The sequence below is a fragment of the Chelatococcus asaccharovorans genome, from assembly GCF_003201475.1.
Taxonomy (GTDB): Bacteria; Pseudomonadota; Alphaproteobacteria; order Rhizobiales; family Beijerinckiaceae; genus Chelatococcus; species Chelatococcus asaccharovorans.
The window spans coordinates 1-115,343 of the sequence record NZ_QJJK01000005.1; the positions used below are offsets into that span (position 1 = coordinate 1).

A 115,343-nucleotide genomic window follows, 5' to 3' on the forward strand; every position below is an offset into this window, starting at 1 on the left:
CTCGCCCTCATCGCCGTCGCCGACACCGATATCCCCGCAGAACTCAAGGGACGCCTCAGACCCGGCATGCCCGCCGAAATCATCTTCAATACCGGTGAGCGAACCGTCATGAGCTACCTCATGCGACCCCTCACAGACGCCATGTCCGGCGCTTTCAGAGAACACTGACGTAAAGGTCAGGGGTGTGAGCAGGGCCTCGCCGGGTCCCTCTCACGCACCCTTCTTCCGCCCGCGCGGGCGAGCCCCCTGCCCCGCACCCGTAGAGGCCTTGTCGGGGGGAGGCGCCGTCTCGGTTTCGCTCTCCGTCAGGCGTTCGTGAAGCCGCGCGATCTCAAGCGTTTTCTCACCCAGCAAACGTTGGAGCTCACGGATCTCATCCTGCAGCCCGTGGATCTCGAGCAGGGGCGACTTCGCCGACGCGCCGGCCTTGTTGCGCGCTCCGCCGGCCGGGAAAAGCAGATCATACAGAAAGGGATTATAATATTTCACTATGTTGATAGCGAACTCATGGGGATCGACGTTAAGGGCTTTGCTCCAGACGGAATATTTCTCAGGCGGAATACGCCCCTTGCCGATCTCGACTTGAGAAATGAACGTATAAAAATCGATATCAATGAGCTTGGCGAGATCGCGCTGGGACAGCCCTGCATCCTCGCGCAGGCGCCTCAGCCACAGTCCCCCTCGTTGGCGCGCCTTCTTCGTCTTCTCATCTAGCTGAATTCTACCAACCATAGTGGCCGCTACATCCTAACTCGTTTCTGTGGTGCCCGATCCGCCATGCCTCAGGGAGCCATACGCCTCTTCGTTCACTGTGTCGTGCCCACGCGCATTAGTCCATAGTCGAACCCGCACAAGCTTGACAGAGCCTAAAGGGTTTCCGCACGCGGAACTTGCTGAGGATCGTGATCGGGACGCGCTGAAGCCGCCACGGTAAAATACAGAATATGTGCGGAAAATGAAAATACCAACCCCCTCTTGCCGGGTTTCTCTGCGGGCCTCTTGCGACGTCCCGCCGCAATGTCGTGGTGCACACCCTGCGTGCAAAAGACTTTCACGTTGACCCATCAGCAGGCTTTCATGCGAAGCGTTTTGCAGTCCGGGCGATTCCCCCCTCCTCCTCAGCGCACGGCATGCGGCCCGCTTCGGCCAGCTCTTCCCGAAGGGGGAACTGGAATGGCCAGCCGAGCGTTCCCGCGAGCTGGATGCCTGCTTCGACGACGCCCTGTTCCCGGACGGACCGGGGTAGTCGTGGATACCGCCGCTCCTGATGGACACCCCGGCCCGACGTCTAACGCAGGATCCGGGCGGGGTCGACGATCGAGGTCAGCGAGCGCCACCTGCGGGAACTGCCGCTCAGCAAGGCGCTCACGTGGGGCGTATCCCAAACGAGCAACGGCCCGGCCGCGGAACGGTCGATGCAGGGGAGTTGAACCCCAAGTGCGGCAGCGGCATCGGTCGCGACCATCGGCAGCCAGGTCCCCAGCGGAGGGGCCAGATGTGCGCCGATGATGCCTGCAGCCAGCGTCGCCGCCGGGTTATGCACGCCCAAGGGACAGAAGGCGTCCTGGACGTTATCCGTGCCGAAGGCCACGTTGACGCCCGCACCGAGCAGTTCCTTGATCGCCGTCAGCCCGCGCTGGCGCGGCGTTCCGACGCCCCGATCCTGCAGATAGAGATTGCTGGACGGCAAGGACACCACCGACAGACCCGCCTGCGCGATCAGCGCGATGCGGCGATGGCGTGTGTCGGCTTCCAGGGACCCGAGATTGCAGGCATGCCCGCACAGGACAGGCCCCCGATGCCCCCTATCGATGACGGCCCGGGCGATGAGTTCGATACCGTCCAGGCTCGGGGCAAGGCCCTCATCGACATGAAAGTCGAGCGCCAGGTCATGCGTCATGGCCACGCGCACCATGTTACGGATGCCCGCGTTGCGGCTCGGCTGATCGAAGACGAAGGCACCGAGCACGCCGCCGATTGAGGCGATCGCCCGCGCGACGGCATCGGCATAGGCGATGTCCGCCATGGCGTCGATAGGCACCAGCGCCGAGCGCTGCACGGTGATCCGCCCGCGCCATTCCGCGCAGAGCTCGCCGAGGACCTGCCAAGCGCAGGGGATCCGGGTGGGGTCGTCGGCGACCACATCCCAATCGATATGGGTCCGCACGACGCGCGCCCCGGCCTGCCATAATTCCTCGAGCCCGCGCGTGGCGCGCATGCGCAGGTCATCGCGGGTCCACGCACGCTTGTCCCTGGCCTGGGCGGCGATCGCCTCCGCCAGCGAGCCGCCGGAAAAATCGAGCCTTTCGATGGTGAAGCATTTGTCGAGATGGCAGTGCGGCTCGACGAACGGCGTCGTGACGAGCATGCCGCCCAGGTCGACATCCACGTCCGCCGCGCCGCTGTCCGTCAGCGCTGCGATGCGCCCGTCGCGAATGACGAGATGACCGGCGAGGCAGTCGCGCTCCCGCCTGCCGCCGAAGGTCTGGGCATCTGCCACCAGCGATACGGGCACGCGGACGTTGCCGAGCGTCACGTTGCGTTGCTTTGGCACTGCGGCGGTCTTCACCGGACCTCCCGGAGGTCGGCAGCGCTGGCGGAAGCGGCCGTCCACTGGCGGAAGGCCTCGCCTAACCGGCCGGACAGGATGTCATGGTCAGTGGGCCTGTAACCCGTCGCAAGCATCCTGCGGCCCAGCATGTGGTCCGCGGGGCGGTTGACGCTGTCGATCGCGACGAGATCGTCACCGCGAAAGTGATAGACCGAGAACGCATTGCTGTGCGAGTCGCCGGCGACGAGCTGGCGATCGGCACGGCTCGGCAGGCCGACCATCTGCAGCTTCATATCGGCGATGTCGGACCAGAACCACGGCACCGCCGCATAGGGGCTCGTCGCGCCGAGAATGACATGGGCGACGTGGCGTGCCTGATCGGTGGCGTTCTGCACGGATTCGAGCCGGACGTATCCACCCGTCTGCCAATGGGGGAATCGGGCGCAATCCCCGATGGCAAAGACATTCTCCGCGGAGGTCCGCAAGTGGTCATCGACCACGACACCGCAATCGACATGGATGCCGGCCGTAGCCGCCAGCGCGACGTCGGGCTCCGCGCCAATGCCGATCACGACGATGTCGGCGAGGATCCGCTCGCCTGATCGGGTGGTGACGGCCCGGACATGCGCATGGCCCGCGAAAGCGGCAACCTCTGCGCCAAGCCGCACGTCCACGCCCAAGGCCGTCAGGCGTGCGAGGACATGACCCGACACGGCCGGGGAGATGGCCCGGGCGAGAAGCCGATCACCAAGCTCCAGCACCGTCACCCGCTTGCCGAGCGCGGCCATCGTCGCGGCGACCTCGAGCCCGATGAAGCCGCCGCCGACGATCACGGCATGCGCGGCGGACACCATGTGGCTCTTGATGCGCCGGGCATCGGCGGCCGTTCGGAGCGTGAAGATGCCCTCGCGCTCGGCCCCCGCGATGGCAAGCCGGCGCGGCCGCGCGCCGGTCGCCAGGATCAAGGTGCGGAACGGCAGGACACCCTCGTCGAGGAGGCAGCGCCGGCCGGCGAGATCGATGGCGCGAACGGCCGTCCCGGGCCGATAGTCGATCGCGTTGTCGGCATAGACGGCGTCGCCACGGAGCGGTTGCAGCCTGTCATCGCTGCCCTTGAGAAAGGCCTTGGACAACGGCGGACGATGATAGGGGAACTCCGGCTCGTTGCCGACGAGCGTGATCGGGCCGTCATAACCCTCCTGCCGCAGCGAGATGGCGGCCTGCGAACCGCCGTGGCCCGCGCCGATGATGACGACACCATCATCTGAGCCCCCTCCGCTCATGATGCTTTCCTGACCGGCTGATGCGGCGGCAGGGCTTCGATCTCCTCGGCAGACAGGTGCTTCACGTCGTTCCAGAAGCGGGATTTCGCGGAGTTGAGAAGCCCATGCGGATCGAGACGCTTCTTCCAGGCGAGATGGCGGAAGTCCGGCTTCATGGAGCCGCCCTCGACATAGGGCACATGCGGGTTGGACGCCGGGCAGCCATGGGCCTCGTAGACGCGCATGAGCTCGAACAGGCGCTCGTCCGTGGTGTAGCGCACGACGGGCAGGTCGAAGGCCACCAGTTCGCCGTTGAGCAAAGCAAACTCGTGATGCATGAGCACCTCGTCCCCGAAGACCGCCTGCAGCGGCGCGATCTTGCCACTATCGAGCGGTGCGCGAAAAGTCACCTGCAAATAGGTGACGCCGCGATCCTGCTTGAGGATCTGCAACGTCGTATGGTTGTACGAGAAATCCGACAATGGCGGCAGTCCGGCGGCGGCCAGCGCGGCATCGTCGTCCGCCATTTCTATGCGTCCACCTGTCGCTTGCAGGATCTCCGCGAGCCGCGGCGCGTCATCGGCGGCGACCATCGCAAACAAAAGCGCCCGCCCGCCCTGGCCGATAGGCCCGAGGCTGCGGATCGAGGCAGCGATGCGCGCGTCGATGGTCGTGAGCAGCTTCAAGGCGAGCGCCCGCTCGGCGCCGGCGGCGATCCCGCCCTCGAAAGCCTCGCGATAGCTCGCAAATGATGCGATGACGTTGATCCAACGGGGCGACGGGATCGTCTTGAGCACGAGGTCCGTGATGATGCCGTTGAGCCCCCAGGCATGGTGGATCGCGCGGATGTCTTCGCCCTGGAAGACGTGGCGTTGCGGCTCATCCTCCAGCGAGAGCGCGCCGATGGCGTTGATATTGCCGCCGTCGCGCAACATGCCGTGGCGGATGGAGCCGATGCCGCCGGAGCCGCCGGCGATGAAGCCGCCAATCGTCGCCAGCGCCTCCGTTGAGGGAAACAGCGGCAATTCCCGGCCATGGGCGGCCAGCGCCGCATTGATCGCGCCGATCTTGCAGCCGGCCTCCACATGGACGGTGCCAGCCTCGATCGCGAGGATGCGATCGAGGCCCGTCATGTCGATGATGAGCCCGCCATCGCGTGGCACGGCCTGGCCATAATTGCCGGTGCCGCCGCCGCGGACGACCATCGGCACCTGCCAGGCGACCGCCTGGGCGACGCAGCGCTTGAGTTCGTCGATCGTCTTTGGCGCGACGACCAGATCACCGAAGCTTGTGGAGAGCTCTCGATTAAGGATCGGGCTATACCAGAAGAAATCACGCGAGCGCCTCTTGACGATCGAGGGTGTATCGAAGGACTCGATATCACCGAGCTCATCGCGGAAAGCCTTCCAGTCGATCGCTATTTTCCCGGAAATGGACATTCTTGCTCCAGCGCGGTTCTTATTCTTTGACGGGATGACGACCCGGCTCGCCCTCACAGAACCGGGCGAACTCGGTGAGGAAGGCCGCGAAATTGCGCGCCGCATTGGCCAAGAGCCGTTCACCCAACTCCGCCGTGGCGGCGGCAGCGTTGCCGCAAGCACCAGCCGCATTGAGCTCATCCATGACCCACGCCGGCCGGGCGCGCCCCGCGGACAGGCCGAGGTGCCGAAAGGCCGTTTGCCAGTCCCGCGCCCTGTTGGGGAAATCCGCCGCGCGCTCCATCACGACGCGCTCGGGCGTCAAGGCCAGCATGGCGCTCGTCTCCACCAGACCCGCATGGATGCCGTAGGCCTGCTCGGATGGATCGGTGAGATGAGCCGCCTCGTTGAAATTGTACCAGTGGCAGGTCGCGACGTTCAGGCCGAAGTCTATCTTGAGATCTCGCGCGACGATATCAAGTACAGATGAATTGCCGCCATGCGCATTCAGGATCACGAGGCGGTGAAAACCTGTGCAGGAGAGACTTTCGCCGATATCCGTGACAAGGCCTATCAGCGTCCTCGCCGACAGGGAGACGGTTCCGGGTGTCGTCCCATGCTCGTTGCTCTTGCCATAGACAAGCGTTGGCAGGGCAAGCACGGTCAGGTCCGCGGCAACGAGAGGCAAGGCCCGTTCAACGACCACCTCCGCGAGATCGCCATCGACAGAGACCGGCAGATGCGGACCATGCTGCTCCGTGGCGCCGATCGGCAGCACAACGATGGCGCGCGCCCGATCGAGCGCCGCGAAGTCGACGCGCGTGAGATCGGCCCAGCGGCCGCTGCGGCTCGTCATGATGGAACTCCACGGGGCAAAGTTTGGAACCGACCTGGGCTGCGTCTGACGCGGGCCGTAGCACCTGCCTCGGTTTCAGCTTCAGCTTCGCTGGGGCAGCGATGATCGGGGACAAATCCGGACTTCATGTCACGAGCACCACGCTTCTCCGTCGATCGCGCTGCGATCAGAATGAGTTGCGGCTCGTTCCTTGTCAGCCCTGTGCCATGGGGTTTCATAATGTCGGCGAAATGCCCGGAATTGTCAAGCAGGTCATGAAACGCGCGGCATGTAAATCGCGTCGATTTTTACTTGTATATGAAGATTATAGGCATTTAATCCATGCGAACATGATGACGATGTGCAGCAACACCATCTTCATTGCTTGTGATGGTGCGCCGGATCGCTCTCGGCACCACCCGTTGCCAAAAGTCACAAGGCATCAAACATCGCCAAGGTGCCACCCATACCTACTGGTAGGAGGCGCCGGGGATGAAGGGATAGCGCGCGATCAGCCGCTCATCGATCTCAACGCCCAGGCCCGGACCTTCCGGCGCCAGGATGGTCCCGTTCTCGATCGCGAAGGGCGGGCCGAGATCGTCGCGGAAGGCATTGATCGCCGAGACATCCGCCTCGTAGATGAAGGCATTGGGCGCCACCGAGAGCACATGCACCGAGGCCGCGGTGCTGAGCACCGAGGCGCTGGTATGCGGCGCGAACTGCAGGTGCCACGTATCCGCCAGCGCCGCGATCTTCAGGATTTCGGTGATGCCGCCCGTCTTGCACGCATCCGCCTGGACGAACGCGATCAACTGCTCCGCAATCAGGGCACGCAGTTCGTGACGGGTGAAGTGGTTCTCGCCCGCGGCGAGCGGTGTCGACGTGACGTCACGCAGCCGGCGATAGCCCGGCAGATTGTCGGGCGTGAACGGCTCCTCGAGCCAGGCGAGGCGGCCGGCTTCGCAGATCTCGGCGATGCGCGCGATATCGGCGCTGCGATAGCGGGTGCCGGCATCCGCCGCCAGCGTGATCTCCGGACCGAAGGCGGCGCGGATCGCGCTGACGCGCGCCAGATCCGTCTCGATGCTGTCGCCGACCCTGAGCTTCATGAAGTCGTAGCCGCGGCCGATATAGCCCTCGATCTCGCGCTTCAGGTCATCGACAGGCTGGAAACCGAGGCTGATGCCGCCCGCATAGGCGCGGATAGGCCGGCGCCGGCCACCCAGCAGGCGATAGACCGGCTGGCCGAGATCCTTGCCCTTGATGTCCCACAGGGCGAGATCGACACCGCTGAGCCCGATCACCGCCGCCGCGCCCGGCCCGTGGGTCGCGATGTAATGCCGGTAGGACTTGTCCCAGATGGCCTCGGTCTCATGCGCATCCATGCCGATCAGCGACGGCCCGAGCGCGTCGTTGATGAAGGCGGCAATCGTGCTCGGCGTCTGGGCGTGATGCGCCTCGCCGTAGCCGACGATGCCGTCCGTCGTCTCGATGCGCACCAGCACCATGTCGCGCTTGGCCGACCGGCCGACGGCGAACACCGCGCCGCCCGGCGTCGGGCAGGACAGCGCGAAAGCCTCGATCCGCTTGATCTTCGTCATCAACAATCCTCCGCGTTGCGCGCGTTCCTATGCGAGCGTGGGGCCTCGGCCGTCATCCCTTGACGGCGCCGCCGCCGACCCCCTGAACCAGATGTTTCTGCAGAAAGAAGAAGGCCAGCAGGATGGGCGCGGCCGTGATGACGCCGCCGGCCATCAGCACGCCCCAGTCGGTGGTGTACTGGCCGATGAGCCCGCTCAAGCCCAGCGGCAGCGTGCGGTTCTTCTCGCTGAGGATGAAGGTGCTGGCATAGAGAAACTCGTTCCAGGTGTGAATCATCACCCAGGTCGCGACCGCGACAATGCCCGGCTGGGCCATGGGCAGAATGACCTTCCAGAAGGCCTGCCAGCGCGTGCAGCCATCCATGCGCGCGGCGTCCTCGAGCGAATGGGGCACCTGCGCGAAGAAGCCACGCATCAGCCAGACGCAGAGCGGCAGCATATAGCTGAGATAGACCGGTATCAGCCCATAGAGGCTGTCGAGCCAGCCGAGATAGCGTAGCTGCACATAGAAGGGGATGAGCAGCAGCACGGGGGGAAACATCTGGCCGTAGAGCATGAAGAGCGGCAGTGCCACCGAGCCCTTGAAGCGGTGGCGCGCCATCGCATAGCCGGCCGTCACCGACAGGGCCACGCTGATGAGCGTGACACTCACCGTGAGGATGAGGCTGTTGAGCGCAAACTGCCAGAAATGGGCGCCGACCAGAAGGTCGATATAGTTCTGAAACGTCACGCTGTGCGGGACGAGCGCCGGCGGGCGCTGGAAGATCTCGTCTTTTGCCCGCAGAGACGTGGCGATCATCCAGTAGAACGGAAAGACCGCCCAGATGAAGGCGATCCAGAGCGTCGTGTAGGTGAGGACCTTACGCAACGACTTCGGCGTCCGCGTGCGGCGCAGCGCTTCGGAGCGGGGCGCGGGCATGGTGCGCGAGGCTGTGGCGAGGCTCATGGCTAATCTCCCTCGCGCGCCTGGATGAGCTTGAGATAGAGGGTGGTGGCGATCACCAGTCCGACGAAGAGCATCGTCGCGACGGCGGAGGCCATGCCGAGATCAAAGCGCTGGAAACCGTATTTATAGGCCAGCGTGAACAGAATTTCCGATGAATTCAGCGGCCCGCCCTCAGTCATCAGCCAGATGGCGTTGAAGTTGTTGACGGTCAGAATGAAGGTGAGCACCGCGGCTATCGCGAAAGACACGCGGATCTGCGGCAGGATGACATACCAGAGCTTGCGCCAGCCGGAGGCGCCATCCATGGATGCGGCCTCCAGAATGGAGCGCGGCACGAGCTGGAGCGCGGCAAGCAGCAGCAGCATCACGAAGGGCGTGCCCTTCCAGATGCTCTCGACGGTGACCGCATAGAGCGAGGTGGCCGTGTCGCCGAGCCAGGGGTGGTAGTCGCTGATGATGCCGAGCTTCATCAGCATCTCGTTGACGATGCCGACGCTCGGATCGTACATCCAGCGCCAGGTGAGCACAGCGACGACGCTCGGCACCACCCAGGGCACGAGGATGCCGGAGCGGAAAAAGCCGATCCCCGGCATGGCGCGGTGGAGGAGGAGCGCCAGCGCCAGGCCGAGGCCGAGCTGCGCGACGACGTTCAAGACCACCCAGATGAGCGTATTGACGGAGGCCTTCACGAAGACCGGATCCGCGAAAACGCGCTGGAAATTGCGCATCCCGACGAAAGTGACCGTCCCGTTGTTGAGCGTGCGCAAGGTGACGTCATAGAACGACGAAACAACGCCGGAAATAACGGGATAGACGACAACGCCGAGAACGATGATGACGGCGGGCAAAACCATCAGATAGGGATAGATGCGCGCACCCAGCCCGGTTTCGAAGATCGACGACCAGGTTCTTCTCAAGCCCGGTGCGTTCAGGGTGCGCGCGGTCATCCTACTTCTTCTCCAACAGACCCTTGATCGCCGTATTGGCTTCGGTCATCGCCGCCTGGGCCGGCTTGCCGCGGATCACCGAATCCCATGCATTGGCGAAGACGCTCGCGTGGATCTCGCTCCACGGCGCGACGACCGGGCGGGCGCGGCCCGCATCCGCCTGCGCCATGAACGGCTGGAGCTGCTTCGGCAGGGCGGCGATCGCCTCGGGCGTCGTCGCGCTGGCGGCCGCCGACAGGCGCTCATATTTGCGCATCAGCTCCACGCTGCGCGGCCCGGTGAGCCACTCGATGAGCGCAAAGCTCGCGTCCGGGGACTTGCTGCCGGCCTTGGCGGCGAGGTTGTAGCCGCCGATCACCGTCGCCGGCTTGACGCCGACGGGCAGCGGATGCACGGAATATTTGAGGTTGGGGTTGCCCTTGGCAAGCGCTGCCAACGCCCAGTCGCCGGTCACCACCATGCCGGCGCGCTCCTGGATGAAGGGCGCATGCACTTCGTCCCAGTTGCCGGCCGTGAGCACCGACTTCGGCATGGCCTGCGACTGGGTGTAGAGCTTGGCGAGAAAGTCCACCGCCTCCACCGTCGGCTTCTCCGCGACATGCGGCACGCCCTTCTCGTCGATGATCTCGCCGCCGTTCTGCCAGATGAAGCTGTAGAGCTGGAAGGCGCCCATCCGGCCGCCGCCGAAGCTCGCGCCGTAGGTGTCCTTCTCCTTGTTGGTCATGGCAACCGCCGCGTCGTGGAATTCCTTCCAGTTGGACGGCGCCTTGGCGATCCCCGCATCCGCCAGCATGCGATCGTTGACGAAGAGCGCGACGTTGTTGGTGTAGAGTGGGAGGGCGTATTGCTTCTCCTGGAAGCGGCCGCTGGCCAGCGGCCCCGGCTGGTACTGCGCGGCAATGGGCTTCGTCTTGTCGGTCAAGTCGGCGAGGAGGCCGGCATCGGCAAGGCCCGCGACCCAGGCAATGTCGAGCGCCATCACATCGGGCCCGGCGCCACCGGACAGCGCGACGAAGAGGTTGCGCTCCATTTCCATATGCGGCACGGCTTGCAGCTCGACGGTGTGGCCGGTCTTGGCCTCGAAGGCCTTGATCTCCTCATAGATCGGCGCGTTCGGGCCGGGCACGAGGGGGGCGTTGACCCACATCACGATATTGTCGGCAAGTGCCGGCGTCGATCCAAGTCCGAGGCCAAGTCCAAGCCCAAGCCCAAGTCCAAGAACGGCCGCTGAAAGCGCTGCGCCGACTTTAGAACTGCTCCGCATATTCATTGTTTTCCTCCGCTTTATTATTGAATTCATGCTGTCTTGCTGAAATCCGTCAGCCGGGATTGACCTTGATCAGCGCGTCCGGGGAGAGCCACGCGATATCCTGGCTGAACCATCCCCCGATGGCCTCGGCCATTGCCGGTTGGTCGGCCGTGGAAGACTGTGGCGCGACCCGCCCTCGCGCGCCCACAATCCCGATGTGATCAACGCGCCAATCGGGGGCAAACCCATGCGCTGCATCCACGGATGAATGCCGGTCCGGATTGACGGCGATGAGGCCGAGCGCCGTCCCGTGCGCAGCATCCGCCGCCAGCGTCAGCCGCGCGCCGTCGCGCAGGAAGAGTGGCATCCGGTCGAGCGGGACATCGTGAACGCGCCAGGCCGGCCCGCTTACCCATTCGCCCGCGAGCACGTCATACCAGTCGCCGGCCGGCAGATAGACCGCGCGGGTATTCCCATAGAACGCGACCGGCGCGACGAGAATATCCGGCCCCAGCATGAACTGCTGATCCCAGTCGTTGATCCCCGACCAGTCGATCTCCGGGAAGGCGAGCGGCATCATGCGCAGGAGCGGCAGGCCGCCGCCGGCGGCTTCCCGGCCGTACTGCTCGAAGACCGGCCGAAGCGCGAGATGGAGCCGCGCATAGTCCGCGTAGACGGCGGCCGAGCCCGCATCCATGTCCCACGGCTCGCGGCAGCCGAGCCCGTGCAGCATCATCAGCGGCGTGAAACAGGCGAACTGCGTCCAGCGCGCGAAGACCTGCGGCGTCGGCGTGCCGAAATAGCCGCCGAGATCGCTGCCGATGAAGGACCAGCCGGAGAGATTGGCGCTCTGCACGGCGCGGATCGCCGATGGCAGGCCGGTCTTGGGACAGAAGTCGGACGTCTGGTCGCCGCTCCAGATAGGCGCGCGCACACGCGGCGAGCCTGAACGGCTGATGATCGCCGGCGTTTTGCCGTCGAAGGCCGCGATCGTCGCCTCGAGATAATAGCGCACGAAGGCGTTGTGGGCGCGCCCGCCCGTCTCGCCGGAGTGGAGCACGGCATGCTCGGGGAGCTGTTCGCCGAAATCGGCCTTGAAGCCGACGATCCCCTGTTTGACAAGGCCGCGGAGATTCCCCGACCACCAGGCGCTGGCCTCCGGATTGGAGAAATCGATGAGCGCCGCCACCACATTCGGATTGGCGCCGGGCCGGCGGGTAATCAGCTCGCCGTGCCGGTCGACGATCACATAGCCCCTTGCCTTGGCGAATTCGAAGGACTTGGTGCCGACGACCACCCAGGGACAGAGCCAGAGATAGATGCCTGTTCCGTCCCTGGCCATGTCCGAGACCATGCCACAGGCGTCGGGATACTTCCCCGTGTCGAAGGCGAAGGAATGGACCTCGCTCGCCCAATAGGCGTCGATGAGCTTGATCGCCATCGGCAGGTCGAGCCCGACGTGGCCGGCGACATCGGCCGCGACCGTTGCTGCGTTCTCGTAGCGCCAGTCACCCGCCTTCCAGAGGCCGAAGAAATGCGCGTCCGGCATCAGCGGCGGACCGATCCGCGCGATCAGCGCCGCATAGAGCTCCGCAAGGCCGCCACGATCGATATCGAGCGTCAGGCTCTCGCCCTCCACCTGGACCCGCAGGACATGGGGGTCGAAGGGCGCGGCGATGTGAAAGACGGCCGGCGCCTCGTCGGGCAGGAAGAGCGAGTAGCCGAGCGTCGTGGCGATCCACGGGCTCGGCAGATAGGTGCCGTTGCCGAGGCCGAAGTTCTCCAGGTAGTAGCGCACGGACTGGCCGCGCAGGTCGAGCGTCTCGAAGCGCTCGCCGCCGCCGAAGGCCTGGAACTTGGTCGGCACGGCGAAGGCGATTTCCACCGCGGCAGCGCCCGCGCGCGTGACGGTGATCCGCGCCCCGCCGCCCGGCCTCTCGGTGACGCTGACGGCGCTGCCCGCCTCCGCGAAGGGCATTGTCGTCCACGAGCCGCCGGCCGTGCGCCAGCCGACGCTCACGGGATGATGGGGGGCGCTGGCGTGGGAGACGCCTGCCGCGCTGTTTGGCCGGGTGTCAGGCATGGTCCACCTTCACCCCGAGCTGGCGGCCGAGATGCGCGACGGCGTCGCCCCAATGGCCATAGACGGCGGTGACATGGTGCTCGTAGCCCTCGTCGATGAACTGCCGCACCAGCGCTTCGGCCTTGCCGGCCCACGGGCGGAAATAACCGGCCGCGCGGTTCGCGGCGGACCGCTGGTCCTCGATCGCGCCTTCGGCGACGAAAATCCTCAGCGATCCGTCGGCGCGCATGGACAGGCGGAACAGCGTCATGGGGCCGGGACGAAGCGGAAATGTCTCCTGCTTCAACACGGGATCGAGCGAACGCGGCCCGTCCGCCAGCCGCGGGCTGACCCCGTAGTGCCACAGCACGAGGCGATTCTTGGCGCGGTCGATGCCGGAAATATCGGTGAGGAAGGGCAGCGACGCCGGGTCGAAGGCCCGCGCCACCAGCGCCGAGACCGCGCCCATGACGTCGCCTTCCGGTGCGATCGGAATGGCCCGGTCGGAGAGTTCGCCAAGCGCGGCCCAAGTGCCGCGGAAGTCCTCCGCATAAAGGATTTCCGGCCAGTCGCGCAACGCAACGGCATCGGCCTTGATGGCGTCGAGCCCGGCTTCAAGGCGCGCATAGGTCCGCCCCAGCGTGGCGCGCCCGGCCTCGGCCTCACCGCCGTCGAAGCTCGCTTCGGCCCAGCGCGCCGCAGCCGCTTTCTCGGCCTCGGCCGTCGCCTTGCAGCCTTCAAGAAAGCGCACGAGCGTCGTCTGCTCGATGGTGACGCCGAGCGCACGCTTGAGCGCCCAGGGGTCGACGGCGAGATTCGTGAACCAGTCGGCATGGCTGCCGATCAGGGCGACACGCGCACCCCTGACACGCGTATTGGCACGCGCAGCGGCCGCAAAAGCTGCCAACTCCCGCGCGAGTTCCGCGTCGCCCGGATTGCCCATCAGCAAGGTGAAGCGGTGTCCGAAACGCGCCAGTGTCGAGGCCCAGAGCTGCGTGCCGCAGAGCGAGTTGGTGATGATGGCATCGCTCTCCTCCAGCGCCCAGACGGCCAGAGGCAGCGCGCGATCGCCAATGGCCGACAGCACTTCATGGAGAAGGTCCGCGGTGCAGAAGGTGGAGAGCTGGATCACCAGCCCGTCGAGATCGCCAAGATCGAGGCTTTCAAGCGCCGCCGCGCAGCTTGCACGATCCCGCGCCAGCCGGCCGGCCAGTTTGAACCGGCCCGCGAGTTCTCCCTCTGCAACGAGATCCCGCGTCCGCCCGATCAGTTCCTCGGCCGCAGCCTCGGAAAACAGCGAGGACGCGACGAACAGGATACCGACCCGGCTCCCGCCAGATATGGCGGCCTGGTTTCCTGTGAGCATTTAGGCAATCTCCTCCAGCGCGGCATGGGCGTCGGCTCTTGCGTCCAGTCCTCCGCCGCTCACGAAACAATAGGCTGCGTAGTACAGCGCCGCCCGCGGGTCATTGCCGATGGATGGCGCGACGAAGGACAGGCTGAGGCGCCGTTCGTCGAAGCCGCCGAGCAGGCTTTCGTCGATCCCGGCGATGATGGCCGCGCGGTCGTCCTCCGGCATCAGGGATGGCCAGCCGCTGATCACCACCGACGAAAGGGGATGGAGATTGAGCGCATTGCCGAGCCCGAGCCCCAGCATGACGAGCCGCTCGCGCAGTGCGGCACGCACATCGCTGTCGAGGCCATGAACATCGATGAAGCTGTCGCCGCGATTGAGGATCTCGCTGGCATCAAGGCCGACGATCGGCGAGATGGCCCTGAGCGACGTGTAGGCCTCAATGCAGCCCCGGTGCCCGCAGCGGCAGAGCAGACCGTTCCGCTCGATCACCATGTGGCCGATCTCGAAGGCGGAAAAGGCATCGATCGAAGCGGCTTCGTTGACGATGACGCCAGCCACGCCATGGCCGACGAAGAGGAACAGGTGGTTGCCCGCCACCGGATAGCTCGTGCTGGGGGAATAGCGGTGGAATGCGGCTTGCGCGACGACGGAATTGGTGAGCGCCAAGGGCATGCCCGGAAGTGCCTCGCCGAGGAAATCGCGCAGGCGCGTGACATCCCAGGGATAGATCGGATTGCCGGCCTCGCGGCCGTAGCCCGGAATGGACAGGGCAACCTGCCGAACGGCAATGCCGCGCTTGTCCGTCCAGGCCTGCATGGCAGCGGCGCTCGTCCGGAAAAGCCGCTCGAACTCGTCCTGATCGAGCTGCGGCGAGGCGGGCATCCGGTCGACATAGTCGAGCGTCCCGCCGAGATCGCCGACGCCGAAGGACAGCCGGCTGTTGGACAGCTCAATGCCCGCGACAGCCACATCATTGCTTAGTGTAACGAGGGATGTCGGGCCGCCGGCATAAGGCGCCGGATGACGCGTTTCCTGAACCAGATTTTCGCTGCGCAACTCGGCGAGGATACGCGAAACACTGGCTTCCGTCAGCCGCGTCTCGCGCGCAATGGCCGAGCGGAAAGCGCCTCCGGTCCGCAATAGATTCTCGAGCACGGTGGCGCGCGTCTGTCGCCTGCTCCTTGGGGCCGCCCGTCCCAGCATTGTTGATCCGTTATATTTACACTGTGTAATTACTGTGCTTTAAAAAGAAAAATTGTCAACACGGGAGCGAGACGAAAGTGGCAGAGTTGACACTGCGGACCGTGGAAAAGCGGTTTGGCAACGTCCAGGCCGTCAAGGCCGTCGATCTCGATGTGGAACACGGCGAATTCATCGTGCTGGTGGGGCCGTCCGGCTGCGGCAAGAGCACGCTGCTCAGGATGATCGCCGGGCTGGAGGAGATCTCTTCCGGCGAGATCATGCTCGATGGTCGCAGCCTGAATGCCGTTGCGCCGCGCGACCGCGACATGGCCATGGTGTTTCAGGACTATGCGCTCTATCCCCATATGACGGTTGCGGAAAACCTCGGCTTCGCGCTGAAGATGCGCGATATGGCGGCCGCCGCCATCGAGGAGAAGGTGCATGCGGTCGCGCGCATGCTCGAGCTCGATGCATTGCTCGAGCGCAAGCCGAAGGCGCTCTCCGGCGGGCAGCGCCAGCGCGTGGCGCTGGGACGCGCGCTGATCCGCGATCCCAAGGTCTTTCTGTTCGACGAGCCGCTCTCGAACCTCGATGCCAAGCTCAGGGTCGGCATGCGCATGGAGATCCGCAAGCTGCAGGTCGCGCTTGGAACGACAAGCATCTACGTCACCCATGATCAGATCGAGGCCATGACCATGGCTGACCGGATCGTGGTGCTGAAGCTCGGCGAGGTGCAGCAGATCGGCACGCCGATCGATATCTACCAGAGGCCGGTCAACAGCTTCGTCGGAACCTTCATCGGCTCGCCGCCGATGAGCCTGGTGCCCGCCAGGCGCCGCGGGGAAAACGGCGAGGCCGTGCTCGCCTTCGGCCGGGGGCATGACATACGCCTGCCGCCGGAGCGCGTGGAAGCGCTGACGCGCGCCGGCGTCGACCAGGTCGAGGTGGGACTTCGTGCCGAACATATATCGCTGGCCGAGCCGGGCGATGCTGACGGCGCGGCCTTCACCTCCGACGTCATCCTCGTCGAGGAGCATGGCGCCGATTCGATCGCCGTCGTGACGCTCGGAGAGCGCGAGGTGATGGCGCGGGTGAAGCCCGGCGCCGCCCATGTCGGCGACAAGGCCCGGCGCTTCCGCCTCGATGTCGACGCGCTCCATCTCTTTCATCCAGAGACGGGCCGACGCCTTGTTTAGCGCCAATCCGGCAGAGGTGTTCTGCCTCGGGCTCGCCATCCAGGACACCATCCTGACGGTCGCGTCGATTCCCACCGAACCCGTCAAGATCTACGCCGCGGCGCGCCGCGAGGCGGGTGGCGGGCCGGCCGCCACCGCCAGCGTGGCGATCGCACGCCTCGGCGGGAAGGCAAGCTTTGCCGGCCGCCTTGGCGACGACCGGACAGGAGCGGCGCTGCGCCGCGAGCTCGAGGATGAGATGGTCGACGTCACCTGGTTGCGCCATTTCGCGGGCGTGCAGTCGCCCGGGTCGGTCATTCTTGTCGATGGCAAGGGCGAGCGGCTGATCGTCGCCTATGCCGACCCGAACCTGCCGCGCGACGCTAGTTGGTTGACCCCGTCCAGGCTGGGGGACGCCGTGCTGTGCGACCTGTCATGGCCGGAAGGCGCCCTGCAATGCCTCAGCATGGCGCGCGAGGCCGGCATCCCCTCCGTGCTCGACGCCGACATCTCCCGCCATAGCCGCGAGCAAGTGGCGATGCTGGTTGCCGCCGCGGATCATGTGGTGTTCTCGCGACCCGGACTGGCTGAATTCACGGGCACCGACGACATGGAAGCCGGGCTGCGCGCGGCGGCCCGTCCCGGGCATCGGCTCATCGGCGTGACCGATGGTGCCGACGGCCTGTTCTGGCTCGACGACGGTCCTATCCGCAATGCGCGGCCCCCCCGCGTCGATGTGGTCGATACCGTCGGCGCTGGCGACGCGTTCCATGGCGCCCTGGCGCTGGCACTGGCGCGTCACGACGGCCTCGAGGAGGCCATTGCCTTTGCCAATGCGGTCGCGGCGTTGAAATGCACGCGGCCGGGCGGTCGCGCGGGGCTGCCCACAGCGGACGCTCTCCTGCGCTTCACCGGATAAGCAACCTCCGCCCCCATCGCGCGCCTGCGCGACTGCTTCGGGGGGCCGATAAGGCGTGTCCCGGTCGGGAATGATACGAATTTCGGATCAGGGACACTGGCATGTGACAATGCGAGCTTGTATCAGCTGCCGGCGTGGCATCCCGGCTTCGCCTCGTCCGGAATCCGACAGGCCTTGCCGCGTTGCGCCGGTGAATGCGTCGCAACCCAGCGAGGATCGGGCATGTTTCGTCACACGCTCACGACACAGATCGCGATTGCGGCGCCCGCCGCGCGGATCTGGCAAATCCTGATGGACTTCGCGGCCTATCCCGAATGGAACCCCTTCATTCGGAGCGCCCAGGGCACACCGCAGCCGGGCGAAAGGTTGACGGTCCATATCCAGGCGAGCGGAACCAAGGGCATGACCTTTCGCCCGAAGGTTCTGGCAGCCACCCCGGAACAGGAATTGCGCTGGCTTGGGCACCTCGGCATCCCGGGACTGTTCGACGGTGAACATCTGTTTACGCTGCATCCGGTATCGGCAACCGCCTGCGCGTTCCAGCAGGCCGAAGCCTTTCGCGGCCTTCTCGTGCCTTTGTTCCGCGGCGCGCTCGACCGCGATACGAAACGCGGCTTCGAGGAGATGAATCAGGCGCTGAAGGCGCGGGCCGAGGCGGCGTGAGGCGTTGGCCAGGCTGCGGCGCCCCCTAGTGAGCCGCAAATTTTCCCGATAGTATGTTTTTCTATAGAAAATTTTCCTTGAATTCTCTTCTTTCATATTTATTTTTGCGGTCATGGACGAGATTGACCTCAAAATCATCAGCCTGCTGTCTGAAGACGGCCGACGCTCGCTCGCCGATATCGGCGGCACGGTGGGGCTGTCCACATCGGCGATCAACGAGCGCATCCGCCGCCTGGCCGGCACGGGAGCCATCCGCCGCTTCACCGTGGAGGTGGACCCGGACGCGATCGGCCTGCGGACGCTCGCGTTCATCTGGGTCGCACTGCGCGATGATGCCGATGAAGCGGCATTTCGGGCATTCGCGGCTGCGCATCCCGCTATCCTCGAATGTCACCACGTCACCGGCGCCTGGTCCTATCTCGTCAAGGTGAGGGTCGGCGGTACGGCGGAGATCGAGGGCTTCCTCAACGAGCTCAAGGCGCATCGGTTTCTCGGTCGCAGCGAAACCGTCATCGCGCTGTCTTCCGCTGTTGCCGGCCCCTTCATTCCGAAGGAACCGCGGTGATGGACCCGTTGCTCTTCTGGAAAAGCCTTCTGCTCGGCCTGGCGGTTGCCGCCCCTCTCGGGCCGATCGGCGCCCTGTGCATCAATCGGACACTGGAGCGAGGCTTCGCGGCGGGGGTGGCCGGAGGACTGGGGACCGCGCTGGCGGATGGACTCTATGCCGCGCTGGCCGCATTCGGCTTTGCGGCCTTTTCAGAGGTCCTCACCAGCGTCGACATGCCGCTGCGCATCGCCGGTGGCGCCTTCATGCTCTGGCTCGGATGGAAAAGCCTGACGCCGCACCTGCCGAGGACCGTAGCGGAGGCAACCACCCGCGATCTCATGGGCACGACGGCGGCCACATTCCTTTTGACGCTGACCAACCCCATGACCATCCTGTCCTTCGCTGCACTGTTCGCGGGCCTCGGTCTCGCCGCGGCGGCGGGAACGACGGAAGCCACGCTGGTCGTTGCAGGTGTATTCGCCGGCTCGATGCTGTGGTGGTGCCTGCTCAGTGGCGGTGTGGCGATTGCCCGGCATCGCCTGCCGGCCGCGTTTGCTCGATGGATCTCGCGCATTTCGGGCGGTGTGCTGATTGCCTTCGGGCTATGGGCAATCCTGTCGGTTGCGTTCTGATGACCGCGCCCCTGCGGTCTGACCATCATTTCGCGCGCCGGCCGGGACCGCGCGCATCATTACATCCGCTGGTCGCGAGAGAGCCGCCCACGGGCAAGCGCGGCACGAGGCTCCCCCCCTGGTGCGCATCCGCGCTTGCACGAAGCGAGCTGCTGCGCGCGAACCCATGAACCGGCCCTTCCCGTCGCGTTGGATGGAATCCGCACCAGCGCGGCCGCTTTGGCCGAAAGGGAGGAATTGAGCGGCGCCACCCGTCTGCAATTGGTCACAGTCGACTAACATGTTAGTTGACGATAATCGCTGTGTTAGCTAGATATTCCCCATGCTGGCCGATGGACGCGATCCCATGACCGCGTCGAAGCTCAATGGGCCGTGCGCAAAAACAACGGGAGGAATCATCTCATGCGGTGGATTCTTGGAGCGGCCGCGGGTATCGGCTTTGCCATCACAGCGGTCCATGCGGATGCAGCAACGCTCCGCGTCTTCGCGAATTCGGCTCATCAGGCGGCCTTGCAGGGCAATCCCAAGGTGCCCGGCAGCAATCTCCAGGAGAAATTCGAGAAGGACACCGGCATCACCATCGACTGGGAGACCGTGCCGTGGCCGCAGATGCAGCAGAATCTCCTGCGTGCGCTGGCGTCCGGCAGTTCACAGTTCGACGTCGTCATGATCGAGAGCAGCTGGCCGTCGCGCGACGTGCTGGACAAGCTGGTGACCTTCGAAGCGCCTGCGGGATCGCCGGAAGCCAAGGAGTTGGACGCCATCTTCCCGCGCATGCGGGCCGCCTATACGCTGGACGGCCAGTTGAAGGGCATCCCGATCCGCTCCAATCCGCAGATCGTCCACTATAACAAGGCGATCTTTGAGGCGCGGGGCATCCAGGAGCCCAAGACCTTCGCGGATCTCCTCGCCGCAGCAGAAAAAGCGAGCTTCAAGCGGGATGATGGCGCGCCGGTGTATGGGCTCGCGCTCAAGCCGGATGAAGACATCATCGCCGTGGTCAAGGCCATGGGCGGCAACGTCGTGACCGATGATTTCGCGGTGGTCGTCAATTCCGCCGAAACGAAAGCGGCACTCGAGCGGCTGAAGGTCCTGTTCGAGAAGGGCGCCATTCCGCCCAATTTCTTCTCCATGGATGCCACCTCCGTGCAGACGATGATGCGTGAGGGGCTGGTCGCCATGTCGCTGTTCGGCGACAACTACTTCAACCGCTTCAACGATCCGGCGTCGTCACGCATTGCCGGCAAGGCCGGCTTCTTCGCCATCCCCGGCACACCGCCGCAGACCTACGCCCCCGCGAAAGTGGCCTTCTGGGCGGCAGCGCTTCCGAAGAACGGCCGGCCGGACAATCAGGACGCCGCGAAGACCTTCATCCGCTATCTCGCCTCGGCGGCCGTGCAGCTCCAGATGGCCTTGAACGGCAACGGCCCCGTGCGCGCCGATACGCTGCGGGACGCGGCCTTCCTGAAGGGCGCGCCCTACGCGTCGGCATCGATCGCCGCCCTCGACAACGCGACCCAGCCTCTGCCGATCTTCGAGGGCACCAATCAGGTGCGCGACATCTTCGTAAAGGAGGCTGTTGCCGCCATCATCGGCAAGAAGCCCGTCGACGAAGCGCTCAAGACGGCCGAAACCGATATCAAGGCCATCGTCGACAAGCGTCGGGATCGCTGAGGACATTCCGCGACGATCCCACGATCGCAGCGCCCGCCCTCGCACATGGCTGATGTGATGCAACCCTATATCCTGTCCAGAACGGCCCTCGAGCGCCGTGCGATCGACCTTCTCGTCATCGGTGGCGGCATGGCCGGCACCTTCGCCGCGCTGGCGGCGAAACGCGCGGACCCCGCGCGCTCCGTCGTCATCGTCGAGCAGAGCAACATCCTGGGTGGCCAGGGCACCGTCGGCGGGGTGGCGGGCTTCGTCGGCGACACCGCGCGGGTCAATGCGGTTTTCGCGGAGCTCGTCGCGCGGCTCGAACGGGCGGGCAAGATCGATCCCTATCGCAGCAACGACGACCGGCGCGCCTATGATCTCGAGAGCTGCGGCTTCTATCTGCAGGAGATGGTCGCCGAGGCCGGCATCGAGACCTGGCTGCATGCCGTGGCGCTGGACGGCAAAGCGCAGGATGGCTGGGTGAAGGAGGTGCTGATCAGCGTGGGGCCCACGCTCGCCGTCGTCGAGCCCGCGATGGTGATCGACGCGACGGGCAATGCCCTCATCGCCGATATCCTGGGACTGCCGACACGCCATCTCGGCGCCTTGGCGCAGTTGCCGATGAGCCTTTATTTCACGTTGTGGGACACCGGACGGCCGGTGCGCCCCTTCCTGCCCGAGGGCTGTCCCCGCTGGGACAATGACGATGATCTGCCGATGACCTCGCTGCACGGCTTCGCAGATGGCCGCATCGAGGTGAAGATGAAGGTCGTCGGCTTCGATGCCGCCGACGGCTTCAGCCTCTCGGAGGCGGAGATCCACGGCCGGCGGCAGATGATGGGGCTCATCTACCATCTGCAGACGCGCGGCTATAGGGGCAGGCACGCCGCCGGTGGCGGCAAGCCTCTCGCGACCTATACGCTGGCCTCGGTCTCACGCGCCATCGGCCAGCGGGAAGGCCGCCGCATCATCGGCCGCGCGACGCTGACCGAGGACGATATCCGCCATGCCGCCATCTTCGACGATGCTGTCGCAGTCGGCACCTATCACCTCGACTTCCACTGGCCCGACACGGACAAGCGCGCCGGCACCGGCATCACCGACATGGTGGAGCCTTACCACATTCCCCTCGGGGCGATGCTGCCGCAGGGGATGCACAATGTGCTCTGCCCCGGACGCTCGCTGTCGGGCGACCAGATGGCGCTGAGTTCCTACCGGGCGATGGCCACCTGCGCGCAGATGGGCTTTGGTGCTGGAACCGCCGCGGCGCTCGCATCGGCCTCCGGTGGCTCCCTTGCCGCTCTCGATCCCACAGCGCTGCGGGCCGCCATCGAGGCCGGCGGCCAGAGCCTCGATCTGTCGCGCTATGGCGACTATCTGCGCTGCCTGCAACTCATCGAGGAGATCATCCCGATCGCGGCAAGCGACGGCGATCACTTGATGCTGGAGCGGCTGTCCAACGGACGGACACACGCGTCGCTCATGAAAGGCAATGCTGTCGTGGCCGCTGCCCTGCGCGAACGCGCGGTCTGGTCGGCGATTGGCCCCATGGAAGACGCCGCAAGCCTGACCCCGGACACCGCCCGGCCCAATGCGGTCATCCCCGATGCGGCCGTCCCCAGTCCGGCCGTCCCGGATGCGGTCAAGGGCCAGGTGCGCTTCGATACAACCGGTGCGATCCTCGCCTTCGCGGAGGCCTGCCCCTCCTCGGCCCTGACCGAGGACGGCGCGGTGGGATGCATCCTCTTGAAACGCTGCCACCGCGGCGAAGAACGGTGGGAGCTGCATGCCACGGTCGATGAGCCGGGCCGGCTCTTCGCTCTCATCGTCGCCGGCGATCGTTTGCGTTATCGGGTTTTGTCGACGGATCACCGCAGCGCGGTCGCGCCAGACCTGATCCCGACGGCGATAGGCTGTGCCGTCGCCTTCGCCACCCACGACGGCCGCATTCATTTCTGGGAGGCGTCGGAGGATCGTTTCGCAGACATCGGCAGCCCCGCGCCCGATCCGCAGGCCCTCAAGCGGCGGCCCTATGAGGACCATCTGCTGCTTGCGGAAGCGCCGGGCCTGGAGATCGCATCGTGACCGATGTCGCGCTTTCGCGGCCTGCCGCGAGCCCGCACGCATCGCGGGTGCCGATCCGTGAAGCCTTGCAAGGCTGGTCGCTCGTCGCGCCGCTGTATCTCTTCGTCACCGCAATCATCGTCATTCCGGAAATATGGGCGCTTTATCTGAGCTTCACCGACTATTCCGTTGGGCGCACGCCGCAATTCGTCGGTCTGGCGAACTATCGCGCGACACTGTCAGCGGCTGAGTTCTGGATGGCCGCCTGGCGAACATTGCAGTTCGTCGCCATTGCCGTCTCGCTCGAGATCGCAATCGGCCTGTGGCTCGCCTGCATATTGGCGCGCCTGCGCGCCTTTCGCGGCATCATCATCGCCTGCCTGATCGCGCCCATCGCCATGAGCCATGCCGTGACGGCGACCATGTGGGGCTATCTCCTGGATCTGAACGTCGGTCCGATCAATTTCCTCACGGAAGTGATGGGCTTCGGACGCCTTCCGTGGCTGTCCTCTGAGACGCTCGCCCTGCTGACGGTGGCCTTCATCGAGTTCTGGGCCGGCATGCCGCATGTGCTGATCATGCTGTTTCCTGTGCGCGCAGCGTTGTCACCGGAGATCTACGAGGCGGCCGAGCTCGATGGTGCCACGGCCCGGCAAAGTTTCTGGCGCATTACCTTGCCGCTCATGATGCCGGCTTTGCTGATCGCGATGATCTTCCGCATCATCATCACCATGCGGGCCTTCGGCACCGTCTGGATCCTGACCAAGGGCGGCCCGCTCGAGTCGTCGGAGCTGCTGTCGATCTACCTCTACAAGACCGGATTCAGCTACTGGAATTTCGGCCAGGCCGCGGCCATTGCCTGGTTGATGCTGCTCATCACGGCCGCCGCTTCATCCCTCTACATGCTGCGTCTCTACCGGGATGCGGCAGGCACCACGACCTGAGCAGGAGCGCGAGATGGACAGCCGTAGCTCCATGACCCTACTCGACCGCATCGTTCTCGCGGTTGCCATTGCCCTGGCGGTGATCCCGATCCTCGTCGTCATCGCGTCCTCCTTCAAGGAAGGGCGGGACATCTTTTCCTATCGGCCCGTCATCTTCTTCTGGCCGACGCTGGACAACTACGCGAGCCTCGGGATGCGCTGGGGGAAATTCCAGCTTGGCCTCGGTAACAGCGCGGTTGTGACGTTAGGCTCGATCGCCCTCGTCCTCGCCGTCTGCCTGCCGGCCGCCTATGCCTTGTCGCGCCTTCCCCGGCACGGCGTCGGACGATCCTCGAGCGCGCTGCTCATCATCAAGATGCTGCCACCGCTCGTCGTCACCGTGCCGCTTTTTCCCATTTTTTCCAGCGTCGGGCTCGACAACTCGCGCGTGGGACTGATCCTCGTCTATGCCGCCTTTGAAGTCAGCCTCAGCGTGATGATCCTGAAGACCTTCATCGACGCCGTGCCGCTGGAGGTGGAGGAGGCCGCGTTCCTTGACGGCTGCGACCGGCTGCAGGCGTTCCTGAGAGTCATCATGCCGCTGATCTGGCCGGGCATCATCACGGTGGCGATCTTCGTCGCCTTGTTTGCCTGGAACGACTACATGTTCGGCCTGATCCTGACGACCTCGCGCACCGTTACGGCGCCCGTCGTCCTGGCCGACATGCTCTCGGGGATCGGTGAGGGAACCGCGACCTGGGGCGAGGTTTTCGCCGCCGCGACGCTGCAGATGATTCCCGTGCTCGCCTTCGCCTGGATCGTCCAGCGGCAGATGTTCTTCGGCGCCCTGCGCGGCGCGACAAAGGGTTAGGGTCCGACGACAATGGTCATATCCGAGCAGCAGTCGTCGCGGCAGAAGGCCTATGAAGCCTTCACCCGCCATCTTCTTGCCCATGCCCTGCGCCCCGGCCAGTTCGTCTCCCAGCGCGAGCTGGTCGAGTTGACGCGACTGCCCGTGGGCGTCGTGCGCGAGCTCGTCTCGCGCCTCGAGGCCGAGGGGCTCGTCATGACGGTGCCGCATCGCGGCATGCAGATCGCCTATGTCGGGATCGACCTCATCCGCGACGCTTTCCAGTATCGCGCGATGATCGAACGTGAGGCCGTCGCCTCCTACGCCGCCACCGCCAGCGACGAGGAGATCGCCCGCTGGCGTCAGGCGCATGAGGCCATCCTGGAGACCTGTGAGCGGGGCCTGGGGGATCAGGATCCCGCGGCCTTCCTGGCCGAGGCGCAGACGACGGATTTCAGTTTCCACACGACGATCGTCGATGCCCTCGGCAACGCCATCATATCCGATGCCTATCGCGTGAATTCCCTGAAGCTGAGCCTCGTGCGCCAGGAGCGCGGCCGGCTGACCATGGCCTTGCTGCCGCTCGCCATGCAGGACCATCTGGCCATCATCGCAGCCCTCGAGCGCCGCGATGCCGTCGGCGCCGCGCAAGCCATGGCGACGCATGTCATGCGCGGCCGGAATCGTTCGCTCGGCATAGACGGTCGGTAACAGCCCCTCAGCGCGGTAACATTCCGTCCCCCAACTGCCGCACGGGAACGACGGCGACGAGGCGGGCGATGGCCGCGAAGGCAACGACCGCGCAGCCTCCAAACAAGGCTGCAACAGCCAGTGCTCCCTTCACGCCGATCTGGTCCATCATCAGCGCGAATGCGAAGGGCGCCGCTGATCCGACGATGAGGCGGACGGACATCATCTGCCCCTGACGCGCGCCGTATCCTTCGGCGCCAAACAGCGCCAATGGCAGTGTCCCTCCGACAATGCTGTAAAGACCATTGCCCATTCCGAAGAGGACAGCAAACAGCATGGCACCGGTGAAGGACGGCGCGGTGACGAGCAGCAGGACCAATGCGATCGGCAAAAGTGCGGCCGAGACGATGGCGAGGGAGGCCTGCGACAGTTCCCTGCCGAAGATCATGTTGATGAAGCGGCTTGCCACCTGTGACGGCCCGAAAAGCGCGCCGACGGCAACGCTGGCCAAGCCGAGCCCGAGCGCTCCGAGCATGGGCACCATGTGGACGAGGATGGCCGAGCTGATGAAGCTCTGCAGGGCGAAGCCTGCCGCCATGAGCAGGAAGCCCTTGCTTCGTGCCTCAGGTGGAAGGCTGCTGTGCGGGGATGGAGGCTTTCGGGCACCGTCACCATCGGCCGGTTCCGCGGCGATGGGGAGGCGCCGCGACATCCACAGATGGATCGGCAGGCACAGCACCACATGCATGAGGGCGAATACGAGATAGATCTGCTGCCACGTCAGGAAGTCGTGCAACCAGGTCGACAGCGGCCAGAATATGGTCGAGGCGAAGCCCGCGATAAGCGTCAGATAGACGATGCTGCGTTGGGCGGTTCCCGGATGGCGCTGGACCAGCAACGGGAAGGCCGCGCCGTACTGAACCAGTGTCGCGGCGATCTCGATCGCGAACAGGGCTGGGACGAAGAGGAATCCATAGGGCGCCAGCGCGCAGGCAGCGAGAGCCAGCGCCGCAGCCATCGAGCCGACCGCCATGACGCGGCCAGCGCCGAAACGATCGATCCAGCGTCCCGCCCAGGGGGCAACCAGGCCGCCGGTCAGCAACGCGGCCGAGAGCGCCGCGAAGATCCATTCGCTCGGCCAGCCGAAGTCGCGGGCCATGGCGGGTGCTAGAATGCTGAAGCTGTAGTAGAGCGTTCCATAGCCGATGATTTGCGTCACGCCGAGCGCTGCGACGTCTATCCAACGGCCCATGTCAGATGGCCTCGTGCCTGGTCCGGAGGGCCAGCTTCTCAGCCGCTTCCTTGCGCTCCGAATATCGGTCAGTCAGATAGGAAGAGACATCGCGCGTCAATAGCGTGAACTTGACCAACTCCTCCATCACATCGACCACGCGGTCGTAGTAGGAGGATGGTTTCATCCGGCCGGCCTCGTCAAACTCCTGATAGGCCTTCGCGACGGACGATTGATTCGGGATCGTGACCATCCGCATCCAGCGACCGAGCACGCGCATCTGGTTGACGGCGTTGAAGCTCTGTGAACCGCCGGACACCTGCATGACGGCGAGCGTCCGCCCCTGCGTCGGCCTGATCGCGCCGACCGACAGGGGTACCCAGTCGATCTGCGCCTTCATGACCGCGCTCATGGCGCCATGCCGTTCCGGGCTGGTCCAGACCTGGCCCTCCGACCAGTGCGACAGGTCCCGCAGTTCCCGTACCTTCGGATGATCGACCGCGGCACCATCCGGCAAAGGCAGGCCGCTCGGGTCGAAGACGCGCGTCTCGGCTCCGAACTGTGCCAGCAGCCGCTCGGCCTCCAGTGTCAGAAAGCGGCTGTAGGACCGCGCGCGGAGCGAGCCATAGAGCAGCAGGATGCGGGGCGGATGGGTCGAAGGCGTCGCGCGCAACCGATCGGTGCTGGGGATGTCGATGCAACCGGCATCGACATTGGGAAGGTCAGGCAGCATCAACGCCTCGCCTCTGCAGCGGCCAGCGTTTTGCCGCCGCGCTCGTACCAGCCTTGCGAGCGGTTCACAATCCAGACGACAGAGAGCATGACCGGCACCTCGATGAGCACGCCGACCACCGTGGCGAGCGCCGCCCCGGAATGGAAGCCGAACAGGCTGATCGCCGCGGCCACCGCCAGCTCGAAAAAGTTGGACGCGCCGATCAGCGCCGAAGGACCGGCGACGCAATGCTGCTCGCCGGCGACCCGGTTGAGGAGATAGGCAAGCCCCGCGTTGAAATAGACCTGAATCAGGATCGGCACCGCGAGCAGCACGATGATGAGCGGCTGCGCGATGATCTGCTCGCCCTGGAAGCCGAACAGGAGCACCAGCGTCGCCAGCAGGGCGACCAGAGAAACCGGTCCGAGCGTGCCGAGAACCCGCTCGAGGGCCGCTTGCCCACCGGTCGCCAGCAGGCGGCGGCGCATGACCTGCGCGATGATCACCGGAATGACGATGTAGAGCACGACGGACAGGACGAGCGTGCCCCACGGCACGGTGATCGCCGACAGACCGAGCAGCAAGCCGACGATCGGCGCGAAGGCGACCACCATGATCGCGTCGTTGAGCGCCACCTGGCTCAGCGTGAAATGCGGCTCGCCCTTTGTGAGGTTCGACCAGACGAACACCATCGCCGTGCACGGCGCGGCGGCCAGGATAATGAGGCCGGCGATGTAGCTGTCGATCTGGTCCGCCGGCAGGAGCGGACGGAACAGCCAGCCGATGAACAGCCAGCCGAGCAGCGCCATGGAGAAGGGCTTCACCGCCCAGTTGACGAAGAGCGTCACGCCGATGCCGCGCCAGTGCCGCCCGACCTCGCCGAGGGTGGCAAAATCGATTTTCAGGAGCATGGGAATGACCATCAGCCAGATCAGCACCGCGACCGGCAGATTGACCTTGGCGATCTCGGCCGCCCCGATCGCCTGGAACAGACCCGGCATGATATGGCCGAGCGCGATGCCGGCAACGATGCAGAGCGCAACCCAGAGGGTGAGATAGCGTTCAAAGGTGGACATGGATGCCTCTCAAGCCGTCGCCACGCGGCGGCCGTGCTCATCCACGACCCGCTCGCCGTCTTCCTTGACGAATTCGCCCCGCTGAGGCGGAAGCAGGGCGAGCACGTCCTCGGACGGCCGGCAGAGCCTCACGCCCTTGGGGCTCACGACGATCGGGCGATTGATCAGGATCGGATGCGCCAGCATGGCATCGAGCAGCTGATCATCGGTCAGCGCGGGATCGCCGAGACCGAGCTCCGCATAGGGCGTGCCCTTCTCGCGGATGACGTCGCGCACCGACAGGCCCATGCGTGCGACGAGCTGGGTCAGCATCGCCCGCGATGGCGGCGTCTTCAGATATTCGATCACATGCGGTTCGATACCGGCATTGCGGATCATCGCCAGCGTGTTGCGCGAGGTGCCGCAGTCGGGGTTGTGATAGATGATGACGTCCATGGCCTGCCTCACGCTGCGCTGTTGCGGGGGGAGGAAGCGCCTTCCGAACGCCCGATCTCCGTGAGGCTCGCGCGTAGGGATGCCTTGTCGAGGCTCGCCACGGGCAGCGCGGCAAAGGCTGCGATCCGGTTCTTGAGGTGGCGGAAGGCGGCGATGAAAGCAGCCTTCTTCTGAATGTCCGTGCCCTCGACCGCCGCCGGATCCTCGATCCCCCAATGGGCCGTCATCGGCTGCCCCGGCCATACCGGACAGGCTTCGCCGGCGGCGTTGTCGCAGACGGTGAACACGAAATCCATCACCGGCGCGTCCGGTCCTGCGAACTCATCCCAGTTCTTCGAGCGGAAGCCCTCGGCCGGATAGTCGAAATCCTGCAGCACCGCGAGCGCTATGGGATTGACGGCGCCCTTCGGCTGGCTGCCCGCCGAGAAGGCGCGAAAACGGCCGGCGCCATCCTTGGCGAGGATGCTTTCGGCCATGATCGAGCGGGCCGAATTGCCGGTACAGAGAAAGAGCACATTGAAGACGCGGTTGGGTTGGGCTGGCTCAGACATAGGCGGCGCCTTTCACGGGTCAACAACAGGAGGACAGCGCGGCCACCGCGGGGGCGCACACCTCGGGATGCCCCTGGCAACAGTCACGCATCAGAAATGCGACAAGGCCGGAGAGCACGGGCAGCGCCGCGCTGTAAATGATCGAGCGACCCTCGCGGCGTGAAACCACCAGCCCGGCGTGCTCCAGATGACTGAGATGGAACGATATGCGCGACGAGGTTGCGCCATCCATCGCCTCGCCGATGGCGCCGGCGGGCAACCCTTCCGGACCGGCCGTCACCAAAAGCCGCACGATCCGCAGGCGCGTTTCCTGCGACAGCGCGGCGAAGGCATCGAGCGCCTGCTTCTCGTCCATCATCATCTCAATATTTCAAGAATCATTGATATTATGGATACACGAAGAGCTGCGGCGGCGCCAGCCCTTTCGACGTCGAATGTCACGGAGACATGTCTTGCCGCGCTGCCTTGCAGTCCTACGCGTCAATGGCTAAGCGCGCGGGCACGGCTATGATGAGGACCTCGACAAAAAGTCGAGATCCGGTGATCCCGGGCGGTCGGGCGCCTCATTTCATCGGGATGGCCGGGACAGGCCCGGCCATGACCGCGGAGATGTCGGAATATCGGCTCATCCTGGGACGACGTCGGTCCGGCCGAGGCTGCCGCTTGCGGGATAGAGGATAGGGGCGCAGGCTACCGCGGTGTCCCACGACATCCCCAAGCCCCCTTCATTGGGCCGCGACCGCGGCATATCCGCCCCGCGCCGACCCGGCCGCCTGGTGACGGACCAGCTCAGCGTAGAATCCCCCCGCGTTCATAAGGTCGCGGTGGGTTCCGCGTTCAACAATATGCCCGTCCCGCATCACCAGAATTGCGTCCGAGGAGCGGATCGTTGAAAGCCTGTGGGCGATGACAATGGTTGTGCGGTCGACCATCAGCTCATCGAGCGCCCTGCGGACATGCGCCTCGCTCGCGGCATCGAGATGGGACGTCGCCTCATCGAGGATCAGGATCGGCGCGTTCTTGAGGAAGGCCCGGGCGATAGCGATGCGCTGGCGCTGGCCGCCGGAGAGCTGGACGCCGCGCTCGCCGACATTGGTTTCGAGGCCGGCTGGTAGCGATGCGACGAACGCACCCAGCGCGGCGCGCGCGATGGCGCGCTGCAGGTCGTCCGCAGAGGCATCGGGCCGCGCGATGCGGATGTTCTCGGCGAGGCTGGCGTTGAACAGATGGGTATCCTGCGCGACCAGCGCGATATGCTCGCGCAGGCTATCCAACCTGATGTCGCGCAGGTCGAGACCGTCGATGGCGATGCGACCATGCTGCGGGTCCCAGAAGCGCAGCAGCAGGTTGGCAATCGTCGTCTTGCCGGCACCGGATGAGCCGACCACCGCGACGCGGGCACCGGCAGGCACCGCGAAATCGATGCTCTCGAGCACCGGGGGCCGCGCCTTGTCGTAGGAAAACGTGACATCGGAGAAGGCAATCGACGAACCGCCGGTGGCAGCCGGCAGCAGGTTTGGCCCATCAACCACCGCAACGGGTTCGGCGTGGACGGCATAGATACGCCGCGTGGAGGCGATCGAATCGGCAAGTTGCCTGGCCGCCTGGGCAAGTTCGGACACCGGGACGAAGGCAGCGGAGGACAACAGCGCGACGAGCGGCAGAAGGGCCGGCTCGAAGGCGTGCGTATTTATCAGCAAGGCCGCCGTGGCGAGCACCGATGCCGAACCGAGGGCAGCAACCGCCTCATGCTTGGCGGCCTGGAACGACAGGTCGGCATTGAGGGCTACGCGCGTGCGGCGATAATCGGCGATGAGCGCCTGGAAGGCCTGCCGGCGTGTGGCGATGGCGCGAAAGGCGATGAGTTCGCCCAGTCCCTGCACGGTGTCGACCACGAAGGCATTGAGGCCGCCCAGCTCCGAGCGGGCGCGGCCGCCGAGCATATCCACCTTGCGCCGCTCGAAAACCGGTGACAGCGCCGCGTAGGCGAGGAATGGCAGCAGGACGAGCGCCGTCGGCCAGGCGAGGAAGGCCAGCGCGGCCAGCACCGTCAGCGGCACCGTGAGCGCGACCATCGCCGGGGCCACGACATGCGCGAAGAAATACTCGACGGTCTCGACATCCTGCGTGCCCAGCGAGACGAGATCCCCCGAGCGACGCCTCAGAAGATAGGCCGGCGCGAGCTTTTCGAGGCGCTTGTAAAGATCGACCCGCATCTGCGCGAGCAGGCGATAGGCCATGTCGTGGGAGCGCCAGGACTCGTTCCATTGCAGGAAGGCCGCAAGCGGCACGAGGGCGGCCATCCAGCCGAGATAGGCGCCAAAGGGCGTGCCCGCTTTGGCGGCAGCCACCGTGAGCGCGCTGAGTATGCTGACACCGATCAGCGCATAGACACGTCCCACGCCTGAGCCGACCGTGAGGAGCAACTGCCGGCGCCACGGCCTGATAAGGCCGAAGAGCGTCGCGAGCGTCTGGAACGGCGTGAGGGCTTCAGCGATCCTCTCGCCTTTGGTCGGTTCGAGATCCGCCGCCGAGGTCGGCGTGACGGCAGCGCCACGTGCGGCCGGCGTAGCGGCGGCCGTGAAGTCGATCACAGGATCGCCCTCGCGCAGGTCGATCTGCTCCGCCATCAGTTGCCGATAGGGTCCGTCCCGGCCGATCAGCGCGGCATGCGTGCCGCTGTCGGCGATGCGCCCATCGGCGACAACGATGATGCGGTCGGCATCGATCACGCTCGACAGGCGATGGGCGAGAACGATGGTCGTGCGCGTCTTTGCGAGGTCGTCGAGGGCTGCCTGAATGATGCTCTCATTCTCGGCGTCGACCGACGACAACGCCTCGTCGAGGACGAGGATCGGCGCATCGCGCAGCACGGCACGCGCTATGGCGATGCGTTGGCGCTGGCCGCCGGAAAGGCGCTGGCCCCGCTCACCGATGATGGTGCCGTAGCCTTGCGGCAAGGCGGTGATGAAACCATGCGCATTGGCGGCGCGCGCCGCCGCCTCGACCTGTTCGCCGGTCGCGTCGGGCCGCGCAATGCGGATATTCTCCTCGACCGTCCCGTAGAAGAGGTATGTGTCCTGCTGCACCACTGCAATCTGGTCGCGGACATGATCGGCTGACAGCGTCGTCACATCCTGGCCGCCGATGCGGATGGTGCCGGCGTCGGGATCGTAGAACCGCAGCAGCAGCTTGACGATGGTTGACTTGCCCGAGCCGCTGTAGCCGACGATCCCAATGCGCTCGCCTGCCCTGGCCTCGAACGAGACGCCTTTGAGCGCCTCGCCACGTTCGTCGGAATAGCGGAAGCGAACGTCGTCGAAGCTGAGCGATGGCTGAAGCTGCGGCGTCGCGTCGGTCTGCCGGACCTGGCGTGGCGGCACCGCCTCCAGCAAGGCCTTGATCCCGACGGCGGCGGCGTTGGCCACCATGCCGCGATGGAGGAGCGAGCGCAGGTCGCGCAGCGGGCGGAACACTTCGGTGCCGGCCATGAGCACGATCAGCAGCGCCTCGATGCTCATCTCACCATGACGGACGCGCCAAGCCCCTAGCGCGATCGCCGCGGCAGCACCGCCGGCGATGGCAAGGTCCGTCAGGGCGCGGCTCATCAGGCTGGCCTGGAGCACGAACAGGGTACTTTCGGCAAGTTGATGCGCCTTGCGCGCCAGGCGCTCGCCGAAGGCCGCGCCCTGCCCGAATGACTTGAGGGTCGGCAGCCCCTGCACGGCATCGAGGAAATCTGCGCCGAAAGCCTTGAAGGAGCGCACCCGCCGCATCGTCGATTCTTCGCCGATACGCTTGAGGACGACAGGAAGGATCAGGGCGAGGATAGCCGCGACCGAGATCACCGCGGCCACGGGAATATCCCAGAAGGAGAGGATGGCGAACAGCAGGATCGGCGCGAGCAGCGCGATCGCCAGCTGCGGCAGGAACTGTCCGAAGAAGGTCTGCAGCTGCTCGACCCCGTCGATCGTCGAAAGGGCAATGCTGCCGGTGCGGCGCTCAGCGAGCCAGGCGGGGCCGAGCCGTACGATCTGATCGTAGAGATCGAGCCGCAAGCGATCCTGAATGCGCGCGGCGGTACCATGCGCCACCATGGCGCGCCCATATTCGAGACCCATGCGTGCAGCGATCGCCGCAAGCAGCAGCGTGATGGCAATTGCCAGCTCGGACAGGGCCGCCCCCTCGAAAAGACGTGCGATCAGCCACCCGAGAATGACGAATCGCACGATTCCAAGAGCGAGGGAGATAAAACCAATGGCGATCGCGGCCGCGATGCGGGGGCGAAAACCCTTTGTGGCTGCCCAGAGTTGAGCGTCGAAATGCATGACTCATTCCAAATGCGAACTGATCGCAGTATTTACTACGCAAAATCGGGCCATAAAAGCCCGCTTTGTAGTGATAACTACAAATCAGGTGATCGCGAGGCAGGGTGAGGCCGTGTGACATCAAGGAGCCTGGCGGGGGCACAAGCCTCGGCTGCCATCACCATCCTCCGGTCGGCCATTGCGTTGGCCAAAGCGCGATCATGAGTGATCAGCAGAATTGCGAGCGCGTCCTCGTCGGCAACGTCTCGCAGATAGCGGATGACCTGTTCCTGCACCGGCGGGTCGAGGCGTGAGGTGGGCTCATCGGCGATCAGCATTTTGGGTTTGAGCGCCAGGATGCGGGCGAGCGCCACGCGCTGCGCCTCTCCGCCGCTGATCTGATGCGGCTGCCGCAGAAGGAGGTCGCGCGCCAGGCCGAAGCGCTGCAGCAGTGCCGGCACCCGCCGGAGGGCCTGATCTCCGCCCGGCAGGCGTCGCATGTCCTCGAGGCTCTGACCAAGCGACTGCCAGGGTGAGAACACCCGCGTCGGATCCTGATGCAGCTTCTGGAGTGCCACGCCGCCATTGCCATGGGGCCGGCGGATCGTGCCGCTGAGCGGCGGCGTCAACCCAAGCAGCGTGCGGCCGAGCGTGGTCTTGCCGATGCCGCTCCTGCCGAGCAGTGCCGCGATGTGTCCGGCGTGGCAGTGAAAGGTGAGATCGTCTGCGAGAACCTTGCCGTTGATGCCGATGCGCAGATGATCCGCCTCAATGACTTTGGCGGAGCGCGAGCGCTCATAGGGCCGCGCCGGCCAGGTCGAGGGATCACTCGCCACATAGCGGCGCGCGTAGGCGGTGCCGGGCGATGACAGGACCGTGGAGGCGGCGCCTCTCTCGATGATGGTGCGTTCGTCGAGGAAGGCGACTTGATCGGCCAGGGCCCGCACCAGGGCGATGTCGTGGGTGATCAAGAGGATGGCCCGCCCCCGCTCGCGCAAGGTGCTGAAGGCCCGCGCGACGATGTCGCGTCTGTCGGCATCGAGGCCCTTGGTCGGTTCATCGGCCAAGACGATACCGGCGCGGGTAACCGAGGCGATGGCGGCCATGACCCGCTGGGCCATGCCGCCCGAAAGCTCGAAGGGGCGCTTGCGATGATGCTGGCGATCGAGCTGCATGGCGGACAACGCGGCTGCCGCATCGGCTCCCGCAAAAGGTGCCTTGATCTGCTCGGCCACCTGGGCCGCGGCACTTAACAGCGGAGCGAGCGCATTGAGCGGCTCCTGCGGCAGCAGGAAAAGGTCTTTTGCCCAGAGCGTTCTCAGCGCATGCGAGTCCGCTGCGTCATAGCTGCGACCGTTGACGACGATCCGACCGGAGACTGATACGCCCTTCGGGATGAGGCCCATGATGGCGCTGCCGATCAAGCTCTTGCCGCTGCCTGTCTCACCCAGAACGGCCAGGATTTCGCCGGCAGCGACGCTGAGCGAGACATTCTCGACGATGACGCAATCGGCGGTCGCGATTGTCAGCTGTTCGACGGCAAGGGTGCTCACTCAGGCGATCTCCTCGATCCCCTAGTGGAATGAATTCGACATTCGGAGCCCGCTCGATATCGGCCGCGAGACCGAATGTCGAATTCGAAAATTCCACTAGAATCATAAACATCCTAGTGGTTCTCTTGACTCCGACATTGGCTCCAAGGCCCGTATCAGACGCATGCAAATGTCGGAGCAGAACCACTAGCGGCGCGCACTGTAGTATTCGCCGATCAGCGTCGCCGAGAGCGTGCAGATCAGGATGGCCGCTGCCGGCGCCAGCACCATATGGGGGGAGGTGCGGAAGAAGGTCATGGTTCCGGCAATCATCGCGCCCCATTCGGCATCCGGCGGTCGCAGGCCGAGCCCCAGGAAGCCCACCGACGAGATGGTGAGGACGTTGGCGCCAACGGTCAGGGCTCCGAGCGACGTGAGGTAAGGGGTGATCGCCGGCAGCACATGTGCGCGGAAGATATAGCCCCGACCGAAGCCGAGCAGACGCGCGGCCTCGACGTGATCGGTGGCGAGTTCTCGGGCCGTAGTGGCGGCGGTGAGACGGGCGAAGCCCGGCCATTGCGACATCCAGAGGCCGAAGAGGATCGGCCCGATGCCGCCGCCCAACAGCCCCGAGATCAGGATGACGAACAACAGGCCGGGGCAGGCAATGATCACGTCGGAAAGGCGCATGACGACCTGCCGGATCCACCCCGCATGAAATGCCGCCAGAAATCCAAGCGCCAGCCCCGTCACCAGCGAGGCGATCACACCAGCGACGGCGATGCCGAGCGAGACGCGCGCCCCGGCGATGACCCGGGCTGCAATCGACCGGCCAAGATTGTCGGCGCCAAGCCGATATGCGGCCGACGGCGGCGCCGAGGCGGCACTGAGGGCCTGGCGGTTGGGGTCGACCGTGAGAAGCAGCGGCCCGAGCAAGGCCAGCAGCAGCATGGCGGCGAGCGGGAGGAAGCCGAACAGTACAATGGCGAGGGGCGGTCGGCTCCGTCGCGTCACCGCGCCTTCATCGAGCGACGGCGCGGTCATGGTCGCGGCTGCGCGTTGAACAGCCGCGGGTCGAGCACTTGCACCGCGATGTCGGCGATGCCGTTGACGACCACCACAGAGATGCCGATGAGCAGCCCCGCCCCCATGGCCATCGGGATATCGGCAGCGAGCACGCTGTCGATCAGCCGGGTCCCCAGGCCATCGAGGTTGAACAGCACGTCGATGACGACGAGACCGCCGATCGTGTGGGCCACCAGCGGTCCGAAATAAGCGATGACGGGCACGAGCGTCGGCCGCAGCGCATGGGCGAACACGATCCGCAGCCAGCTTTGCCCCTTGATCCGCCCATAGGTCGGATAGAAATCCTGCATTGTGCGAACCACGGCGTTGCGAGCAACCCGCGATAGATCCGGCAGGAGCGCCAGGGCCAGCGTGCATGCAGGGAGGATAAAATATCCGGGCCGGTTGTTGCCGGCAGCCGGCAGCCATCGCAAACCAATGGCAAAGATGGTGATCAGGATGATCCCGAGGAGAAATGACGGCACGGACGACAGGACCGCAGACACCACGAGAAATATCCGATCGACAAGGCCGTCCCGCCGCATCCCGGCCGCAAAGCCGATCGCCAGGCTGGCGACGAGGGCCAGGCTGACGCCGACGACGGCGATGCTCAGCGTCGTCTGAAAGCTGCGCCAGACCTCCGTGGCGACCTGGCGACCGCTGACCATCGACCGCCCGAGCTGGCCCGTCATGGCCGAGCCGACCCACCGTCCATATTGCACGATGATGGGCTGATCCAGTCCCGTCGCCTGACGCGCGCGGTCGACCGTCTGCAGGGAGATGCGTTCGCCATAGCGGGCCTCGGCAATACGGAAAGCCACATCGCCTGGCGCGGCCTGGACAGCGATGAACGCGAGGGTGGCAACCGCAATGGCCACCCCTATTGCCGCCAACACATGACCAGCAACCGTGCCGGCGATGCGGCGGGCAGGCATTACGCTACTCGGCCCATCGGACGCGATCGATCCAGAAGCTGACTTCCAGGGCATCGATCGGCACGCTGTCGAAATTGACCCGATCCGAGATCGAGACATTGTAGTCGTACCAGACCACCGGAATGACCGGCAGGTCGGAATTGACCACGGCCAAGATCTGGTCACGGGCGGCCGCGGTCTCTTCCTTGGTCCGGGCGGCGATATACGCGTTCAGCGCGCTTTCCAACTTGGGATTGTGATAGTTGACGCCACTCCAAGGGGATGAGCCTGCGCTGGCTTCGGCAAAGTCCAGGATCAGGGTGGCGACCGGATCCGGCACGGCGCCGTAGTTGCGCCGGGTCATGCCTAGCACCAACGTGCCTTTGGAGACGGACTCGAGGACTTGTCCCTGGTTGCCGTTTTGCAGCTTAACCTCGATACCGATTTCGGCGAGTTGTGCCTGGATCGCCTCTGCCAAAGAGGCCACTTCGGGCTGTTTCCCGACGATCATCGTGAACGCGAAGCGCGTCCCATCCTTCGCAAGGATGCCGTCCGATCCCGGCTTCCAGCCAGCCTCGGCGAGCAGCCGCCTGGCCTCCTCGACATTGCGTCGGATCGGCGGCAGGCTGGCATCGTGCCAGCCCGGAAAGGCCACCGAGAGCAATTGGTTGGCGGCGGCCTTCGGATTGCCGAAGAGCGCGACGGCGATACCCTGGCGATCGAGAGCGAGGGACAGCGCGCGACGCTCGACGGGATCGTCGAAGCGCGCATCTGCGGCATTGACGAAAACGCCGTTGATGCGCGCAGTCTGAACCTGCTTCACCCTGACCCGGCCGCTGCCTTCGACGCGATCGCGCAAGACCTGCGACAGACCCAAAACGAGATCGGCCTGTCCCGCCTCCGCCATATTGGCGATCGTGTCAGGCGATGTCGCCCCGGTGAAATGAACCCGCGCGATATGAGGCTGCTCGCCCCAGTAGTCCGGAAAGGCCTCGAGATCGACCGATGTCTTTCCCCCGATTTTGATCCGATACGGTCCGGTGCCGATGATTTGCTTCACGGTGCCGTCTTGAGCGAAGGACGACGGCGCCAGGATGACGGCGGGACCGTCCGTAAAGAAGTCCGGCACGAGGTTGAACGGGCGCTCCAGCGTCACCACCACGGCCTGACCGTCGACCCGGACATCGGCGATCGGCAGCTTCGACACCAGTTCGGAATTGGTGTTGGCCTTGCGCATCGCCTCGATCGCGACGCGGACGATTTCGGGCGTCAGAAGCGAGCCGTCATGGAATTTCACGCCATCGCGAATGACAAACGTCCAGGACAGTCCGTCATCGCTGACCGACCAGCTCTCGGCAAGTTCAGGAGCGAGCTTGCCCTCGGGGTCGATCGTCACCAGCGTCTCGGCAACCCGAAGTCGCCGGAAATGGTAGCTGGTATCGCCGAGATCGAGACTGGTGATCTCACGCGGCGACACGATTTCAAGGACGCGGTCCCCCTTTGCCCATGCAAAGGAACCTGACGCGGCCGTGGCGACGCCGAGCACGAGGGAGGCGGCGAGAACCGCTCTTCTGGTAATCATGAAACGGCTCCTGAACTCTGACTGGATCATGATCGCGGTGCCGCGCGTGAGCTGTCGGTTCCGTTCAGCCCATTCACGCCCGACACATCGCAGCCTCAGGCCGAGACCCGATCATCCCCTGACGTAGTGTCAGCTACCATTTCTGAACATCTCAATCAAGTTGAAATCGCTTTAAGCAAGTTAAAGTCATTCTAAAGTAAATTAAAACAATTCTAAACAAGTTAAGAATGGATTCTTATTCGGGCGATCGCGCTGTTCTTCATGCTTGTATCGCGCCGCAGCGGACGGGCTTCGCCCCGCGTCAAATGTTGACGTAGTAATGATTACGCTCACGCCCCGTCTGGGTTCCTACGCACCGCGCTTCAATTCATCGCGCAGATCACTCAGGCGGCGGGCCGTCTCCATGGCGCGCTCGGGGCTCAGCTGGGTGAGCGACAGGACAATGGTCTCAAGGGTCAGCAGGATCGTGCCATAGAGCGTCATGTTGCCGACCTCGGTCCGCGGGACTTCCAGAACGGCCTGTGCGCCCTCGGCCAATTGACCGCCCGGATTGTCCGTGATGACGACGAGTTGTCCGCCGACCCGCTGAAGCTCTGACTTCAGGATCACGCTTTCCTTGAGAACCCTGCCATAGGCGATGAGGATGACGGCATCACCGCGCTGAAGACCGAGAAGCTGGTCTGCAAAAGTGTGGCCGGAGGCCTCCATCACAAAGCTGGATCGGCCTATGCGGCCGAGATGCGTCGCTGTTTGTTGCGCGAGCCGGACGGGCGGGCCCCCTCCATAGAGGCCTATCCGATCGGCAGCGTTCAAAAGCCGCACCGCAGCTTCCAATTGCTCTGACAAGGGAGAGCGGGACAGCCTGTCGAGCATGTGAGCATAGGCGCCGACAACGAGCTGGAACGGCGTCCGGCTACGCTCCTGGGTGAGCTCGCCCAGGGTTACACCGACCTTCTCGACCGGAGTGCGGGCCCCCTCGTCGAGCTTCTGGGCGATCGCGGCCTTGAGGTGGGGCAGTCCGTCGAAGCCGAGCGACTGGATCGCCCGGATCACGGTTGCGTCGGAAGAGGAGATTTTGCCCGCCAGATCGAGCGCGGAGCTGACCAGAACCGCGTTCGGATGGTGCTCGACATAGTCGAGGAGCCGCCGGGCGGCGCCACTCAGACGCTGTCCTTCCCGTATTTCGAGCATCTCAGGTCTCCACCCTGTGGTCGTTGCGGCTGAACCCATCACATATGCGGGGAGCGCCGCGCAAGACCGCCGCCCGGGAAAAGGAGCCTCCACCGTAAGGAACCGGTTGAGCATGGTGCTCTTGGGTTGCGGGCTCGGGCCTTTCGGCCCACCCCGGAATGACACGGTGGTTCCGTATAAGATCAGCTTGCGCTTGTAGCGAATTTGACATGGGTGTCCCGCCGGACATCGGGCTCCAGATCAAATGTCAAAGCCTTCGAGAAGCGGGATCTGCTTCCTGACGTCGTGGGAGAAATACATGCCGCCCTGCCGGTTTGAATCGCGGCGTCGCCATACGTCCGCTTGCCGCCGATTGATAGGCGCAGCCAATCAATGTCGCCGAATTCCAATTGGTTGGCGTGGCGACATGCCCTGTATGTTTTACCAAAAAATATAAGAATGAGAGGGTTATCTTATGAAGGCAATCAACGGATCACTGCGTGGCATTCTATACTTCAATTCACTCCATTCAACGTCGGAGGTATTTCTTAATCTTCATAATTCCGAATAGTTTCACTAAGCTATCCGGTCTAAGTCTTCCATTCCGAGACGTGAGACGAAGCCGCTCCGCGCCACCTCAGGCCAATTGTCCCGAATGGAACAGGGCGGAACGAACAGAGATATGGACATCAGAATGCCTGAGACAAAGCTGCCAAAGCCAGATTTAGCGCCCCCGCTTTTGTCTGTTCGGAACCTCTCTGTGCGTTTCGGCCAAGGGAACGCAGAAATCGGCGCTGTTTCCGATGTGTCCTTCACGATCGCCCGCTCGGCGACCGTGGGTCTTGTCGGAGAAAGCGGTTCGGGCAAATCCGTCACATCGCTCGCGATTACGCGCCTGTTTCCTAAATCCGCCAAGGCAGTCATAGACGGCGCAATCGAGTTTCGTGGTCGCGACCTCGTCACGATGCCGGAAGGCGATCTCCGCTCTATTCGTGGCGCAGGCATCTCCTATGTCTTTCAGGATCCGCTGTCCGCGTTGAACCCGGTGCGGCGCTGCGGCGAGCAAGTTGCAGAATCCATCCGCATTCACGAGGGAAATATTGACCGCGGGCAGGTGCATGCGCGGGTCGTGCAGATTTTCGAGCGGCTTGGTCTCCCGCGCAGCCGCGCGATCTACGACAGCTATCCGCACGAACTCTCGGGAGGCATGCGCCAGCGCGTCATGATCGCGATGGCACTGGCCTGCAAGCCCGCCCTTCTCGTGGCCGATGAGCCAACGACCGCGCTGGACGTGATCGTTCAGAAGCAAATCGTCGACCTTCTTCGCGACGCCGTTCGTGAATTCGATACATCTCTTCTTTTTATCAGTCACGATCTCGCGCTTGTCGCGAGCCTCGCAGACGAGATCGTCGTCATGCGCGATGGCAAGGTCGTCGAATATGGCATGACCGACCAGGTCGCGAGGAACCCGACCGATCCCTACACGCAGCAGCTCTGGAAAGCGATACCGACGCTTCAAGCCCCGCCGCGGGCCCCTCTCGGCGCGCGCAGGCCCGGCGGCACCTCTTCCGGCAACGACCTCCTGAAGGTCACCGACGTTCGACACTCCTTCGTCCGCGGCAAAGGGAGGACGACCGCGCCATTCGCCCTCGACGACGTGTCCCTGTCCGCGCGCGAAGGGGAGACCATATGCGTGATCGGCGAATCAGGGAGTGGAAAATCGACGCTGGCACGTTGCGTGGCTGGTCTCATCGCTCCCGATAGCGGGAGCATTCTCTTCAATGGTCACGAACTTGTCGGCGCCACCGCGAAGACCTGGGGAACGGTTCGCCGTGACATCCAGATGGTCTTCCAGGATCCCTATGCCTCGCTGAATCCGCGCATGAAGGTCGCGGACCTTGTTACCGAGGGCCTTCTTATCAATCGCATATCGAGCGCGAAGGCGGATCTGCGCCACCAGGCGATCGAGCTCCTCGAAATGGTCGGCCTGAAAGCCTCTCACGGGGACCGCTATCCGCATCAATTCTCGGGTGGCCAGAGGCAGCGCATCGCGATTGCCCGGGCCCTTGCCCTACGGCCAAAGCTGCTCATCTGCGACGAGCCCGTGACATCGCTGGATGTCTCCGTGCGGGCCCAGATCGTCCAATTGTTGATGGATATCCAGAATGCGGAAGGGCTCACATACCTTTTCATAACGCACGACATCGCTCTGGCGCGACAGATCGCCGACCGCGCCGTGGTGATGAAGCAGGGCCGGGTCGTCGAGGCCGGTGAGGCGACGCATGTCATTGACCGACCGACCCAGGATTATACGAAGGCGCTGCGGGCCGCTGTGCCGGACATGCCGGCGGCGTTCGAACGCCACCCGTTACCGCAAGCGCTGAGACACGCTTCGCGCCCATGATACGGAATATCTGATCTCGCTAGACTGCAATGAGACTGAAGCAATATTTCAACCACAACGTTCAACGAAAAGAGGGGTACCATAGCATGGCGGGATACCGATGGTTTGCGGCCGCGAGTTTAGTAATTCTGACGGCCGGCGCTGCGACCGGCGGTCGAGCCCAGGGCGCGAGCAACGGCGTCGCCTGCGGATCGGGACAACCTGTCAGCGTCAATCTCCTCTGGCCGACGCAACCGAATACCCTTGATCCGAACTACGACACCCTCGTCATGTTCGCGCAGATCAGTCGGAACATGTTCAATGGCCTTTTTAAACTCGACGATTCGATGACGCTCCAGCCGGATCTGGCGGTCAGCTACAGCCAGCCCGACGCATTGACCTATGAGATCGAGCTCCGAAAAGACGTGGTGTTTCATGACGGCTCTCCCTTCACCTCCGCCGATGTCGTCGCGACATTCGATCGCATCGTGAAGGATCAGAAATTAGCTTCGAAGCAACGCAGCTATGTCAGCAATATCAAATCCGTGACGCCGAAAGGTGATCACGCTGTAAACTTCGTGCTCAAACAGCCCGATAGCTCGTTTCTCAAGAGCCTTGCGACAATTATTTACATTACGCCCAGGAGCGTCATCGACAAGGTCGGTAACGTTGAATTCGGCAAGAAGCCTGTCGGCACGGGGCCATTCAAGCTCGACAGCTGGACGATGGGCGATAGCGTCGTGCTTACCGCCAATTGCGACTATCACGGTGACAAACCGATCCCGAGCAAGGTCGAGTTTCGCTTTATCGCCGAGCCCGCAACGCAGATCAGCTCCCTCCAGAGCGGGGAGATCGACATTGCAACACAAGTCACATCCGATCTGACTGCAGCATTGAAGTCTTCACGCGACGTGGCTGTTCAATCGATCGATGGTAATCAGACCTTCTGGTTGAGCATGAATACAAAGGAAGGGCCCTTTGCCGATCCAAGAGTTCGTCAAGCTCTGAACTATGCGATCGACAGGACCGCCATCGCTCGGCAGCTCCTTGGCGGTTTCGCGACCCCGGTCGGTCAAGTTTATTCGAAAAGCGTCTTCGGATACACAAAGGCGGTATCGCCGTACCCCTTCGATCCGGATAAGGCTAAGGCGCTTCTGCGTGAAGCCGGATACGACAGCTCCAGGCCATTGAAAATCGAATTCTATAATTTCCGTGCGGAGCTCAACCCGGTCCAGCAAAGCATCGCCTCGTTTCTCTCGGATGTCGGTATCAAGGTGACGACGCGGTTCGACCCGAATTACTTTGTCGATACCTGGCAGTCTGGGAAGATGGGCCGAGGCCAGGTGATTATACGGTCCAACAACAATCTCCTGATGGATGCCGATTTTGCCCTCGGGCTGGAGCTTGATGGCACGCGTCGGGGAATGTACTTCAGTTCACCGGAGACAGATGCCGCGATAGCCAAGGCGCGCGGGGAGAGCGATCGGAATGCACGCCAGGCCGCTTACGACGCGCTCAACAAGACGCTCTACAACCTTGCGCCGGTGACCTTCCTCTATAGCACTGACGGGATATACGGCGTCAGCACGCGGGTCGACTGGAAACCAAGGCCGGACGGCGCGATCTATCTCGCCAACGTAACCAAGCGCCGATGATCAGGATGGCCGACAAGGGGAGCAGGTCGCATGCGTAGCCGCTTTATCAATCGCCTCGCTTTCAGCGTGCTCGTGATGCTGGGCGTTTCCGCCATCACCTTCCTGTTGATGTTCCTGGCTGGCGATCCGGCCGCTCTCCTCGCCTCCGAGGATGCCACCGCGGCCGAGGTCGAGGCAATACGCAAGGCCTATGGTTTCGATCGCCCCATTGTCGTCCAGTATCTGGACTGGCTGTGGCACGCTGTTCAGGGAGACTTGGGTGTTTCGTACCAGAGCCGGCGTCCCGCGTTGGAGCTTATCCTCCATGCCCTGCCGAATACGCTCCTGCTGATCGCCTGTGCACTTGCGCTGTCCGTGTCGACCGGCGTCATCGTCGGCGTGCTGGCGGCAACCTTCCGGGGCAGCAGGTTTGACCGCCTTGTCATCACGGGGTCGGTGTTCGTCCAGTCGCTGCCCTCTTTCTGGCTCGGAATTGTGATGATCCTCATCTTCAGCGCGACACTGCGGCTTCTCCCGACATCGGGATTCCGTGGGCCTTCCTATCTTATTCTGCCGGCGGTGACGCTGGCGACATTTCAGGTCGGCACCTTCGCGCGCATGGTCCGCTCGTCCATGCTCGAAGTGCTGGACTCCGATTTTGTACGCACGGCACGCGCGAAAGGCGCATCAGCGGGATCGATCGTGTTTGGCCATGCGCTCCCTAATGCTGCTTTACCCATCATCACCGTCGTAGGTCTTGAACTCGGCGGATTATATGGTGGGGCAGTGGTTACAGAGACAGTGTTCGGTTGGCCCGGCGTGAACACATTAGCGCTGTCGGCGATCACCTCGCGCGATATGCCGGTCATTCAGGCCTTTGTGCTCGTCGTCGGCATTCTCGTTGTCATCACCAATCTCGTCATCGACATGCTCTATACCATTCTCGACCCGCGCACGCGGGGAGCCAGATAATGTCTCACGCCACCTCGTTGCCCCTGCGCCCTCAACCACAATCGCCATCGAAGGCCCGACCGATCAATCTGCGGCTCCTGATCCCGGCCGGGCTGCTGGGGGTGATCGTCGTCATTGCCTGCCTGGCACCCTGGATCTCACCTTATGGACCCAACTCCCAGGATCTCTCGGCGCGTCTGCTGCCGCCGCTCTGGCAGGCAGGCGGGTCCACCAAACATCTCCTGGGGACTGATGATCTTGGAAGAGATATTCTGACGCGGATCATGTATGGCGCGCGGGTCTCTCTGAGCATCGGCGCCATCGCCGTCATCTGCCGCATGGTCTCCGGCGTGCTGATCGGCCTCGTGGCTGGTTATTTCGGCGGCCCCCTTCTCACGTTCTTCATGCGGCTCGGCGATGTTCAACTGGCCTTGCCAACGCTTGTTCTTGCCATCGGCGTGATCGCGGCGCTCGGACCGAGCACGTCGAATGTCATCCTCGTCCTCGCGATCACCGGCTGGGTTCTGTATGCTCGACTGGTCGTCAGCCAGGTCATCGTCGTGAGGCGGCAGGACTATATCGCGAGCGCGCAACTCCTCGGAGCCTCGCATTGTCGCATCATTTTCAAACATCTGCTTCCCAACATCATCCCGTCTGTCATCGTCTTTGCCAGCCTCGACCTCGGCTTGATGATGCTGACGGAGGGATCGTTGTCCTTTCTCGGGTTGGGCGTTCAGCCTCCTGAACCCTCATGGGGAGGAATGGCAGCGGGCGGCCGTGCGTTGATCAGCACAGCCTGGTGGATCGCGACCCTGCCGGGTGCGGCGCTCGTGGTGACTGTCGCTCTGGTCAATGTTCTTGGCGAGCAGTTGCGTGATCGTCTCGATCCACGTCTCGATGCAACGCGAAGTGCGTAGCGCGTCAGCGTGCGTCAACACCCACGCGTAGCAGACAATCACTATGGAGGGCGTCTCGTGAACGAGGGGACAGTTTCCGCCGAACTCATCAACCGAATGCGCTGTTTTGTGGATGCCGATTGGGATCCTGCAATACGCCGGCGGACCGAATTATGCCTCATCGACAGTATCAGCTGCTTTTCAGCGGGACTTGGACTTGCGCATTTCAAGCCAAGTGCAGTCGTCGCACCTTCGCTGTTTGGCACCAACGCCGCAAATGACGATACCTCCACGCTCTCGCCGTTTCTTGCTGCCTATCTCTACGGCCAGGCCGCGAACGCGCTCGACTACGATGACACGCTTCTCGGCCATCCCGGCGCTCCGATCATCGGCGCCATCCTGGCCGTCGCTGCGAGGGAACGGCTTCCGATGGATCGGCTGCTGCGGGGCATCGCAGCAGGGTATGAGGCGCACTGGATTCTGGCGTCCTCAGCCATACCGTCGCGTGAAAGAGCAGCCCTCGTGCGGTCCGTCGGCGTTTGGGATACGGTCGCGGCCAGCATCGGCATTGCAATCTCGTTCGGAAGGAGCTCCGAATTCCTGGAACGCCTGGTGGGTGTGGCGGTTGCCCATTCTCTACTTCCCTATACGGCGAAATGGTACGAACGGCCGGTACCGGCTCTGAAGAACAATCTCGGCTGGGCGGCGGCCGGCGCCGTCATGGCGGTCGGTCTGGTCGAGGCTGGCCAGACCGGCGTTTCAAACGCGCTCGATGGGGCTTCGGGAATGTGGAGAATGGCCGGATCTGATCAATGCGATCTGACGCGAACACGCAAAGACCAGCCTGCTGTTGCGCGGGTCGGTTTCAAGCAATTCCCCGCATGCTGGCACCTGCAGGAATATCTGAAATCGTTTTCTATCAGCTTACAGCAGCTGACTGACAATGAAGAGATCGTCGCAATCACGGTTAAGGGTCCCGCAGAGGTTGAGAAATTTTGTCGGCGAGACATAATCGTGCCAGCGGACGTAGCCTTTAGCCTGCCCGCGACCTTCAGTCTTCTGCTCGCGGGTGTTGAGCCTGGATCGCAATGGGACGCGGTCGCGAACCATTCGCCCGCGCTTCGGTACAAAGACAGGTTTGTGTTTGATCTGTCCGAGGAAAGGTCGGTGACGCTGGAGTTAACGAGCGGTCGTCTAATCACGGCCGATGTTGCGGTGAGCGATCCGACCGACTTGGCGAGCTTTGGCCTTGATGAGAAGGGTGTGCTCGCCAAGTCTGAACGTTTGACACCATCACCACTACGCTCCGCATTGGATATGGCGTTTACATCAACGCACGGGGACCCTGCGCAATTATATGAAGCGGTCGCCCGTATGATTATTCGTACCTGTCAGGGTAAGCCTCTCGATCATGTCCTATAAGCGGCGGACCACCATAGAGGCGCCTCGCGGCGGCTCTTTTTGCGGATCGCGCAGGTCGTGGTGTCATCAGAGCAGCTTTCGAGCCCTGATGGTCAGCCGCACACCTTGCAGGCTCGCGCCCGTCAGATGAACGCGTAGATACCGTTCGCGCCGCAATATTTGCATGGGCGACCGGACTTATTTGAATTCCCAATCAATGTTGGAGAACAATGACTTCTCCTTCAGAGGCGAGAACCTTTAAGTTGTTTCGACGCGACCTGGCCCTTCGCTTGAGGAGAGAATAGCAAATTATGCTTAGAATCGGCGTCGACATCGGCGGTACATTCACCGACTTCTGTGGATGGCGTGAAGGTGAGCAAGACATCACCAGTCTTAAAGTCCCCTCCACGCCACCAGATTTTGAGAATGGGTTCAAACAGGGGTTTGAGCGCCTGCTTGAACGCCTTCGCCCGGAAGACGGCGAGTCCGCACTGGTGATGCACGGGACGACCGTCAGCACGAATGCGGTGATCGAGCGGAAGGGTCCGAAAATCGCGTTCTTCGTGACGAAGGGCTATCGAGATCTGCTTGAACTCCAGCGCATGGGAGTGCGCAACCCTCTCAATATTTTCGAGAACCGCACCAAGCCGCTGGTTGACCGTGCCATGGTCTTCGAGGTCGAGGAACGGCTCCTTCGGGGCGGCACCGTCGAGACGGCCATCGATGAAGAGGCGGTCGAGGCCCTCGCGAGACAAGCCATGGAGGCCGGCGCTGCGGGGTTTGCGGTCGCGCTTCTCCATAGCTACGCCAATCCGCACCATGAGACAATCGTCGAACGCGCGATCCGGCGTGTCGTCGGCAAAGACGCCGAAGTCAGTCTGTCGAGCGAAATCTGGCCGCGTATCGGCGAATATGAGCGGGCAACCATCAGTGTCCTCAATGCATTCGTGCGCCGCCGCATGAATACGTATATCGGCGCGGTGGAAAACTACGTTGAAGCCAGGCTGCCGGGATCGCAGCTTTTCGTCACCCGATCCAACGGGGGAGCGATGGCGGCGGCCGAAGCGCGCGCCTTCCCCGTGCATACCCTTCTGTCCGGCCCCGCGTCGGGCGTCACGGCGGTCCAGTATCTTGGTCGCGCGATCGGCGAGCACAACATCCTCACCATGGACATGGGGGGCACCAGCACGGATATTTCGCTGGTGCGCGACGGTGAAGCGCTGACGTCGACGGCCGCGGAAGTTGGCGATTTTCCGGTGGTCATGCCCGTCACCGGGATCGAGGCGATCGGCGCGGGCGGCGGCTCCATCGCCGCCCTCGACGGGGGCGTGCTGCGTATCGGGCCACAGAGCGCTGGCTCTTTCCCCGGTCCGGCATGCTTCGGGCGTGGAGGTACCGCGCCGACGCTTACCGATGCCTATCTGCTGGCGGGTTACCTCCCGGAAGCGCTGCTTGGCGGCGCGATGCATCTCAATATCAATGCGGCCGAGAAGGCCATGGCATCGATCGCCGAGGCACTCGGAACCGATGTGGCGACGGCCGCCGAGATGTGCGTGACTGTCGCCAGCTCGAACATGGTTGCCGGCGTGCTGCCCTATCTCGCCCGGCAAGGCGTGGACCCGGAAGAACTCACGTTGCTCGTCTATGGGGGAGCTGGGGCCATCCAGGGACCGCTTCTCGCTGCGGAGATCGGTGTCAACCGTGTCCTTGTTCCGAGTACGCCGTCGGTTTTCTGCGCGCTCGGCGGCCTCGTCTCCGAGCTGAGCAATGACACAATGGAAACTGTTCATGGACGCGACGTGGACGGCGCCCTGATCGCCCGGACATTTGCGGCACTCAAGGAGCAGGCCGCGGATTGGCTGGCGCGACAGGCATCTCCCGATCGCCTCGTGTCGCAGACGTTCGAATGCTGGGCCGCGATGCGCTATGTCGGGCAGTCATTCCAGATTGACGTGCGCCTGCCCGATTCTGCCGTAGAAGCTGAAGACCTCAAGGCGATGCACGACGCATTCCATCAGGAACACGAACGCATCTACAGTCACGCCGATCCAGGGGCAGCCGTCGAGTTTGTCGATCTGCGCATGCGCGTGCGTGGCGCGATGTCCATTCCCGAGCCTGCCTCACCCGGGACGGTCATGACCGGAGCCCCCGTCAAGGGCGTCCGGCCGATGCGCTTCCAGGGGCATGTCTATCCGGAGGTGCGCATCTACGACCGGGCGAATCTCGGTCTCAACGAGGCCATCCACGGACCTGCCGTCATCGAACAGCCGGAAGCCACGATCGTCGTCCCCCCGGATTTCATCGCCCATACAGGCGCCTATGGCGCGATCTTCATGAGCCGGAGCTAAGCTGCCATGGACGCTGTTCGCACCGCAATTATGAGCAACCGTTTCAACGCGATCGTCGAAGAGGCTTCCGCCGCAGTCTATCGCACGGCCCATACGACCTTTGTGAAGCTGGTTCAGGATTACCAATGCGCTTTGGCCACCGCAGAGGGCGACATGTTCGCTTATCCGATGATGTCGGGCGTCAACGTCTTTATCGGCTCGCCTCTCCGGCCGACCCTTGATGCCATTGGCCGCGACACTCTGAAGCCTGGTGACATCATCATCACGAATGATCCGTTCAGCACCGACGGCTTGGTGACGCATTTGATGGACGTCACGCTGCTCTATCCGATTTTCCGTGACGGCACGCTGATTGCGGTGGGCTGGTCATTCGTCCACGCGTCGGATATCGGCGGGGCGGTTCCCGGCAGCATCTCGCCAGCTTTCACCGAAGTCTTCCAGGAAGGCCTCAGGGTAAGGCCGGCGAAGCTCTATGAAGAAGGCGTGCTCAACACGACCATAAAGTCGATCTTCGAGGACAACAGCCGCATCCCGGCTGAGCTTTGGGGCGATATTCAAGCCATGATCTCCGGCCTGAAGAGCATGGACCGGCGCATCAACGAGCTCTGCGACCGCTATGGTCGGGACAGCGTGGAACTTGGGATGCGCGACGTCATCGGCTATGCCGAGACCAAAGCCCGCGCGGTGATCCGGAATATTCCTGAAGGCGTCTATAGCTTTTCCGATTACCTGGAAGGGATCAACGAAGGGCAGCTCGCCTATTTCAGCGTCACCCTGACGGTGCGCGGGGGAGAAATAGATGTCGATTTTACAGGGACAGATCCGCAGCTTGCTGCGGCCTACAATCTTGTAACCGGGGCAACCACCCATCCCTACGTCGTGCAGTGCCTCATCACCTTCATCCTCACGATGGATCCTCTTACGCCTCGCAATTCGGGGATTTTGCGCGCGATCCACGCCCACGCGCCACGCGGGACGGTCCTGAATGCGGTCTTCCCGGCCTCAGGCGGATCGCGCGCGGCCTCGGCGACACGCGCCTACGACATCATCATGGGCTGCCTCAATCAGGCGCTTCCCGAGGGCGTCGGCGCCGCGGGGGCCGGCATGGCCGGCGTCATCGTCGTGTCCGCGCCCGATCCGCGAACCGGTCGCGATCGCGTCAATGTCATCAATACCATCCACGGGGGCGGCGGCGGCCGCCGGATCAGCGACGGGGTCGATGGCACCGAAGTGCGCTATTCCCAGCGCATGGTTCCGGTCGAAGTGATCGAGGTTGAAACGCCGGTGATCATGCGTGCGATCCGCAGCGTTCCCGACAGCCGGCGCGCCGGACGCTTCGCAAGCGGGGCGGCGCTCGAGATGGAGATGGAAAACACCGCCAACCGCGCTGTCATGACGGTGCGCAACATGAACCGCTTCGTGTTCGCCCCCTGGGGCTTCCGCGGCGGCGAACAGGGCCTCCTCGGACAAACCATCGTCAATCCGGGCCGGCCGGATGAGCGATCGATCGGCAAGATCTCGGTTCTGGAGATGGCACAGGGGGATGTCGTCAGGATCACAAGTCCGACCGGCGGCGGTTTTGGGGACCCGATGGAGCGTGATCTCGGTGCGATCGCCGGAGAGATCGACAACGGGATGTTGTCGCGCGAAAGAGCAGCCGACGTCTATGCGGTCGTTTTCGACGCAGACGGGCGTATCGATCGCGCCAAAACGGAGATGAGGCGGAGGGAACGCCGCAAGCCCGACGTGCCCGACTTCAACTTCTGTGCGGAGCGGAAGCGCCAGGACCATGTCTGGGCCATGCCGGCCCGCCGCAAACTCGCATCGATGGCCCTCGCCTTCGACCTTCGGATCCGCAGCCAGCTGGTCGCCAATATTCATAAGCGCATGCTTGCGGCGGGAATCACGGTGGACGATGACATGCTGCAGCTCATCGTGAGCGAAGAAGCGGCGCGGCTTTCCGGACATCGGGCGCGAGCCTCGTAACCTTGATGGATCATGACAGAGCCGGGATGAGCGCGTCCACCATGCCTCCCTCACCCGGCATCGTCACGGCAGCGGCTCCCTCCTTTAGAGCATTTTCGCGCGAAGTGGACGCCGGTTCGCGTGAAGACAATGCGTAGAAACAAAGACTTCAACCCTATCCTGTGAACCGGAGTTCACCGGATAGGCTCTCGCTGCCAGGCAGCGCCAATGCACCCCGGCGGCCCATAACCCCTGCGAATATGCGCGCCAAAAAAACGACGTTGACAGCCATGAAAAACCTTTGTCTCGTGGTCGAAGTCGGGAATGCACACCTTCGTCATGGAAGGCGTTCAGATCTGGCGAGCGATTGACCGCGATGATGGAGAACAGCCAACTTGCTATGAGCCAGGCGCTGGAACTATGGAGTATCAAGTGTTTTATTGTATTGGCCGAGGAATTGCACTTCGGGCGCAGCGCAAAACGCTTGAACGTGACCCAGCCTACGCTCAGTCAGCAAATCCGGAAACTTGAATCGCATTTTGGCGTTCAGCTTTTCATCCGGTCGACGCGTAGCGTGGAACTCACGCCCTCTGGGGAAACCTTTCTGCCGCTCGCGCGCGAGTCTCTAATCAAGCTGGATGAGGCGGTTCTCCTCTCGAAGCTGGCCGCCGGAGGGATGTCCCCCGGCGGGGAGCAACTGAAGATCGGCGCAATCAATCCGGCCGTTCACCGATTGCTTCCCCTCATCCTGCGCCGTTTTCGCAAACGCTTTCCCGAAACGCGGCTCGATGTCAGGATATTTGATTCGTCCGAGATCCTTCGCGCGCTGGAGCGAGGCGATTATGATATCGGGATTATGAGGCCGCCCTCTAACGGCAATGTCATTCGCTTCAGCCCTCTTGTTTCGGACCGTTTTGTGGCCGTCATCCCGAAGCAGTCATCTCTGTCAAGTCGATCCACGCTGAGACTGTCCGATTTTGTCGGACATGACGTCTTTACGCTCGACCGGTTTGAGTTATCGAGCTTCAGGTCTATTCATGACCAGGTCGTTGATGCGGGAATAACACTTGACCCTGGCATCAAGGTATCGAATACGACGGCGGCTCTGGCGTTGGTGGCGGCTGGTTTGGGTATTACCTTTCTGCCCGAGTGGATCGAAGGTATCGTTGGCAGGGATGTCGTTCTGCGAAAGGTGGACGATCTTTGCCAGGAAATTTCCATCGGCATAGCCTGGCGTGCGGACAATCCGATGCCGGGGATATTGCCCTTTGTAGAATATGCCGAACTGGTCGCGCGCCAGAAATAACCTGTCAGATGCTCCGAGGGCAAGAGAAAGTCCGCCTGCTGCAGATTGGCTCGGCTCAGACATAGACGAGCTAATTCATTGACTTGGATATTACCAAGCGATTCCATTCACGTCGGATACGGTCTGAGCGGACTGATTCAGCATCGGCGGAGCCACGGCCGACGACACGGTCGTAGAGGGCGCGATCGAGTGCACCTTCGCTGACGATGGCGAGCACCCGGGCCGTGGGGCCGAGGCCGAGACGGCGACGGCGATCGTCGTCGCGGCAGAGCGCGATCAGACCGGCCAGGCCGGCGGCGCCCGACTCCCCGGCCGCGAGCGGCGGATCGCCTGCCGCGGGATCGGCCAGCCTGCGCATGGCGTCGAATGTCTCGTCGTCCGAGATCGTCATCGCCGCCGTCGCGAGCGGTCGCAGAACGGCCCAGGCCGGCGCGGACACCTCGCCGCAGGCGAGGCAGAGCATCAGCGTGTCCAGGTCTCCGCTGATCGGCGTCGGCGCTCCGGCAGCGAGGCTGCGCGCGAAACAATCGGCGGCTTCAGGCTCCACGCAGACGATATGTCCGAGTTCGTCGCGCCAACGCCGCCAGAGCGCTTCCGCCACGCCCGCGGCAAGGCCGCCGACGCCGACCTGAACAAAAACATGCGTTGGCGGCGGCCCGCGCCATTGATCCACGATCTCGGCGCCCATGACGGTATAACCCTGCATGACGAGGGCGGGGATGGGATCCTGCTCGCTGGTGCTCGTGTCGGGCACCAGATGCCACCCATGGGCGGCGGCCAGTTGCGCCGCCTCGCGCACGCTGTCGTCATAGCTGCCCGGCACCTCCCGGATCTCGGCGCCGAAACGCGCCATTGCGGCGCGGCGCTCTTCGGTGACCCCGGCATGGACGAGGATGACACAGCGACAGCCGAACCGGCCCGCCGCCCAGGCGACGGACCGGCCGTGATTGCCGGCCGTCGCGCAGATGACGGTGATCTCGCCCGTCAACGCGGCCAGGCTGCCGCTCTCGAGATTCGCCGGCGTGGGAACCGTTCCCGTCCGGTTCGTCACATGCGCGCGGAGAATGCAATAGACGGCATAGGCCCCGCCGAGCGCTTTGAAGCTGCCGAGCCCGAACCGATCGCTCTCATCCTTGAGTGCAATCGCGGCGAGGCCGAGCCCGGCCGCCAGTCCAGGCAAGGTGACGAGCGGCGTCGGTTCATAGCCGGCCCAGTTGGTGATCGCGCCCGCGGCCTCCGCCACGGCCTGAGCGGGGAAAAGCCTGTCGATCGCCTCGTCCGCTTCGGCTGAGACGCGCTGATTGAGGATGAGTTGCGGGGGCATCAGAGCGCTCGCACCTGTGAACGACGGGCCAGGACGTCGGCAAGGAACGCCTTGACCGGCTCCTGGACAAGCCCGCCCGCATGCTCGACACCGGGGACGAGATCAAAGCGCACCGCGATCCCCTGAGCCTCGAACGCCTTCTCCAGGCCGCGCAGACGGTCGACGCGGGTTTCGCCGGGATCGTTCACACCCTCCATCCAGTTGCGCGAACCGGGCTTCACCGTCACGTCCCAGGTCTCGATGTCCTGCGCGCCGATGACCATTTCGACCGGAACCTTGCGCATCGCGTCGAGATCGGGCGTCTTGTCGAAAATCCGTTCCATGCCGCCGGTGCCGACCCACCAGGGCTTCGTCGGATCGGGCAGCGTCACGATGCCCGGCGCGCCGATCGACATGCCCATCAACCGCTCCGGGTGCAGATAGAAGAAGCGGCGCGCGAACTTCATCTGAATGAGCGCAACCTTCATCGATCCCCTCCGGCCTGGCCGCGCAGCGCGGCACCTTGATCATTTCTATTCAATATCCACTAGTCGCAGCCGGCAATGACCGCGCTCGAAGCTTGCCCGGACGAAGCGGTCTGCATCGCCCCGGTCGCCGGGCCCGGCAAAGCACTAGCCGGCGCTGTCGGCCGGCGAGGACAGGGATCCGCGCGCACGGATGCGCTCGAGATCGTGATTGAGATGGGCGAAGGTCTCGTCGGCAGACACTTCCAGATGCAGGCGCATCAACATCGCCGCGTGCTGGCGCCGGTTGTCGAGAAGCGCCGCGATGATGCCGCGATGTTCGATCAACGATTGCCGGATCCGCTCCGGCCGTACGAAGCTGATATAGTCCGCGACACGGCGGATATTGTTCTGCCGCCTAATCACATCATCGAGCTGGCGGCTGCCGGCGCCCGCAGCGATGACCCGGTGGAAGCGCGCATCGAGCTCGAACAAGGCGCGTTGTTCCATCGCATTGATGCTCTCGATCGCCGCCGCATGATCGCGGTCGAGCGCGTCGAGGGTCTTGCGGTCGACGGCATAATCGTCGCACAGGATCGCCGCGGGCTCCACGATCTGCCGAAAGCGGTAGCCGTCACGCAGCGCATCCGGCCCGATATCGGCAAAGACCCACCCGCGCCCGGGCGACGGTTCCACGAGTTGATCGCGCATGAGCCGCCGCAACGTCGAATTCAGAAACCCGCGCGGCACAGCGAAGCGCTTCAGCAGCGCCCGCTCGCTGATGACGGATTTCAACGTGCCGAGCGCCATTTCCCGCATCACGCGTTCATCGAGGAGTTCGTCGCCGTCCGCCCCGGATCCCGTTTCCGGATCGAGCGGCTGAACGATCTCATAGCCGCGCCTGGGCTCGTAGACGAGCGTGCCCTGGCGTTCCAGCGCGCGCAGGACCTCGCGGACCGGCGTGCGGGAGACACCGAGCCACTCCGCGATGTCGACCTCGTTCAGCCGTTGGCCGACGACCTGCGCGCCGCTGAACCGCGTCTGCAGCTGAGAGAGAATGCGCGTTTGCAGCGGGCTGGCCTGGGGCGACATCTCGGAAGACTCCGTTTCTCGGGGGCGCCCCGAACGCGCGAAACCTTCTCGGCGACCGAAAAGGAAACGCATTCCCGCACCAGGCGCAATCCCCTCTCTGACAAATGTCTATATCATAGAATAAACTGTTTATTGGTTCCATATAGCAGATTCGATGAACTTTAAAAAAAAATAATCCATAAACTCAAAAAGGGGCCGCTTCATTGCATCGGCCTCCGTCATGGACGCACGGGGAATTTGTCCCGACGACACCATCATTGCCGTGGATCCGCTTTGGCGGCTGTCGCGGCGGCCTGAGCCATCACACTCTTGGCAGCCGCCTCCAGGAACTGCGCCGACATCTGCTCGTTATTGACAGCGCGCGCGAGCAGCACGGCGCCCACCATCGTCGAGAGAATGGCCATCGACCTGCTGTGCGGCTGGCCGTCTTCGGGGCCGCCGATCCAGCTGTCCAGCAAGTCGAGATACTCCTGGATCCCGGCTTGGAATGACTCCTTGACATGAGGACCGTGCCTGGCCGCATCCGAGCCGAGTGCAACGACCGGGCACCCGTCCGACCTCTCGGCGCAATGCCCCTCGCTGAGATAGAAGTCGACCACGGCCGACAGCGGATTATCGGGTCTGGAGGCGGCGGCAGCGGACCAATGGTCCAAGGCATCCTCCAAGGCGCGCCGCGAGGCCTGCGCGACCAGATCGTCCTTAGACTCGAACTGCTTATAAAAGGCGCCCTGCGTCAGCCCGGCACCCGCCATCAAGTCTTTTAGTCCGATGCCGTCGAACCCGTGCCGCCGGAAGAGACGGCTCGCTACATCGATAACGGTTTGCCGGTTTTCCTCCGCCTGAGCACGACTGACCCGCATTGCCGATCTCCAAAATTAGATTGCGTTCAACATCTATATCGAATATAGCGTGTGAATGCAATCTAATTTGACAAGGCATCGGACATGAAGAAGCGGCCCGCGATCCTGCTGGCAGGTGTTCTCATCGCTGGGGCAGGGGCGGCCGCATTCGTCGCCCTTTCGCTCACCTCGCAACACGCCGAGGCAGTGAGCGATCCGAGACAGGAGGCCCCGCTTGTTCGCGTTGCGACGGCCGCGCCGGTGAAGGGCGCCGAGCGTGGATTTACGGGCCTCATCGAGGCGAGGGTGCAGAGCAATCTTGGCTTCCGGGTACCCGGCAAGGTCGTCGAGCGGCTCGTCGACGTCGGTCAGCAGGTCCAGACTGGGCAGCCCTTGATGAGGATAGATGACACCGATCTGCGTCTCGCCCTGACCGCCAAGCGAAACGCCGTTGCCGCTGCGCGTGCGGTCATGGTCCAGGCGAGCGCGGACGAGAAGCGTTACGCCGCGCTCGTCAAGGGTGGGCTCGCCGCAACCCCGCAGCGTTACGAGCAGGCCAAGGCGGCGCTCGACACGGCACAGGCGCAGCTCGACGCGGCGGAGGCGGATGCGAACGTTGCCGAGAACGCTGCGACCTATTCCACCCTGATAGCCGGTGCAGACGGGATCGTCGTTGCGACACTCGGCGAGCCTGGACAGGTCGTCGCGGCAGGCCAGACCGTCATTCAGCTGGCCCATGCCGGGCCACGCGAGGCGGTTGTAGCGCTTCCCGAAACGATCCGCCCGGCCTTGGGTTCACAGGCCAAGGCCAGCGTCTACGGCAGCACTGCCGCGCCTAGCATGGCGCGGCTGCGGCAGATTTCCAATGCCGCTGATGCCCAGACACGCACCTATGAGGCCCGTTACGTCCTTGACGGCCCGGCGGCCTCGGCGCCGCTCGGCGCCACCGTGACGATCACCATCGCCAGTGGTGAGGAACAGCCGGCCGCGACCGTACCCATCGGCGCGCTGCTGGATGATGGCACGCGCACCGGCGTGTGGGTTCTTGAACGCACGTCGTCCACCGTGCACTTCGCGCCGGTCCAGATCAAACGCCTCGGCGGAGAAGACGCCACCGTCACCGGCGTCGAGCTTGGCGCGGAAGTCGTGGCGCTGGGCGCGCATCTCCTGAAAGACGGCGCATCCGTCAGAACGGCGGCCGTTATCGAAGGGAGGGCCCAATGAGCTTCAATCTCTCGGCTCTCGCGGTTCGCGAGCGGGCCGTCACTCTCTTCTTCATCATTCTTCTGGCGGCTGCGGGCGTCTACGCCTTCGTCAAGCTCGGGAGAGCGGAAGACCCCTCCTTCACCATCAAGACGCTGACCGTCACGGTGGCATGGCCGGGGGCCACCGCCCGTGAGATGCAGGACCTCGTCGCCGAGCCGCTGGAGAAGCGCATCCAGGAACTGACCTGGTATGACCGGGTCGAGACCATCGCCCGCCCGGGCTTCGCTTTCCTGACCGTCACGCTCAAGGACAATACGCCCCCCTCGGCCGTCGAGGAGGAGTTCTACCAGGCGCGCAAGAAACTCGGTGACGAGGCGCGCAACCTCCCGCCCGGCGTGCTCGGCCCCTTCGTCAATGACGAGTTCTCCGATGTGAGTTTTGCCCTGTACGCCCTGAAGGCGAAGGGCATGCCGATGCGCGAGCTGGCGCGGCAGGCGGAGGTGATACGGCAGGATCTGCTGCACGTCCCCGGCGTCAAGAAGATCAACATTCTGGGCGAGCGGCCCGAGCAGATCTTCGTCGAGTTCTCCTACGCCAAGCTCGCAACGCTGGGCGTGTCGGCGCAGGATATCGCCAGCGCCCTTCAGCGGCAGAACACCGTGACCCCCGCCGGCTCCATCGACACGCGCGGCCCCCAGGTCTTCATCCGCTTCGACGGCGCCTATGACAGCATCGAGGCCATCGCCAACACGCCGATCGTGGCCGGTGGCCGGACGCTCAAACTGTCCGATGTCGCCGAGGTGCGCCGCGGCTATCAGGACCCCGAAACCTACATCATCCGCCATGATGGCGAGCCCGCCATCATGCTGGCGGCGGTGATGCAGCAGGGGTGGAACGGGCTGGAGCTCGGCAAGGCGCTCGAAGCGCGCTCCAGCGCGATCGCCGATACCTTGCCGCTCGGCATGACGCTCGCCAAGGTCAGCGACCAGGCAGTGAACATCGATGCGGCCGTCGGCGAGTTCATGATGAAATTCGCGATGGCGCTCGGGGTCGTCCTGTTCGTCAGCCTCGTCAGCCTCGGCTGGCGCGTGGGCATTGTCGTCGCGCTTGCCGTGCCGCTGACGCTGGCCGTCGTCTTCCTCATCATGCTGGAGACCGGCCGCTTCTTCGACCGCATCACGCTGGGCGCGCTGATCCTGGCGCTCGGCCTGCTCGTCGACGACGCCATCATCGCCATCGAGGTCATGGTGGTGAAGATGGAAGAGGGCATGGATCGCATCAAGGCGGCCGCCTATGCCTGGAGCCACACGGCGGCGCCGATGCTGTCCGGCACGCTGGTGACCATCATCGGCCTGATGCCGGTCGGCTTTGCCGCCTCCGCCGCCGGCGAATATGCCGGCAATATCTTCTGGGTCGTCGGCTTCGCGCTGATCGTCTCGTGGATCGTCGCCGTGGTCTTCACACCCTATCTCGGCGTCAAGATGCTGCCCGCGATCAAGCCGATCGAGGGCGGCCATCACGCGATCTATAACACGCCGAACTACCGGCGCCTGCGCGCGGTGATCCAGTTCACCGTGCGCCACAAATTCCTGACCTGTGCGGTGGTGGGCGTCGCGATGGCCCTCTCCGTCATGGGCATGGGAGCGGTCAAGCAGCAGTTCTTCCCGACCTCGGATCGTCCCGAGGTGCTGGTCGAGGTGCGCATGCCGGAAGGCACGAGCATCGAGACGACGAAAGCGGCGGTGGAAAAAGTCGAGCGCTGGCTGCAGGAACGCCCCGCGGCGACGATCGTCACGAGCTATATCGGCCAGGGCGCGCCACGCTTCTTCTTCGCCATGGCGCCGGAACTGCCCGATCCGTCCTTCGCCAAGATCGTGGTGCTGACGGCGGATGCCGAGGCGCGCGAGGCGCTGAAACACCAGCTCCGCGCGGCCATCGCCGACGGGCTCGCTCCCGAAGCCTATATCCGGGTCACGCAGCTCGTCTTCGGGCCCTATACGCCGTTCCCGGTCGAGTTCCGCATCATGGGGCCCGATCCGGCGGAGTTGTACCGCATCTCCGAGCAGGCCCTCGATATCATGAATGGCATTCCGGACGTCCGGCAGGCCAACCGCGACTGGGGCAACCGTTCGCCCGTCCTGCGCTTTGTTCCCGACCAGCACCGGCTCAACCTGATCGGCCTCTCGCCCACTGAGGCCGCCCAGCAGATGCAACTGCTGCTCACCGGCATTCCGGTGACGCAGGTTCGCGAGGACATTCGCAACGTGCCCGTCGTGGCGCGGAGCGCCGGCGACAATCGGCTCGATCCGGCGCGGCTGGCCGACTTTTCGCTGATGACCCGGGACGGCCGTCAGGTGCCGCTCGATCAGATTGGACGTTCTGAGATCCGGTTCGAGGAGCCGATCCTGAAGCGCCGCGATCGCACGCCTATCATCACCATACGCTGCGACATCAACGAAGCGACACAGCCGCCGGAGGTGTCTCAACAGGTAATGCAGGCGCTGCAGCCGCTGATCGCTTCACTGCCGGTGGGATACCGCATCGAGATGGCCGGGAACATCGAGGAATCCCTCAAGGCCAATGCCGCGCTGGTCAAGATCTTCCCCGTGATGATCGCTGCAATGCTCATCGTCATCATCATCCAGGTCCGCAGCCTCTCGACGATGACCATGGTGATGCTGACGGCGCCGCTGGGCCTCGCCGGCGTGGTGCCGACATTACTGCTGTTCAATCAGCCCTTCGGCTTCAATGCCATTCTCGGGCTGATCGGCCTCGCCGGCATCCTGATGCGCAACACGCTGATCCTGACCGAGCAGATCAAGGAAAATCAGGCGGCCGGGCTCGACGACTACCACGCCGTCATCGAAGCAACGGTGCAACGCACGCGGCCGGTGATCCTCACCGCGCTGGCGGCGGTGCTGGCCTTCATCCCGCTGACGCACTCCGTGTTCTGGGGATCGATGGCCTACACGCTGATCGGCGGCACCGCCGTCGGCACCGTGCTGATCCTGCTGTTCCTCCCTGCACTCTACGCCGCCTGGTTCCGCATCAAGGCCACGCCCGATGCGGTCCACGCGGAAGCGGCGCAGATGCCCGCAAGGCATCCGGCAATGGCCGCCGAATGAAGGGCGAGAACGCAGACCGACGGGCCAACGCCCAAATATGTCCGCGGCGGAGTGAGTGATAGCGCTGCCTTCAGGATTGGCCTCGACGGCACCGGAGGCCAGTTGTCCGTTGTAAAAGGTCGCAAGCTGACAGGCGTGATGGCGTCAGCCCGGTTCAATCGGCGAATTTCCGGGCAATCCATGCGCTCGCGCCCTGGAGGGATTGGAAATCCTCGAGAGATCGCGCGGGGATCCCGGGATGGGCAGCCGATGCCATTCTGCTCAATGTGGAGCCGGGACCCAGCTCGAAGAAGGCCCGTGCGCGATTTTCGACGCAGGCCTGAAGACAGTCGGCCCAGTGGACGGTACGGGATATTTGCGCCGCGAGCTTGTCGAGCCCCTCCTTGAAGCGCATCACCGGCAAACCGTCGATACCGCTGAGTAATCGCGCCGAGGTCGCGACTTCGGCCGTCGGCGTGAGGCCGCGCAGCTTCAAGCCGAACGCGGCAGACGCTCTGGCGAGACGGGGCGTATGGGATGCCACCTCCACCGGCAGTGGGGTTATGCGCGTGGCGTTCTTCCCCCTCGCCTCGGCTGCTACGGCCGCAAGCGCCTCGAGACGCCCCCCAATGATATACGCGTCGGCAGGATTGATGATGGCGATCGCCGTACCGTGCGTTTGGCATAACGCGTCGATAACGGGGCGCGGCAGGCCCCGGACGAACAGGAGGCCCTCACCAGATTGCGACACGGCGTCCATCGCCTCTGCGCGCTCAGCGGCGAGGTTGAGCGTCTCGATCGGGTCCAACCGGCCGGAGACGCCCCAGGCCGCCAGTTCGCCAATGCTGTAGCCTGCGACGACCAGCTGGCCGGACAGCGCATCGCCGAGCGCGGCTGCGGCCGCCACGGCCTGCAGGGTGCAAAGTATCTGCGCGGTTCGATCATGGTATAGAGCCTCCGGAGAAGCCGATTGCACAATCACGCGGGGGTCACGCCCGCCCAGCAGGCCCGTTGCATGAGTAAACAAGTTGGCCGCTGCGGGAGCATCCCCCGTCAGAGCAAACATGCCCGGGTGCTGCCGTCCCTGGCCGGAGCAGAGGATTGCGACGCTCATGGGATCTCAACTCGGGAACAACAGTGCAATGACGATCGCCATTGTCACGATGCTGAAGACGGTGCTCGCAGTCACCATCGATCCCGCCGCACCAGAATCCTGCCGGTAGTTCACAGCAAACAGAATGCCGAAGAAGCCCGAGGGAATAGCTGCCAGCAGAACGACGACCCTGGCGGTTTCGTGAGGAATGGGCAGACTGAAGACGATCGCGGCCGCAAGGAGGGGCCTGACGATGTCCGCGACAACGGTCGCGCGGACAATCCTCCAATCCAGCCTAAACGCCTGCGAAGAAAGGATGAGGCCGGTCAGGAAAAGCGCGACGCCCGGCGCAGCATGGCCAATTAACAACAGGCAGGCGTCGAGCACCGCGTCCGTCTTGAGACCAGCCAGTGAGATCAAGATCCCAAGAGCGGGCGCGAGAACCACGGGCTTGGTCAGGGCATGCCAGATCGATCGCAGGATTCGGACAGCAGGCGTCTCCGCTCCGGCGGAGCCCGGGTTAAGGCTCATCTCCACAATGATCAGCGAAAGCGGACTGACCAGAATTGATCCGCTTGCCAAAGCAATGGCGAGTGGAATGCCACCGCTTGGCCCGACGACTGCGGACATGATGGGTAGACCAACGCCAGCAAGATTGGGGAATGCGAGTGTTAAGGCCTGGAGCGACGCGTTGGCGGGCGCCTCCTTCAGAATGAGCTTTGACCCGAGGTACCAGACAAAGAAGATCGCCAACATGACGATGCCGAACAGTGCGAAAAGCGGAGCCTGCGCAACCATCTCGCTGCGCGAGGCGGATGCCGTTGCCGCGAACAGCGATGCTGGGAGTGCAAAATTCATAACCAGCGCGTTAAGGCTGTCGACCTTGTGGTTGTCGACGATCTGATAGCGCCCTGCACCATACCCCAACAACAGCACGAAGAAGATGGGCGCAAGAGCGAGCAGGATTGCGTCGGTCATCAGCGTGCTCCGTCTTCGCAGGCTTTGACAAACAGGCTCATGGCGAGAAGATCGGCGGAGCCGCCCGGGCTCAAACGGCGGGCGACAAAACTGTCGTGCACGGCACGTGCGCGTTGGCGCCAATCGGACGTGCCGACACCGCCGCTCAGAATAAATTGCCGGGCCGCGTGCTGAGCGAAGCGGAGCCCACCTGATCCTCCGCGATGCAGAAGATTGGTGTCCTCGACGGACGCGATCAAAGCAAAGCATGCCTCGACCCGCTGCGCCTCCTCGTCGTTCGGAGCGGCGAGAGCCGCCCTCCGCAGCGCCGGAAGGCCGATTTGATAGAGATTGGGAAAGCCTTGCGCGGCTTCCATCCGTGCTCCACCGGACCCATAGCGGCGGCGCGCCCGCGCGCCATGGCTATGAAGCAGTATGGGGCCATCAAGAATAGAGCGCCCCCATAGGGATGCGACCACCGTGCCCAGTGATGTGACCGGCCCGGCCAGTCCAGCGGCCCTTGCCCCGTACGCCGCGCATAGTAGTCCCAGTCCGAATACTGCACCACGATGCGTATTGATTCCTGCCGTCGCGTTCATCATCGCGGCCTCTGCCTCAAGACCGATGACCCTGAGCCGACCCATGCCTTGTCCCGCCGCGCCTGAATCGACCAGGGCTGCGAAATAAGGCGCGATGGTGCGCGCGCTTGTACGAAACAGGGCAGCATCCATGTCGTCGTGGCTGCCGTTATCGATGTGGCTGACCAGACCGGGCTTGGGCCAGGTTTCCAGCTCCAGCTCCAGGCTACGCATGGCGAGCGCCGCAATCGTCCCGCCATCGAACCAGGTCTCGCCGTGCGGACGAGCGCTCACCGATTGCGACAATGCAGCCGCCGTCATGTCGGAAGCCTCCCGGAGATGAACTCATCCGCATCGAGAAGGCTGACCCCGGCGGGTGTCTTGACGAGCACCTCGCGGGCGCCGGCATGCAACTCTCGCCAGTTGACGGCGGAACCGCCGCGGATGAACTCGCCATCAAGCCGCATCGGGGCATCGACCTCGAGGTCGGCGATGACTTTGGCAAGAGCGCGGAGAGGGGTGTCGCGGCTGACATGCAGCGCGAAGTCGAGATCTGACCGATCCGTGAGGTATTGCAGGCCAGTGACGAACTGCAACGCTAAGCTACCAAACACTCTGGCCTCCGCACCATTGTGAGAGGCGAGCCGGCCGAGGCGCAGCAGCGTTGGTTCCCAAAGTGCGGGTGCTGCACGTGCAGCGGAGGCCAAGCTTGGCGCCGGCAGGGCCGCCACGACATCTTCATGGCGCATGAGGAAGGAGAGGCGCTTCTTGCCGGCGGAGGGCGGCAGGGGCAAGCCCAAGGGTACCCCCGGCGGCTCTCCTGCATCGGAACGGCGGCTGACCAATGGCCAACCCCGATCGACCCAGGCCTGGACAATCGGATCGGCGGGGAACTCGGCCCGTGCCCGTATCAGGGCCTGCCACGCGACCGGACTGACATAAACGAGGTCGTGTCGGTTCATGGCCCGTCACCGCATCTGGAGCGCGAGGCCGCGAACACGCTCGGCGATCTCGTAAGCCTTCGAGCGCCCACCACGCTTTTTGCCGAGCAGGTCACGGCGGTCGTCGCTGTCCGGGATTGCCTGAAGGAGCGCCTCCAACTGGTCGACGAGTGGAACAGCGGCATCCCAGATCGCATGAACCGCCCCGGTCTGAGCGAGATTTGCAAGTCCCGGTGCGAAAACCGGCGTAGACTTGGCTTTCTCCTCCAGCACCTCGACCGACAACTTGGTGACCTTGGACATCGACGGCAGATCCATCACCGCGGGCGTTGCCCCCGGAAGTCCGACGAGCACCCGGGTGGCCAAAGCCGTAGCGAGGAATGCGCCCGCGGCGGAGTGGCCGTAAAGTAATCCTATGGTTGGCCGGCCGTGGCGATCCGCGTGAATGAGACATTTTCCGAGATGAGCCAGGAATTCGTTCAGTCCCAGGAGTTCATCGCGCTTGCTCATACGCTGGCTGTCGCTGTCCACGACAATCAAGATCGGTCCATTACCGGTTGTAATCGACTGCAGAACGTGAGCGGCCAAACGGATAGCGTCATCGACGCCGAGCGGCGTCCGATCCGCGATGCCGACCACCAGGGCACGGCCGCCGGCGCGCAGGGCGCCGGACCCGAGAACCACACCGTCCGCGTTTTGGACGTCATGCCCAGCGGGGAACAGAGACGCGAGAATGTCATCGAGCATCATGGCTGATCCTCCCGAATGCGTCGGCCAGAGTGATGAATTCATCGGCGGGCAAGGACGAGACCGCATCGGCATGGGAAATCCCCATGGCGCTCCAGATGTCCAGCGCGTCAGCGCAAGTGCCAAAGTCGCGCAGCCGCGCTTCAAGGCGGGCTTGCTCTTTCGTCAAGATTTCGAGCCCGAAGCCCCCTGCCTCGCCCAGCAAGGCCAACGCTGCGTCGCGAAAGGCCTGCACCGTGTCGTCGACGAAGGCGTCGGCGGCACCGAGCAAACGACGGTGCTTGCCACCCATCGTCCGCCAGACGAGAGCTCGGTCACGTGAATCGAACTCTTCGGTTCCGCGGTTGGTCTCGATGACTTCCGGTCCAGAGACTGCGATGCGGCCCTGTTCGGATACGGCCAGCGATGAACAGCATGCGGCGATCAACCCGCCGCCGCCGTAGCAGCCAGAGCGTCCACCGATGAGCCCGACGACCTTTACGCCTGCGCATCGCGCCTCGATGACAGCGCGCATGATCTCGGCAATGGCGAGTTCGCCGGCGTTTGCTTCCTGCAGCCTCACCCCGCCGGTGTCGAAGAGGATCAGCACCGGCATCGAGCCGATGTCGCGCGCGCCGCGTAGCAGGCCGGTCAGTTTGGCGCCATGCACCTCGCCGAAGGCACCGCCCATGAAGCGCCCCTCCTGCGCGGCGATCAGCACCTTCGCGCCGCCCAGGCTGCCGCAGCCGACGACTATCCCGTCGTCAAACTGCTCGGGCAGGTCAAAGACCTTCAGATGCGGACTAACCTCGCGCTTCTCCGGACCGATGAATTCCACGAAGCTGCCGGGATCGAGGAGAAGGCGGGTTCGGGTCCGCGCCGATGCTTCGTACCAGCTCGTAACGGTGGCGGGCGCGGTCAAGGGTTGCAGCGGGGTGGTGCTCATCGGGCTCGCTCCATCAGGCGGACGGCCTGCGCCAGGCGGAGCGACACGGTGTCTGGCCGTGCCCCTCCATCATTGATCGAAAATTTGAGACCGCCAGGCGAGTACCGTTCGACGAAATCGGCGACGACAGCAGTCCAGACGTCGTCAAATCCATGGGCTGTCGTGCGTATCTCCACGAGGCACTCGCGATCAGTGAGAACGCGTTCCACCAGCACTTCCAGATTGCCGGAGGCTACGACGCCCACAATCGCTATCGCTTCCGTTCCCCCGGCAGGCTCGCGGGTAGCGTGGCGCAGAGAAAGATCTTCCATCGGGCTGCTCCAATCACCAGTTGCGGAATTGCGACGGAGGCACGTAAAGGCCGCCCGACCAGCGGACGAGGTCCTTGATCGAGCGAGCCGCGAGCATGTTGCGATCAGCATCGAGCGGATCGATGCCGAGGTCTTCCGGACGACGGATAACCCCGCGCTCGCGCAAGCGCGCGACCTGCTTGGGGTCGCGGCGCCGTCCCACATCGGTGTAGCCCGCGATCCCGCGAATGGCCTGCTCGCGCTCGTCTGAGCTGCGGCAGAGCAACAAATTCGCGATTCCCTCTTCCGTGACGATATGGGTGACGTCATCGCCGTAAATCATCACCGGCGCCAGATCGAGCTTCAGCTTTTCCGCCAGTTCCAGCGCGTCGAGATTTTCGACAAACAGGGGCACGTTGTTTTCGCCAAAGGTTTCACCGATCTGCACCACCAGCTTGCGGCCACGCCGCAAGAGCGCGTTTCCCCCGGCGACCGCCTCTTGCCCTGCCGTCAGCCAGGCTTTGCTCGGATGCCGCCGGCCCCGTGCATCCGCACCCATGTTCGGTGCGCCGCCGAAGCCCGCTATGCGCGACGTCGTGACAGTCGACGAGTTTCCTTGCAGGTCAATCTGCAGCGTCGAGCCGATAAACATGTCACAGGCATAGAGCCCGGCGGTCTGGCAGAGGGCACGGTTCGAACGCAGGGAGCCGTCCGATCCCGTGAAGTAGATGTCGGACCGCGCGCGGATGTAGTCCTCCATTCCGACCTCGGACCCGAAGGAATGGATCTGCGTGACCCAACCGGATTCGATCGCCGGGATCAGGGCGGGGTGCGGATTGAGAGCGAAGCGGTTTGCGATCTTGCCCTTCAGGCCAAGCTTCTCACCGAAGGTCGGCAGCAAGAGCTCAATGGCCGCCGTGCTGAAGCCGATGCCGTGGTTCAGTCGTTCCACCCCATATGGCGCATAGATCCCCTTGATCGCCAACATGGCCGTCAGGATCTGCCCTTCGGTGATGGCGGCCGGATCGCGCGTAAACAGTGGCTCGACGAAGAAGGGCCTTTCGGTTGCGATGACGAAATGCACGCGGTCCGCCGGAATGTCGACGCGGGGAACCTGGTCGACGATCGCGTTGACCTGCGCGACGACGATCCCATCCTTGAAGGCCGTCGCCTCGACAACGGTCGGCGTGTCCTCGGTGTTTGGTCCGGTATAGAGATTACCATCCCGGTCGGCGCTCACGGCAGCGATCAATGCGACATTCGGGGTGAGATCGATAAAATACCGCGCGAAGAGCTCGAGATAAGTATGAACGGCTCCTAGCTCGATCTTGCCGCCAAACAGCATGGTTGCGATGCGGGCGGACTGCGGGCCAGAATAGGCATAGTCCAGCTTCTTCGCCACGCCCCGCTCGAAAAGGTCAAGATGCTCCGGCAGCACGACGCCTGACTGCACCATATGCAAATTGTTCACCTTGGCAGGATCCACGGCAAGCAGGGCCGCCGATAACAGGTCGGCCTGCTTCTGGTTATCGCCCTCAAGGCAGACCCGGTCTCCGGGTCGAAGGATCGCTTCAAGAAGCCGCGTCGCGTCACCGGCTTCGACCATTTTTCCCCGCGCTACCGCGGAACCCGCTCGGATGCGCCTGTCGCGCGCTTCTCTTTCAAGTTGCCAAGTCGCCATCACCTGCTCCTGTACGACGGACGAAAACGTGCATGGCCTCGCACCGGCGGCGCCCGCGTTCGCCGCTCATCGGGCACGTCTCATGCGGGCTGCGACGGGGCTTGCAGGGCGCAAGCACCGCCGACGCTTTCGAACGACCTCTGAAATCGCCTATTGTTCGAACGATCGCGCGGCCCTGGTGATCACTTCGGCAACTTCCTTCCGATGAGACACGTGGACCGAGTAGCTTGCGCCCGGGATTTCGAACGTCTTGCTCTTGGCCCGCGCGTAGTACCAACGCTCAAGATCTGGGTCGATGATCTGGTCTGCGCCGGCGACGATGCCCGAGCTCCGCTTCGTTCTCCAGGCCGCTGCGGCCAACGGGGTCTTGAAGACGCTTGATGCGGCGAGCACCTGCGAGCGAGAAGCGAAGACAGCCTGATCATGCGGTATGTCCGGCGCGAATAATTTCGGAAACTCCAGCGGGTCGAGATATGTATATCCATCCGGATTTACCTTTATCGCTCCTGGTGTTTTGCCGAGCACGCTCGGCGTCTTGGCCTATTATATTCGGCCGTTTGGCCCACATGCATAGGGTTGCTGTCGCCGTGGCCAGAATCGAGTTTTTGATTGTTAAAATTTGCAAAGAAGAGAATCGAAGCGGATAGTCCTGCTTTCCGCCCATCGGCCAGGTCAAATCGCCGGCTGCAGAACGAACGCGATTGGTCAGGTGATGTGGCGAAAACGACCGCAGCCGGCAATGAAGCTTTCGCACTGCCCGACACGGCCTTCCAAGAGACCGGGATTTAATCAAACGATCGTCAAAATTGGCTCGAGATCACCTCCTGGCGAGGCGGCCGCTGATGGCGGCCGCCAGTCGATGGACCATCGGCGCGATGGACCGTCGATGAACCCGGCATGCTTCAGTTTGCTCAGTGCCCCGGAACTATATCCGCCTCGCCAACGAGCGCCGAATTAAACAGTGCAAAATGTTGCAATGACTTCCTGCGGGCTCGGTTCCCGTCCCATCGACTCGGTCGACCGGCTGTGACGTGTCACCGACACCTCGGGCGCCGAGGTGCTCCACCGCACCTACGACCAGATCCCGATCACCACCTCGACCTTCAAGGAGGCCAAGGCCTTCATCGGCTCGCGCCAGGACACCGAGACCGGGCTCCTCTATCTCAACGCCCGCTTCTGTGATCCCGCCCTCGGGCGCTTCATCTCGCCGGATTGGCTGCTGCCCACCGACCCCGGCGTCGGGACCAACCGCTATGCTTACTCACAGAACGATCCGATCAATAAGAGCGATCCGAATGGGCATAATGTGGAAACCCTCGCAGGGGTAGGGCTGGGCGTGTGCGCCGTTGCCGCATGTGCGAGTGGGGGGTGTGCCCTTGCCGCAATCGTCGCCGTAGGTGGCCTTGCTGTGGCAGGCGGCATTTATGCGATATCTGCCAATCAAAGCGACAATACAGCGGGGATCCGGCAGCTGCGATGCAAGAACGAACGCGGCCGACCGCTTGTCTTCGACAAGATGCGCGCCCGCGTGGAAAGCCAGCCAGTCCTTGAGAATGGCGAACTCGGGCGCGACAAACGCGCTCGTTTCCAGCATCTCGATATCCGCCTGTGCCAGGACCCTCATCCAGCGCTGGCGCTGCGTGCTGTCCCTTGCAAGCAGTCCTTCGGCCTCGGCGACCTAGTGGTTCTGCTCCGACATTTGCATCCGCCCGATAGCACCCTCGGAGCAAATGTCGGAGTCAAGAAAACCACTAGCAAGTTATTGGTTCTAGTGGAGCTTTTGAATTTGGCATTTGATTTGGAGCATGATGTCAGGCGGGACTCAAATGTCAAATTCGCTCCACTAGGTCTCGCAACCGTTCTTCTCGGATTTCGTCAGTGCACCTGTACGCCGGCGCACCAAACCGACTCGACGACAGGCGTATTGTCGCGCAAGCCGACGCGAACAAGATCGGCCCGTTTTCCGGGCGCGATGGATCCGCGGTCAACGAAACCGATCGCTCGGGCCGGCATCACGGTCGCCATGGCCACGACCTTCCAGAGTGGAATTCCCTGCTCCGAAAGCCTGAAGACTGCCGCCAACATGCTTGAGGGAACATAGTCTGAGGCAAGAATATCAAGGAGTTCCTGCCTTGCTAGATCCGCGACCGACACATTTCCGGAATGCGAACCGCCCAAGACCACGTTGGGGGCGCCGCCAACCGTCAACATCCCGTGTCGATTGGCCTGCCGCGCAGCTTCAATCGTTGTCGGAAACTCGCTAATTCCAACACCATTAGCTGCCCCGGTCTCGACGTCGTCGGAGGTCGTGTCATCATGCGAGGCTAGAGGCAGGCTGCGCCGGCCAGCGAGTTCGAGTGCAAGCCTAAGATGGGAGGGACTGAACCGTGCTTGCACCGACACGAGCTCTGCCACGTGATCGGCAAATTCGGCGTCCGAAACCTTCATCTGCCGGTGCCGCCGATAGTTTTCAAGATTGCGCCACTGCCGCTGCCCGGGCGTGTGATCCATCAGACTGATGAGCCGCAGCCGCGCGTGATCGGCGACTTCCGGCAACAAGCGGCTCAAGCCTCGATCGGCGAGCTCGCAACGCGCGTGAATATAATGATCGGCCCGAAGCAGGCCGCGCCGGGTTCCCCTGTCGATTGCATCCGCTGACGCGGCGACCAACTCCCTGCGAGCGGGGCCAAGCTGATATTCGCCGAGCGCGATCGAATCCAGCACCGTCGTGATACCTGCTGAAATTAGCTGCCGGTCATGCTGGATCAGCGCCGCGAGTGAGTCTGGCCATTTGACCCCGGGCCGCGGCTTCAGGTGCTTTTCCAGATTGTCGGTATGGAGGTCGATCATTCCTGGCAGAAGGAAGTCGCCGTTGAGATCGACGCTCGCTGACAATGACGTCGTCGTCGCGACGTCAGCGATCAAACCATCGCGGACAAGAACCGTGCCGCTTAAGACCTCGTTCTCCAGCACAACACGCGCATTTCTAAGGACATACTCGGGAGGAGACTCCGCATCGGATCCGATGGTCACCGAAGCGTCCTCTGTCAGCCTGGAAAGGCCAGCCTTTCCCCACAACGGAATGCTCATGAATTATTCCCGCACATCCTTGAGGCCTGAAAATATATACAATCCTCTCTTTGGATCAGACGGATTATATACATAACTCTTCCTATGACATTCCTGCATTTCATCAGAATACTCAAGAATGTAATGTTCACTACGATGACAATCTTTTATGTAGTATTTATGACGCAATGAAAACTTACCCATATAAAAAACCTTCATGTAACTACGCTATCTCTCCTGCAGCACCCACAGATTGCCAAGAGAGACCGGATGCCCCCCCAACCAATTAAGCTGATGCTGATGGCTTGCCTGACCGTTGGCGCGTTAGCGACCGCTGCGGTCGCTCAAGAAGGACATACGCTCGAGATCGTCGATCGGAATGTGGTCGTCGATTTGAGCCCCTCCGCTTCCGGTGCGGTATCGCGACGTCTCGGCATTCTTGAGACGCTGATCGGCATCGGGCCCGATGGAAAACTGGTCGGCGTTCTGGCCACCTCGTGGAAGCCTTCCAACGACGGTCTCGTTTGGCGTTTGTCGCTGCGCGAGAATGTGGTCTTTCACGATGGCACGCCCTTTAGCGCCGCCGTCGCCGCGGAGGCACTGTCCCGAGGGCGCCGTGTCTCGGAAACGCTGTCAACCCTGCCAATCGTTTCCATCGAGCCGGACGGCGACACCACGCTCGTGATCGCGCTGTCAGAACCATACGGGCCGCTACCGGCGGTCCTCGTCGATTACTCCGCCGCCATTCTTGCGCCTTCCGCGTATACGGAGGACGGTAAGGTAAAGGCCCTTGTGGGTACAGGATATTTTCGGGCTACCAATATCGGCAAAGACGGTACGATCGATGCGCGGCGCTTCGAAAAATATTGGGGCCGCCGGCCAAGCATCGAGACCATTCGCTATAGTGGTGTCGAACTCCCCGAGACCCGCGCAAACATGGCAGCTGCGGGTGAGGCGCATCTTGCGTTCACACTCGATCCGCAGGTGAAACGGCGCATTTTGTCCACGAGACGGGCGGAAATCCTCGAAACTCCCGTCCCGCGCACGCGGATGGCGATTTTGAATTTCGCCGATCCGATATTAGGTGATCTGCGCGTCCGCAAGGCCCTCTCCCTGTCCGTCGATAGAACTGGCATTGCGAATACGATACTTCGTTTTCCCGCAGGCGCCGCCACCCAATTACTTGCCCCGGCATTCAGTGGATGGACAGCACGCAGTTTCGTGCCACTCGCCCAGGACGTCGAGCGGGCGAGGGCTCTACTTGAGGAGGCTGGCTGGACCAAAGGCGGCAACGGCGTCCGCGTCAAGAACGGGAAGCCGCTCCGGCTCGAAATCATAGCTCCGTCCTCGCGTCCCGAAATGCCCCCGATTGCAACAGCATTGCAGGATCAGTTTCGGGCTATTGGTGTGGATCTTGTTGTGCGCGTAGGTACCAATTCCAGCCTCCCCGATGCCGCCGCCGACGGATCCCTCCAATTGGCGCTCGTCGCCCGGAATTATGCGCAGACGGCTGACCCGGTCGTCACACTCCTCTCAGACTATGTTGCCAAATCCGCCTTCTGGGGAGGCGTGAACTACAACAATCATAAGCTTCGCGACGCGATCCAAACCTATGTTCGGAGCTCGGATGAGGCTGCCCTTTCCGAAATACGGCAAGAGATTGCAGGTATTCTCCAGGACGACGTGCCTGCGATCCCGATCGGATGGTTTGAGAGCATCGCCGCGGCTTCGACACAACTGAAGATCGGCACTGTCACGCTCGATCCTTTCCAGCTTAGCTACAATCTGGATAGGCTGGAATGGGCTAAAAACAACTGAAATTCATAAAACAATGCGGGGAATTTGAGCAATGTCTTTATTGCGATACGCCACCACGGCATTCTGCGTGGCTATTGCCGTTGCCACCCTATGCTTTGCAGCGTTGCAGGTCGTGCCCGGAGACCCGGCGATGCGTATCGCGGAGGCCAAGTTCGGGGCCGATGGGATGTCGTTCCGAACAGCAGATGAGTTGCGCGAAGCAGCTGGCCTCAATGAGCCGGTGATCCGGCAATACGCCAGTTGGATTGCCCGGACCCTGACGGGCGATTTTGGCGTCAGCCTTGTCAGCGGCCAGGCAGTCCTGCCACTGGTCGCGGAGCGACTTCAGCTCACCTTGCTTGTCGGCCTCGTCGGTATCGCCGTTACGATCATCATCAGCGTGCCACTGGGGGTGGCCGCAGGCCTTCGCCCCAATGGGTGGCTGGACCATTCCGTCTCGGCCCTGTCAACCCTGCTCGCATCCGCCCCGGCATTCCTTGTTGCCATTCTGCTGGTCTCCCTGTTTGCTGTAAATCTCCAGTGGCTACCAGTCGCCGGGTTACGATCACCTCAAGGTATTGTGCTCCCTGCATTGACTCTCGGTTTCATACATTGCCCGGAGTTGTCCCGAGTTGTGCGGAATTCGGTGGCGCGTACAGGACAATCGTTCTTTGTTACTTTTGCAAGACTCAAGGGCCGGAGTTGGTCCCGCATAGCGTTGGGACATGCCCTGAGACCTGCTCTCCTACCGGTTGTCGCCTACCTTGGCGTGCTAGTAACCGGCGTGGTCGAAGGTTTCGTCGTCATCGAGACGGTTTTCAACCTTCCCGGGATCGGCAAACTATTGGTCGATGCGCTTATCGCCCGAGACCTGCCTGTCGTGCTCGGGGCCGTCACAATAATCGGCCTCGGCATTGTCGCCGTGCATGCAATGACGGAGCTTCTCGCCAATCTCGTCGATCCGCGAACGGTCGACAGCCAGGCGAGCACGACGTCATGACAACCGGATCCTACATTGCCTTTCATGGAAAGCCGCAACTGCCCGCCAAATTCTGGCCTGGCGTTGGCATTGCCGTCATATTGGGCCTTATCGCAGCCCTGGGCCCAGTATTCATAGGTGACGAGAATGCGCAGAATCTTTCTCTCGCGTTTCAGGCTCCATCGCGATCCTACTGGCTAGGCACCGATCACCTGGGTCGTTCAGTCCTTGCTCGGGTCATCAAAGGAGCAGCCACTTCCCTCGGCCTTGCGGTCGTGGCCGTCGCGGCGACCGCGCTGGCAGGCACAGTCTTAGGTGCATTGTCGGCGTGGTGCCGGGGGTGGACGAACACCCTCATAATGGGATTGGCGAATACACTGCTGGCATGCCCAACTATTCTGTTTGTACTGTTGGTGGCGGGTCTTTTCGGAAACGGCACATGGAGTGTCCTGATCGGCATTTGCATCGCGAAATGGCCTGCCTTCGCGCGCCTTTCCTACATTGTTACACGCTCCGAACTCATTGCCGACCATGTTGAAGCCTCGCGCCTCCTTGGCTTCCGAACCCCTTATATTCTCGCCAAGCACATACTGCCCGGCGTCGCCCCTCAGATAACGTCAACGGCCGCACTGTCCCTCGCGAGCACCATTCTGACCATCTCGGCCGTAGGCTTTCTGGGCATCGGCATCGCCCCTCCGACTGCCGAATGGGGCGCCATGGTAGCTGACGCAATCGGCTATTTCCCCGACGCGCCATACGCAGTCTTTGGCCCGGCTTGCGCGATCTTCCTGGCGACCCTTTCCGCGACCCTGATCGGCGAGAGTCTGGCGAGCCCCACATCCACTTCAGGCAGGTCCTGATACATGACGCTGGCAATCGCAGACCTGTCCATCCGGAGCCGTGACGCGACAATCGTTGATCGCTTTTGCCTTGACGTTCCATCTGGTCAGATCACGGCAATCCTGGGCGAGACTGGCAGCGGCAAAAGCCTCATCGCGAATGCCGTCATGGGGCTGCTTCCCCCCGGACTGCACGCTTCCGGATCGATCCTCATGTGCGGCAAGACGATTGATGTAACCGACAGAAAAAGCCTTGAGGCTTGCTGGTGGCAACAGACGTTCCTCGTTCCTCAGGAACCCCATAGCGCGTTGTCACCGCTACTGTCCGCCCATGACCAGGTTGCGGAGTTGTCCAGCGACGGCAAACGACATGCCGAGGCACGCAAGGCGCTATGCCGCATGGGCCTGGCGCTCGATCACCATTGCAAGCGTCCCGATCAGTTGTCGGGGGGCATGGCTCAAAGGGTTCTTGCATCCATAGCAGCGCAGAGCGCCGCCCCTATTCTCGTCGCGGACGAACCAACGAAGGGCCTGGATCCGAGCCGCAGGCATGATGTTGGGCTTCTCCTGCAACAGCTGAGAAATGAGGGGCGCACTATCCTGATGGTGACGCACGATCTTGAGCTTGCGCATCAGATCGCGGACGTTGTTGTGTTCTTTCATAAGGGCCGTATCGTCGAAAAGGGCTCAGCCTCGGTGGTCCTGCGCGCGCCGCAGTCAAGCTATGGCCGTCGCTATGTCGAAAGCGATCCATCGCGGTGGGAGGAGAAACAGCCACTCGCCAGGAGAAGCCCATCCGTTGTCCGGACGCGCGCGCTTGCGGTAGGATACCCGGGTCAAACTTTGATTGCCGGCCTTGATCTCGACTTTTGCCAGGGAGAGATAGTTGCGCTGCTGGGGCCAAGCGGCATCGGCAAGAGCACGCTTGGACGGACATTGATCGGCCAGTCTCCTCCGCATGGCGGCAAGCTGGAATACTGGCTGGATGACGCCGGGCCAACGTCCCGTGCGGATCGCCGGGTCCAGAAGCTGCACCAGGATCCCACACGGGTATTTTCTCCCTGGCAGAGCATCGGCGCCTCGATGCGCGATCTCAATCGGCTCCCTGAAGGACAAGCGGCCACCAGAAAGCTCCCGGAGCTCATGGAGCGCTTCGGGCTTAGCCCGAAGTTGCTGGACCGGCGCCCCAGCGCCATCAGCGGAGGTGAGGCGCAACGTCTTGCGCTCTGCCGCATTCTGTGTCTACGCCCCAAGTTCATCATCGCTGATGAGCCGACCTCACGGCTCGACCCACCCGTGCAGGCAGACGTCATGACCTTACTGCGCCGGGTGGCAGACGAAGATGGCGTTTCGATCTTGCTGATCACCCACGACGCGAGGTTGGCAAGTGCGATCGCTGACAGATCCATCGGGCTCGTCACCACTGGTCATGGGCCCGCCCGGCCGAAATGGCTCAAAGGCGTGCCGGACCACGCATCGATTGCAGCATGACCCCGACGCTCACCTGTCGTGATCGCCCCACCCCTTGCCTCATTCTTTCAGCCGCATTCGCATCGATGGGCTTTTGTCGGCGTTGAGACACAATGGCCCTCATCCGGGCTGTGCAAGAAAACGTAGGAATTGATCATGAATACAGATAGATCGATCAAGCTTGCGGTGATCGGAGGCGGCATGATCGGGTCGGCGGCTGCACGCCATCTGTCCAAAATGGGACATGAGGTCGCCCTGATTGGCCCCAGTGAGCCGGCAGACTATTCAAGTCATCCCGGGGTCTTTGGCAGCCACTACGACGAAGGCCGCATCACGCGATGTTTCGATCTGGAGCCATTTTGGAGACAAGCGAATGCGGCTTCCATCTTGCGCTATGAAGATATTCTAAGAGAAAGCGGGGTAGAATTCTATCGAGAAGCCGGCGTTCTTCACATGGGCGCCGCCGCTAGCAAAGATGTTGCAGCTGTCGGCACAATCACCGCTGAGGCTGGGATTCTTTGTGAAGCCTATGAAGATATGGAGCTCGCGGCGAGGTTCCCGTTTCTGCGGTCAACGGAAGAAATGAAAGGCTTCTTCGAGCCACGAAACGCAGGATATATTAGCCCGCGCCGCTTGGTTCACGCGCAGAAGATCGCTGCGGAACGGGCCGGGGCTCGGGTAATCAACGAACTTGCCCTTGGGATATCGGAAAACGGCTCCGGTGTGACGATCCGGACGCGATCGGGGCCTGTCGAGGCCGAGCGCGTTCTCGTCGCGGGGGGCGGGCATACCCAATCATTACTGGGTCAGTCATTGGGTTTTACGGTCTTTGGGCGTACCGTAGCGATGTTTCAGCTTGGTGCGGCGGAAGTTCAGCGCTTGGCCGAGATGCCAGCGATGCGTTGCCTTGGCCCCAAGGGCAAAGATCCTTATATCCTACCGCCAATCCCTTATCCCGACGGCCACACCTGGCTGAAGCTCGGAAGCGACCCGGTTGATCTTCCGCTTGAAAACGAAGCGGATATCAAGAATTGGTTTCGCTCAGGTGGCTCAACGCAAGTTGCCGATGGGCTTCAGGAGCAACTCCTCGACCGAATTCGCGACCTCAATTTCGAAGAACGTCGTGTCGTGCCCTGCATGACGACCTTTGGCAACAATCGCCTGCCCTGCATCGGGCCGCTTTCGGAGCGCGTAGCCGTCGCATTCGGTTGCTACGGCAAGAGCGCAAAATGTTCGGACGAATTGGGTCGGCTAGGCGCCATGGCTCTGCTTGGCGAAGTCAGAGCGGAACTCGCACCTTGATGGCATCTTTTTCCAACAAGAAGTCCGCCCGGACAGCTGCGAGGGCAGGCTCAGCTGGCGCCCACCCGTCGATAACGAATTCGTCGAAGACGAAACGCCACCGTGTACGCCGCCACGCGACATCTCCCGTCCCTCCAACCACCTACACGCGATCACGCCGCGGATAGTCATTCCAGCGTTACCCCCCTATGTTGTTATCCTCCCCAACAATCCGTGCTGTAGCGGCCCTGTCGGTGACCCAGCTCATTGGTTGGGGGGCGACGTTCCTGTTACCGGCGGTCACAGGACTCGCCATGGCAAGCGAATTGGTCATGGCATTGCCCCTAGTTATGGCGGGACCAACCGTCATGCTTGTCGTCATGGCCATGGTGTCCTGGCCGTTGAGTTCACTCTTCGAGCACCATGGTGCGCGCCCGATTATGGCTTTGGGGTCACCCATAGGCGCGATGGGACTGCTGGTCATGGGCCTAGCTGAGGGGCCGCTGTCCTATTTCCTGTCTTGGATCATTCTTGGTCTAGCGGGCAGCAGCATGTTGACGACACCAGCGCAGATTGCAGTGACCGAGATCGCCGGCGACAAGGCGCGCCAGGCACTCGGCGTGCTGATCCTGGCTGGGGGACTAACATCAACCATCGTCTGGCCGCTCACTGGCCTTCTGCAGGCTCAATTGGGCTGGCGCACGACGACACTGCTCTATGCCTTCCTCATGCTGCTCGTCTGCACCCCATTGCATTGGATCACGCTCGCCCGCCGGTCCAGGAGAGCATCCGCTGTGCAGGAGGCAGATGAACTTGCCCCCATCGATCGGCCAAGATTCGTCCTGTTGGCCCTGAGTTTTGCCGCGAGCGGCTTCGTAACCTGGGGATTTGCCCTCACCATCATCATCCTGCTTGAGGCGACTGGTTTGGATCACGCCAGCGCGCTGGCGGCCGCGGCCTTCATCGGCATCGCCCAATGGGCAGGGCGGCTGATCGATTTCGTCGGTGGCCGACGCTATTCGGGCTTCATCATCGGCCTTGCCAGCAGCGCACTGTTTCCGCTGAGCTTCATGCCTCTTCTGCTGACCAGCAACTTTGCCGGCGCCGTGCTTTTCGCCACGCTATACGGTATTGCCAGCGGCATCAGCGCCGTCACCCGCGCCACGCTGCCGCTGCAGATTTTCCCTGCCGCTGCCTATGCCCGCGCATCGGCGCAGCTAGCGGTGCCGCTCAACCTCTCCTATGCCGCCGCGCCGCCGGCATTCGCCGCCATCTTGACGTCTGCCGGTCCCTACACCGCTCTATTGCTGGCCTTAGCGATCTCGATCTTTGCCTTCGGCACGCTTCTCAGCCTTTTGCTGCTACATCGCCGCGTGAAGCAAAAATTACAACAGAACTGAGTCTTGGATGTCGATTAACAAACGGTCCGATCTTGCTCATCGATAGGTCGCAGTGCCTCATTACCCTAGAGCATTTTCGCGTTTCTCCGAATCGCGAAAATGCTCCATGTCTTTGTTTTAGCGCATTTTCTTCACGCGAACCGGTGTCCACTTCGCTCGAAAATGCTCTAGGCGCGCCGGACGCTGTTCTCCTCGACATGGGCCGGCTGCCGTTCGATGGCAACGGGATGCCAGAATCTGCTCTCGTTGAGCATGGAACTGGCACGCGCGCGGAACCCGTGCGAGGTCATCTCATCCTTGGTGAAGCCCAAACGGCGTAGCGCCGCATTCAATGTGTTTTCCGACATGGGACGGAGGACCGAGCGGATCGAGGGGAAGACAAGGGTGCCAGGGCCGGTGAGCTGCTGCACGTCTTTCAGAATAGCGACCGCCTGCTTGGACAATGGCACCCGATGGGGACGGCGCATCTTCATCCGGGCTTCCAGAACGGTCCACAGCCCCTCGTCCAGCTTGAACGCGGACCAATGGGCCGCTCGCAACTCACCGGGCCGCGGAAAGAGCAGCGCCAAGAGCTTCAACGCGGCTGTCGTTGTGGCCTCGCCCTCATAGCCGTCGATTGCTCGCAGAAGCGCCCCAAAGGCCTTTGGCTCGGTCAAGGCGGCCCAGGATTTCCTCTGCGGTGCAGTTAGAGCACCGCGTAGCGCAAAGGTTGGATCCGTATCGGCACGCGCGGTGGCAGCAGCATAGCGGAACACGCCGCCAATGGTAGATCGCAGCCGCCTCGCGGTTTCATACCGTCCGCGCATTGCGACCCGCCGTAGGGTCTCGAGAATTTCGGGAGCGGTGATCTCGCGGAGTGGACGTCGGCACCGTGCACCGTCCAGGATCGTCCAAAAAATAAATGTGGTATGAAATGGCCGATAGTCGCCTTATCAATCCAAATTAATCAATAAAATAAAATGCTTACAGAGATACCTGGCGGAGAGGGGGGGATTCGAACCCCCGATGGGCTTGCACCCATGCCGCATTTCGAGTGCGGTGCATTCAACCGCTCTGCCACCTCTCCGCGTCGGCGCGGCACTTATACGTGACACCGGCGTAAGATCAAGGGCCTCGCATACATTTTGCACCGGCAATGCGTTGACATACGTGCGCGTGGGATGTATCGAGCGACATTCCGGGCGAAGTCTCTTCGCATTCCGTGCGCCTGCGTGGCTCCTTCGATCTCGAAGCCGCCACGGACGCGTGCGGCAACATCTGCCAAAAAGCCGGCCTTGTGGAACATTCCGCAAAGAGCCGGGAGGAACACGGGACAAGAACGATGTTCGCAGTTATCAAGACCGGCGGCAAACAGTACCGCGTTGCCGCCTCCGACGTGATCACCATCGAGCGCCTTGCCGGCGAACCTGGTGATGTCATTGCCTTCAGCGACGTGCTGATGCTTGGCAATGGCGAGACGACCGAAGTTGGCGCGCCCTTCGTGGCCGGCGCCACCGTTGCGGGTGAGCTCGTCGAGCAGAGCCGTGGCGACAAGGTCATCGCCTTCAAGAAGCGTCGTCGCCAGAATTCGAAGCGCAAGCGCGGCCACCGCCAGGACCTGACCGTGGTGCGCATCACAGAGATTCTTACGGGTGGCGCGAAACCGTCGGCCAAGGCCGCTGCCGCGAAGCCCGCGCCGAAAGCCAAGGCGACGGAGGCCGCGGATGCCGTCGCCGCTGCCGGCGACCACAGCAACCTCTCGCTGATCGCGGGTATCGGCCCGACCATCGAGAAGAAGCTGCGTGCGGCAGGCATTGCGAGCTGGGACGAGATTGCTGCCTGGACCGAGGCCGACGTCGAGAAGTACGATGCCGAGCTCGCCCTGCGCGGCCGTATCGGGCGCGACGAATGGATCGAGCAGGCCAAGGAACTCCTGGCCGGCAAGCCGCCCCGCGCAAAGATCGACCAGGCCGAGCTGAAGTCCGGTGAGGACGACTGAGCGGTCAGGTCTAGCGACGTTTCAAGTCGTAGCGTTCAGAGTTGCGACACCAGCGCCTCGCGCTACACACGACATGTAATTCGGGAGTTTCATCATGGCTCACAAAAAGGCAGGCGGTTCGTCTCGCAACGGACGTGATTCCGACGGCCGCCGTCTCGGCGTGAAGAAGTTCGGCGGTGAACAAGTCATCTCCGGCAACATCATTGTCCGTCAACGCGGCACGAAGGTGCATGCGGGCGCCAATGTCGGCATGGGCAAAGACCATACGCTGTTCGCGCTCTGCGCCGGCCGCGTCGACTTCACGAAACGCGCCGGGCGAGCTTTTGTCACGGTTGTACCCGCCCAACAGGCGGCAGAATAGACGGCGCAGCTAAGACGAGGAGCTCCGCCGGCATCCCAGCGAACCGGCGGATAAGAAGCTCCTGACGATAGCTTCGGATCCAAGCGACAGGGGAGATGGGATGACCATCTCCCCTTCGTCGTTTTCGCCGTCGTTGCCAGAAAGGCACGCGGCCCTTTGGAACGGAGCGAACGATGTTCACCTGCGGCATCATCGAAGACGCCTTCGTCATCGAGACCGAACGGCTGGCCCTGCGCTCGCCGCGCCTCGCCGACGCAGCCGCCATCGCATGCCTGGCCGGTGACAAAGCCGTAGCCCAGATGACGGCTCATATTCCGCATCCCTATCCTGCCGGCCTCGCGGAACAATTCATCACGGCGGCGCGAGCGGGCAATGCAGCCGGCCGACAGCTCACGCTGGTCGCAGCGCTCCGCCATGCGCCCGATGACATCATCGGTGCGTTCGGCGCCGCTCTGGACCGGGGAACGTCTATACCGTCGGTGGGTTACTGGCTGGGTACACCATTCTGGGGGCAGGGCTTGGCGACAGAGGCCCTGCGCGGCCTCATCGATACGCTGTTCTCCCGCGGCGACAGCAAAGGGCTCTCGGCGGCGGTGCGGGTCGTCAACCCGGCGTCTCGCCACGTCCTGGAAAAGTGCGGCTTTCGCCATGACGGCGCGGGTTTCATGGACTTTCCGGCGCGCGGCGGACGGCTTCCGGTCGATCTCTTTACGCTTGAACGGGGCATCTGGGCCAGTCTCAAGCAGTGGGGGCCGGCCGTGGTGACCGAAGGCGTGCGGGACGACACAGCGCTGACGGCATCACTCGGATAAGGAGGTGGAAATGTTGGACCATGCGATCAAAACACAACGCGCCCTTATCCGCCCTGTGGTGGCCGCGGATGCCGAGGCGCTGCACGCGGCGCTGACGTGGGACGTGGTGCGCCAGCTCAGTCGCGTTTCATGGCCCCTTACACTCGATCAGGTGCAAGAGTTCGCCCGCAAGGCGGAAGAGGAAACGCGTAGCGGGACAGGCTGGCACCACGCCGTGGTCGTTGACGGCACACCGGCAGGGGTGATGTCGATCAAGCCCCACCACGGGGCCATGAATCTGGGTTATTGGCTTGCTGAAACCCACTGGGGAAAGGGGCTCGCCACCGAGGTTGCCTCTGCCTATGTGGCGGACTTTTTCGCCGCCTCGTCAGACATGCATCTCACATCCGGTGCATTCAGCGACAATGAAGCCTCATTGCGCGTGCAGGAAAAGCTGGGCTTCGTCGTGGTTGGCGAGGGGTTGCTTGAATCGCAGGCCCTGAAGCGCCAGCGCCCGCACCGGGATACAATGCTGGGACGCGCGCGCTGGAGTGAGGGCGCCATCGCGGCCTGAAACGACAGGAATCCGGCTGTCGCCAGCGACAGCCGGGTCCCGCCCATGCATCGGCCAAACGACAGGCGCGGCGCGCGGACAAAGGTCGGGCCGCACGGGTCACAGCAGAATGATATCCGGCTCAGATCGGATCGCCTCCACGCTCATCCCGATCAGGGTGAGCTGCCCGCCCCGCTCGCCGCCGTGCTCGACGAACTGCAGCGTGGCCGAGCCACCGAAGGCCTCCGAATCCGACATCGCGACGTCGTCGAGGCTCTTCAGGTGAAAATGCCTGAGATCGATCACATTGCCGGAGCCCGCCTTGAAATCGGGGATCACGTCGCGGCCGCAGCCGGGGAAGACGACAAAGAGGTTCCGTCCGCCGCCGCCGACCAGAAAATCATCCCCCTCATCACCGCTTATCACATCGTCGCCGTCGCCCCCTTCCACCAGGTCATCGCCTGCGCCGCCTCGCATGAGGTCATTACCCGCGCCGCCACGCAGGCAGTTTCCGACGTGGTTGCCTTCGATATAGTCATCGCCCGCGCCGCCGATCGCCACCTCGATGAGGAAATCCGCCTTTCCGTCCAGGATATGAGGGGTGAAAACGGCTATCCGCTCGGCGCAGTTGTCGGGCTGCACATCGGGAGGCCGCTTCGCATGGCAGGCTTCGCCCGGTCTGAGGGAAATGGTCAGCGGATTGGTGTAGTTGCTGAAGTCGAATGTGTCCCAGCCCCCGCTATCGGCCACCATCTCGAAAACATAGGATCCGGTGGCTCCGCCGCGATCGGTGCCATTCACCAGGCGGGCCCCCGTCGACGGGTCCCACGAATAGACGTCATCGCTCGCGGGAACGCCGACGCGGGCGCCATATAACGACTGGAGCGCCAGCAGATCGAGCGGCATCAAGCTCTGCGGCAGATCACCATAGTCGCAACCCAACGCCCGCACGTCCCGATGGGAATCATAGCTCATAACGGTGAAGCGGGTGCTGTCCATCTCCGCCGGCATCCTGCCATACGGCTGGCTCTCATGCGGGTGCTTGAGACCCAGAGCATGGCCGATCTCATGCCGGATGGCGTGATGAGCGAAGCTGGCAATCTCGGGCGCTCGATATTTGTCCGTCGCGGGCAGCCATATGTCCCCGGCGCAACCGTGGTCGTGGGGATAAAAGGCGTTGGGATTGGCGACCCTGCATTGACCTATCCGAATGATCGCCTGGCCCGGATCTTGAGACATTTCGACGAATCGGACATCAACGACACGCTCGATCTCCGCGAAAATCGCCCTCACCTTCTCCTTCACATTATCGCTTACTTCCGTGAAGTCACGGGGTGGATCATGCTCATAGTCAGGCCCATATTGCGAAATTTCCTTTGGGAAACTGAAACTTATGTATTTATACTGCCATTTTTCTCCGCTGAGCAGACTATCGATTTCCGATGAATACGTTCTCTTCACTCTTGAGACGTACATTATTACTCCTTCATATTTTGATAAATGTATTATTATTTAACGTCTAAATCTGATAGGCAGGTCGCGCGCCCGATATACCATCTCGTGCAAATATCCAGCGCCTCGATGCAGAACTGGTATTTCAGGCCGTGCTGACGCGTTGCAGCGTCCGCGAAGCTCCTGTAGGAACACGTTGCGTCCCGCAGCGGGCGGGAGTGGTGTCATGAAGTTTCTCGATCAAGCCAAGGTCTATGTGCGGTCTGGGGATGGCGGCGCGGGATGCGTCTCCTTCCGGCGCGAAAAGTTCATCGAATTCGGCGGTCCGAACGGCGGTGACGGCGGGCGCGGCGGCGATGTCGTTGTGGAATGCACCGACGGGCTGAACACGCTGATCGACTATCGCTACCAGCAGCATTTCAAGGCCAGGCCGGGCATGCACGGCATGGGCAAGAACCGCAACGGCCCGCGCGGCGACGATGTGGTGCTCAAGGTTCCCCAGGGCACGGAGATCTATGCGGAGGACGGCGAGACGCTCCTCGCCGACATGACCGAGGTTGGCCAGCGCGTCGTCTTGGCGCGCGGCGGCAACGGCGGCTTCGGCAACGCCTATTTCAAGTCATCCACCAACCAGGCGCCACGCCACGCCAATCCGGGCCAGACCGGCACGGAAATGTGGATCTGGCTCCGGCTGAAGCTGATCGCCGATGCGGGCCTCGTCGGTCTCCCCAACGCCGGCAAGTCGACCTTCCTGGCTGCGGTGAGTGCCGCCAAGCCCAAGATTGCGGATTACCCCTTCACCACGCTGCACCCGGGCCTCGGTGTCGTCGGCGTGGATGGACGGGAGTTCGTGCTGGCCGACATTCCGGGTCTCATTGAGGGCGCGCATGAGGGCCACGGTCTCGGTGATCGCTTTCTCGGCCATGTCGAGCGCTGCCGGGTGCTCATCCATCTCGTCGACGGTACGGGAGAGCATGCGGGCAAGGCCTACAAGACCGTGCGCGCGGAGCTCGAGGCCTATGGCCATGGGCTCAGTGACAAGCCTGAGATCGTCGTGCTCACAAAGGCCGACTCGCTGGACGAGGAGACCCGCAAGGATCAGGTCGCCCGGCTGAAGCGGGCCGCCAAGCGGACGCCTTATGTGATCTCGGCCGCCTCCGGTGCCGGCGTGCGCGATGTGCTTCGCGCCGTCATGGCGATGCTTGACGGCGTCGACGCCGCCGAGGCCGAGCGTGCGGACGACGCCCCCTGGCAGCCGTGAGGGCAGCTTAAAGCATAATCCGACCGGAGTGAAACGAGGATCGATAAGATTATGCTTGAAATAAAAGAGGTTAGAGCGCCGATCTGATGCTATCAGATCGAAACGCGCTCTAGAGCATTTTCGCGTTTCTCCGAATCGCGAAAATGCTCCATGTCTTTGTTTTAGCGCATTTTCTTCACGCGAACCGGTGTCCACTTCGCTCGAAAATGCTCTAACGCGCGCGGACTCCCGCGATCAGCAGACCGCCGACGCCGAAGAAGCCGATGAGAACGGCGAGGCCGGCACTTTGACTGTCGAAGAGAAAGGTGGCGGTGGCGACAAGCGTCGGTCCCAGAAAGGACGTCACCTTGCCCGACAGCGCAAAGAGGCCGAAGAACTGTCCGGCCTGCCCAGGCGGCGCGAGACGGACGAGCAGGCTGCGCGAGGAGGCCTGTAACGGCCCGGCGACGAGGCCGATGGCGAGCCCCAGCGCGACATAGACCTTCTCCGGCAGATGGGCATAGAGCCCGGCACCCGGTGCCATAGGCCCCGTGGGCCACATGAACAGGATATGCTCGCGGCCGAGCGAAAGGATTCCAAGGCAGCACAGGACGAGGATCGTCAGCGCTCCGAGGATGACCCGCTTGCCGCCAATGGCGTCGTCGAGGCGCCCGCCGATGAAGGCGCCGATCGTCCCGGTCAAGGTCAGCAGAATGCCGAAGACACCAATCTCGATCGTACCCCAGCCGAAGACCCCGGCAGCGTAAATGCCTCCGAAGGCAAACAGCGCCACCAGGCCGTCCTGATAGATCATATTGGCGAGAAGGAACCGGCCGATATCCCCTAGGCTCCTTGCCGTGCGCACCGTCTCCACGAGCGAGCGGAACCCTTCGTGCATGGCGACTTTCAGGGGAATGCCGCTCGGCCTGACATCCGGCGTCAGCAGAAGCATCGGCGTGACGAAGACCACGAACCAGAGCGCCGTCAAAGGGCCGACGAGCCGATCGCCCGCGAATGTCGCGGCATCAAGCCCGAAGAGGGGTGTTAATCCGGCGAGCGTCTTGCCGGTGTCAGGAGACGCGGCAAACAGCAACAGCGTCATCGCCAACGAGATCAATCCGCCGATATAACCTGTCGCCCAGCCGGCGCCGGACAGGCGCCCCATGCGCTCCGGCGGCACCAGATGCGGCATCATGGAATTGTTGAAGACGGTGGCGAATTCGGCGCCGATCGTCGCGAGAATGAAGGCAAGAAGGGCCAGCGCAACGGCCCCGGACGCCCCCGGCACCGCCCACCACAGCGCCGCGGAGCCTGCGACGAGCAGGAGCCCGAACGTGACGATCCACGGCTTCTTTGGCCCCGTGGTGTCCGCCACGGCGCCGAGGAAGGGCGAGGTCAGCGCGATGACAAGCCCGGCAAGGCCCGTCGCATAGCCCCAGAGGCTTTGCCCGGTCACCGGATCAGCCGCGAGGTGGGCCGCGAAATACGGCGCAAAGACGAATGTGGTGATCAGCGTGAAGAACGGCTGCGCGGCCCAATCAAAGAAGATCCAGGCGACGACCGCGCGCTTCGGAGGATAGCCGGCCGGTGTGGGTATGATTGGAGATGCCTGATGTGGCAGGGGTGAAGACGACAATGGGGCCTTGCACGGTCAGCGGCTGTGAAGAACGGCTTCGATCGGCAAGGTCTCCTGCCAGCCGTGGCGGACGAGCTCCGGATCGAGATGTTCCTCGCAAGGCTCGCCGATGCACAGATAGGCGATAAACGACCATGAGGGCGGGACGTCAAGGGCCAGCTTGACGCGCTCAGGATCAAGGATGGAGACCCAGCCCATGCCGAGACCCTCGGCACGCGCTGCAAGCCACAGCGTATGAATCGCCATCAAGGTGGAATAATGCAGGGTTTCCGGCATCGTCCGCCGGCCGAGGCCATGCCCGGCCTCGGGCTCGTTTTCGTTGAAAACCGCGAGATGGGTCGGCGCGTCGCGCAGGCCTGCAAGCTTCAGCGTGGCATAGGAGGCCGCGCGTGCGCCGTCATAGCTCTTGAGCGCCTCGGCGTTGCAACGCTCGAACTCCGCGATGATGGCCTGTCGCCGCGCCGGGTTGACGACCTCGACGAAGCGCCACGGCTGGCTGTTGCCGACGGAGGGGGCGAGCACCGCGATCTCGATGAGATGCCGCAGCATGCCCTCCGGCATGGGCGCCCCCGTGAAGCGGCGCACGTCGCGCCGCCACGCCAGGAGCTCCTCCAGCTGCTTGCGGAATGCCGGGCCGAATTCCGGCGGATCGACGGGCTGGCAAGGTCGCGGTGTCATGATTTCACCAGATCCCCGATCAGGCCGGCGGCCACCGTCAGGCGCGACAGCGTCAGCCCCGACGCCGCTATGCTCTCGACGGTCGAACGGATGCGCTCCACCTCGCCACCGCGGGCTTCCGCCCAGAGGCGCACGGCCTCGCGCGCTGCAGCAGCGTCCCCGGCAGGCGTGCCGGTGGCGACGACGGCGGTTGTCAGGCGCCGGTGCGCGCTGGCGATGCCGCCGAGCGCCCGGCCGAGGGCGAGCCGGTCGTAGTAGTCTGTCACCGGCAGCGCGCGTGCGGCCGCCGCGAGCTCGCGCAGGCGAAAACCGTTCTCGACGGCGAAATGGATGGCCGCCACCTCGCCGGCATCGCGATCATTCGCCTGGGAGATGCGCACGATGTCCGGCGCCGCGCCGAGTTCCGACAAAGCGGCGAGCCGTCGCGCCAGCGCGGCCGGAATGCCCGCTTCGGCAAGGCCCGTGCTGCGCGCATCGAGCGCTTCGCTGACATCCTGCGGCAGCGCCGCCGGCAAGGCCGCTTCCACCGCGGCGATGCCGCGCCGATACCGCGCGACGATTTTCTGAATGCCCTCCGCATGGAAATCGGCGTTGCGGATGAACCAGGATAGCCCGTCGATGAGGAGGTCCTGCAATCCCGCATAGAGATCGAGCTGCATGGCCGCGTTGATCGCGTCGGCGGAATGGCCGATGCGCTCGTCCAGGGCATCGATGCCGGCATTGAGCTCGATCAGCCCGTAGGAATCCCTCACCGCCGCATAGGCCGCGGCGATCGTCGCCGCATCGGCACCGGTCTCATCGGCGAGGCGCGTGATGATCGTCGGTCCGCCGCGGTTGACGATGGCGTTGGCAAGCTGCGTCGCGATGATTTCCCGGCGCAGGCGATGGCCGGCGACCGCATCCGGGAAACGCTCCCGCAAGGGCCTCGGCATGTAGCGCATCAGTTCACCCGCAAGATAGGGGTCGTCCGGCACCGGGCTTTCGAGGATGGCGTCATAGAGGGCAAGCTTCGCATAGGCGAGAATGACGGCGATTTCCGGTCGCGTCAGGCTGTCCCCGCGCTGCTGGCGCTGGGCGAGCGAGGCGTCGTCCGGCAGATACTCCACCCCCCGGTCGAGGCGCCCTTCCGCTTCGAGCACCCGCATGAGCCGCCGGGCGAAGCCGAGTTCCCCCGTTCCGCGCCGTTCGGCGAGCGAGATCGCCAAGGTCTGCAGGTAGTTGTTGGTGAGCACGAGGCGGGCCACCTCGTCGGTCATCTCCACGAGCAGACTGTCCCGGCCCGCCTCGTCGAGACGACCCTCGCGCACCGGCGGCGCCAGTGCGATCTTGATATTGACCTCCACGTCGGAGGTGTTGACGCCCGCCGAGTTGTCGATGGCATCGGTGTTGAGCCGGACGCCGGCCTCCGCTGCCTCAATGCGCCCGCGCTGGGTCATGCCGAGATTGGCGCCCTCGCCGATCACCCGGGCGCGCACGGCCGCACCGGTGATGCGGATGGGATCGTTGTTGCGGTCGCCGGCCTCGGCGTCGGTTTCGGTGCTCGCCCGGATATAGGTGCCGATGCCGCCGAACCACAACAGGTCGACCGGTGCCTTCAGGATTGCCGCCATCACCTCCTGCGGCGACGCGTGATCCTGCATGAGCCCGATGGCCGCCTGCGCGGCCGGCGACAGCGCAATCGACTTGGCGGTCCGCGAGAAAACGCCGCCACCCGCGGAGATCAGCGCCTTGTCGTAGTCCTGCCAGCTCGATCGCGGCAGATCGAAGAGCCGCCGCCGCTCGGCATGGGCAAGCCCCGGATCCGGATTCGGGTCGAGGAAGATGTCGCGATGATCGAAGGCGGCGACGAGCTTCAGTTGGTCGGAGAGCAGCATGCCGTTGCCGAACACGTCACCGGACATGTCACCCACGCCGGCCACTCGCACCGGCGTCGCCTGGATGTCGATGTCGAGCTCGCGGAAATGCCGCTTCACCGCTTCCCACGCGCCGCGGGCGGTGATGCCCATCTTCTTGTGGTCGTAACCCTGGCTGCCGCCGGAGGCGAAGGCATCGCCCAGCCAGAACTTGTGATCGGCCGAGATGCTGTTGGCGAGGTCGGAGAAAGTGGCGGTGCCTTTGTCGGCAGCGACGACGAGATAGGGATCGTCATCGTCATAGCGCACCGTCAGCGGCGGATGGATAATGGCCTCCCCCTCACGGTTGTCGGTGATATCGAGCATCGACGACACGAAGATGCGGTAGGCCTCGGCGCCTTCCGCCATGAAGGCCTGGCGATCACCGGGGGCCGGCAGGCGCTTCGGCAGGAAACCACCCTTCGCGCCCACCGGGACGATCACCGCGTTCTTCACCTGCTGCGCTTTGACGAGGCCCAGCACTTCCGTCCGGAAATCCTGCGCCCGGTCGGACCAGCGCAGGCCGCCGCGCGCCACCTTGCCGAAGCGCAGGTGGACCCCGTCCACCCGCGGCGAATGCACGAAGATCTCGTAGAGCGGCTTCGGCATCGGCAGGCCGTCGACCTTCGCGCAGGCATATTTGACCGCGATGGTGCGGCGCGGGTTTCCATCCTTGTCCACCTGGAAGAAATTGGTGCGGATGGCGGCGTCGATGAGATTGACGAAACGCCGCAGGATACGGTCGTCGTCGAGGCTCGCCACGCCCTGCAACAATTCCTCGATCCGGGCGTGGATCTCGACCTGGCGTGTCGACCGTGTGGCCTCGTCCAGGCGCGGGTCGAAACGCGCGTAGAAGAGCGCGATGATCTCCGTCGCGATCGCCGCGTGGCGTGTCACCGCGCCGGCGAGATAGCCCATGCTGAAATGCACGCCGATCTGACGCAGATAGATGGCGAGCGAGCGCAGGAGGGCAACCTCGCGCCAGCCGAGACCCGCCTCCAGCACGAGGGCATTGAAGCCGTCGGATTCGGTCAGGTCCCTGAACAGCGCCATCAGTGCGGCTTCAATGGCGGGCTGCAGCACCTCCACGTCGATGGCGCCGCCCGCAGCGCGCTCCAGCCGCATATCGTGCAGCCAAACCCGCGCGTCATCCCCTGCCCCCGCGGGAAAGATGCGATGGGTTCGCTCGTTCACCACGCGGAAACCGAGATTTTCCAGCAACGGCACCCGCTCCGACAGCGGCATCGGACGCCCGCGCGAGAACACCTTGAGATTGGCGCTCGTGTCGTCATCACCGTCGCGGCGGTAGATGTCCACCGCCCAGGGCCGCTCGGCGCTGAGCTGTTCGAGGATATCGATATCCGCGACGACAGCCCTGCCGCTGTAGGACTCGCGATAGGCTGCGCCGAAGGCATTGCCGTAGCGCTCGGCGAGCACGCGGCCGCGCCGGCCGCCGATGGCCGTGTCGAGCAATTCGCCAAGCGCATCGCGCCATGTCCGCACGATGGCGCGCACGCCGGCTTCCAGCGTCTCCCGGTCGACCACCGGGATATTGCCCTCGTGATGGCCGATGATGAAATGCGTCCGCGACAACGGCCCTTCCGGATAGGCCGGATAGGCCGCCGAGACATGGCCGTCGAAGGTCCGCGCGAGGAAGTCGCCGACGCGGCGCCGCACCTCGGTGTCGTAACGGTCCTTCGGGATGTAGACCAATACGGACACGAAGCGATCGAAGGCATCGAGACGGGCGAGGACGCGCAACCGCGGCCGTTCCGTCAATTTCAGGATTTCCAGGCAGAAGCGATAGAGCGTCTCGACATCGACCTGGAACAATTCGTCACGCGGATAATCCTCGAGCACATAGAGAAGCGCCCGGCCGGAATAGCTCGCCGGGTCGAAACGCGCGCGTGCCACAACCTGCGCCACCTTGTGGCGGAGATAGGGTACGTCCCGCGTCGTGCCCGTATAGGCATCGGCAGTGAACAGGCCGGCAATCCGCAGCTCGCCTTCCAGCAGGCCATCCCGCGAGAACAGCTTCACGCCGATATAGTCGAGATAGGCACGGCGATGAACGCGTGACTTGACATTGGCCTTGGTCACGATGAGCGGCACCGGTTGCGCGAGAAAAGCCCGCAATTCCGGTGTCATGATCACCATATCGCGCCCGCGCCGCAGAATCCGGACGGACGGATCGCGCAGGATGCCGAGACCCGACCCCTCCACCAGGTCGGCGCTGGTGTCGCCGCCGGCGAAACTGTATTCGCGGATTCCGAGGATGGTAAAATTGCCGTCCGCGAGCCAGGAGAGGAAATCGCCCGCCTCCTCCACCGCTTCCCTCGGCATGCTGGCAGGCGACGACCTGACGACGTCGATGGCGCCGCGCAGCCGGTCACGCATCTCGCTCCAGTCGTCGGTCGCCTGCCTCACCTCCGCATAGGTCCGCGCCAATTCCTCGACGAGCGCTGCGCGCACCCTTTCGTCGTCGATGCGATCGAGATGGATATGGATAAGGCTTTCCCGATGGTCGGACTCGTCCGCCTGCTGGTCCGGAATAATCCTGACAAGCCGGCCGTCGCCATCGCGCTCAACCACGATGATGGGATGGGCGACCAAGGCCGCCTCCCATCCCTGGGCGATCAGCGCCGCCAGGGTGGAATCGAGCAGGAATGCCATATTGTCGTTGGCGACTTCGAGAATCGTGATCTGGCGCGGCGGGCCATTCCCTTCGATATCGCGATCGATCAGCTTGACGACGGGCGCCTCGCCTCGCCGCCGGGGCTCGGCGAGATGGGCAAAAGCGTCGGCTGCGAGGGCCGCGATCTCATCAGCCGCGTAGCGCTCGAGATCCTCGATCGCCGTCGCGCCAAAGAGCTTGGCCGTGAAGCCTTCCGGAACGGAGGGTGCGCGGTCTCGCAGCACTGCGTCGACCGACGCGATCAGACGGTTTCTCTCCGTGTCGCTCGCATCCCCTGTGGCCGGCACGTGGGACCGTGTTCCTGCCGCATCGAGAAGCCCCGGAGACGCGCCCACAGAATCGGTTCTCCCATGCCTATGGGGCTTCGCAAGATCCGGCTTCGGCGACACCATACCCATAACTCCCTATGTCCTGTTCGTGCAGACGCCGTTTGCCGCACGTCTCCTGAAACAGGCTAGCCGAGGGATGTGCAGCAATCATGACCTGGGCAGTGTCCGCCGCCCGGAAACCACGGATTCATCAGAAATCCGGGTGAGCGCGCGAAAACCGCTCCACATCCCGGATCAAGCCCGAAGGCAAGCCTCCAGCCTGATGCTTCCATCATGATCGATGCGGACGCCTCCCCCGAGTCTCCTGCTGCGGCAACGGCAGCCCGTGTTCTCGTCAGCCCGTTGTCTGGCTCGCAGTAGCCTTAGCCGCTTGTGCCACAATGGCAACCCGAGAGATACGGAAAGAGCGCGAAGGCATCGAACGGTCGTTTGCACACCTGCCCGACAAGGCGAAGGCAGGCGCAAAGAATGAGCGGCGCCGCAGGGCGTGACACTCGTTCGATCAGGACCCGAAGCACCGGACGCGACGGAAAGACCGATGAGGCGCATAAGAAAAGGCCGGCGCTGAACGCCGGCCTTTTTGAAGTCAGGTACTCGTTACGCGTTGCCAAGTGGCCCGGCATCCCCCTGACACCGGGGGGCTGGGGGGCTGACGTATTCCGGCATCGAGTGATACCGAGCCACCGAGGCAACAATGACGTTATCGCCGGGCAGTTGGGCCGCCGCTGGGCCTCTCTGCGGCGGAAATGTGGATTTTGCGATATATCGATCGCGGCGGCCGCTCCGGCGGTGAGGTGCTGTCGCAATCAAGCGGGGAGCGGGATAAGGGCCGGCCCCGGTACCGCTCATGACGCTTGCATGACAGGGCGACGCACCCCATCATGACTGGTGCGGCGTGGGCTGTGTCCACGTCCGGTACAGCCGTCGGCGTGGCGGCTGCTTCCGTTGTGCTGGCCGTTGTTGGTCACGGAAGACAGGAACAGGGTGGCGGAATGAGCGAGGAGGGTAGCTCGGATATCGAGCCAGACCTGTCCGCGCCGCCGGCGTATCGCATCGAAGAGGTGGCGATCGCGGCAGCGGCGGGCAACGGTCCCTCATCAAGCCGGTTATCGAGCCGATCCGTCCTCCCCTTCGCGGCGCAAAGCCGACCTTCGCCCACCGAGCTTCCGCCAGCCGGCTCCCAGCCGAGCGCGTTGCCGGTCGTATCGTTCAATCGGCTGGAACTTCGCGAAATCCTCAATCTCTACGGCCGCAAGGTCGCAGCCGGCGAATGGCGGGACTACGCCATAGACTGCCTGAAGGACCGGGCAGTCTTCTCCGTATTCCGGCGGACATCGGAGGTGCCGATGTATCGCATCGAGAAAGACTTGAGGCTTGCACGCCGACAAGGCGCCTACAGTGTCATCACGGCTTCAGGCCTCATCCTGAAACGCGGCCATGACCTCGCCCGCGTGATCAGCGTGCTCGACCGGTCGTTGCGCGTGGTGGGCTGAGGGGCCTTACGTCTGAAGGCCTTGCCGGTGGTCGGCCGATACATCAGCAATCACCCGCCATGACGCCTCGGCCCCATCCTGACCGATATCAGGCGCAGTAACCGTGATCAGGGCCTTCCATAGCGCCCAGCCTCGGGCGCGGCGCCACGTCTTCTCATCGAGGGAGAGCGCCGCTCGAAAAGTCGCACGGCTTTCGCCCGAAAACAGGGTCCATGCGATCACAAGATCACATGCCGGGTCGCCCACCGCGGAACTGCCGAAATCGATGACAGCGCTGAGATCACCATCGCGAACCAACAGGTTGCCACCCGATACGTCCCCATGGACCCAGACCGGCGGGCGCTCCCATTGCGATTCGAGCGCATTGGCCCACACATCCCTGAGAACACCGGTTTCAGCCGTTTCGCCAAGGACGGCCAGCGCCGCCTGAACCTCTCGCGCATACACCGCAAGCGGACCGCCACGATGAAAATTATGGTCTCCGTGTGGTGGGCCATCACGGGCATCTATCCGATGCAGCGCCCCAAGAAAGTCGGCAAGCGAGCGTGCCGCGCGATTGAGATCGGCTTGCGGTTCGCGCGCCACGGGATTGCCGGGAAGCCAGCGATAGATGGACCAGGGCCAAGGATAGTCCTGGCTTGGCTCGCCCCTGGCCAGAGGGACCGGGATGGGCAATGGCAGATGAGGCGCCAGCACGGGGAGCCAGCGATGCTCTTTCGCGACCTGCGCGACATAACGATCAGCGCTCGGCAAGCGCGCGAGCATGTTGTCGCCCAGACGAAAGGTGCGATTGTCCCACCCGCCCGGCACAACCGGCGATATCGCCAGATGCGCCAAATCAGGGAATTGCTCGGCGACAAGCCGATGAACCAAGGCGACATCGATAGTGATGGTCAAGATATCCCCCGGTTGCTGCGCTCGTGTTGAACAACGACCGACAAGAGCTACCCGATAAAAAAAGCCCCGGCGAACCGGGGCTTTTCGTTTTATCCGACAGCCTTATCAGCTGCTGCGCTGCTGGCCGAAGAGCTGCATCAGCATGACGAACATGTTGATGAAGTCGAGGTAGAGCATCAGCGCGCCGAGCACCGACTTGCGGGCGGCCGAGGCGCTGTCGTCCATCTCATAGTACATCTCCTTGATCCGCTGGGTGTCCCAGGCGGTCAGGCCGGCGAAGACCAGCACGCCCGCCACCGAGATGGCGAACTGCAGCGCGGTCGACGCCAGGAAGAGATTGACCAGCGAGGCGATGATGACGCCGAACAGGCCCATGATGAGGAACGACCCCATCGCCGACAGGTTACGCTTCGTCGTGTAGCCGTAGAGGCTGAGCGCACCGAAGGTCGCCGCGGTGATGAAGAACACCCGCGTGATCGACGCATGCGTGTAGACGAGGAAGATCGACGACAGCGACAGTCCGACGAGCGCGGCATAGACGAAGAACATCAGGCGCGCCGTGGCGGGCTGCAGGCTCGCGATCCTGAAGCTCAGGAAGAAGACGAGCGCGAGCGGCGCGAAGATCACCACCCATTTCAAAGGCGAGCTGAACAGCGCGACACCGACGCTCGTCAGCATCAGGCCATTGCTGAACTGGCCGGCCGCCGCAGCCGGGTCAGTGGTGACAGCCGCCATATAGGTTCCGAGCGCTGCCAGACCCGTGATGGCCAGGCCCAGAACCATGTTGTTGTAGACGCCGAGCATGAAGGCCCGCAGACCCTGGTCGAGCTCTGCGGTTCCGGCCCGTGCGACACCGCTGCCGTAGGCGTAGGTGTTGCGGTTCAGATCCGACATGATTCCCTCTCGAAACTCCGAATAGCGTTATGCTGCGACATATTGGCAGCACAGGAAATATGGAACATCGCCGCCCGCGATACAAGGGCCGCGCGCTCAGTCCCTGTACTGAGGCAAGACCTAAGACCGAACATTAACGTTTCGTAAAGATTAACGGCGAGGCAATGCAAGCGCCGGAGTGCGTTCTGCTACAAATCCCGCAAATAAGGCGCAGGCTTCTGGCCAAGTATTCTCCATGTCCCTGCGAGACCGATACCCACCGCGACCACAACCGCGACGAGGGCCGCCAATATCGTGCTCATCGGCGACAAGTCAAAACTCAGCCGCATGACGCGCGTTATTATGAGCCATCCGGCCATCGAGCCTGCCATGAACCCGAAGACGGCCGTCGCCAGGGCGATCACCCCATATTCGATTATATAGGCTGTCAGGAGATGCGCGCGGGTGGCACCGATGGTCTTCAAAACCACCGCATCGTAGAGCCGTGCCTGATGCGACGCCGCCATGGCGCCCGCCAGCACCAGAATACTGGCCGCAAGCGCGATCGAAGCGGCAGCACGAACAGCGAGCGCCAGTTGCGACACCATGTCGTCGACCGCTTGCAGCGCGTCACGGACGCGCACGCTCGTCACGACGGGAAAGGTTTCAGCGGCGGCGCGCAGCAGCGCCGCCTCCCGCGTGATCAGCGCATTGTCGGCAATCTGGCCGCGCGGCCAGCTCAGCGTCGCGAGGTCGGTATGGGGGGCCCCGGCAAAGGTGTTCGGCGTGAACACCATCACGAAATTGATGCCGAGGGATCGCCATTCCAGCTTGCGCAGATTGGCGATGCGCGCCTCGATCCGGCGGCCAAGCACGTTGACGGTGATGACGTCCCCGATGCCGAGGCGGAGCTTTTCGGCGATCTCGCTTTCGAAGGAGACGAGAGGCGGACCGGCGTAATCGGCCGGCCACCATGCACCGGCCACGACCTTGGAGTTCTCGGGGACGGTCGCGGAATAGGTGATGCCGCGGTCGCCATCGAGCACCCACTGCACATCCTCCGGGGCCTGGTAGCTTTCGGCAGGCTCGCCCTTCAGGGTCAACAGCCGGCCCCGCATCATCGGCACCTGTTCGATCTTCGCGCCGGGCGCCTCCTTTGCCAGAAAGGCCCGGAAGTCCTCGGCCTGGCTGCCGGGCACATCGAGAAAGAAGAAGCTCGGCGCCTCAGCCGGCAGGCTACCGGTGAGCTGGTTGCGCAGATTGGTCTCGATCAGCGCGAGCGTGACGATGAGCGTGATCCCGAGCCCGAGCGACAGCACGAGCGACGGCGTGGGGGCCGCCGGGCGGTGGATATTGGCAATCGCGAGCCGCACCGCGGGCCGCTGCACCCGCGGCAGCGCGCGCGCCAGGCGCATCAGGCCGCTCGCCACCAGCCGGAGCAGCAGGAAGACGGCAGCGGCAGCGGCGACGAATATCAGGGCGAGCCAGCGGTCGTAGGAAAAGACCACCGCGACCGTCACCAGCGCCGCGATGGCGATCCCCAGCGCGACGAGATAGCGACGGCGGGGCATGCGCCGGTCGAGTTGCACCGCCGCGCGGAACAGCGCCGTCACCGGCACGTCATGGGCGCGGCCGAGCGGCAGCAGCGCGAAGACGAAAGCCGTGAGGAGACCGTAGAGGGCGGCCAGCGCCAGCTCCAGCGGCGCGAAGCTCGGTTCGAGCGGCAGCGGAATGAGCGTGCGCCCCACCGTCGAGAGCAGGAAGGGCACGGTCGCGCCCAGCGCCATGCCGATCGCGACGCCGATCAGCGCCATCAACATGACCTGGAGGAGATAGATCGCCACCACCTGTCCGCCGGGCGCGCCGATGCTCTTCAAAGTGGCGATCGACGGCCGCTTGCGGTCGACGAAGGCATTGACCGCATTCGCCACGCCGACACCGCCGACAAGCAAGGCCGTCAGGCCGACGAGGGTGAGAAACTGGGTAAAGCGCTCGATCTCGCGGGCGAGGCGCGGCGCGGCCTCGAGGCGGCTTCGCATCTCCCAGCCGGCTTCCGGAAAAGCCTGTTTCACTGTGGTCTGGACCGAGGCCAAAGCCGCATCACCGTCGGCGCCCGGCGGCAGCACGAGCCGATAGGTCCAGCGCACGAGGCTGCCGGGCTGGAGAAGCCCGGAGGCCTTCAGCGCCTCCTGCGAGATCATGAGCCGCGGCCCGAAGCCGACCCCGGCCACCACCTTGTCCGGTTCGGTGACGATCGCCGCCTTGAGGATCACGGGCAGGTGCCCCAGCGACACCCTGTCCCCGGCCTTCAGGCCAAGGCGCGCGAGCAGCACGGGATCGGCGAAGGCGCCATAGGCGCCGTCCGTCGCCCCCAGGGCATCACGCGCCAACAGCGGGTCGGTCTCCAGCGTCCCGAGCGACGGATAGCGATCGTCGATGGCCTTGACCTCGACCAGGGCCGAGCCCTTTTCGCCGGCAACCACCATCGCGCGGAGCGTCGCGACGCTGGACAGGTCGCCGCGGGCGGCGAGAAAGGCCTGCTCGGCTTCCGTCGCCTCCCGCTGGACGAGCGAGTAGCTGAGGTCACCGCCGAGAATGAGCCGGCCCTGGGCGGCGAGGCCATCCGTGAGGCTGCGCCCGACGGAACCTACCGCCGCGATGGCGGCCACGCCCAGCGCCACACAGGCGAGAAAAATGCCGAAGCCACGCAGGCCGCCGCGCATCTCCCGGAGCGCCAGCTTGAAGACCAGAGCGAGGCCGCTCCAGGCGGACCGATCAGCGACGAAACCCGGCACGGGGCTATTCCTCACAGGTTGGCGGGCGCATGGTCTGCCTCGACCAGGCCGGATCGGAGGTGCACGACGCGATCACATCGCGCGGCAAGGCTTGGATCGTGGGTGACGAGCACCAGCGTCGCGTGGCGGTCGCGCTTCAGGTCGAACAGCAGCTCGACGATGCTGCTCCCCGTCGCCTCGTCGAGGTTGCCCGTGGGTTCGTCGGCGACCAGAATCGGCGGATGACCGACGGTCGCCCGGGCGATGGCAACGCGCTGCTGCTCGCCGCCGGACAACTGGGACGGATAGTGATGGAGGCGATGGCCGAGCCCCACGCGCTCGAGAGAGGCCGCGGCCCGCTCGAAGGCGTCGCGCCCGCCGGTCAGTTCGATCGGCAGGGCGACATTCTCCAGCGCCGTCATGGTGGGCACGAGATGAAAGGACTGGAAGACGATGCCGATGTTGCGGCCGCGAAAACGCGCCAGCGCGTCCTCGTCCAGGCCGCCGAGCTCCTGGCCCGCCACGATGACCGCTCCCCGATCCGCACGTTCAAGGCCGGCCAAGGTCATGAGGAGTGTCGACTTGCCCGAACCTGATGGGCCGACCAGCCCGATGGCCTCGCCGGGGCGCACGGCGAGCGATATCCCTTTCAGGATATGGACGCGCGCGGCCGCATGACCCAGACTGAGATGGACGTCCGCGAGCCGGATCGCCATATCGGTGGGCGCGGCTGTCACGGCGGCATTGGCCTTGGGGTGCTCCTGCGGCACAGTTTGTCCGGAGCCGGCCTGCGAAGCGGGAGACGTCAGCTTGTCCTGGAGACTATCGTGAACAGTGCGCCGATCCGCTTCCACCGTAGGTTCCATACGCTCCGCTCCGATCATGCCCATCCGGCCGCGCCCCCTTCGTCCGCCTTACAGCAACGGCCGCCGCGGCCATCATCACAATCCATCGATCATGCCGGGCAACGCCATGGACCGGACAAAAGCCATGGGCAGGACATAACATGCCGAGGACATCTCCGTCCGATCCCCGGTCGTGATCCAGGAGCGGCAACAGCGTGACGACGCCGGACATACACGACCACCGTCATATGGGAGAGATCGCATCGTGATCCAATGTTTGTCTCGCCTGCCCTCCTACCGCCGTGGTGCGCCAGCGCACCTTGTGGCCCTGTTTCTCACGATAGCCCTGTTCCTCACCCTCATGGCTCTTCCGTCTCGCGCCGCCGAACCGCCGAAGATCGTGGTCTTGGGCGACAGCCTCGTGGCCGGTCATGGCCTCCCCGCCAATCAGGCGTTTCCCCCGGTGCTGCAGACGATGCTGGCCGAGAAGGGAATCAAGGTGGAACTCGTTAATGCAGGCGTCTCGGGCGATACGGCGGCAGCGGGTCTCGCGCGGCTCGACTGGTCCGTTGCCGACGGCACGCAAGGCGTGATTCTCGAACTCGGTGCCAATGACATGCTGCGCGGCATGGACCCGGCGGTGACCAAGGCCACGCTCGACACCATCATCACGCGGCTGAAGGCGCGCAATATCCCCGTGCTACTCGTCGGAATGCAGGCGGCTCCCAATCTCGGCGCCGACTACGTCGCGCGCTTCAACGCCATCTATCCGGACCTTGCCAAGGCCCATGGCGTTGCGCTTTATCCCTTCTTCCTCGACGGCGTGGCCGGCAACCCGTCGCTCAACCTTCCCGACGGGCTCCATCCGACGGCCGAGGGCGTGCGGCGTATCGCAACCGCGATCGTGCCGACCGTCGCGCAGTTTATCTCGTCCCTGCCCCAACGCTGACGGCAGACGGCCTTCAGCGGCTTCACCCCTCACGTCCTCGACCAAGATCCACGAGACCCGGATAACTTTCCCTCCATGCGTTACACCAAACTCGGCCGCACCGGCCTCGACGTCAGCCGTATCTGCCTGGGCACAATGACCTTCGGCGATCAGAACACGAAGGCCGAAGGCTTCGCCCAGATGGATTATGCCGTCGAGCGCGGCATCAATGTCTTCGATACCGCCGAGCTTTATGCGGTGCCGCCCAAGCCCGAGACCCAGGGCTCCACGGAGCGCATCATCGGCGACTGGTTCATGGAGCGCGGCCAGCGCGACAAGATCATCCTCGCGACGAAGATCGTCGGCCGCACCCCCAATACCTGGTTCCGGGACGGCGGCGTATCCGGTGAACTCAACCGCGCCCAGATCCATGAGGCGGTCGACAAGAGCCTCAGGCGTCTGAAGACGGATTACATCGATCTCTACCAGCTGCACTGGCCGGATCGCGCCGTCAGCCAGTTCGGCTCCAATTCAACCATCTTCAAACCGACAACCGGCCCTGAGAACCCGATCCCGGAGATTCTCGACGCCCTCGATGATGTCGTCAAAGCCGGCAAGGTGCGCTTCATCGGCCTCTCCAACGAGAGCCCGTGGGGGACGATGAGCTTCCTCCACGCCGCCGAGACGCACGGCAAACCGCGCGTGCAGTCCATCCAGAACGCCTATTCGCTGGTCAACCGCACCTTCGAGCTCGGCCTTGCCGAGGTCGCGATGCGCGAGAATACCGGCCTTCTCGCCTATTCCCCACTGGCGCAGGGCTATCTCACCGGCAAATACCAGAACGGCGCCCTGCCCAAAGGCAGCCGCAAGCAGCTCTATAACCGGCTGCAGCGCTACGAGACGCCGGGGGCGCAGGCAGCCTTCGATGCCTATCTCGGCCTTGCAGCCCAAGTTGGTCTTGATCCGGCGCAAATGGCGCTCGCCTTCGTGCTGTCCCGGCCTTTCGTGACGGCTGCCATTGTCGGCGCGAGCACCCTCGACCAACTCAAGACCAATATCGATGCGATCGACCTCACGCTCACGGAGGAACTAGAGCAACAGATCAACAATATCCATCTGCTGCACCAGAATCCCTGCCCGTAGGCTGAATCGACATTCACGCCAGCTCGGAGCTCCGGTCTGGCCTTCCGGTGGCGAACAAGGGGGTACCGGATACCCAGGAAACACAGGCCCTTCAAAACAGGGAATTCTTCGGAATCACCGGCGCTTGGAAACCACGGGTGTCATCCCCGGCGTCGCGTAGCGACGGGAAGGGGATCCATGGATCATGACGCGGATCATGGATCCCCTTCCCGGCCGGCTTGGCCGGCCGCCGGGGATGACACAAGACGAGAACGGAACACGTTTGAGGAGAAGACCATGCCGCGCCTGTTTTCCGCTCTCTCCGTCCCGGAAGATGTCGCCGGTGCCTTGTCTCGCCTGCGCGGCGGGCTGCCGGGCGCGCGCTGGATGGAACCGGCCGACTACCACATCACATTGCGCTTCATCGGCGATATCGACGAGCCGACGGCCCGCGACATCGACGAGACGCTGGCCGAAATCCACCGCCGCGCGTTCGATGTCACCATCGAGGGTCTCGACAGTTTCGGCGGCGCAAGGCCCCGCGCGATCATCGCCCGCGTGACGCCGACCGCGCTCCTGGCAGAGCTGCAGGCAGATCTTGAACGACGCTGCCGCCGCGCCGGCCTTGCGCCCGAAACCCGCAAGTTCACCCCTCATGTCACCCTGGCACGGCTGCGCGACGCCTCGCCGCTCGACGTCGCGGACTATCTCGCGACGCGCAGCGCACCCCGGTCCATCAGCTTTGCGGTGGACCATTTCGTCCTCATGTCGGCGCGTGCCTCAGTAGGAGGCGGGCCCTATATCACCGAGGCCGTCTATCCGCTGATCTGACCATTTCCCGCTCTGCGGCGCTTGCGCCGACGCCCGCCTCCTCCCATGTTTCAGGGCGGTGTGAGCGGGCAAGCCGCCAACCACGAGGAAGGATGCACGCTGCGATGGCTACTGGCGATGTCGCTGGTTCCGGTTTCGAACATCGGCTGACGCCGGAGGAAATGGCCGAAATCCGGCGCCGGGCGAAGGTGGAGGAGGGCGACGCAGAGGTGCGGGTCAAGCGCGGGTTTTGGCCAGCCCTGAAGCGTGTGGCGCGCCATATGCCCTTTGCGAACGATCTCGTCGCCGCCTATTTCTGCGCGCTGGATCCGAAGACGCCACGCCGCGTGAAGGTGGTGCTATACGGCGCGCTGGCCTATTTCATCCTGCCGATGGATGCTGTTCCCGACATCATTCCGCTGCTCGGCTATGGCGACGACATGGCGCTCCTTGCCGCTGCGATCGCGGGCGTTGCCACATCCATCACCGACGACCATCGCCGTCGCGCTCACGAAACTTTGTCGGACATGGACGTCTGAGCAGCAGACGCCATTAACGTTCGCGCGTTACGCATCCCCCGTTCAGGGAAAATTATGCCTAAGATTCTATATCATGGTACAGAACACGGTTAAGGGAACGCGCCCGCTTTTCCTGCGGGCTGCGGGGAGTAACATGCGTTCATGATTCGGCATCTCTCCTTCCAGCCCCTTCGGGGCTTCTTCATGGTCACGCTGCTCTTGTGCGGTTACGGAGCAACAGCGACCAGCGCGACGGCGCAAGGCGCCGCCAGCCAGGGCCAGGCGGTGCTTCTCGCCTCGTCAGGCGACTGGGGCGCCTATGCCTCGGGCCAGGGACGCAACAAGGTCTGCTATGCGCTCTCGCAGCCCAAGACACGCCTGCCTCCGGGGCTGAACCGCGACCCTGCCTATCTCTTCATTTCCACGCGACCGGCTGAGAACGTCCGAAACGAAATCAGCCTCGTGATGGGCTTCCCGACGAAGGAAGGTGCAGAGGCCTCGGCGACGGTGGGCGATGCGAAATTCGCCCTCGTGACGAAAGATACCAACGCCTGGGTCAAAAACCCCGCTGAGGAAGCGCGGGTCCTCGCCGCTTTTCGCGGCGGCGCCAAGCTTATCGTGAAGTCGCAGTCGCGCCGCGGCAGCAACCTGACGGACGAATATTCGCTGGCAGGCTTCACCCAGGCGCTTGAGCGTGCCGCCGCCGAATGCCGGAAATAGACGGCTTCCCGACTCGCGCATAAATTGACGAGCAAATCCGGTTTGGATGGTATCAGACGAGTCCATCCAAACGGATTTGCTCCGCGTTTGATGTCAACCCGTGCGGCGCCCAAGTTGCGCCGCACGCACAAGTGGCGCCACATGCACATGTTGCGCCGTATGCATGTGTAGCGCGCTCGCCATCGCGGTGGGCGTGGCGCCGATATGCAATCGGCATGGCCGTCCTGTGACGAGCATGCTATAGCGGCGCATCACATTGCACGTGGAGCGCTTGTCACCCTTGGTGGCTACCATCCGGGCGACGAGCCGCAGCTCCGACCGACAACCCTATGCATATCCACTGGATCGCCGGGACACCCGGCATCGGCCTTTGGAAGAATGCGTCGATATATGAGATGATTGTCCATGGCCGAGGTATCGCTCGACTTTGCCAGACGCAGCAGCCCCCCGGCGGCGGCCGTGGTGCATGCGCCCGTCGGCGCCGACGGCCCGGCGGGTGCCCAAAGCCCCTCGCTGCTTGGCGCAACGCGGCAGGAACTCAAGACGGCCCTTTCGTCGATCGGTGTGCCGGAGCGCGACCTCAGGATGCGCACAGCCCAGCTCTGGAGCTGGATCTACCAGCGCGGGGCCACCGATTTCAGCGCCATGACGACGATCGGCAAGGATCTGCGTGCCCGGCTCGGCGATGCCTTCACGCTCGCCCGCCCCGAGGTAGTGACCGAGCAGGTATCGCGTGACGGCACGCGCAAATGGTTGATGCGCATGGCACCGACTGCGCCTCACGAAAAGTTGAAGGGCTTGGGCCCGGAAATCGAATGCGTCTATATTCCGGAAGCGGACCGCGCGACGCTCTGCATCTCGAGCCAGGTGGGCTGCACGCTGAACTGCTCCTTCTGCCACACAGGCACGCAGAAGCTGGTGCGCAACCTCACTACCGCCGAGATCGTGGCGCAGCTCGTGGTGGCGCGTGATCGACTGGGCGACTGGCCAGGCCAGTCGCCACCGCCCGGTGCGCGCGAGCAGGGTCTCCTGCCCGGCGACGGCAACCGCTTCGTCACCAATGTCGTCCTGATGGGCATGGGCGAGCCCCTCTATAATTTCGACAATGTCCGTGACGCCATGGCCGTGGTGGCCGACGGCGATGGCCTGTCGCTCGGCAAGCGGCGTATCACCTTGTCGACGTCCGGCGTCGTTCCGATGATTCCCCGCGCCGGCGAGGAAATCGGCTCGATGCTGGCCATTTCCCTCCACGCCGTGCGGGACGACCTGCGCAACACGCTCGTGCCCCTGAACAAGAAATATCCGATCGCCGCGCTGCTGGAGGCCTGCCGCAATTATCCCGGCGTCTCGAATGCGCGCCGCATCACCTTCGAATATGTGATGCTGAAGGGTGTCAACGACAGCCCGTCGGATGCCCGCGAGCTCGTGCGACTGCTCAAGGGCATTCCGGCCAAGATCAATCTCATTCCGTTCAATCCCTGGCCGGGAACCCAGTATGCGTGCTCGGACTGGGACACGATCGAGACATTCTCCGACATCGTGTTTCGGGCCGGCTATGCAAGCCCCGTGCGCACGCCGCGCGGGCGCGACATCCTGGCCGCCTGCGGCCAGCTGAAGAGCGAGACGGAAAAGCTCCGGGCGCGGGCGCGCCTGATGGCGGAGACCGGCATCGGTGCCGAAGGCCTGTTCACCGCCGGAGACTGACCGATGCGCCTCCTCGCGCGCTTTCTGCTTGTACCGCTCGGTATCGGCTGCGCCGTGACAGCGAGCCTCATCTTCCTGTTGGCGGCTGCGACCTTCCAGCCGGCGCTCGGCCGGCTCTTCGCCGGCCTGAGCCTCGCCAGCCTGTTCGCCTTTCTGGATGCCCTGACGGCGACCGGAGACCCCGAAGCGGCCCCGCGCGGAGCGCTTCTGGTTCTCTGGACGCTGACCGTCGGCATCGTGGCTCTGCCGCCCGCCGTCGTTGCCCTCATCGGCGAATTCGCCGGCTGGCGCTCCTTCGTCTGGTATTCCGGCATGACCGGTGTCCTGACCGCGGCCCTGCCCTGGATCGCCCGAGGATCCGCCGAAGGTACCCAGGGCGAGGCCGATATCACCCTGGTGCTGTTCCTGACCGGCGCGCTCGCAGGCCTTGTCCATTGGGCCGTCGCAGGCCGCACTGCGGGGCGCGAGCTATGATGACGGCAGCCCGATTGTTCCGGCACGCGTCTGGCCTCACAGCCATGTCATCTCTTCAATTGACGATCGAGGAAGTCTGACCATGAGGTCACGGGCGTTCATCAGCGTTGTCGCCGTTGTGATGGCGGTGTGTTTCGGTGCGGCAACGGTCGTGTTCGCCAGGAATAGCGCCGCGGAGATTCCCGTCCGCGCCGAGAATGCCGTGGCAGCCTGGAGCAGCGTCGAAAAGGAATTCAAGGCGCGCACCGCGGTCGTGCCGGCGATGGTCGCGCTCGCGATCCGCGTCGAGGCCCCCGACAAGCTGCGCGAACGCATCGTGACGGCAAGCGAGGACATCGAGACCCTGCCGCCGGATCCCGCGACGCCCTATTCACCCGACAAGCTGCGGGCCTTCATGGCGACCCAGGATGCACTCTCCGATGCGCTGGGCGAAGTGCTCGATCTCGTCAACGCCCATCCCGCCGATGCCGCAGACCCCAAGGTCAAGGCACTCCTCGCGCAGCTGGCCGACCACGAGCAGCGCATGGTGGTGGCGCGCAGCGACTATGTCGAAGGCGCCAAGGCCTATAACGCAGAGCTCGAAACGATGCCGAACCGCTGGACGGTGTCCTATTTCCATCCCGATGCGTCGCCGATGGTGGCAAGCTTCGATTTCAAGAAATAAGGAGCGCTCAAGGCGCTCCTCCAAAAAAACCTGTCAGAAGCCTGCGAGCGTTCAGCGGGCGAGATGCTGCAGCTCTGTGAGAATGGCATCGCCCATTTCGCCGGTGCTCGCCGCATTGGCGCCGCGCGCGGCGATATCCCGCGTGCGCAAGCCGCTGCCCAGCACATTCGCCACCGCCTTCTCCAGGAGATCGGCCTCCGCGACGAGATTGCAGGAATAGCGCAGCGCCATGGCAAAGGAGCCGATCATGGCGATCGGATTGGCGAGGCTCTGCCCGGCGATATCCGGCGCCGAGCCGTGCACCGGCTCGTACATCGCGCGGCGCTTGCCTGTCGCGGGATCAACCGCGCCCAGCGCCGCGGAAGGCAGCATGCCGAGCGAGCCGGTCAGCATCGCCGCCACATCCGAGAGGATATCGCCGAAGAGATTGTCGGTGACGATGACGTCGTACTGCTTGGGATTGCGCACGAGCTGCATGGCGCAGTTGTCGGCGAGCACATGTTCCAGCGCGACGCCGGGATAGTCGCCGTGCACGCGGGTGACGACCTCGTTCCACAAGACGCCGGACTTCATGACGTTGCGCTTCTCGGCGGAAGCCACCTTGTTGCGGCGCTTGCCGGCGAGATCGAAGGCGATGCGGGCGATACGATCGATCTCATGCGTCGTGTAGAGCTGGGTATCGACGGCGCGCTTCTCACCGTTCTCCAGCGTCACGATCTCCTTCGGCTCGCCGAAATAGACGCCGCCGGTCAGTTCGCGGACGATGAGGATGTCAAGCCCCTCGACCAGCTCGCGCTTCAGTGAGGAAGCGTCGGCGAGGGCCGGATAGCAGATCGCCGGACGCAGGTTGGCGAAGAGCTCCAAATCCTTCCTGAGCCGCAGCAGGCCGGCCTCCGGGCGGCAATCGTAGGGAACCTTGTCCCATTTCGGTCCGCCGACGGCGCCGAACAGCACGGCGTCGGACGCCATCGCGAGCCCCATCGCCTCGTCGGTGATGGCAACGCCGTGCGCGTCATAGGCCGAGCCGCCCACGAGATGGCGCTCGGTCTCGAAGCGGTTGCCGCTTTCCTTGTCGAACCAGCGAACGAGTTTCTCCACCTCGCTCATGACTTCGGGACCGATCCCGTCACCGGGGAGGAGAAGGAGATTGAAGGATGCCATGATGCCTCGCGAGACTACGCCGAGTTGAATGATGCCGGAGGTTTAAGACCTTCCGCGACGAATTGGCAAGCATTTGGCTAGGCGAGCCTCGAAGCACGCAGAGCCCTCGCTCAACAGCAACCGCGTCGTGAGATCCACGCCCTCACAGCCAGGGATGCGTCTCTTTCGCCTTGGTCTCGTAGGCGGAAATTGCCTCCCGCTTCTCCATGGTCAGGCCGACGCCGTCGAGGCCGTTGAGCATGCAATGCTTGCGGAAGGGGTCGAGATCGAAGCTGATGCTGCCACCGTCTGGTCCCTTGATCGTCTGACTCTCGAGGTCGATCGTGAGCGTGGCGTTGGCGCCGCGCTTGGCGTCATCCATGAGCTTGTCGAGGTCCTCAGGCGAGACCTTGATCGGCAGAATGCCGTTCTGGAAGCAGTTGTTGTAGAAGATGTCGGCAAAGGACGTCGAGATCACGCAACGGATGCCGAAGTCGAGCAGCGCCCAGGGCGCATGCTCGCGCGACGAGCCGCATCCGAAATTGTCGCCCGCGACGAGAATCTGGGCCTTGCGGTAGGCCGGCTTGTTCAGGATGAAATCGGGGTTTTCCGAACCGTCCTCATTGAAGCGCATCTCGGCGAAAAGACCCGTCCCGAGACCGGTGCGCTTGATTGTCTTCAGATACTGCTTCGGAATGATCATGTCGGTGTCGACATTGACGATCTCGAGCGGCGCCGCGACGCCGGTCAGCGTAGTGAATTTATCCATCCGTCCAGTCCTTCCAACCAAATTCCAAGCATCCGGAGCTCCCATGCTCCGCAGATCGCATCAACCGGCTTCCCGCTCGATCGCCTCGATATCCTCATCAGACAGGCCGAAATGGTGTCCGATCTCGTGGACGAGCACATGGGTCACGATTGCGCCCAGCGTCTCTTCGTGCTCGGCCCAATAGTCGAGGATGGGCCGGCGGTAGAGGAAGACCATGTTCGGCATCTGCCCGCTCAAGGGGCCGGCCCCTTGCTGCGCGAGGCCATGTCCACGAAACAGGCCGAGCAGATCGAACGGGCTCTCGAGCTGCATCTCCTCGGTCGTCTCATCGTCGGGAAAATCCTCGATCGTCAGGACGACGCCGCGGCATAGCTCGCGGAAGGTCTCCGGCAGCTGGGCCAAGGCGCGGTCCGCCAAAACCTCTATATCCGCCAGGCTGGGGGCCATCCGAGCCGCCCAGGCGGTTGCCGATCCGGCCGCCAGATTCTCCACTGATGCCACGCCGTCAATCTCCGTTCAGAGCCCCGTGCGATGATCGCATCAACCCCGCATCTGCATGATCAGCGACACCGCGAGATAAATCACCACCACCACACCGATCGCCCGCCCGATGCGGCGCCCCCAGACTTCGATGGGATCCCGCCGCCCGTCCGGCAACACGGGCGCATCGGCGCCGGTCATGTGGCGGACGACACGCGCAACGCTGGAATCGGCGATCGCCTCGCTGTCGCGGGACACGCGCTCCAGCGTTTCCTTCGCCTCCCGGGCCCGCTCCTCATCACCCTTCGTCATCGTCCACCCTGGCCTGGCAAAGCCCTCGCATCACCAGGAGATGCCCGGTTCGAGCCAGATCACATAGCTCTTCCAGGGGCCGGTCTCGGCAATCCGATCATAGAGCTGCTGCGCGACCAGATTGTCGTGAGGGACCATCCAGCGCAACTGGATCCAGCCGCGCTGGCGTCCCTCGGCAACGATATCGGCGATCAGCGACCGCGCAACACCGCGCCCGCGCGTCTCCGGAACGACGTAGAGATCGTCGATCTGGCCCGCCCGCCGGCGCGAGATAGCCTCCGGGAGATCGTAGTACAAGGCGAAACCGACCAGCTTGCGCCCAGCAGCCTCATCGGCGAACGCGCCGCGAATGTTGACCCCGGGTTCCGCCAGAAGCTGCGCGACATAGGCGAGGTCAGGCTTGTCGCCATTACCCTCGCCATGCGTGAGCGCCTCGCCATAGGCGGCGATCAACGGCAGAAGCTCTGCCGCATCCGCCAGGACCAGTTTCCGCAGCAGAAGTCCGCCTGCGGCTGTCGAAGCGGCCGCGCCAACCGGCGACGGCCCACCCGCGGTCATTTCCAGTCCCGGATATCGACGAAGCGCCCGGCGATCGCCGCCGCCGCCGCCATCGCCGGCGACACGAGATGCGTGCGGCCCTTGAAGCCCTGGCGACCTTCGAAATTGCGGTTCGAGGTCGACGCGCAGCGCTCGCCCGGCTTCAGCTTGTCGGCGTTCATGGCGAGGCACATGGAGCAGCCCGGCTCGCGCCAGTCGAAGCCCGCCTCACGGAAGATGACGTCGAGCCCTTCTTCCTCGGCCTGCAGCTTCACCAGACCGGAACCCGGAACGACCATGGCGCTGACGCTGGGGTGCACGGTCTTGCCCTGCACCATGGCGGCAGCCGCACGCATGTCCTCGATGCGGCCGTTGGTGCAGGAGCCGATGAAGACGCGATCGACCGTCACGTCCGTGATCTTCGTGCCGGGCTTCAGGCCGATATAGTCCAGCGCGCGCCACTTGGAGTTGCGCTTGTTCTCGTCCTGGATGTCGTCCGGATTGGGCACGACGCCGGTCACCGCGACGACGTCCTCGGGGCTCGTGCCCCAGGTGACGATCGGCGGCAGGCTGGCGGCGTCGAGGCGGATTTCGCTGTCGAAGACCGCGCCTTCGTCCGTCTTCAGGCTGTCCCAGAAGCGCACGGCCTCGTCCCAGGCAGCGCCGGTCGGCGCCTTCGGGCGGCCCTTCAGATAGGCGTAGGTCTTCTCGTCCGGCGCGACGAGCCCGGCGCGGGCGCCGCCCTCGATCGTCATGTTGCAGACCGTCATGCGGCCTTCCATGGACAGGGCGCGGATCGCCTCGCCGGCATATTCGATGACATGGCCGGTACCGCCTGCCGTGCCGATCTCGCCGATGATGGCCAGCACGATATCCTTCGCGGTGACGCCGGGCGGCAGCTGCCCGTCCACCGTCACGCGCATGTTCTTGGCCTTCTTCTGGATCAGCGTCTGGGTAGCGAGCACATGCTCCACCTCGGACGTGCCGATGCCGTGGGCCAAGGCACCAAAGGCGCCATGGGTCGAGGTGTGGCTGTCGCCGCAGACGATTGTCGTGCCCGGCAGCGTGAAACCCTGCTCCGGCCCGATGACATGGACGATGCCCTGGCGCACGTCGCGCTCGTTGTAATATTCGACGCCGAAGTCGCGGGCGTTTTCCGCCAAGGCCGCGACCTGCGTGGCCGCCTCCGGATCATCGATGCCCTTCGAGCGATCGCTGGTCGGGACGTTGTGATCGACCACAGCCAGCGTCTTCTGCGGCGCGCGCAGCTTGCGGCCGGCGACGCGCAGGCCCTCAAAGGCCTGCGGGCTCGTCACCTCATGCACGAGGTGACGATCGATATAGAGCAGGCAGGTGCCGTCGGGCTGTTCGTCGACGACGTGGTCGTCCCAGATCTTGTCGTAGAGGGTACGAGGCTTCATGGCGTGATGATCTCAACTGCGAGGATGGCTGCGGCTTTGGAGCCATCGAAAACGGCCGCATGTGCGGACGACGTCCGCACACGACATATGAGCCGGCTGGTCCGGCGTCAGATCACCGTAAGTTGCGCATTCGCGGCCGTGGTCAGACGTCCGAAGAACCGCCCCGGCAGACGCGCGTGATCGTGAAGCGCAGCAAACTCATGCGTCGTCACCACCGGTCGCGCCCGCAAGGCGCGCGACGAGGCCGGTAACAACCGATCATGAGAGCATTGCACGATCATAATGCCTAGTTTTTAGCAGATCCAAAAAGATCCGACAATCAATACCGCACAGGAGGTCCGCACAAGAGGTCTGCACGGGAGATCTGCACGAGAGATCTGCACGAGAGATCTGCACGGGAGATCTCTCGGCGCGACAGGCGCGCCAAAAGAAAAAAGGCGGGAACCGCATACCTTCCGGATGATCCCAAGAGACCATCGACGGAAGACAGGCAGGCCCGCCTCTACACCCGGCAGCAGCGCTGCCGGGCCGGGAATGCGCGATTACTCGGCCGCGGTGGCGGCTGCGCCCTTGCCCTTCGGCGAGCGGTCCACGCGCTCGGCGATACGGGCCGACTTGCCGCGACGATCACGCAGGTAGTACAGCTTCGCCCGGCGCACCTTGCCGCGACGCACGAGCTTGATGGAATCGATATTCGGCGAGTAGAGCGGGAACACGCGCTCGACGCCTTCGCCGTAGGAAATCTTGCGGACGGTGAAGCTCTGGTTGATGCCGCCGCCGTCACGGGCGATGCATACGCCCTCGTAGGCCTGGACGCGGGTACGCTCGCCTTCCTTGACCTTCACGTTCACCTGTACGGTGTCGCCGGCCTCGAAATCGGGAAACTCGCGATTCTCCGAGAGCTTGGCGATCTGCTCTTTGTCGAGCGCTTCAATGATGTTCATCGGTTAAACTCCTGCCGAGACGCCCTCACGGGCGCCAGCGTTTCGGCGACGCTGTTTTGAATTGGTATCCGCTGAGCCTCATGAGGCACCGAGGATGGCGCGCTATACACCAGCCAGACAGTCCTGTCGAGGCACAAGGCGGGCCTGTCACCGGTTTGGACGGGCCGCGCAAGCCGCGATCCGCAAGGCCCCGGCCTGGCCTTATCGTGAGGTCAACAGGTCCGGCCGGCGCTCGGCCGTCAGGCGTTCGGCTTCCTGCCGTCGCCAGCGTGCAATGGCGCCATGGTCACCGGACAGAAGAACATCCGGAATGGAGCGGCCTTCCCATTCGCGCGGCCGCGTATACTGCGGATATTCGAGGAGCCCGTTCTCGAAGCTCTCCTCGTCTCCGGACGCGCCGGCGCCCATCACGCCCGGCAACAGCCGCACGCAGGCGTCCGTCAGCACCATTGCCGGAATCTCGCCGCCGGAGAGCACATAGTCGCCAATCGAAACCTCGGCGAGATCGCGCCCGGCGATGACGCGCTCGTCGACGCCCTCGAAGCGACCGCAGACGATGACAAGGCCGGGCCCGGCAGCGAACCGGCGTGCGTCCGCCTGGGTGAAGGGACGGCCCCGCGGGCTCATCAGCAGCCGCGGCCGGAGGTCGCCTTCGTCAGCCGCCGCGTCGATGGCCGAGGCCAGCACATCCGCCCGCAGCACCATGCCCGGCCCCCCACCGGCGGGGGTGTCATCCACCTTGGCGTGGCGGCCGATGCCGTGGTCGCGGATCTGCCGCGCCTCAAGGCTCCACAGCCCGCGCGCCAAGGCATCGCCCGAAAGGCTCGTGCCGAGCGGGCCGGGAAACATCTCCGGATACAGGGTGAGAATCGTGGCGCGCCAGCTCATCGCCCTCAGGTCCGGCCGTCTCGGTCGTCATCCTCGGGATCGCGGGGCTCTGGTGGCGCGAACAGATCCTTGTCGGCCACGACGACATGGCCCTGCGTGACGGACACCACGGGCACGGCCGCCTTGCTGAACGGCACCATCGCCGTCACGGGACTATCGACCGCCCGGACCTCGATGATGTCACCGGCGCCAAAATCATGAAGGCCGACCAGCGTTCCGAGGCGCGTGCCGTCCTCGGCGAGGACCGCAAGGCCGATGAGATCGGCCTGCAGGAATTCCTCCTCCGCGAGATCGCGCGCCAGACGCTCCCGCGGAATATAAAGACCGACGCGGTTCAAGGCCTCGGCCGCGTCGCGGCTGTCGACACCGACGACGCGCGCCACCAGCATATCGCCAGCCGGGCCCGCCGCCGGCCGCACGTGGCTCAGCACGAAGCGGCGCGCGCCGTCGGCTGTCTCGAGCGGCGCGTAGTCCTTGATGGCTTGGGGTTCACCCGTGAAGGACTTGAGCCTGACCTCGCCGCGCACACCGTGCGCGCGGCCGAATTCGCCCACGAGCACAAGCCCGGGACGCGGCTTGACCGCGCGCGCGCCCGGTCCGGCCTCGTGGCGAGGCCGAGGTGGTGGCGCAGGCTGGGAAACGGCGCCCCCTTCCCGGCCCCGGCCCTCCGTCGGAGGGTGGGACGAAGCCATCCGCGAGGACGGCTTACGCCCCCGGGGCGGGAATGACGGAGCGCGCTCCTTCGCCATGGCGCAGGCTTACGCCTCGGCCGCCCCGGCGCCCGCAGCCGCAGCACGCTCGGCCGCGCGCTCCTGGGCCTTCTTGCCCGGCTCGGCCTTCTTGGGGTTGTTGCGGGCCGGACGCTTGGCGACGCCGGCGGCATCGAGGAAGCGCAGCACGCGGTCGGTCGGCTGGGCGCCCTTGGCGAGCCAGGCCTTGGCCTTCTCGACATCGAGCACGATGCGGGTGGCATCATCCTTCGGCTTCATCGGATCATAGGCGCCGATGCGCTCGATGAAACGCCCGTCACGCGGGGCGCGGGCATCGGCAACCACGATGCGGTAGTAAGGACGCTTCTTGGCGCCGCCACGGGTCAGACGGATCTTCAGGGACATTAAAGACTACTCCTCAGGTCTAACGATAGCAGGCGCCTCAGGCGCCCTGGTTCTGCCGGCTCTTGATGGTTTCGTGATGCCGGATCACTTCCTTGACGATGAAGTTCAAGAACTTCTCGGCGAAGTCGGGGTCGAGATGGGCGTCGGCGGCGAGGGCCCGCAAGCGGGCGATCTGCCGGGCCTCGCGGCTCGGATCCGCGGGCGGCAAATCGTGCGTCGCCTTGTATTCGCCGACCGCCTGGGTGCATTTGAAGCGCTCGGCCAGAAGATGCACCAGCGCCGCGTCGATGTTATCGATGCTGCCGCGCAGGCGCAGCAATTCAGGATGCGCGTCCATCACTTCTTCTTCCCAAATCCGGGAAACCCGCCGAGCCCGGGCAGTTTCGGCCCAAGGCCGGGAAGTCCCCCACCCATACCGGGAAGCTTGGGCGCGCCGAAGCCGCCGGGCGGCAGCGCGGGCAGCCCGCCACCACCAAGCCCGGCAGGCAGTTGCGATTTCATCTGCTCCAGCATCTCCGGCGTCATCTTGGAGGGATCGATATTGGGCATGCCCCCGCCGAGCCCGAACATGTTGCCGAGCGCGCCTGCGATGCCACCACGACCGCCCTTGCCCATGGACTTCATGACGTCGGCCATGGTGCGATGCATCTTCAGGAGCTTGTTGACGTCCTCGACCTTGGTGCCGGAGCCGGCCGCGATGCGCTTCTTGCGGCTGGCCTTGAGGAGGTCCGGATTGCGACGCTCCTTCACCGTCATCGAGTCGATGATGGCGGTCTGGCGCTTCACCACCCTGTCGTCGAGATTGGCACTCGCGATCTGGGACTTCATCTTGGCGATGCCGGGGAGCATGCCGAGCAGGCCGCCCATGCCGCCGAGCTTTTCCATCTGGGCGAGCTGGTCACGCAGGTCCTCGAGATCGAAGGAGCCCTTGCGCATCTTCTCGGCCATGCGCTTGGCACGGTCGGCGTCGAAGCTCTCCGCCGCCTTCTCCACCAGCGAGACGATGTCGCCCATGCCGAGAATGCGGTTGGCGACGCGCGCCGGATGGAAATCCTCCAGCGCATCGACCTTTTCGCCGGTACCGACGAGCTTGATCGGCTTGCCTGTCACGGCGCGCATGGAGAGCGCCGCACCACCACGGCCGTCACCGTCCATACGGGTCAGCACGATGCCGGTGAGCCCGAGCCGGCCGTCGAAGGCCTTCGCCGTATTCACGGCGTCCTGGCCGGTGAGGCTGTCGGCGACCAGCAGCACCTCGTGCGGCTGA

At 63.8% G+C, this 115,343-nt stretch carries 101 protein-coding genes, 1 tRNA gene and 2 pseudogenes (1 of these 104 running past the window's edge); 42 read left to right on the forward strand and 62 right to left on the reverse strand.

The window, feature by feature from the left end; all coding sequences use genetic code 11:
- Positions 1–210 precede the first annotated feature (210 nt).
- From C7450_RS12255 to C7450_RS12310, 12 genes are all read right to left on the reverse strand, one after another.
- Positions 211–732, reverse strand: coding sequence for a helix-turn-helix domain-containing protein (locus tag C7450_RS12255; RefSeq protein WP_110374751.1), 522 nt, complete (start codon positions 730–732; stop codon positions 211–213).
- A 556-nt stretch (positions 733–1,288) separates the two neighbouring features.
- On the reverse strand, positions 1,289–2,569 hold the full coding sequence (locus tag C7450_RS12260) for an amidohydrolase family protein (protein ID WP_110374752.1): 1,281 nt from the start codon (positions 2,567–2,569) through the stop codon (positions 1,289–1,291).
- Positions 2,566–3,834 carry an NAD(P)/FAD-dependent oxidoreductase gene (locus tag C7450_RS12265; protein ID WP_110374753.1) on the reverse strand — a complete coding sequence of 423 codons (1,269 nt, stop codon included), beginning with the start codon at positions 3,832–3,834 and terminating at the stop codon, positions 2,566–2,568. Before C7450_RS12265 ends, C7450_RS12260 begins: the two co-directional genes overlap by 4 nt.
- Complete coding sequence (locus tag C7450_RS12270) at positions 3,831–5,252, reverse strand: FAD-binding oxidoreductase (protein WP_110374754.1); 1,422 nt, start codon at positions 5,250–5,252, stop codon at positions 3,831–3,833. Before C7450_RS12270 ends, C7450_RS12265 begins: the two co-directional genes overlap by 4 nt.
- A gap of 19 nt (positions 5,253–5,271) precedes the next feature.
- Positions 5,272–6,087, reverse strand: coding sequence for a creatininase family protein (locus tag C7450_RS12275; RefSeq protein WP_110374755.1), 816 nt, complete (start codon positions 6,085–6,087; stop codon positions 5,272–5,274).
- 449 nt (positions 6,088–6,536) lie between these two features.
- On the reverse strand, positions 6,537–7,667 hold the full coding sequence (locus C7450_RS12280) for a mandelate racemase/muconate lactonizing enzyme family protein (RefSeq protein WP_110374756.1): 1,131 nt from the start codon (positions 7,665–7,667) through the stop codon (positions 6,537–6,539).
- 52 nt (positions 7,668–7,719) lie between these two features.
- On the reverse strand, positions 7,720–8,613 hold the full coding sequence (locus C7450_RS12285) for a carbohydrate ABC transporter permease (RefSeq protein ID WP_110374757.1): 894 nt from the start codon (positions 8,611–8,613) through the stop codon (positions 7,720–7,722).
- Positions 8,614–8,615: 2 nt separating this feature from the next.
- The gene (locus C7450_RS12290) at positions 8,616–9,560 is read right to left on the reverse strand and encodes a carbohydrate ABC transporter permease (RefSeq protein WP_110374758.1); all 945 of its coding nucleotides are present in this window, start codon (positions 9,558–9,560) and stop codon (positions 8,616–8,618) included.
- A gap of 1 nt (position 9,561) precedes the next feature.
- Entirely contained in the window at positions 9,562–10,830 is a 1,269-nt protein-coding gene (locus tag C7450_RS12295; RefSeq protein WP_170147220.1) for an ABC transporter substrate-binding protein, read from the reverse strand.
- Between the two features lie 49 nt (positions 10,831–10,879).
- A complete protein-coding gene (locus C7450_RS12300) occupies positions 10,880–12,892 on the reverse strand; it encodes a glycoside hydrolase family 31 protein (RefSeq protein WP_110374760.1) in 2,013 nt (670 codons plus the stop codon).
- Positions 12,885–14,237, reverse strand: a complete 1,353-nt coding sequence (locus C7450_RS12305; RefSeq protein ID WP_110374761.1) for a hypothetical protein — start codon at positions 14,235–14,237, stop codon at positions 12,885–12,887. Before C7450_RS12305 ends, C7450_RS12300 begins: the two co-directional genes overlap by 8 nt.
- Positions 14,238–15,383: an ROK family transcriptional regulator gene (locus C7450_RS12310; protein ID WP_245449664.1), complete on the reverse strand. Its 1,146-nt coding sequence runs from the start codon at positions 15,381–15,383 to the stop codon at positions 14,238–14,240.
- Between the two features lie 125 nt (positions 15,384–15,508).
- Here C7450_RS12310 and C7450_RS12315 point away from each other — a divergent pair, with 125 nt between their 5' ends.
- From C7450_RS12315 to C7450_RS12360, 10 genes are all read left to right on the forward strand, one after another.
- Positions 15,509–16,606, forward strand: coding sequence for an ABC transporter ATP-binding protein (locus tag C7450_RS12315; RefSeq protein ID WP_110374763.1), 1,098 nt, complete (start codon positions 15,509–15,511; stop codon positions 16,604–16,606).
- The gene (locus tag C7450_RS12320) at positions 16,599–17,504 is read left to right on the forward strand and encodes a PfkB family carbohydrate kinase (protein WP_170147221.1); all 906 of its coding nucleotides are present in this window, start codon (positions 16,599–16,601) and stop codon (positions 17,502–17,504) included. Before C7450_RS12315 ends, C7450_RS12320 begins: the two co-directional genes overlap by 8 nt.
- A 222-nt stretch (positions 17,505–17,726) precedes the next feature.
- Complete coding sequence (locus C7450_RS12325) at positions 17,727–18,167, forward strand: SRPBCC domain-containing protein (RefSeq protein ID WP_110374765.1); 441 nt, start codon at positions 17,727–17,729, stop codon at positions 18,165–18,167.
- Between the two features lie 112 nt (positions 18,168–18,279).
- A complete protein-coding gene (locus C7450_RS12330) occupies positions 18,280–18,732 on the forward strand; it encodes an Lrp/AsnC family transcriptional regulator (RefSeq protein ID WP_110374766.1) in 453 nt (150 codons plus the stop codon).
- Positions 18,732–19,346 carry a LysE family translocator gene (locus tag C7450_RS12335; RefSeq protein WP_110374767.1) on the forward strand — a complete coding sequence of 205 codons (615 nt, stop codon included), beginning with the start codon at positions 18,732–18,734 and terminating at the stop codon, positions 19,344–19,346. Before C7450_RS12330 ends, C7450_RS12335 begins: the two co-directional genes overlap by 1 nt.
- Before the next feature lie 402 nt (positions 19,347–19,748).
- Positions 19,749–21,020: an ABC transporter substrate-binding protein gene (locus C7450_RS12340; protein WP_110374768.1), complete on the forward strand. Its 1,272-nt coding sequence runs from the start codon at positions 19,749–19,751 to the stop codon at positions 21,018–21,020.
- 57 nt (positions 21,021–21,077) lie between these two features.
- Entirely contained in the window at positions 21,078–23,087 is a 2,010-nt protein-coding gene (locus C7450_RS12345) for an FAD-dependent oxidoreductase (RefSeq protein ID WP_170147222.1), read from the forward strand.
- Positions 23,084–24,010, forward strand: coding sequence for a carbohydrate ABC transporter permease (locus C7450_RS12350; protein WP_110374770.1), 927 nt, complete (start codon positions 23,084–23,086; stop codon positions 24,008–24,010). Before C7450_RS12345 ends, C7450_RS12350 begins: the two co-directional genes overlap by 4 nt.
- A 13-nt stretch (positions 24,011–24,023) precedes the next feature.
- Positions 24,024–24,860 (forward strand): carbohydrate ABC transporter permease, encoded by an 837-nt coding sequence (locus C7450_RS12355; protein WP_170147223.1) that lies wholly within the window; start codon positions 24,024–24,026, stop codon positions 24,858–24,860.
- A gap of 12 nt (positions 24,861–24,872) precedes the next feature.
- Positions 24,873–25,550 (forward strand): GntR family transcriptional regulator, encoded by a 678-nt coding sequence (locus tag C7450_RS12360; protein ID WP_110374772.1) that lies wholly within the window; start codon positions 24,873–24,875, stop codon positions 25,548–25,550.
- 7 nt (positions 25,551–25,557) lie between these two features.
- Here C7450_RS12360 and arsK read toward each other — a convergent pair whose 3' ends face one another.
- From arsK to C7450_RS12420, 12 genes are all read right to left on the reverse strand, one after another.
- Entirely contained in the window at positions 25,558–26,781 is a 1,224-nt protein-coding gene (arsK, locus tag C7450_RS12365; protein ID WP_110374773.1) for an arsenite efflux MFS transporter ArsK, read from the reverse strand.
- A 1-nt stretch (position 26,782) separates the two neighbouring features.
- Complete coding sequence (gene arsH, locus C7450_RS12370) at positions 26,783–27,493, reverse strand: arsenical resistance protein ArsH (RefSeq protein WP_110374774.1); 711 nt, start codon at positions 27,491–27,493, stop codon at positions 26,783–26,785.
- Positions 27,493–28,548, reverse strand: a complete 1,056-nt coding sequence (gene arsB / locus C7450_RS12375; protein ID WP_110374775.1) for an ACR3 family arsenite efflux transporter — start codon at positions 28,546–28,548, stop codon at positions 27,493–27,495. The genes arsH and arsB overlap by 1 nt, the downstream gene beginning before the upstream one ends.
- Positions 28,549–28,557: 9 nt before the next feature.
- Positions 28,558–28,983, reverse strand: a complete 426-nt coding sequence (arsC, locus tag C7450_RS12380; RefSeq protein ID WP_110374776.1) for an arsenate reductase (glutaredoxin) — start codon at positions 28,981–28,983, stop codon at positions 28,558–28,560.
- 8 nt (positions 28,984–28,991) lie between these two features.
- Positions 28,992–29,534 (reverse strand): arsenate reductase ArsC, encoded by a 543-nt coding sequence (locus C7450_RS12385; protein WP_110374777.1) that lies wholly within the window; start codon positions 29,532–29,534, stop codon positions 28,992–28,994.
- A 19-nt stretch (positions 29,535–29,553) separates the two neighbouring features.
- Positions 29,554–29,889 (reverse strand): ArsR/SmtB family transcription factor, encoded by a 336-nt coding sequence (locus C7450_RS12390; RefSeq protein WP_110375111.1) that lies wholly within the window; start codon positions 29,887–29,889, stop codon positions 29,554–29,556.
- Positions 29,890–30,259: 370 nt separating this feature from the next.
- Positions 30,260–33,862 (reverse strand): thiol reductant ABC exporter subunit CydC, encoded by a 3,603-nt coding sequence (cydC, locus tag C7450_RS12395; RefSeq protein ID WP_110374778.1) that lies wholly within the window; start codon positions 33,860–33,862, stop codon positions 30,260–30,262.
- A gap of 77 nt (positions 33,863–33,939) precedes the next feature.
- Entirely contained in the window at positions 33,940–35,394 is a 1,455-nt protein-coding gene (locus C7450_RS12400) for an ABC transporter ATP-binding protein (RefSeq protein ID WP_110374779.1), read from the reverse strand.
- A gap of 186 nt (positions 35,395–35,580) precedes the next feature.
- The gene (locus C7450_RS12405; RefSeq protein WP_110374780.1) at positions 35,581–36,417 is read right to left on the reverse strand and encodes an ABC transporter permease; all 837 of its coding nucleotides are present in this window, start codon (positions 36,415–36,417) and stop codon (positions 35,581–35,583) included.
- Positions 36,414–37,373: an ABC transporter permease gene (locus C7450_RS12410; protein ID WP_170147224.1), complete on the reverse strand. Its 960-nt coding sequence runs from the start codon at positions 37,371–37,373 to the stop codon at positions 36,414–36,416. The genes C7450_RS12405 and C7450_RS12410 overlap by 4 nt, the downstream gene beginning before the upstream one ends.
- 4 nt (positions 37,374–37,377) lie before the next feature.
- Positions 37,378–38,934, reverse strand: a complete 1,557-nt coding sequence (locus C7450_RS12415; protein WP_170147225.1) for an ABC transporter substrate-binding protein — start codon at positions 38,932–38,934, stop codon at positions 37,378–37,380.
- 348 nt (positions 38,935–39,282) lie between these two features.
- Positions 39,283–40,125: a MurR/RpiR family transcriptional regulator gene (locus C7450_RS12420; RefSeq protein WP_170147226.1), complete on the reverse strand. Its 843-nt coding sequence runs from the start codon at positions 40,123–40,125 to the stop codon at positions 39,283–39,285.
- Between the two features lie 739 nt (positions 40,126–40,864).
- Between C7450_RS12420 and C7450_RS12425 the strand changes: the two genes are divergently transcribed.
- The 8 genes from C7450_RS12425 (at position 40,865) to C7450_RS12460 (ending at position 52,988) form a co-directional block, all read left to right on the forward strand.
- Entirely contained in the window at positions 40,865–42,508 is a 1,644-nt protein-coding gene (locus tag C7450_RS12425) for a dipeptide ABC transporter ATP-binding protein (RefSeq protein WP_170147227.1), read from the forward strand.
- An 86-nt stretch (positions 42,509–42,594) separates the two neighbouring features.
- Positions 42,595–44,142, forward strand: a complete 1,548-nt coding sequence (locus tag C7450_RS12430; RefSeq protein ID WP_170147228.1) for an ABC transporter substrate-binding protein — start codon at positions 42,595–42,597, stop codon at positions 44,140–44,142.
- A gap of 30 nt (positions 44,143–44,172) precedes the next feature.
- The gene (locus C7450_RS12435) at positions 44,173–45,093 is read left to right on the forward strand and encodes an ABC transporter permease (RefSeq protein WP_110374786.1); all 921 of its coding nucleotides are present in this window, start codon (positions 44,173–44,175) and stop codon (positions 45,091–45,093) included.
- Positions 45,093–45,989 (forward strand): ABC transporter permease, encoded by an 897-nt coding sequence (locus C7450_RS12440; RefSeq protein WP_110374787.1) that lies wholly within the window; start codon positions 45,093–45,095, stop codon positions 45,987–45,989. Before C7450_RS12435 ends, C7450_RS12440 begins: the two co-directional genes overlap by 1 nt.
- A 57-nt stretch (positions 45,990–46,046) precedes the next feature.
- On the forward strand, positions 46,047–47,390 hold the full coding sequence (locus C7450_RS12445; protein WP_110374788.1) for an MmgE/PrpD family protein: 1,344 nt from the start codon (positions 46,047–46,049) through the stop codon (positions 47,388–47,390).
- Between the two features lie 290 nt (positions 47,391–47,680).
- Complete coding sequence (locus tag C7450_RS12450; RefSeq protein ID WP_110374789.1) at positions 47,681–49,717, forward strand: hydantoinase/oxoprolinase family protein; 2,037 nt, start codon at positions 47,681–47,683, stop codon at positions 49,715–49,717.
- Positions 49,718–49,723: 6 nt separating this feature from the next.
- Positions 49,724–51,703, forward strand: coding sequence for a hydantoinase B/oxoprolinase family protein (locus C7450_RS12455; protein WP_110374790.1), 1,980 nt, complete (start codon positions 49,724–49,726; stop codon positions 51,701–51,703).
- Positions 51,704–52,058: 355 nt separating this feature from the next.
- A complete protein-coding gene (locus tag C7450_RS12460; protein ID WP_245449666.1) occupies positions 52,059–52,988 on the forward strand; it encodes a LysR family transcriptional regulator in 930 nt (309 codons plus the stop codon).
- A gap of 70 nt (positions 52,989–53,058) precedes the next feature.
- Here the strand turns inward: C7450_RS12460 and C7450_RS12465 are convergent, their stop codons facing one another.
- The 4 genes from C7450_RS12465 to C7450_RS12480 all read right to left on the reverse strand — a co-directional run bounded on the left by C7450_RS12465 (position 53,059) and on the right by C7450_RS12480 (position 56,707).
- Positions 53,059–54,312, reverse strand: a complete 1,254-nt coding sequence (locus C7450_RS12465) for a diaminopropionate ammonia-lyase (protein WP_110374791.1) — start codon at positions 54,310–54,312, stop codon at positions 53,059–53,061.
- Positions 54,312–54,779, reverse strand: coding sequence for a hypothetical protein (locus tag C7450_RS12470; RefSeq protein ID WP_110374792.1), 468 nt, complete (start codon positions 54,777–54,779; stop codon positions 54,312–54,314). The genes C7450_RS12465 and C7450_RS12470 overlap by 1 nt, the downstream gene beginning before the upstream one ends.
- 144 nt (positions 54,780–54,923) lie before the next feature.
- A complete protein-coding gene (locus C7450_RS12475) occupies positions 54,924–55,847 on the reverse strand; it encodes a GntR family transcriptional regulator (RefSeq protein WP_110374793.1) in 924 nt (307 codons plus the stop codon).
- A gap of 254 nt (positions 55,848–56,101) precedes the next feature.
- The gene (locus tag C7450_RS12480; protein ID WP_110374794.1) at positions 56,102–56,707 is read right to left on the reverse strand and encodes a TetR/AcrR family transcriptional regulator; all 606 of its coding nucleotides are present in this window, start codon (positions 56,705–56,707) and stop codon (positions 56,102–56,104) included.
- 84 nt (positions 56,708–56,791) lie between these two features.
- Here C7450_RS12480 and C7450_RS12485 point away from each other — a divergent pair, with 84 nt between their 5' ends.
- Positions 56,792–57,910, forward strand: coding sequence for an efflux RND transporter periplasmic adaptor subunit (locus C7450_RS12485; RefSeq protein ID WP_110374795.1), 1,119 nt, complete (start codon positions 56,792–56,794; stop codon positions 57,908–57,910).
- On the forward strand, positions 57,907–61,017 hold the full coding sequence (locus C7450_RS12490) for an efflux RND transporter permease subunit (protein WP_110374796.1): 3,111 nt from the start codon (positions 57,907–57,909) through the stop codon (positions 61,015–61,017). The genes C7450_RS12485 and C7450_RS12490 overlap by 4 nt, the downstream gene beginning before the upstream one ends.
- Before the next feature lie 154 nt (positions 61,018–61,171).
- Here C7450_RS12490 and C7450_RS12495 read toward each other — a convergent pair whose 3' ends face one another.
- The 9 genes from C7450_RS12495 to C7450_RS12535 form a co-directional block, all read right to left on the reverse strand.
- Positions 61,172–62,110 (reverse strand): acyltransferase domain-containing protein, encoded by a 939-nt coding sequence (locus C7450_RS12495; protein WP_110374797.1) that lies wholly within the window; start codon positions 62,108–62,110, stop codon positions 61,172–61,174.
- Between the two features lie 6 nt (positions 62,111–62,116).
- Positions 62,117–63,067, reverse strand: a complete 951-nt coding sequence (locus tag C7450_RS12500) for an AEC family transporter (protein ID WP_342588510.1) — start codon at positions 63,065–63,067, stop codon at positions 62,117–62,119.
- Positions 63,067–63,945: a triphosphoribosyl-dephospho-CoA synthase MdcB gene (gene mdcB / locus C7450_RS12505; protein WP_110374798.1), complete on the reverse strand. Its 879-nt coding sequence runs from the start codon at positions 63,943–63,945 to the stop codon at positions 63,067–63,069. Before mdcB ends, C7450_RS12500 begins: the two co-directional genes overlap by 1 nt.
- Complete coding sequence (gene mdcG / locus C7450_RS12510; RefSeq protein ID WP_110374799.1) at positions 63,942–64,586, reverse strand: malonate decarboxylase holo-[acyl-carrier-protein] synthase; 645 nt, start codon at positions 64,584–64,586, stop codon at positions 63,942–63,944. Before mdcG ends, mdcB begins: the two co-directional genes overlap by 4 nt.
- Before the next feature lie 6 nt (positions 64,587–64,592).
- On the reverse strand, positions 64,593–65,315 hold the full coding sequence (mdcE, locus tag C7450_RS12515; protein ID WP_110374800.1) for a biotin-independent malonate decarboxylase subunit gamma: 723 nt from the start codon (positions 65,313–65,315) through the stop codon (positions 64,593–64,595).
- Positions 65,302–66,237: a biotin-independent malonate decarboxylase subunit beta gene (locus tag C7450_RS12520; RefSeq protein WP_110374801.1), complete on the reverse strand. Its 936-nt coding sequence runs from the start codon at positions 66,235–66,237 to the stop codon at positions 65,302–65,304. The genes mdcE and C7450_RS12520 overlap by 14 nt, the downstream gene beginning before the upstream one ends.
- Positions 66,234–66,548, reverse strand: a complete 315-nt coding sequence (gene mdcC, locus C7450_RS12525) for a malonate decarboxylase acyl carrier protein (protein WP_110374802.1) — start codon at positions 66,546–66,548, stop codon at positions 66,234–66,236. The genes C7450_RS12520 and mdcC overlap by 4 nt, the downstream gene beginning before the upstream one ends.
- Before the next feature lie 13 nt (positions 66,549–66,561).
- Entirely contained in the window at positions 66,562–68,208 is a 1,647-nt protein-coding gene (gene mdcA / locus C7450_RS12530; protein ID WP_110374803.1) for a malonate decarboxylase subunit alpha, read from the reverse strand.
- 150 nt (positions 68,209–68,358) lie between these two features.
- On the reverse strand, positions 68,359–68,733 hold the full coding sequence (locus C7450_RS12535) for an alpha/beta fold hydrolase (protein WP_245449668.1): 375 nt from the start codon (positions 68,731–68,733) through the stop codon (positions 68,359–68,361).
- Positions 68,734–69,265: 532 nt separating this feature from the next.
- Here C7450_RS12535 and C7450_RS35095 point away from each other — a divergent pair.
- Positions 69,266–69,451, forward strand: a pseudogene (locus tag C7450_RS35095) (RHS repeat-associated core domain-containing protein); the annotation flags it as partial.
- A gap of 18 nt (positions 69,452–69,469) precedes the next feature.
- On the opposite strand, the gene C7450_RS33940 reads toward C7450_RS35095, so the two are convergent.
- On the reverse strand, positions 69,470–69,802 hold the full coding sequence (locus tag C7450_RS33940; protein WP_170147218.1) for a hypothetical protein: 333 nt from the start codon (positions 69,800–69,802) through the stop codon (positions 69,470–69,472).
- A 281-nt stretch (positions 69,803–70,083) separates the two neighbouring features.
- Positions 70,084–71,298 (reverse strand): alpha-D-ribose 1-methylphosphonate 5-triphosphate diphosphatase, encoded by a 1,215-nt coding sequence (locus C7450_RS12545; protein WP_110374804.1) that lies wholly within the window; start codon positions 71,296–71,298, stop codon positions 70,084–70,086.
- Between the two features lie 249 nt (positions 71,299–71,547).
- Here C7450_RS12545 and C7450_RS12550 point away from each other — a divergent pair, with 249 nt between their 5' ends.
- The 6 genes from C7450_RS12550 (at position 71,548) to C7450_RS12575 (ending at position 79,043) form a co-directional block, all read left to right on the forward strand.
- The gene (locus C7450_RS12550; protein WP_110374805.1) at positions 71,548–73,095 is read left to right on the forward strand and encodes an ABC transporter substrate-binding protein; all 1,548 of its coding nucleotides are present in this window, start codon (positions 71,548–71,550) and stop codon (positions 73,093–73,095) included.
- 130 nt (positions 73,096–73,225) lie between these two features.
- A complete protein-coding gene (locus C7450_RS12555) occupies positions 73,226–74,074 on the forward strand; it encodes an ABC transporter permease (protein ID WP_170147229.1) in 849 nt (282 codons plus the stop codon).
- Complete coding sequence (locus C7450_RS12560; protein WP_110374807.1) at positions 74,071–74,913, forward strand: ABC transporter permease; 843 nt, start codon at positions 74,071–74,073, stop codon at positions 74,911–74,913. Before C7450_RS12555 ends, C7450_RS12560 begins: the two co-directional genes overlap by 4 nt.
- A 3-nt stretch (positions 74,914–74,916) precedes the next feature.
- On the forward strand, positions 74,917–76,383 hold the full coding sequence (locus C7450_RS12565) for an ABC transporter ATP-binding protein (protein ID WP_110374808.1): 1,467 nt from the start codon (positions 74,917–74,919) through the stop codon (positions 76,381–76,383).
- 135 nt (positions 76,384–76,518) lie between these two features.
- On the forward strand, positions 76,519–77,664 hold the full coding sequence (locus C7450_RS12570; RefSeq protein WP_110374809.1) for an NAD(P)/FAD-dependent oxidoreductase: 1,146 nt from the start codon (positions 76,519–76,521) through the stop codon (positions 77,662–77,664).
- Positions 77,665–77,852: 188 nt separating this feature from the next.
- Positions 77,853–79,043 (forward strand): MFS transporter, encoded by a 1,191-nt coding sequence (locus tag C7450_RS12575; protein WP_110374810.1) that lies wholly within the window; start codon positions 77,853–77,855, stop codon positions 79,041–79,043.
- 167 nt (positions 79,044–79,210) lie between these two features.
- Here the strand turns inward: C7450_RS12575 and C7450_RS12585 are convergent, their stop codons facing one another.
- From C7450_RS12585 to C7450_RS12590, 3 genes and pseudogenes are all read right to left on the reverse strand, one after another.
- The gene (locus tag C7450_RS12585; protein ID WP_342588511.1) at positions 79,211–79,699 is read right to left on the reverse strand and encodes a tyrosine-type recombinase/integrase; all 489 of its coding nucleotides are present in this window, start codon (positions 79,697–79,699) and stop codon (positions 79,211–79,213) included.
- A 45-nt stretch (positions 79,700–79,744) separates the two neighbouring features.
- A pseudogene (locus C7450_RS35100) lies at positions 79,745–79,942 on the reverse strand (phage integrase central domain-containing protein); the annotation flags it as partial.
- A 77-nt stretch (positions 79,943–80,019) separates the two neighbouring features.
- Positions 80,020–80,109: transfer RNA gene (locus C7450_RS12590), tRNA-Ser, on the reverse strand.
- Positions 80,110–80,364: 255 nt separating this feature from the next.
- Here C7450_RS12590 and rplU point away from each other — a divergent pair.
- The 4 genes from rplU to C7450_RS12610 all read left to right on the forward strand — a co-directional run bounded on the left by rplU (position 80,365) and on the right by C7450_RS12610 (position 82,747).
- On the forward strand, positions 80,365–81,021 hold the full coding sequence (gene rplU, locus C7450_RS12595; RefSeq protein WP_110375114.1) for a 50S ribosomal protein L21: 657 nt from the start codon (positions 80,365–80,367) through the stop codon (positions 81,019–81,021).
- A gap of 94 nt (positions 81,022–81,115) precedes the next feature.
- Entirely contained in the window at positions 81,116–81,382 is a 267-nt protein-coding gene (gene rpmA, locus C7450_RS12600; protein ID WP_110374813.1) for a 50S ribosomal protein L27, read from the forward strand.
- Between the two features lie 173 nt (positions 81,383–81,555).
- Entirely contained in the window at positions 81,556–82,194 is a 639-nt protein-coding gene (locus C7450_RS12605) for a GNAT family N-acetyltransferase (protein ID WP_110374814.1), read from the forward strand.
- Positions 82,195–82,204: 10 nt separating this feature from the next.
- Positions 82,205–82,747 carry a GNAT family N-acetyltransferase gene (locus C7450_RS12610; protein ID WP_110374815.1) on the forward strand — a complete coding sequence of 181 codons (543 nt, stop codon included), beginning with the start codon at positions 82,205–82,207 and terminating at the stop codon, positions 82,745–82,747.
- 99 nt (positions 82,748–82,846) lie between these two features.
- On the opposite strand, the gene C7450_RS33945 is transcribed toward C7450_RS12610, so the two are convergent.
- Positions 82,847–83,725: a M10 family metallopeptidase C-terminal domain-containing protein gene (locus C7450_RS33945; protein ID WP_170147230.1), complete on the reverse strand. Its 879-nt coding sequence runs from the start codon at positions 83,723–83,725 to the stop codon at positions 82,847–82,849.
- Positions 83,726–83,782: 57 nt separating this feature from the next.
- Between C7450_RS33945 and C7450_RS33950 the strand changes: the two genes are divergently transcribed.
- Together C7450_RS33950 and obgE are read left to right on the forward strand one after the other, a co-directional pair.
- The gene (locus C7450_RS33950) at positions 83,783–84,172 is read left to right on the forward strand and encodes a hypothetical protein (protein ID WP_170147231.1); all 390 of its coding nucleotides are present in this window, start codon (positions 83,783–83,785) and stop codon (positions 84,170–84,172) included.
- Positions 84,173–84,404: 232 nt separating this feature from the next.
- The gene (obgE, locus tag C7450_RS12620; RefSeq protein WP_110374817.1) at positions 84,405–85,439 is read left to right on the forward strand and encodes a GTPase ObgE; all 1,035 of its coding nucleotides are present in this window, start codon (positions 84,405–84,407) and stop codon (positions 85,437–85,439) included.
- Positions 85,440–85,650: 211 nt separating this feature from the next.
- On the opposite strand, the gene C7450_RS12625 is transcribed toward obgE, so the two are convergent.
- From C7450_RS12625 to C7450_RS12635, 3 genes are read right to left on the reverse strand one after another with little or no spacing between them, the layout of a single operon-like run.
- Positions 85,651–87,054, reverse strand: a complete 1,404-nt coding sequence (locus tag C7450_RS12625; RefSeq protein WP_110374818.1) for an MFS transporter — start codon at positions 87,052–87,054, stop codon at positions 85,651–85,653.
- Between the two features lie 15 nt (positions 87,055–87,069).
- Positions 87,070–87,735, reverse strand: a complete 666-nt coding sequence (gene bluB / locus C7450_RS12630; RefSeq protein WP_425351205.1) for a 5,6-dimethylbenzimidazole synthase — start codon at positions 87,733–87,735, stop codon at positions 87,070–87,072.
- Positions 87,729–92,606, reverse strand: a complete 4,878-nt coding sequence (locus C7450_RS12635) for an NAD-glutamate dehydrogenase (protein WP_425351206.1) — start codon at positions 92,604–92,606, stop codon at positions 87,729–87,731. The genes bluB and C7450_RS12635 overlap by 7 nt, the downstream gene beginning before the upstream one ends.
- A 1,109-nt stretch (positions 92,607–93,715) precedes the next feature.
- Between C7450_RS12635 and C7450_RS34515 the strand changes: the two genes are divergently transcribed.
- Positions 93,716–94,141, forward strand: a complete 426-nt coding sequence (locus C7450_RS34515; RefSeq protein ID WP_170147246.1) for a DUF2794 domain-containing protein — start codon at positions 93,716–93,718, stop codon at positions 94,139–94,141.
- 6 nt (positions 94,142–94,147) lie between these two features.
- On the opposite strand, the gene C7450_RS12645 is transcribed toward C7450_RS34515, so the two are convergent.
- The 4 genes from C7450_RS12645 to C7450_RS12660 form a co-directional block, all read right to left on the reverse strand.
- Positions 94,148–95,038: an aminoglycoside phosphotransferase family protein gene (locus C7450_RS12645; RefSeq protein WP_245449674.1), complete on the reverse strand. Its 891-nt coding sequence runs from the start codon at positions 95,036–95,038 to the stop codon at positions 94,148–94,150.
- 105 nt (positions 95,039–95,143) lie between these two features.
- Positions 95,144–95,932, reverse strand: a complete 789-nt coding sequence (locus C7450_RS12650) for a Bax inhibitor-1/YccA family protein (RefSeq protein ID WP_110374823.1) — start codon at positions 95,930–95,932, stop codon at positions 95,144–95,146.
- Between the two features lie 188 nt (positions 95,933–96,120).
- The gene (locus C7450_RS12655) at positions 96,121–98,706 is read right to left on the reverse strand and encodes an ABC transporter permease (RefSeq protein ID WP_245449676.1); all 2,586 of its coding nucleotides are present in this window, start codon (positions 98,704–98,706) and stop codon (positions 96,121–96,123) included.
- Between the two features lie 11 nt (positions 98,707–98,717).
- A complete protein-coding gene (locus tag C7450_RS12660; protein ID WP_110375115.1) occupies positions 98,718–99,401 on the reverse strand; it encodes an ABC transporter ATP-binding protein in 684 nt (227 codons plus the stop codon).
- A gap of 451 nt (positions 99,402–99,852) precedes the next feature.
- Here C7450_RS12660 and C7450_RS12665 point away from each other — a divergent pair, with 451 nt between their 5' ends.
- The 8 genes from C7450_RS12665 (at position 99,853) to C7450_RS12700 (ending at position 106,470) form a co-directional block, all read left to right on the forward strand.
- Entirely contained in the window at positions 99,853–100,479 is a 627-nt protein-coding gene (locus C7450_RS12665) for an arylesterase (RefSeq protein ID WP_410369392.1), read from the forward strand.
- A gap of 75 nt (positions 100,480–100,554) precedes the next feature.
- Positions 100,555–101,601: an aldo/keto reductase gene (locus tag C7450_RS12670; protein ID WP_110374825.1), complete on the forward strand. Its 1,047-nt coding sequence runs from the start codon at positions 100,555–100,557 to the stop codon at positions 101,599–101,601.
- Positions 101,602–101,877: 276 nt separating this feature from the next.
- Positions 101,878–102,411 carry an RNA 2',3'-cyclic phosphodiesterase gene (gene thpR / locus C7450_RS12675; RefSeq protein ID WP_110374826.1) on the forward strand — a complete coding sequence of 178 codons (534 nt, stop codon included), beginning with the start codon at positions 101,878–101,880 and terminating at the stop codon, positions 102,409–102,411.
- Between the two features lie 104 nt (positions 102,412–102,515).
- Positions 102,516–102,929 carry a YkvA family protein gene (locus tag C7450_RS12680; protein WP_110374827.1) on the forward strand — a complete coding sequence of 138 codons (414 nt, stop codon included), beginning with the start codon at positions 102,516–102,518 and terminating at the stop codon, positions 102,927–102,929.
- A 141-nt stretch (positions 102,930–103,070) separates the two neighbouring features.
- Positions 103,071–103,628, forward strand: coding sequence for an invasion associated locus B family protein (locus C7450_RS12685; RefSeq protein WP_245449678.1), 558 nt, complete (start codon positions 103,071–103,073; stop codon positions 103,626–103,628).
- Positions 103,629–104,033: 405 nt separating this feature from the next.
- On the forward strand, positions 104,034–105,332 hold the full coding sequence (gene rlmN / locus C7450_RS12690; RefSeq protein ID WP_110374828.1) for a dual-specificity RNA methyltransferase RlmN: 1,299 nt from the start codon (positions 104,034–104,036) through the stop codon (positions 105,330–105,332).
- 3 nt (positions 105,333–105,335) lie between these two features.
- Positions 105,336–105,806 carry a hypothetical protein gene (locus C7450_RS12695; RefSeq protein ID WP_110374829.1) on the forward strand — a complete coding sequence of 157 codons (471 nt, stop codon included), beginning with the start codon at positions 105,336–105,338 and terminating at the stop codon, positions 105,804–105,806.
- Positions 105,807–105,888: 82 nt separating this feature from the next.
- Entirely contained in the window at positions 105,889–106,470 is a 582-nt protein-coding gene (locus C7450_RS12700) for a LemA family protein (RefSeq protein ID WP_110374830.1), read from the forward strand.
- A 51-nt stretch (positions 106,471–106,521) separates the two neighbouring features.
- Here C7450_RS12700 and leuB read toward each other — a convergent pair whose 3' ends face one another.
- From leuB to ffh, 12 genes are all read right to left on the reverse strand, one after another.
- Positions 106,522–107,631: a 3-isopropylmalate dehydrogenase gene (gene leuB / locus C7450_RS12705; RefSeq protein WP_110374831.1), complete on the reverse strand. Its 1,110-nt coding sequence runs from the start codon at positions 107,629–107,631 to the stop codon at positions 106,522–106,524.
- A gap of 142 nt (positions 107,632–107,773) precedes the next feature.
- Positions 107,774–108,379 (reverse strand): 3-isopropylmalate dehydratase small subunit, encoded by a 606-nt coding sequence (leuD, locus tag C7450_RS12710; protein ID WP_110374832.1) that lies wholly within the window; start codon positions 108,377–108,379, stop codon positions 107,774–107,776.
- 60 nt (positions 108,380–108,439) lie between these two features.
- Complete coding sequence (locus C7450_RS12715) at positions 108,440–108,826, reverse strand: metallopeptidase family protein (RefSeq protein WP_110375118.1); 387 nt, start codon at positions 108,824–108,826, stop codon at positions 108,440–108,442.
- A 93-nt stretch (positions 108,827–108,919) separates the two neighbouring features.
- Positions 108,920–109,171, reverse strand: coding sequence for a hypothetical protein (locus C7450_RS12720; protein ID WP_110374833.1), 252 nt, complete (start codon positions 109,169–109,171; stop codon positions 108,920–108,922).
- 30 nt (positions 109,172–109,201) lie between these two features.
- Complete coding sequence (locus C7450_RS12725) at positions 109,202–109,729, reverse strand: GNAT family N-acetyltransferase (RefSeq protein WP_110374834.1); 528 nt, start codon at positions 109,727–109,729, stop codon at positions 109,202–109,204.
- On the reverse strand, positions 109,726–111,129 hold the full coding sequence (gene leuC / locus C7450_RS12730) for a 3-isopropylmalate dehydratase large subunit (protein ID WP_110374835.1): 1,404 nt from the start codon (positions 111,127–111,129) through the stop codon (positions 109,726–109,728). The genes C7450_RS12725 and leuC overlap by 4 nt, the downstream gene beginning before the upstream one ends.
- A gap of 542 nt (positions 111,130–111,671) precedes the next feature.
- On the reverse strand, positions 111,672–112,073 hold the full coding sequence (gene rplS, locus C7450_RS12735) for a 50S ribosomal protein L19 (protein WP_110374836.1): 402 nt from the start codon (positions 112,071–112,073) through the stop codon (positions 111,672–111,674).
- Positions 112,074–112,274: 201 nt separating this feature from the next.
- Complete coding sequence (gene trmD / locus C7450_RS12740; RefSeq protein WP_110374837.1) at positions 112,275–112,961, reverse strand: tRNA (guanosine(37)-N1)-methyltransferase TrmD; 687 nt, start codon at positions 112,959–112,961, stop codon at positions 112,275–112,277.
- A 5-nt stretch (positions 112,962–112,966) separates the two neighbouring features.
- Positions 112,967–113,515, reverse strand: coding sequence for a ribosome maturation factor RimM (rimM, locus tag C7450_RS12745; RefSeq protein WP_245449680.1), 549 nt, complete (start codon positions 113,513–113,515; stop codon positions 112,967–112,969).
- Between the two features lie 204 nt (positions 113,516–113,719).
- A complete protein-coding gene (rpsP, locus tag C7450_RS12750; protein WP_110374838.1) occupies positions 113,720–114,076 on the reverse strand; it encodes a 30S ribosomal protein S16 in 357 nt (118 codons plus the stop codon).
- 37 nt (positions 114,077–114,113) lie between these two features.
- Positions 114,114–114,413: a chorismate mutase gene (locus C7450_RS12755; protein WP_110374839.1), complete on the reverse strand. Its 300-nt coding sequence runs from the start codon at positions 114,411–114,413 to the stop codon at positions 114,114–114,116.
- On the reverse strand, positions 114,413–115,343 hold the 3' portion of the coding sequence (ffh, locus tag C7450_RS12760) for a signal recognition particle protein (protein WP_110374840.1). It continues 635 nt past the right edge of the window; 931 of the gene's 1,566 nt are visible here — the last part of the coding sequence; its start codon lies off the right edge, out of view; its stop codon occupies positions 114,413–114,415. The genes C7450_RS12755 and ffh overlap by 1 nt, the downstream gene beginning before the upstream one ends.

What these genes read in the sequence shown, in the direction of transcription:
- C7450_RS12465 (WP_110374791.1), bottom strand. Translation starts at nt 54,312, where the DNA reads ATGCCCCCGCAACTCATCCTCAATCAGCGCGTCTCAGCCGAAGCGGAC.
- rplS (WP_110374836.1), bottom strand. Translation starts at nt 112,073, where the DNA reads ATGAACATCATTGAAGCGCTCGACAAAGAGCAGATCGCCAAGCTCTCG.
- trmD (WP_110374837.1), bottom strand. Translation starts at nt 112,961, where the DNA reads ATGAGCTGGCGCGCCACGATTCTCACCCTGTATCCGGAGATGTTTCCC.
- C7450_RS12420 (WP_170147226.1), bottom strand. Translation starts at nt 40,125, where the DNA reads ATGCTCGAAATACGGGAAGGACAGCGTCTGAGTGGCGCCGCCCGGCGG.
- C7450_RS12255 (WP_110374751.1), bottom strand. Translation starts at nt 732, where the DNA reads ATGGTTGGTAGAATTCAGCTAGATGAGAAGACGAAGAAGGCGCGCCAA.
- C7450_RS12280 (WP_110374756.1), bottom strand. Translation starts at nt 7,667, where the DNA reads ATGACGAAGATCAAGCGGATCGAGGCTTTCGCGCTGTCCTGCCCGACG.
- C7450_RS12300 (WP_110374760.1), bottom strand. Translation starts at nt 12,892, where the DNA reads ATGCCTGACACCCGGCCAAACAGCGCGGCAGGCGTCTCCCACGCCAGC.
- C7450_RS12430 (WP_170147228.1), top strand. Translation starts at nt 42,595, where the DNA reads ATGGCGGGATACCGATGGTTTGCGGCCGCGAGTTTAGTAATTCTGACG.
- C7450_RS12610 (WP_110374815.1), top strand. Translation starts at nt 82,205, where the DNA reads ATGTTGGACCATGCGATCAAAACACAACGCGCCCTTATCCGCCCTGTG.
- C7450_RS12680 (WP_110374827.1), top strand. Translation starts at nt 102,516, where the DNA reads ATGGCTACTGGCGATGTCGCTGGTTCCGGTTTCGAACATCGGCTGACG.
- C7450_RS33945 (WP_170147230.1), bottom strand. Translation starts at nt 83,725, where the DNA reads ATGGACAGCACCCGCTTCACCGTTATGAGCTATGATTCCCATCGGGAC.
- C7450_RS12605 (WP_110374814.1), top strand. Translation starts at nt 81,556, where the DNA reads ATGTTCACCTGCGGCATCATCGAAGACGCCTTCGTCATCGAGACCGAA.
- C7450_RS12550 (WP_110374805.1), top strand. Translation starts at nt 71,548, where the DNA reads ATGCCCCCCCAACCAATTAAGCTGATGCTGATGGCTTGCCTGACCGTT.
- mdcC (WP_110374802.1), bottom strand. Translation starts at nt 66,548, where the DNA reads ATGGAAGATCTTTCTCTGCGCCACGCTACCCGCGAGCCTGCCGGGGGA.
- C7450_RS12560 (WP_110374807.1), top strand. Translation starts at nt 74,071, where the DNA reads ATGACAACCGGATCCTACATTGCCTTTCATGGAAAGCCGCAACTGCCC.
- C7450_RS12555 (WP_170147229.1), top strand. Translation starts at nt 73,226, where the DNA reads ATGCGTATCGCGGAGGCCAAGTTCGGGGCCGATGGGATGTCGTTCCGA.
- C7450_RS12440 (WP_110374787.1), top strand. Translation starts at nt 45,093, where the DNA reads ATGTCTCACGCCACCTCGTTGCCCCTGCGCCCTCAACCACAATCGCCA.
- C7450_RS12330 (WP_110374766.1), top strand. Translation starts at nt 18,280, where the DNA reads ATGGACGAGATTGACCTCAAAATCATCAGCCTGCTGTCTGAAGACGGC.
- C7450_RS12325 (WP_110374765.1), top strand. Translation starts at nt 17,727, where the DNA reads ATGTTTCGTCACACGCTCACGACACAGATCGCGATTGCGGCGCCCGCC.
- C7450_RS12455 (WP_110374790.1), top strand. Translation starts at nt 49,724, where the DNA reads ATGGACGCTGTTCGCACCGCAATTATGAGCAACCGTTTCAACGCGATC.
- leuC (WP_110374835.1), bottom strand. Translation starts at nt 111,129, where the DNA reads ATGAAGCCTCGTACCCTCTACGACAAGATCTGGGACGACCACGTCGTC.
- thpR (WP_110374826.1), top strand. Translation starts at nt 101,878, where the DNA reads ATGCCGCGCCTGTTTTCCGCTCTCTCCGTCCCGGAAGATGTCGCCGGT.
- C7450_RS12360 (WP_110374772.1), top strand. Translation starts at nt 24,873, where the DNA reads ATGGTCATATCCGAGCAGCAGTCGTCGCGGCAGAAGGCCTATGAAGCC.
- C7450_RS33940 (WP_170147218.1), bottom strand. Translation starts at nt 69,802, where the DNA reads ATGCTGGAAACGAGCGCGTTTGTCGCGCCCGAGTTCGCCATTCTCAAG.
- C7450_RS12490 (WP_110374796.1), top strand. Translation starts at nt 57,907, where the DNA reads ATGAGCTTCAATCTCTCGGCTCTCGCGGTTCGCGAGCGGGCCGTCACT.
- obgE (WP_110374817.1), top strand. Translation starts at nt 84,405, where the DNA reads ATGAAGTTTCTCGATCAAGCCAAGGTCTATGTGCGGTCTGGGGATGGC.
- C7450_RS12340 (WP_110374768.1), top strand. Translation starts at nt 19,749, where the DNA reads ATGCGGTGGATTCTTGGAGCGGCCGCGGGTATCGGCTTTGCCATCACA.
- C7450_RS12575 (WP_110374810.1), top strand. Translation starts at nt 77,853, where the DNA reads ATGTTGTTATCCTCCCCAACAATCCGTGCTGTAGCGGCCCTGTCGGTG.
- cydC (WP_110374778.1), bottom strand. Translation starts at nt 33,862, where the DNA reads ATGCATTTCGACGCTCAACTCTGGGCAGCCACAAAGGGTTTTCGCCCC.
- C7450_RS12410 (WP_170147224.1), bottom strand. Translation starts at nt 37,373, where the DNA reads ATGCCTGCCCGCCGCATCGCCGGCACGGTTGCTGGTCATGTGTTGGCG.
- rpsP (WP_110374838.1), bottom strand. Translation starts at nt 114,076, where the DNA reads ATGTCCCTGAAGATCCGTCTGACCCGTGGCGGCGCCAAGAAGCGTCCT.
- C7450_RS12390 (WP_110375111.1), bottom strand. Translation starts at nt 29,889, where the DNA reads ATGGACGAGAAGCAGGCGCTCGATGCCTTCGCCGCGCTGTCGCAGGAA.
- C7450_RS12335 (WP_110374767.1), top strand. Translation starts at nt 18,732, where the DNA reads ATGGACCCGTTGCTCTTCTGGAAAAGCCTTCTGCTCGGCCTGGCGGTT.
- leuD (WP_110374832.1), bottom strand. Translation starts at nt 108,379, where the DNA reads ATGGATAAATTCACTACGCTGACCGGCGTCGCGGCGCCGCTCGAGATC.
- C7450_RS12670 (WP_110374825.1), top strand. Translation starts at nt 100,555, where the DNA reads ATGCGTTACACCAAACTCGGCCGCACCGGCCTCGACGTCAGCCGTATC.
- C7450_RS12385 (WP_110374777.1), bottom strand. Translation starts at nt 29,534, where the DNA reads ATGTCTGAGCCAGCCCAACCCAACCGCGTCTTCAATGTGCTCTTTCTC.
- arsC (WP_110374776.1), bottom strand. Translation starts at nt 28,983, where the DNA reads ATGGACGTCATCATCTATCACAACCCCGACTGCGGCACCTCGCGCAAC.
- C7450_RS12435 (WP_110374786.1), top strand. Translation starts at nt 44,173, where the DNA reads ATGCGTAGCCGCTTTATCAATCGCCTCGCTTTCAGCGTGCTCGTGATG.
- C7450_RS12290 (WP_110374758.1), bottom strand. Translation starts at nt 9,560, where the DNA reads ATGACCGCGCGCACCCTGAACGCACCGGGCTTGAGAAGAACCTGGTCG.
- mdcG (WP_110374799.1), bottom strand. Translation starts at nt 64,586, where the DNA reads ATGAACCGACACGACCTCGTTTATGTCAGTCCGGTCGCGTGGCAGGCC.
- leuB (WP_110374831.1), bottom strand. Translation starts at nt 107,631, where the DNA reads ATGGCATCCTTCAATCTCCTTCTCCTCCCCGGTGACGGGATCGGTCCC.
- C7450_RS12485 (WP_110374795.1), top strand. Translation starts at nt 56,792, where the DNA reads ATGAAGAAGCGGCCCGCGATCCTGCTGGCAGGTGTTCTCATCGCTGGG.
- C7450_RS12275 (WP_110374755.1), bottom strand. Translation starts at nt 6,087, where the DNA reads ATGACGAGCCGCAGCGGCCGCTGGGCCGATCTCACGCGCGTCGACTTC.
- arsH (WP_110374774.1), bottom strand. Translation starts at nt 27,493, where the DNA reads ATGCTGCCTGACCTTCCCAATGTCGATGCCGGTTGCATCGACATCCCC.
- C7450_RS12545 (WP_110374804.1), bottom strand. Translation starts at nt 71,298, where the DNA reads ATGAGCATTCCGTTGTGGGGAAAGGCTGGCCTTTCCAGGCTGACAGAG.
- C7450_RS12450 (WP_110374789.1), top strand. Translation starts at nt 47,681, where the DNA reads ATGCTTAGAATCGGCGTCGACATCGGCGGTACATTCACCGACTTCTGT.
- C7450_RS12755 (WP_110374839.1), bottom strand. Translation starts at nt 114,413, where the DNA reads ATGGACGCGCATCCTGAATTGCTGCGCCTGCGCGGCAGCATCGATAAC.
- C7450_RS12570 (WP_110374809.1), top strand. Translation starts at nt 76,519, where the DNA reads ATGAATACAGATAGATCGATCAAGCTTGCGGTGATCGGAGGCGGCATG.
- C7450_RS12500 (WP_342588510.1), bottom strand. Translation starts at nt 63,067, where the DNA reads ATGACCGACGCAATCCTGCTCGCTCTTGCGCCCATCTTCTTCGTGCTG.
- C7450_RS12650 (WP_110374823.1), bottom strand. Translation starts at nt 95,932, where the DNA reads ATGTCGGATCTGAACCGCAACACCTACGCCTACGGCAGCGGTGTCGCA.
- C7450_RS12480 (WP_110374794.1), bottom strand. Translation starts at nt 56,707, where the DNA reads ATGCGGGTCAGTCGTGCTCAGGCGGAGGAAAACCGGCAAACCGTTATC.
- C7450_RS12520 (WP_110374801.1), bottom strand. Translation starts at nt 66,237, where the DNA reads ATGAGCACCACCCCGCTGCAACCCTTGACCGCGCCCGCCACCGTTACG.
- C7450_RS12720 (WP_110374833.1), bottom strand. Translation starts at nt 109,171, where the DNA reads ATGACGAAGGGTGATGAGGAGCGGGCCCGGGAGGCGAAGGAAACGCTG.
- C7450_RS12565 (WP_110374808.1), top strand. Translation starts at nt 74,917, where the DNA reads ATGACGCTGGCAATCGCAGACCTGTCCATCCGGAGCCGTGACGCGACA.
- C7450_RS12345 (WP_170147222.1), top strand. Translation starts at nt 21,078, where the DNA reads ATGCAACCCTATATCCTGTCCAGAACGGCCCTCGAGCGCCGTGCGATC.
- C7450_RS12270 (WP_110374754.1), bottom strand. Translation starts at nt 5,252, where the DNA reads ATGTCCATTTCCGGGAAAATAGCGATCGACTGGAAGGCTTTCCGCGAT.
- rlmN (WP_110374828.1), top strand. Translation starts at nt 104,034, where the DNA reads ATGGCCGAGGTATCGCTCGACTTTGCCAGACGCAGCAGCCCCCCGGCG.
- C7450_RS12685 (WP_245449678.1), top strand. Translation starts at nt 103,071, where the DNA reads ATGATTCGGCATCTCTCCTTCCAGCCCCTTCGGGGCTTCTTCATGGTC.
- C7450_RS12475 (WP_110374793.1), bottom strand. Translation starts at nt 55,847, where the DNA reads ATGTCGCCCCAGGCCAGCCCGCTGCAAACGCGCATTCTCTCTCAGCTG.
- rplU (WP_110375114.1), top strand. Translation starts at nt 80,365, where the DNA reads ATGTTCGCAGTTATCAAGACCGGCGGCAAACAGTACCGCGTTGCCGCC.
- C7450_RS12285 (WP_110374757.1), bottom strand. Translation starts at nt 8,613, where the DNA reads ATGAGCCTCGCCACAGCCTCGCGCACCATGCCCGCGCCCCGCTCCGAA.
- mdcA (WP_110374803.1), bottom strand. Translation starts at nt 68,208, where the DNA reads ATGGCGACTTGGCAACTTGAAAGAGAAGCGCGCGACAGGCGCATCCGA.
- C7450_RS12660 (WP_110375115.1), bottom strand. Translation starts at nt 99,401, where the DNA reads ATGGCGATCCGGCTCGCGGACGTCCATCTCAGTCTGGGTCATGCGGCC.
- arsB (WP_110374775.1), bottom strand. Translation starts at nt 28,548, where the DNA reads ATGTCCACCTTTGAACGCTATCTCACCCTCTGGGTTGCGCTCTGCATC.
- C7450_RS12460 (WP_245449666.1), top strand. Translation starts at nt 52,059, where the DNA reads ATGATGGAGAACAGCCAACTTGCTATGAGCCAGGCGCTGGAACTATGG.
- C7450_RS12495 (WP_110374797.1), bottom strand. Translation starts at nt 62,110, where the DNA reads ATGAGCGTCGCAATCCTCTGCTCCGGCCAGGGACGGCAGCACCCGGGC.
- C7450_RS12715 (WP_110375118.1), bottom strand. Translation starts at nt 108,826, where the DNA reads ATGGCCCCCAGCCTGGCGGATATAGAGGTTTTGGCGGACCGCGCCTTG.
- mdcE (WP_110374800.1), bottom strand. Translation starts at nt 65,315, where the DNA reads ATGATGCTCGATGACATTCTCGCGTCTCTGTTCCCCGCTGGGCATGAC.
- C7450_RS12295 (WP_170147220.1), bottom strand. Translation starts at nt 10,830, where the DNA reads ATGAATATGCGGAGCAGTTCTAAAGTCGGCGCAGCGCTTTCAGCGGCC.
- C7450_RS12405 (WP_110374780.1), bottom strand. Translation starts at nt 36,417, where the DNA reads ATGACCGCGCCGTCGCTCGATGAAGGCGCGGTGACGCGACGGAGCCGA.
- C7450_RS12265 (WP_110374753.1), bottom strand. Translation starts at nt 3,834, where the DNA reads ATGAGCGGAGGGGGCTCAGATGATGGTGTCGTCATCATCGGCGCGGGC.
- C7450_RS12415 (WP_170147225.1), bottom strand. Translation starts at nt 38,934, where the DNA reads ATGATTACCAGAAGAGCGGTTCTCGCCGCCTCCCTCGTGCTCGGCGTC.
- mdcB (WP_110374798.1), bottom strand. Translation starts at nt 63,945, where the DNA reads ATGACGGCGGCTGCATTGTCGCAATCGGTGAGCGCTCGTCCGCACGGC.
- arsK (WP_110374773.1), bottom strand. Translation starts at nt 26,781, where the DNA reads ATGGGCCGTTGGATAGACGTCGCAGCGCTCGGCGTGACGCAAATCATC.
- C7450_RS33950 (WP_170147231.1), top strand. Translation starts at nt 83,783, where the DNA reads ATGGCCGATCTCATGCCGGATGGCGTGATGAGCGAAGCTGGCAATCTC.
- C7450_RS12355 (WP_170147223.1), top strand. Translation starts at nt 24,024, where the DNA reads ATGGACAGCCGTAGCTCCATGACCCTACTCGACCGCATCGTTCTCGCG.
- C7450_RS12700 (WP_110374830.1), top strand. Translation starts at nt 105,889, where the DNA reads ATGAGGTCACGGGCGTTCATCAGCGTTGTCGCCGTTGTGATGGCGGTG.
- C7450_RS12470 (WP_110374792.1), bottom strand. Translation starts at nt 54,779, where the DNA reads ATGAAGGTTGCGCTCATTCAGATGAAGTTCGCGCGCCGCTTCTTCTAT.
- rpmA (WP_110374813.1), top strand. Translation starts at nt 81,116, where the DNA reads ATGGCTCACAAAAAGGCAGGCGGTTCGTCTCGCAACGGACGTGATTCC.
- C7450_RS12695 (WP_110374829.1), top strand. Translation starts at nt 105,336, where the DNA reads ATGCGCCTCCTCGCGCGCTTTCTGCTTGTACCGCTCGGTATCGGCTGC.
- C7450_RS12725 (WP_110374834.1), bottom strand. Translation starts at nt 109,729, where the DNA reads ATGACCGCGGGTGGGCCGTCGCCGGTTGGCGCGGCCGCTTCGACAGCC.
- C7450_RS12305 (WP_110374761.1), bottom strand. Translation starts at nt 14,237, where the DNA reads ATGCTCACAGGAAACCAGGCCGCCATATCTGGCGGGAGCCGGGTCGGT.